Consider the following 115,343-nt stretch of genomic DNA (forward strand, 5'->3'; position numbering starts at 1 on the left):
CTCCAACCATAGTTCAGACAATACGGGTGGATCATCAATCAAACCACAGGAGGTGACAGCATGAGTACATTGAACTCTCTGAAGGACTCGGTGAGTGCACTGACACGTCGCGATCAAGTCTTCGATTATCTCAAGCCAGATGTGCACCCTGCGATTGATATTCGCCATAACATTTTACTGTATGTGGAGGGGGTGAATAAAAGCTTCGATGGTTTCAAGGCGATCAATGACCTGAACCTGTATATCAAGGAAGGGGAACTGCGCTGCATCATTGGTCCAAATGGAGCGGGTAAAACCACCATGATGGATATCATCACTGGTAAAACTAAACCCGATACAGGAGAGGTGTGGCTCGGCTCTAACATCAATCTTTTAAAGATGAATGAAGCTGAAATTGCCAACGCGGGCATTGGGCGCAAGTTCCAAAAGCCAACTGTGATTGAGTGCCTTTCTGTGTGGCAAAACTTAGAGCTAGCAATGTCTGGTGTGCGCTCAGTGTGGGGAACCTTCACTGCGGTAATGAACGGTGAGCAGAAAGATAAGTTGCTCTCTGTACTTGAATTGATTCACTTGCATGAAGAAGCGACCAACCTTGCGGGGAACTTGTCTCATGGTCAGAAGCAGTGGTTGGAAATCGGCATGCTGCTGATGCAAAACCCTAAGTTGTTGCTGGTGGATGAGCCAGTGGCAGGCATGACTCATCAGGAGATGGACAGAACCTCAGAGCTACTTAACTCTCTCGCAGGTAAGCATTCAGTGGTGGTGGTTGAGCACGACATGGATTTTGTTCGCTCGATTGCCAGCCACGTGACGGTACTTCACCAAGGTCATGTATTGGCGGAAGGCACCATGGATCAAGTGCAAGCTCATCCACAAGTGAAACAGGTTTATCTGGGAGAATAAGATGTTACAAGTGAAATCCGTTAACCAGTATTACGGTGAAAGCCATACCTTGTGGGATCTAGATATGCATATTCCAGAAGGCAAGTGCACCGTGCTTATGGGGCGTAATGGCGTCGGTAAAACCACCTTGTTGCAGTGCATTATGGGGTTGGTCAAAGTTGAAAGTGGCGACATCTCGCTCTCTGGACAATCCCTGTTGAAAACCGATGCAGAAGAGCGTCCAAGACAAGGCATTGGTTATGTACCGCAGGGGCGTCAAATCTTCCCTATGCTCACGGTTCAAGAGAACCTAGAGGTTGGATTGCCTATCCGTGACAAAGGCGATCGCAAGATCCCAGAGTTTATCTTCGAGCTGTTTCCGGTATTGAAAGAGATGCTGCATCGTCGCGGAGGCGATCTGTCTGGCGGTCAACAGCAGCAACTCGCGATTGGTAGAGCTTTGGTAGTCAATCCGAAGCTACTGATTCTGGATGAGCCGACCGAAGGTATTCAGCCGAATATTGTTCAGGAAATTGGCGACATTATCCGGATGCTTAATGAAAAAATGGGGCTAACGGTATTGCTGGTTGAGCAGAAGCTGCCGTTTGCTCGCAAAGTGGGTGACCGCTTTTGCATTCTTGACCGAGGCCGACAAGTAGCAGAAGGCGAAATGGAAGGCCTCGATGAAAAATTGATAAAGGAGTATCTCACGGTATGAGCGATGTACTTAACGCGATCTTGGAAGACGCACAGCCACTAGGAATGGCAATTGAAGAAGATGTAAGAGACGGCTGGCAAGCCAATTTGAATCTTACCTTTGCAGACCGTGGAGACAAAACCGTACTCAAACATCGTTATCAGTTGGGGCCACTTGCTGTGCAGAGACCTTTGTATCCTGATGGCAAAACCTGTCACAGCTACCTGCTGCACCCACCAGGTGGCGTCGTGGGAGGAGATACCTTAAATATTGATATCTCAGTAGAAAGCGGAGCGCACACTCTGATCACAACACCAGGTGCCACCAAGTTCTATCGTTCTAACGCCAAGTACGCCAAGCAGAAACAGATGTTGCATGTAGCTAAAGATGCGCGCCTTGAGTGGATGCCACAAGAGAACATCTTTTTTCCAGATGCGCACGTTCGCTTAGACACTGAAATCTACCTCGAAAAAGGTGCACAGTTTTGGGGTTGGGAGATGCACTGTTTTGGTCGGCCTGCACAAAATGAGGGATTTGAGCAAGGACACCTAGTTGGGAAAACCGAAATCTACTTAGATAACAAGAAATTGCTCACCGAAGGTTTTAACTTTCATGGTGGCGATAAGTTAATGATAAATATGGGGTTATTAAACTATCCAATGATGGGAACCTTCTATATTACCGCGGATGAGCCACAAGATTTAGAGTTGGTACAGAGCTTGCTCTTGTCTATTACACAGCAAGCTTCACTGCAACCTGTTCATTTTGGTTCATCGAGTAAGTCCTCATTAATTATGGGCGCGACACAAATTGAAGGGTTGATTGTGATCCGAGCTTTAGGTCATTGGAGTGAAGACATACTCCAAGCCTTTGGACAGATATGGCAAGCAACGCGCTCACACCTCTGTGGCTCCACCCCAGATTTACCAAGGATTTGGGCGACTTAGCGACCTGCCCATTTTTGTACCGAGGGTAGACTTCCAGCCCTCGGTACTTTTTTTCGCTTGCTGTGTGAAAAATTAACTTAGTTCAGAAGGAAAACGGGCTAAGTACCTAGACGAACAGTGGGCAAGTAAATGGAATTAACACCAAGAGAAAAAGACAAACTCCTCATCTTCTGCGCAGGTATGCTCGCGCAGCAGAGAAAAGACAAAGGCTTAAAACTTAACTATCCAGAGTCCATCGCACTGATCAGCAGTGCCATTCTCGAAGGCGCGAGAGAAGGAAAAACCGTCTCCGAGTTAATGGATTTTGGACGTACTCTTCTCACCGTCGATGATGTGATGGAAGGCATTCCCTCTATGATCCCCGACGTGCAAGTCGAGGCCACCTTTCCTGATGGCACCAAGTTGGTGACTGTTCACGAACCTATTGTGTAAGGAGAGTTCAATGGCCAGTTCCAATTCAAACTACAGCGGGTTTGTACCCGGAAAGATAGAGACCGCACCCGGCACCATCACCTTGAATGAAGGACGAGATACTGTCTCAGTTAAGGTCAACAACATCGGTGATCGTCCGGTTCAAATAGGCTCTCACTATCACTTCTATGAAGCTAACCCTTCGCTGATTTTCGAACGAGAATTAACTAAGGGCTATCGTCTAAACATCCCTGCTGGCACTGCAACCCGTTTTGAGCCAGGTCAGTCGCGTACTGTTGAGCTAGTGAGCTATGCAGGTGCAAGGGAAGTGTACGGCTTTCAAGGAAAAGTGATGGGTAAGCTTTAACGGTCAACACTACCCGAAGCATATAACCGTCAAAGAGACACAATAACAAAGGATTGATAATGGCGACGATATCCCGACAGGCATATGCCGAGATGTTTGGGCCAACGATCGGCGACCGCGTGCGTCTTGCAGATACCGATTTATGGCTAGAAGTAGAAAAGGATTACACCGTTTACGGTGACGAAGTGAAGTTTGGTGGCGGTAAAGTGATTCGTGATGGCATGGGACAGAGCCAGCGAGTGAGCGCAGAAACGCCAGACCTTGTGATCACCAATGCCGTTGTACTCGATTATTGGGGCATCGTAAAAGCCGATGTCGCGATTAAAGATGGACGTATTCAGGCGCTTGGTAAAGCCGGTAACCCTGATGTACAACCGGGGGTTGATATTGTGATTGGCCCGGGGACCGAAATCTTAGCCGGTGAGGGCGCAATCCTGACGGCTGGTGGCATTGATTCACACATTCATTTTATCTGCCCGCAGCAGGTTGAAGAGGCGTTGGCGTCTGGTGTCACCACTATGATCGGCGGTGGTACTGGCCCTAATACCGGTACCAATGCTACGACCTGTACTCCGGGTCCGTGGAACATGCATCGTATGTTGGAAGCCTTAGACGAATATCCAATGAACTTTGGCTTACTCGGCAAGGGTAACGCCAGCCAACCGGAAGCACTACGCGAGCAAGTGGCTGCGGGTGCGGTGGGCTTAAAGTTGCATGAAGACTGGGGAACAACACCTGCATCGATTGATACGTGTTTGAGTGTTGCTGATGAAATGGATGTACAGGTTGCGATTCATACTGACACCTTAAACGAATCAGGCTTTGTGGAATCGACACTCGGTGCAATTGGTGATCGCGTGATTCATACCTATCACACCGAAGGAGCAGGTGGCGGCCATGCGCCCGACATCATTCGCGCTGCTGGCGAACCGAATGTATTGCCGTCATCAACCAACCCAACAAGGCCTTACACCGTCAATACCGTTGATGAGCATTTAGATATGCTGATGGTGTGTCACCACCTTTCTCCGTCGATTGCTGAAGATGTCGCGTTTGCTGAGTCTCGTATTCGCCGTGAAACCATCGCTGCCGAAGATATTCTTCATGACCTTGGTGCTTTCTCGATGATCGCATCGGATTCGCAAGCAATGGGGCGCGTAGGTGAGGTGGTCACTCGCACTTGGCAAACCGCGCACAAGATGAAAGTGCAGCGTGGCAGCCTAGAGGAGGATTCAGACTACAGCGATAACTTCCGTCTGCGTCGCTACATTGCAAAGTACACCATCAACCCTGCCATCACTCACGGCATGGCGCATGAAATTGGCTCAATTGAAGAAGGTAAGTTGGCCGATCTTGTATTGTGGAAACCAGCTTTCTTTGGTGTGAAGCCAAGTGTAATTCTGAAAGGCGGCATGATAGCAATGGCTCCGATGGGCGACCCTAATGCCTCTATCCCAACGCCACAGCCTGTGCACTACCGTTCTATGTTTGGTAGCTCGGGCAAGGCAAGTCAAAACACCTCAATGCTATTTGTTTCTAAAGAAGCCAAGGCGCAAGACATTGATAAGCAGCTTGGGCTGAAAAGCCTGATTGGAGTAGTCAGCAACTGTCGCAACATCAGCAAAGCAGACATGAAACTCAACGATTGGATGCCGAAGATTGAGGTGGATTCACAAACCTATCAAGTACGAGCCGATGGTCAGCTACTTGAGTGTGAGCCGGCCAAAGAGCTGCCGATGGCACAGCGTTACTTTTTGTTTTAAAGAAAAATTATTTTAGAGAGCTCTTGATTTGAACACTCTTGTTTTAAGAGCTCGGATTTTAATTCTACGCCTTACACAAGGCTATGAATCTCATATGGAGGTGAGTAATAACATGATTGAACTAACTCAAATTCAAGCAGAGCAGAGCACGGCGCCCGATGGTTTTTTGAGCCTACCGATCGATAGTCGTATTAAGAGTCGTCTTAAAGTGACGCTCGATGATGGCCGCGATGCTGGTTTGTTTCTTCCTCGCGGACACATCCTACGTGGAGGCGAGCAGCTCACCAGTGAGTGTGGCTTAACGGTCGAAGTGAAAGCGGCACCAGAAACTGTTTCTACTGTGTACTGCGATGATGCGCACTTGCTGACTCGCGTGGCGTATCACCTAGGTAACCGACATGTTCCCCTACAAGTAGAGGCAGGCTGGGTTCGCTACCAGCACGACCATGTACTGGATGAAATGGTCGAGGGCTTGGGCGCAACAGTAACCACTGAAAAACAACCTTTTGAACCAGAAGGTGGGGCTTATGGTGGGCGCTCTGGCGGTCATCACCACCATCACTAACACATCTATTCCTAGATACAACCACGATTTAAATAACAATAAAGCAAGGATTTCGCGATGAACTTTAAATACGCTACTGGCTTAACGACACTAACAATCGCTTCGCTAACAACACCAACATTGGCTTTCGCTCACCCTGGACATGATCACGGCTCTCACTCATTTTTCTCTGGTCTAACGCACCCTGTTACCGGCGTCGACCATCTCATTATGCTGGTGGCATTCGGCATGTTGATTGGTGCGCTCTCTTATTCCAACAAGGTTAAATCCGCTCTAGTCGGTGGCGGTCTTGTCTCTCTTATGGCGGGTCTATTGGTCGGTCAAGCAATGGGCTTCTCTGTCGTGGTTGAGCCTGCGATCATCGCTTCTCTATTTGTCGTAAGCCTATGTCTATGGCATGTGTTTTCACCTTCAACGACTAAGGTCAACAGCGTACTGGCGGTTTCAATCGGTTTTCTATTCTTCCATGGTTACGCCCACGGAGTTGAAGCTGCGTCTGGTCTTGCACAGTTCGCGGCAGGCATGGGCGTAAGTGCTTTGGGGTTGATGGGCGTTGGCTATGTTGCAGGTAAGGCGCTGTATTCAAAATGGGCATCACTGGGTGTGGCTTCGCTAAGCGCGCTATTTTTAATGGCGGCCTAAATTGCCCCTAGGGAGATAAGCATGCAAGCAACAGCGAATGTCGCGAGCTATCGCCTATTTCAATTAATTAGCCCTTCATTACCAATCGGTGGCTTCACCTACTCTCAAGGGCTGGAATATGCCGTGGAAGCGGGATGGGTGACCAACCGCGATACGATGGAGCAGTGGCTGAATTACATGGCGAACTCAAGCGTCGCCACTCTAGAGCTGCCAATTATCGATCGACTCTATCTGGCATTAGAACAAGGCGAGCTCGATCAGATTGAGTACTGGTGTGATTTTTTGTACGCAAGCCGGGAAACCAGCGAACTGCGCGCGGAGGAGAAACAGCGTGGTTTGGCCCTGTTTACTCTGCTTAAGCGATTGGAGATTGATGTCTCTGTCATGGATTCAATCCAATCGCACCCTAATCAACTGTTGGGATTCTGCATAGCAGCAAGGCATTGGAAAATCAGTTTAGAGGATTTAAAGCAAGGCTACCTGTGGAGCTGGTTAGAGAATTTGGTCACTGCAGGTGTGAAGTTGGTACCACTTGGTCAAACCGATGGCCAGCTAGCACTACTGAATGTCACACAGCGATTTCCTGCGGTGATCAATCAGGCGCGAAAAATTGAAGAGTGGATGATTGGCAGTTTCACGCCTTCACTCTCGATTGCCAGCTCACTGCATGAAACACAATACACAAGACTATTTCGTTCATAGCGCAACGATGTAGTGGAAAGAATATAAGGAATAAGACTATGGAAAGTTATAAGCAACCGCTTCGAATTGGTATCGGTGGCCCAGTTGGCTCAGGTAAAACGGCACTGCTTGAGGTGCTGTGTAAGGCGATTCGTGACAAGCTGAATATCGCGGTCGTGACCAATGACATCTATACACAGGAAGATGCAAAGATTCTCACGCGAGCTGAAGCTTTAGAACCTGACCGTATCATCGGTGTTGAGACGGGAGGCTGCCCACACACCGCGATCCGTGAAGATGCGTCGATGAACCTCGCGGCCGTTGAGGAGCTGGCTAAGCTGCACAAAAACCTAGATGTGGTGTTTGTCGAAAGTGGTGGCGATAACCTGAGTGCGACGTTCAGCCCAGAGCTTGCTGACCTGACTATCTATGTTATCGATGTAGCGGAAGGAGAGAAGATCCCACGTAAAGGCGGCCCGGGTATTACTCGCTCGGATCTGCTGGTGATTAACAAGATTGATTTGGCACCTTATGTTGGCGCGTCGCTAGAAGTGATGGAGCAAGATACGCAACGTATGCGTCCAACTAAGCCGTTTGTGTTTACCAACCTTAAAGAGAGTAAAGGCCTAGACACCATCATCGACTTTATCGTGACTGAAGGCATGCTCACTCTTAAAGAGCCTGAAAAGACAAGCTAGTTATTCGCAGCTTCTGATAATTCCCCCATAAGTAAAAGCCCTATCAAATCTGATAGGGCTTTCTAATTAAGTACTGCTAAGTTGACTATGCTTTTGCAATCTTTTGGGTGACTTGCGATTCAATCACGCCATCTTCAACTTGCGTTTTGATCACTTCGCCAATATTCACATCTTCAATTGAAGAGACCGTCTGTTTAGAGGCTGAATGAGTGATGCTGTAGCCACGCTTAAGTGTCGCGAGGGGACTTACTGTTTCTAGCTTCTCTGCGGCCATTGCGAGCTGGTGGCGAGTGGTTAGCAGGGTTTTATCCATCGCATCTAACAGCTTTTGCTCAGAGCGTTGTAGATGCAGTTTCTGTTCGCCTAAGCGCTTAACTGGTGAGTGAAGCTGCAGTTGATGATGTTTACGCTCGACACGCTGTTGATGCTGCTTAAGGTATTGAGTCATCCCGCGGCGCAGGCGCATGTCTAGGTCATCAAGCTGCTGACTCTGTTTTTGCAGCTGGTAGCTTGGATGTTGCTTCTCTAAGCGGAACTTAAGCGCATGTGTCGATTGTGCTTGCTTCATCAATAGGTGACGAATAGCGCTGACTAAGCGTGCACGCTTGGCCGCAAAGGCCTGTTCTTTATGGCTGTTATCACGGCTCACTAACTCAGCCGCCGCTGATGGAGTAGGGGCGCGCATATCAGCAACAAAGTCAGCAATCGTCACATCCACCTCGTGGCCGACGGCACTGATGATTGGAATCTGGCTTGCGGCAATGGTGCGCGCAACGATCTCGTTGTTAAAGCACCATAGGTCCTCCAGTGAACCGCCGCCGCGGCCCACAATTAACACGTCACACTCATTACGCTCATTGGCGCGTCCAATTGCTTGAGCAATCTGAATCGCTGCTTCTTCGCCTTGAACCATGGTTGGGTAAACCACAACAGGCAAAGATGGATCACGGCGCTTAAGTACGTCCAAGATATCGTAGAGAGCGGCACCCGTTTTTGATGTGATGACACCAACACGCTTAGGGTGTTCTGGCAGAGGTTGCTTATTTGATTGAGCAAACAGACCTTCTGCAGCAAGGTTCATTTTGAGTTTTTCAAACTCTTGCTGAAGTCGACCATCGCCCTCTGGCTGCATGCTTTCAATGATCAGTTGATAGTCACCACGCGGCTCATAAAGAGACAGGCGGGCTTTGACCAATACTTGATTACCGTTTTGAGGCTTAAATGTCACTCGGCGGTTGTTACCGCGGAACATGGCACATTTCACCTGAGCACGAGAATCTTTAAGGGTGAGGTACCAGTGACCAGAGACAGGCGCTGAGAAATTGGAGATCTCTCCGACGAGCCAGACAATACCCATTTCATTTTCAAGAAGAAGTCGAACCTCTGCATTGAGGCGAGAAACAGTAAAGATGTTTGGATTGGTCATAGAGGCGCTATCTTTGTAGGACGGTCTTATGTCGTATCTCACAGGGCGTGAGTATGGAAGATAGCGGCAATATAATACATATCAAGGGGGTAAATGCAAATAAAAAATACAAAAATGTGTAGCCAAGCGATTTCCCCGTGCGTATAATCCCTCCGCAATATCTAATCCTAAGAGCTTCATTATGCGAAACGATGAAGCGGGATTTTTCTTTCTACCCCTCAATTGTGAGATATTGCAAATGCTAAGAATTGCCAAAGAAGCGCTGACATTCGATGACGTACTACTTGTGCCAGCACACTCCACTGTTCTCCCAAACACAGCTGATCTTCGCACTCAGTTGACTAAAAACATTTCACTGAACATCCCTATGATTTCTGCGTCGATGGATACCGTGACGGAAGCTCGTCTGGCTATCGCACTCGCGCAAGAAGGTGGCATTGGCTTTATCCACAAGAACATGTCTATCGAGCAACAAGCTGAGATGGTTCGTCAGGTTAAAATCTACGAAGCAGGTGTGGTTTCTCACCCTGTAACAGTAAGTCCTGATGCAACAATCGCTGACGTTGTCGCTCTAACTGAGAAGCACGGCTTTGCTGGTTTCCCAGTTGTTACTGAAACAAACGAATTGGTTGGTATCATTACTGGTCGTGACGTTCGCTTCGTAACAGACTTGTCTAAGAAAGTAGACGTAGTGATGACGCCTAAGTCGCGTCTAGCTTCAGTTAAAGAAGGTGCAACACGTGAAGAAGTGCAAGAGAAAATGCACGAAGCACGCGTTGAGAAAGTACTGGTAGTGAACGATGAGTTCCAACTAACCGGTATGATCACAGCAAAAGATTTCCATAAAGCAGAACGTAAGCCAAACGCATGTAAAGATGAGCGCGGCAGTCTACGTGTTGGTGCCGCTGTTGGCGCTGGCGCTGGTAACGAAGAGCGCGTTGCTGCTCTTGTTGAAGCTGGTGTAGACGTTCTACTTATCGACTCTTCTCACGGTCACTCTGAAGGTGTCCTAAACCGTATCCGCGAAACTCGCGCAGCTTACCCAGATCTAGAGATCATTGGTGGTAACGTTGCAACGGGTGCAGGTGCTCGTGCACTTATCGAAGCTGGCGTAAGCGCAGTTAAAGTAGGTATCGGCCCTGGTTCTATCTGTACAACTCGTATCGTTACTGGTGTTGGTGTTCCTCAAGTAACAGCAATCGCAGACGCAGCAGAAGTTGCTAACGAATACGGCATCCCAGTTATCGCTGATGGCGGTATCCGTTTCTCTGGTGACATCTGTAAAGCAATCGTAGCTGGCGCATCTTGTGTGATGGTTGGTTCTATGTTCGCTGGTACTGAAGAAGCACCGGGCGAGGTTATCCTTTACAACGGTCGTTCTTACAAGTCTTACCGTGGTATGGGTTCTCTTGGCGCAATGTCTCAAGGTTCTTCTGACCGTTACTTCCAGTCTGACAATGCAGCAGACAAACTGGTACCAGAAGGTATCGAAGGTCGTATCGCATACAAAGGTCGCCTAAAAGAGATCGTTCACCAACAAATGGGTGGTCTTCGCTCAAGCATGGGCCTAACTGGTTCAGCAACAGTAGAAGATATGCGTACTAAAGCAGAGTTTGTTCGTATCTCTGGTGCAGGCATGAAAGAGTCTCACGTACACGACGTTCAAATTACTAAAGAAGCGCCTAACTACCGTCTAGGTTAATCGCCTCCTTTAAACGTTTTATAGTGTGCCCATTAGAGGCACACTGTTTTATCTAGCTCTGTTTTTTCTCTATCTATAATAGTGATCAAACATTGAGTAAGAGAAAATTGACGAAAACGTTTGCTTTATTTCTTGAAGAGTTAATGAGAGGTGAGTAAACTCGCCTCCGTTTCATCACATAGCCAATAAGACTGCTTACAATGACTAAAAATATTCATGACCAACGTATTCTAATTCTAGATTTCGGCTCTCAATACACGCAGCTAGTTGCTCGTCGTATTCGTGAAATCGGTGTTTACTGTGAACTTTGGAGCTGGGACGTAGAAGAAGCGGATATTCGTGAATTCAACCCAGACGGCATCATCCTTTCTGGTGGCCCTGAAAGTGTAACGGAAGAGAACTCTCCACGTGCACCTCAATATGTATTTGATTCAGGTGTTCCTGTATTCGGTATCTGCTACGGCATGCAAACTATGGCTGAACAACTTGGCGGTAAAGTAGCAACGTCTACTGAGCGTGAGTTCGGCTACGCAGCAGTACAAGTAACAGGTGAATCTGCACTGTTTGCTGATCTGGAAGCATCCCAAGATGTTTGGATGAGCCACGGTGACAAAGTAGTAGAAATCCCAGCGGACTTCGTTAAAACAGGTGAAACAGACACTTGTCCTTACGCAGCTATGGCGAACGAAGAGAAGAAATACTACGGCGTTCAATTCCACCCAGAAGTAACACACACTAAGAACGGCATGAAAATGCTAGAAAACTTCGTTCTTAATGTATGTGGTTGTGAAGGCCTTTGGACTTCTGCTTCAATCATTGAAGATGCAGTTGCGCGCATTAAAGAACAAGTAGGTGACGACGAAGTTATCCTTGGTCTATCTGGTGGTGTTGATTCATCAGTCGTTGCGATGCTTGCTCACCGCGCTATCGGTGACAAACTAACGTGTGTATTCGTAGATAACGGCCTACTTCGTCTGAACGAAGCTGAGCAAGTTATGGATATGTTTGGCAACAAGTTTGGTCTAAACATCATCCACGTAAACGCTGAAGACCGTTTCCTAGAAGCGCTTAAAGGCGAGAACGACCCTGAAGCGAAGCGTAAGATCATCGGTCACGTATTCGTAGACATCTTCGACGAAGAGTCTAAGAAACTGAAGAATGCTAAGTGGCTAGCTCAGGGTACTATCTACCCAGACGTAATCGAGTCTGCGGCATCTAAGACTGGTAAAGCGCACGTAATCAAATCTCACCACAACGTTGGTGGTCTTCCAGACGATATGGAAATGGGCCTTGTTGAGCCTCTACGTGAGCTGTTTAAAGATGAAGTTCGTAAGATCGGTCTAGAACTTGGTCTTCCATACAACATGCTTTACCGCCACCCATTCCCAGGTCCAGGTCTAGGTGTTCGTGTTCTTGGCGAAATCAAGAAAGAGTACTGTGACTTGCTACGTCGCGCAGATGCTATCTTCATTGAAGAGCTTCACGCTGCAGACCTTTACCACAAAGTATCTCAAGCGTTCACGGTATTCCTACCAGTACGCTCTGTTGGTGTAATGGGCGATGGCCGTAAGTACGATTGGGTTGTGTCTCTACGTGCTGTAGAAACAATCGACTTCATGACTGCTCACTGGGCACACCTACCATACGACTTCCTAGGTAAGGTTTCTAACCGTATTATCAACGAAGTTGACGGCATTTCACGTGTTGTTTACGACATCTCTGGTAAGCCACCAGCAACAATCGAGTGGGAATAATCTCTCTCTGTTGATGTAATCGAGACAGGTTTGTCTTAGATTCTAGAAGCCTCGAACTCTGTTCGGGGCTTTTTGTTTTTTGGAGCCACTCCCCATAACGATTGAGACAAAATGAAGTGATTTATAAATTGTTAGTAAGCGACTCGCAGTTCTTTTCGATTTAACCGTTCGGCACTAGAGCCTTTTCATCGTGCCACATACTCTCTTATCGACGTTACTTATAAGAGAACAAACTATGTTAAACGTGAAACCAATAGCGCTCGTTTTGAGTGCGCTTTTTGTTGGTGGAAGCCATGCGGCGACCAATAGCCAACCAACCATGAACATCCAACCCGATCCGCAGAACCCGACTGGCTATCTTGTGTCGAGAGCCGACCTTGCAGCTGTAGAGCAATCCAAGGCTTCTGATCCTATGTATGCGATTTGGTCTCAAGCTCTGCAAACTCGTTCCAATACGATTGTTGAAGCGATTGAACCCGGTTCGCCTTCCAACCCTGACAACGTAAAGCGCGTTGAGCGTGTGTTCCCGCAAACTGAGTGGGACTTCCTAACGCAAATGGCGGCGCCAGAATACACTTATACCCGTTTTCTACGCGCGATTGGTAAGTTCCCTGCGTTCTGTGGAGAGTACACAGATGGCCGAGATTCAGATGCCATCTGTAAGAAATCCATCATCACCGCCTTCGCCCACTTCTCTCAAGAGACAGGAGGACACATCGCGATAGACAATACCTCTGATAATCCATTGGCGTTAGAAGAGTGGCAGCAAGCGCTAGTGCACGTGCGCGAAATGGGATGGTCTGAAGGCCAAGAAGGCTACACCACAGGCTGTGGTCAGAATGATTGGCAGAATGCGCGTTGGCCGTGTGCGGCGGGGCAGGGCTACTTTGGGCGAGGTGCTAAACAGCTTTCATACCATTTTAACTATGGAGCCTTCTCTGAGGTAATGTTCGATGGTGATGCAACGGTGCTTTTGAATAACCCCGGTTTAGTTGCAGACTCATGGTTGAACCTAGCTTCAGCGATCTGGTTCTTCTTAACGCCTCAAGCCCCGAAGCCAGCGATGCTGCATGTGATCGATCGTACTTGGACACCCTCTCAGCGCGAAATCGACGCGGGCATTGGCTATGGCTTTGGTACGACTATTAATGTGATTAACGGTGGTATTGAGTGTGGTGAGCAGAACAAAAATAAAGGCCAGCCTGTGAATCGTATCCGTTACTGGGAAGGTTTAGCTGAACACTATCAAATCCCAATTGAAGCGGACGAAAAGAACACTTGTTGGCAACAGACGCCTTACGGTAGCTTAAACCTCAACGGTGCGACAGATGTGCTTTACACCAACTGGGATGGTAACTGGAAATACTACGCCGATCGTCCAGAAGGCTTTTCATTTGAGTGTGAGTTAGTTGGCTTCCAAACCGCTTACTCTGCATTAGTACCGGGTGATTACGAGAAGTGTGTGACCAACTTTTATGGCTCTCATGCGAGCTGGCCAGAAGTGCGTGTGGTCGACAAGCTAGACCCGGTAGATCCTGGAACGAACCCGGGTGGTAATGGTTGGGATGCCAATAAGGTTTACAACTCTGGCGATCAGGTGACCTTTAACGGCGCGACTTATGAAGCGAAGTGGTGGACACAAGGCGATGAGCCTTCCGCTGGCGGGCCTTGGAAATTAATCGCTGGCGAACCAACACCACCAGTAGAACCCGATCCAACACCCGTAGACCCGCCAGTGACTGAGCCTCCGGTAACGAACCCTCCAGTTGAGCCACCTGTCACTGAACCACCAGTCGTTCCAAGCGAATTTACCACTTGGGAGCCGGGTGTTACTCAGGTGAGTGACGGTGAGAATGTGACATACCAAGGTAAGTGCTTTGTTGCGAAAAACGGCCCCGGTGTATGGGAGAGCCCAGTTCAATCAAACTGGTTCTGGGATGAGATTAGTTGTCAGTAAATTCAGTACTTGCTGAGCTAATTCCGTTTAAACAAGCCGGGCGTACGCTCGGCTTTTTGGTGGTTAGGAATAGATGCGGGATGTGAGTAAACGAGTAGCGAAAAGCGCGCTCTCTATTGCTCTTCGTATCTCTCATCTCGATACTCGTATCTTTATAAAAACGAGGTACGAGCGTAGTAGGGAATCTCTTTCCTTTGGGTATACCGACGGCCTTTATTAGATTCCAGACATCTCGTTCCTCGATTATGTAGTGACGATTAATCGGATAGATGCGGGATACGAGTAAACGAGTGGCGAAAAGCTCGCTCTCTATTGCTCTTCGTATATCTTATTTCGCTTGCTCGAATCTAAACACGTTCTTCTCATCCCGAATCTCGTTCACTCGCATCTAAAAAACACATACAAAACATGAATACTAAGCCCTGGATATAAAACTAATATTTCATAGGATCATTTATTCAACCTTAGTTTTCGATAACTGGATTACCTCAAAAACGGTTTATAGATTAAAATTTTCTTACAATTTTTATTGGTTTTGTTTAACCCCCTATTTGATAAAGGTAAATTCGCAATGTCGACCAAACTAGCTAACCCAGCGCCACTTGGCTTAATGGGTTTCGGTATGACCACTATTCTTCTTAATATTCACAACGCAGGTTTCTTCCCGATTGATTCGATGATCCTAGCGATGGGTATTTTCTACGGTGGTTTGAGCCAAGTGATTGTCGGCACAATGTGCTTTAAGCGTGGTGACACGTTCGGTACGACAGCGTTTACTTCTTACGGTCTATTTTGGCTGACACTGGTTGGTCTGATCGTAATGCCTTACATGGGCCTACCAGCAAGCCCAGCAAGCTTCATGGGTTGGTACCTACTACTATGGGGCGTATTCACGGGCTTCATGTTCATCGGCTCTCTATGCTACCCAGTAGCGAAGCAAGTAGTATTCGGTTCTCTAACGATTCTATTCTTCTTACTTGCTGCTCGTGATTTCACTGGTAGTGAGCTAATCGGTACCATCGCTGGTTTTGAAGGTATCTTCTGTGGCGCTTCTGCAATCTACTTTGCAATGGCTCAAGTGATCAACAACGAATACGGTCGCACAGTACTGCCAATCGGCGAGAAGAAAGCACCGCAAGTTGCAACACAAGAGATCGCAGCTTAAGACCGTTGTTTGGGAACAGATCTTAAGATACAGGAAAACAAAACGGGTTAGCCGAAATGGCTAACCCGTTTTTTTATTATCTCTGAATAGGCCTTACAGCACCTATTCAGCTTAGGAGTTTACTTACGCAGATGGCTGCTCAACTGGCTTGCTGTCAGTTGTTTCAGCTTCAGGCGATTTGCCTGTCTTACGCTTGTATTTACCTTCCCAGTAATCTGCGCCTTTAATGCCAAGCTTAACTGGGTTGAATGTGTACTCAGTTACGCCTTTCTTCTGTTGCTCTTCGTAGTCTTTCAGCGCTTTCAGAGCTGGTTTAGACATGAAGAAGATAATCAGAATGCCGACGATGTTTAGCCAAGCCATCAGACCTACGCCCACATCACCCATTGCCCATGCAAGGTTGGCGGTTTTCACTGTACCGTAGAATACTGCAGTGATAAGAACCGCTTTCAGAGCAAACATCATACCTGGGATCTTAATAGTACGACGTAGGTACGCGATGTTCGTTTCTGCAATGTAGTAGTAAGCAAGAATAGTTGTGAACGCGAAGAAGAACAGAGCGAACGCAATGAATGGCTTACCAACACCTGGTAGAGCACTTTCGATTGCAAGCTGTGTAAATACAGGGCCGTTCGCACCGATATCTGCAGCTAGGTTCTGTACTAGGAATGCGCCTTCAGCACCACCGTGTACGTTGTATGCACCAGTGATAAGAATCATGAACGCTGTTGCTGAACATACAAGTAGCGTATCGATGTAGATAGAGAAAGATTGAACCAGACCTTGCTGTGCTGGGTGATCAACACTTGCAGCCGCTGCAGCGTGAGGACCAGTACCTTGACCTGCTTCGTTAGAGTAAACACCACGTTTTACACCCCAACCGATAGCAGCACCAACACCAGCCATAGGCGTAAATGCGTCACCAACAATCATACCGAAGATGCGTGGCACCTCACCGATGTTTAGAAGAATGATAACGAAAGCAATCACGATGTAAGCCAGCGCCATGAAAGGAACCACGATTTGCGTGAAGTTCGCAATACGCTTAACACCACCGAAGATGATGAACGCTAGGATGATCGCAATAACAGTACCAGTGAAAACTTTAGCAAAACTGAACGTACCGATAGCTGTTTCGATCATGTCGCCCGTGCCAAACGCAGCTTCTACCGCATTACCTATGCTGTTTGACTGAACGCCTGGTAGTAGAACACCACAAGCAAAGATTGTCGCGATAGCGAAGATCCACGCGTACCATTTCTGACCCATCGCTTTTTCGATGTAGTAAGCTGGACCACCACGGAACTCGCCTTCATCTTCTTCTTTATAGATTTGAGCCAGTGTCGATTCTGCAAACGCAGTTGCCGCGCCAAAGAAGGCAACAACCCACATCCAGAATACAGCACCAGGACCACCGAAACCGATTGCGGCAGCAACACCAGCAATATTACCTGTACCTACGCGCCCAGAAAGCGAAACGGCAAGTGCTTGAAAAGATGAGATACCTTTACTTGAGCTTTTGCCAGATAACAACAAACGCCACATTTCAAAGAAGTGACGAACTTGAACAAATCGGGTCATTATGGAGTAGAACAAACCTGCGCCTAGACACAAGTAAATCAGTACCGGACTCCAGATTATTCCATTCAAAAAATCAACGAATGACTGCATGAGTATTTTTCCCTGTTAGTTGTACTTATGATTGTTTTTCGTACAACACAATACTTCACATGTAATGCTCTTGTTAAATTATTTATCTATCTAAGCTTAATAGTGTGATATATCGCATGTTCTGGAGTGCTTTTGTTAACGATAAGTTCTATTTTTCCGTTTGCCATTCGACATAGAAATGCAATTTAATGCATTTTTTTAGTTAGATCTCTCTCGGAAAAATAGAATTTCATGATGTGACTGGGTTTGGAATTAAATTTCAACTTTCTGACAAGTTGCTGATAGATACATCAGGGTGGTGTTGTATTGTAGTTTTAATACGTAATCTTATCGGTGGTCATTCTATTAATGTGATCTGTAAATCACATTTAGATTGCTGTGTTTGAGTTTTGGTGTGATCAAAATCACAATGGATGGGTGTGGTATGAATCTCAGATAATTGCAGGATATTTTGCCTAAGTTTGCAGATTTTACCAGAGTCATTGATTGTTACAGATGTGTTTCAGGTTCTATATGTTCTCCCCAAGTTCAAAAATCAAAGTTCAGAGTTTCGGTCGTGTTCTTGCGAACATGGTTATGCCTAGTATTGGTGCCTTTATTGCTTGGGGACTGATCTCCGCACTGTTCATACCAACAGGTTGGTGGCCGAATGAAGCTCTAGCTTCGATGGTTAGCCCAATGATCACCTTCTTGATTCCATTATTGATTGGCTACACCGGCGGCAAAATGACTGGGGGAGAGCGGGGCGCAATTGTCGGTTCTATCGCAACAATGGGCTTGATTGTTGGGACTGATGTTCCGATGCTAATGGGAGCGATGATCATTGGGCCATTAGGTGGTGCTGTGATTGCACGCTTTGACCGAGCCATCGAAGGCAAGGTTCGAAGTGGTTTTGAGATGTTGGTGAACAACTTCTCTGCGGGTATCGTAGGAATGATATGTGCCATCGTCGCCTTTTTGATTGTTGGACCTGCTGTAAAAGTGGTTTCGACGATGTTGGCCGCAGGTGTCCAGGCCATGGTCGACACCGGCTCACTGGCTTTGGTTTCTATTCTAGTGGAACCGGCGAAAATTCTTTTCCTTAACAATGCGATTAACCATGGTGTGTTCTCACCAATCGGAATCCAACAGGTTGAACAATATGGTCAGTCGTTAGTATTCCTTATTGAGTCTAATCCAGGCCCTGGTCTTGGGGTGTTATTAGCTTATATGGCGTTTGGCAAAGGCAGTACTAAACAGACCGCTGGTGGTGCATCCATCATTCATTTCTTCGGCGGTATTCAAGAAATCTACTTCCCTTACGTGCTAATGAAGCCTCGCCTAATTTTCGCTTTGATTGCTGGCGGTATGGCGGGAGTGACAACGCTGGTCCTGTTTGATGCGGGATTGGTTTCAGCAGCGTCTCCGGGTTCTATCTTCGCTATTTTGGTGATGGCGCCTAAATCATCAATGTTGGGTGTCGCGCTTTCTATCGCTATCTCTACCTTAGTGTCGTTCTTATGCTCATCACTGATTCTAAAAACAGAGCAAAGTACGGAACCTGAGCAAGAAGAAGGCTATTTAACAGGTCGACCACGCTTTTCAAATCGAACGTCAGACTAATCACTTAAAAATGACGACTTTCTTACAGCGATAGACCAACGTCACCTTAGGCTTAGAGGTAAACATGAGAAACACGCGAGCAGAAAACGCCATGCTTTCAAAGGCCATTGAGCCTATCGACTTGCCCAATGAAGCTGAACTGCTGGAAGTGATCTCGACTGCTGAGGACGCCAGTGCGGTGTTCTTAGCGGCCTATCATGCCTTGGACGATACGATTGGCGTGTTAATGCAAACTATCTTCTATAAAGACGATTATGCCGTGAAGTTTGTTGTTGATCCTCTGCTTAAGAATCAAGGCCCTTTAGGGGATGTGATGGTTCGTAGCAAGCTGTTGTATGGACTTGGTGTGATTAACCGTGAAATCTATGAAGATGTAGAGCGATTTGTGACCCTGAAAGAGTGGGCAGACACGCCACACAGCAGCATCTACTTTACCGACCCTGATGTGATTGAAGAGCTGCAAAAAGTCCACGTGGTGCAAAGTGTGATGCCTATCGATTACGATCAGCAAGCAGCCAACAACCTACCCGAAGAGATGCTGACGATGTTCATTGACCGTCATAACCAAAAGGTGCAATCGAGCATAGTATTAGCCATCGCAGAACTGGTGAGACAAATCTGCCACTGCGACACCTCATTTCTTCCTTCTTGAACTAGGGCGTGTTGACCTTTCGTGGTTAAGTTTTGTTCGGATGGGGACGCCTAGTCAAAAGCGTTTTAATCGCGGCGAGGGGGAAGTAGCCTAGTCATTCTAAGCAAGTCCCCCCTCAACAAAGAGTAAAACGCTTTTTGCGGGGGCGCCCAGCTCGAACCCTTCGGGCAGCGTTTGCTGGTCATTTCTACTGCGTTATCGGCTTTTCATGTAGGCTAGCTACACATCAAAACCTCTGCCTTGTAGAAGTACCCAGCAACTCGCTGCAAAAATCAGCTCGAAAGGCCAACACGCCCTAGCTACCTGACACACTATACCCACGCCCTTCAAGTAGTTTGGCAAAGGCGATTTGAGCTTTTGGTTCACCATGAATCAAATGGATAGATTTTGGTGGGGGAGTGATGCCCTCGATAAAGCGCATAAGATCGTTTTGACCCGCGTGAGCGGAATAACCAGACATTGTATGAATTTGTGCATTCACAGAGATACGAGCTTGGTCGATCTCTACAGACATTTCTCCTTGCTGCAAAGCACGACCTAATGTTCCATGGGCTTGGTAACCCGCTAAAATCACATCTGTTCTCTTGTCGGGTAGTAAAGCCGATAGATAGTTCATGATTCGCCCGCCCTGACACATTCCCGAGGCAGCGATAATTATCGCAGGCTCTGCCGTTGATTTGAGTCTGTTGACCAGTTTCTTGTGGGCTCGGTGATCATCAATCGTAATGCACTGCTCGAACGCCAATGGATTGCGGTGTGCTGCTAATCTCTCCTTCGCTTCCTCTCCCCATAGTTCTTTAAATTGACGATAGGAGCGGGTGATCTTGTGTGCCATTGGCGAGTCAAGAATGATGGGCAGTTGGCGACTCAGAGAGCGCTGCTCGATCATCTGTTCAATATCAAACAGCAGTTCTTGAGTTCTTCCAACGCTAAAGGCGGGGATAAGGATTGCGCCACCATCTTCCAATGAGTGCTCAATAATGCGGTTTAGAGTTTCTGCACGCTCAGCGATATTGGAATGATTGCTCGCACCATAGGTCGATTCAATAAACAGATAGTCAGCTCTTCCTGGTGACACTGGGTCGGGCAGTAGGGGAGTGTTACTTGGGCCAAGGTCTCCAGAAAACACCACCACTTCTTCATTCGGTAATTTAACCTCAATATAGGCCGAACCAAGTATGTGCCCTGCAGGTTGAAAACGAGCATAAAGAGTATTTGGCCTACTATGATCCTTTTGCTTGTGGAGGTGAGGCGCTCGCGGAATTGGAAACCACTGATGATAGGCTTGAGGCTGTATTAGTGAGTGAATTCTTTTGAGGATTTGCTTTCGTTGGCTGTGGCTAAAGCCTTGCAGTTTCAGACCATCTTCAATCATCAGTGGGGCAATGGCGGCCGTCGCTTTGGTACAGATGATGGGTTGATTAAAGCCAGTCGCTAGCAGCCATGGAATGCGACCAATATGATCAATATGGCTATGGGTCAGCAGCAAAGCGTTTAGATGCTGAGTGTTAAACTCAACTTCTAATGGGCGAGTATCTGCGCCTTGAAACAGACCACAATCAATCAATATTGCTTGGTCTTCTACTCTTAGCTCATGGCAAGAGCCCGTAACTGTATGTTTACCACCGTGATGAATAACCTGCATTCGTCGCTCCTATTAAAGCCAACCTCAACTGTGCTAATCGGGACGGGCAAAGAAAATAGCAGCGACGAGAGTTGCGACGCCGCGAGCGGTAAAATGTAATTGAACCTTCACTCAGCCCAACTGTCGCGAGATATCACTCTGCTATTGGGTCGAACTTTTACGTGTATCGAGCTTTGGACTGGCTTCAGCCTCTAAGCGCGCGACTTCTGCATCAAGCTGGGCGATTTTTTCCGCCATTAAAGCGTGGCAGTGATCAGCAAGGGTTCTGGCATCACCCAGTTCGTAATCCGACACATCGATAGGTTCTAGCATTTCAGTGATCACAATGCCGTTGTTGGCGCGATTCAAATCAATCTTGTTGTGAGTGGTACTGGTACACATTGGGGTAATAGGCACACCTGCCTCAATCGCCATCCGGAACGCGCCCGTTTTAAAAGGCAAGAGCCCACGGCCTTTGCTACGAGTACCTTCTGGGTAAACCCATACCGAAAGGTCTCTCTGGTGAATCGCCTCAGCTACTTGCTTAATCGTATCTCTGGCTTTGGATTTGTCTTCACGATTGATCAAGATGTTACCCGTGATCCAATACAAAACGCCAAAGAATGGAATCCACAAAAGGTCGCGTTTCCCCAGTGAGACGGTGCGCGGTCTTAGCATTCCCGGATCGGTAACGAAATCAAATACACTCTGGTGATTCGAAATGTACACGCTGTTTTTCGGCGTTGGCGCGTTCTCTAGCCCGCGCTGAATAATTGTAAGGCCAAGGATCTTTTGTAGTTGATTGAACCAGCGACAGAAGAAATACACATGCTTAGGGTTTTTAGGGCTAAACAGACAGAAAACAAGCGCACTCAGTGTTGTGGCAACCACAAACACCGTAGCCAAAATAAGACGAAGAGCAGTAAGCACAGCCGACTCCTTTCCACTGCACATTGGCAGTATTCAAACCGTTGAAGAAGATTAGAGCTTCAGTTCTATTTAACCAAGTTGCAACATTTTGAGAGCGGCAGACATCAAGAGTGAGAGATGTATATAAAACCGCAGCCAAGAATCTAGGGTATCAGCACACACGTGTTCACTGGCTAGAGTGATATTGGGATCAAAGAAAAAGATCATGCTTAGGAAAAAACAGTAACAACAGCATCTCTAGATAGAAATCTATTAATCATCGACTTATCATTGAGTTAGAACTCACAACAACCGACCGAGCATGTCCTCTACTATCGATTTCTATCACCACAATGCGCTTACCTTGAGTCATCAGTACAACTCGGTATCGTTTGAATCTGTACATCACAGTTGGAAGCCTTATTGGCCTCTAGCGGGCGATAAAGTGCTTGATGTTGGCGCTGGTAGCGGGCGTGATGCTCGTTGGATGCAACAACAAGGTTGTGAGGTGATAGCTATCGAACCGAGTAATGCTCTTCGCGAGTTAGGAGCAGAATACACCGGGGTAGAGGTTACTTGGATTAATGATGCACTTCCTGCATTGAGTCGAACTGAAAATCTCGGGATGCGTTTTGATCTTATCTTGGTGAGTGCGGTTTGGATGCATCTTCCAAGCAGCTATCGTGAGCGAGCCTTTCGCAAACTCTCTAATCTACTTGCACCTAATGGCCGCTTGATTATCACTCTTCGACATGGTGAGTTCGACGACCAACGTCAAGGCTATCCGGTTTCTGTTGAAGAGCTCGAACAGCTGGCAAAAAATAGTGCCTTACAAGTCCGACATATTGACGAGAGTAAAGACCAACTCAATCGAAGTGAGGTTTGGTGGCAGACCGTTGTTATGACTCTACCTGACGATGGTTCTGGTGATCTCAACAAAGTGCGACATATCATTGTTAACGACAACAAATCTGCGACTTACAAACTGGCCTTATTGCGAACACTATTACGTATTGCTGATGCTCACTCAGGAGCGGTCATCGATAGAAGTGACGGCAAAATACTGCTTCCAGTCGGGCTGGTGGCTCTGTACTGGGTAAGGCAGTTTAAAAGGTTGATTGATATCGATATTGAAGGTTCTGGTATTCAGCAGAACAGCAATACCACTAAAGGGCTCGGTTTTGTGAAAGAAGATGGTTGGAACCAGCTCAAACATTTGAGTGCCGACGATCTCGCGATTGGTGCGATGTTTCTAGGAGAAGAAGCGAAAGCGCTACAGAAACTGTTCTCGCATACCATAAGTACCATCAAAGCTGGGCCTGTCACTTTTATCTATCAGGGCGCCAAAGACAACAAACTGTTCGAGATACTGCCTCCAGCACAGCGTCGAAAGTCACTCAGTTCTTTGGTGATAGACAGCGACTTCTTAGCCAGCTTTGGTTACTTCACTTTGGATGAGAGTTTGTGGGAGTGTTTTCGAATCTATCACTCTTGGATTGAGCCATTAGTCGTTAACCAGTGGGTGATGGAAATGCAGCGTTTCGAGACAAACCGTGAACGCAACATTTCACTGCAAACCTATCATGACTGCTTGGTGTGGATTGACCATAACCACGATACGCGAGACGTCAGAAAGCGCGTCGAACAGCTGCGCAAAGAACAAGCAGAGATTGTGAGCGTGTGGAGTGGGACTGTGCTTAAGCAAGACTATCACGTTGATCACTGCCTGCCATTTACCTATTGGCCGAACAATGACAAATGGAATTTGTTGCCAACCACAACCAACGAAAACCTCAAAAAAAGTGACAAAATGCCTACAGCAGAGAAGCTACATAAATCAAAGCAGAGGATCTTGGATTGGTGGCAATTGGCATGGGATCACTCTGACCTATCCAAGCAGCGATTCTTTTCTGAGGCAGCCCTCTCCTTGCCGAACATTCCACCGCAATGCCGTGACTTTGAAGAGGTATTTGATGCTATGGGACTGCAGGTTCGTGGCGTTAAAAGTCGCTTACTTATCAATGAATGGAGTTAGGTAGATAGTCATGAAACACATCGGCATAGATGCTTGCAAAGCGGGTTGGGTGGTTTGGAGTTGGGAGCACGATGAGGTGCAACTAGAAGTGGTCGCTGAGCTCTCTGAGATCACAGAACAGTTGCGTGATGCTCATACTCTGATTGATATCCCAGTCGGCTTTAGTGATTCACAAACGCCCGATAGGTTGTGCGACAAAGCAGCCCGAAAATACTTAACGAGAACTCGCGGGGCTTCAGTGTTCCCAGTGCCTTGTCGTGAAGCGGCTTATGCTGAAAGCTACCCTCAGGCTTGTGAGATTAACTTTGAGTTGTGTGGGCGTAAGCTCTCTAAACAGGCTTGGTACATTCTGCCAAAAATGCGCGAGGTGGATGCGTTATTCCACCTTCACCCTAAACTCTATCTGCGAGAATCCCACCCAGAGGTGGTGTTTGCCACTTTGAATGGTGCGCCGCTAGAGCACTCGAAAAAGAGCATCGAAGGCCAACAGCAAAGGCTCGACTTGTTAGCGCAATACCTGCCTCAACATATTGATAAGCTCAAGCACCAAGCAGCAATCACCAAGAAATCGAAAGTGGCGCCTGATGATCTTATCGATGCGTTTGCTTTAATGCTGTGTGCTTTGCATTCTGACCGGCTGAGTTCCTTTCCAGAGAATGAAGACAAAGATCAACAAGGTCGAACCCGCGAGATTGTCTATTGGCAGCCGTCATCTCATTAGCTCTTTTCATGTCTAAAAGCCACTTACAGTGTCTTAACTGCCGTTAGTTATCTTCATAACTCGCGAGACGTATTTTCTGTTGCTCTAATTATTAATAAGAGCAGTCGTTATGAGAAACAACATCGCAGAAGATAACTCCTACACCATCGGTCAAACTCCATTGGTGCGCTTGAACCGCGTTAGCAACGGACGTGTGCTGGCCAAGATTGAATCACGTAATCCAAGTTTTAGTGTTAAGTGTCGTATTGGCGCCAACATGATCTGGCAAGCAGAGAAGCTGGGCAAGCTAGTGCCAGGGATTGAGTTGGTTGAGCCGACTAGCGGTAACACGGGTATTGCTCTGGCTTACGTTGCTGCAGCGCGTGGCTACAAGCTGACCCTGACCATGCCTGAATCGATGAGCCTAGAACGCCGCAAGCTATTGAAAGCCTTGGGCGCAAACCTGGTTTTGACCGAAGCGGCCAAAGGCATGAAAGGTGCGATAGAAAAAGCGCAGCAGATCGTCGATGCCAATCCAAATAAATATCTGCTTCTTCAGCAGTTTGATAACCCTGCTAACCCTGAGATCCATGTAAAAACCACGGGGCCAGAGATCTGGGATGCCACTCAAGGCCAAATTGATGTGTTTGTCGCGGGCGTAGGTACCGGTGGCACCATCACAGGCGTGAGCCGTTACCTTAAGAACTATCAGAAAAAGCCGGTGTTGTCGGTGGCGGTTGAGCCTGCTGAATCTCCCGTTATTTCTCAATCATTAGCAGGGGAAGAGATTCAACCTGCGCCTCATAAAATCCAAGGCATTGGTGCTGGGTTCATTCCGGGCAATTTAGACCTCACTCTTATCGACCACGTAGAGCGCGTCACTTCTCAAGAAGCTATCGATATGGCCAATCGTCTCATGAAAGAGGAGGGCATTCTTGCGGGGATCTCTTCTGGCGCAGCAGTTGTCGCGGCGAATCGCATTGCCGATATGCACGAATACCGCGGCAAGAACATTGTCACGGTGCTTCCAAGTTCGGGCGAGCGTTACCTAAGTTCAGCGTTGTTCGCAGGTATGTTCGATGAAAAAAGTAGTAACTAGCACGATCACCTCTATTTTTGGGGGATTGGTGAGCGCCTTGCTTCCACAAGCTGGCGTCAAAGCCCTAAAAGAGCGCATAGCCGATGAAGATGGAACTCTAATCTTCTTCTATGTTGCTCCCGTCTATATCGCGACTTACCTAGGCTTAGTCACCCTTACTTTTTATGGCCAGTAAGCGCCATAGAATAGAGATGGATAAGTCGCTCAATCTTATCTATCTCATTTAATAATAAATATTTCGAAGGTAAATCATGTCAATTACTTTTCAAGGCGAAGTGGTTTCTGTTTCTGGTTCATTCCCACAGGCAGGCCAAGCAGCACCAAACTTCACACTATGCTCAGCAGAGCTGGCAGACATCACTCTTGAGTCGATGAAAGGCCAGAAGTTGGTACTGAATATCTTCCCAAGCATCGACACGCCAGTATGTGCGGCAAGCGTGCGTGAGTTCCACCAAAAGCTAGCAAGTGTTGGAGGTGTTGCGGTACTGAACATCTCGGCAGATCTGCCATTTGCAACAGGCCGTTTCTGCGCATCTGAGTCTATCGATTCAGTGCAAAACTTCTCTTTCTTCCGCTCTCCAACATTCACTGAAGACTACGGTGTGAACTTGAATGAAGGCGCACTAAAAGGCCTAGCAACTCGCGCAGTGGTTGTGGTTGATGAAGAAGGTAAAGTGATGCACAGCGAATTAGTTTCTGAAATCACAGAAGAGCCTAACTACCAAGCAGTTCTTGAAGTAGTAGGTGCTTAATATGAAAAAGTCACTGTTAGTTATGGCACTTTCTGCTCTGTTTTCGACCTCTGCTTCAGCGCAGTTTGAAGTGACAGAGCAGCACGCTAGCTTAGGTTCAGGCGAGATCGTGACGCTAGAGAAAACCAACAAATTTCATCTAGCTGGTGAAGGTGTAAAAGTCGGCGACTACATGCCTTCTGTTCAGCTAATGACATCAAACCTTAAGCCGTTCGATACCAGCGCAACCAACGGCAAAGTGAAGATCTATAGCTTACTGACGTCAGTTGATACTCCTGTATGTGTTCAGCAAGCGGCAGAGCTTTCTCAGTTTGTGAATGAGAATAAAGCGTCACTGAAAGATATCGAGTTTTACGCGATCAGTGCAGATACACCATTCGCACAGCAGCGTTTTATTTCTGAGCATGAGCTAACGGGTGTTGAGTACCTGTCAGACTCGGTAGAGCATGCATTTGGTGAAAAGACTGGCGCGCTGATCAAAGAACTTGGCCTACTGACGCGCAGCATTGTGGTGACGGATCAAAACAACAAGATCATTCTCGTACAACGTGTACCAGAACTGACGACATTGCCAAACCTTGCAGCTGCTGTCGAGCTAGCGAACAAACAAGGTTAATCAATCTCGGTGTTAGAACGCCGACTTTGACGACAAGAGTTCTCTTGTAAATCAATTATTAAGCCCTTCTTTTATAGAGGGGCTTACATTATCTTACAGAGTAAATCACCTCTTGGCCTTACACTGCCCCCATTAGAGCAACGCAAACGTTGCCGTGACGAAAAACGTTTATAATGTAAGAGAGTTAAAGCTTTGCTTTTGTGAGATTTTAGCTTTACTGGCTAGGTTGGTTATTAATACTAATTTAAGTAGAGAATATTCAATGTCTGACGTTTTAATAGTGGAAGATGATCTGCAGCTTAGGGAGATGCTGTGTTACTTTTTGAAAAATGTAGAGGGATATTCGGTTGACTGTTTAAGCAGTGGTGAAGGTGCCGCTGAGATAATTATGGATCAAGCGCCTAAGTTGGTATTGCTTGATATCCAACTCCCACACACTTCTGGGTTAAGTGTTCTAGAGAGCCTGCGCCAACAAGGCTCGACCATTCCAGTGATCATCATGACCGCCAACGACAATGAGATCACAGAAACCAACGCGCTCACTATTGGGGCGAATGATTACATTACCAAGCCAGTCCGCACCAATGCGCTTCGTGAGCGTATCCGAAAGATCCTAGAGCAGAAACCAAGTATTCACTCTCGGGTTGAAGAAGAGTTGATATTTAGGTTGTGCCCTAGAAACTCAACACTGCAGTTTAAGCACATTACGGTTCCATTGATTCCCTCCGAATTTGAGCTCCTTGAGCTGTTGGCGAAAGCCGATGAGCCCATGCCAGTACATGAGCTTTTCCAGCACATTCACGGCTTTCCTTATCACATTGAAGACCGCTCTATTTACATGCGAGTGTCGACCCTGCGTAAAAAGCTCAGCGCCTACCTGCCAGATATGGAGTTGATCAAAAACAAACGTAGCCGCGGTTTCTACCTTAACTATCAGGTTGTGGTTCGATGAAAACCTTTATCGGTCAGATCATCAGTTCACTGATTTTGGGTTACTTGATAAGCACCATGCTGTCGTTGGTGTTACTGGCTCCGTACAAAGAACAGTTGCAACAAGACCTGAACTTTCGCCGTTTAGAGATGGTGTTGAATGGTTTTCTGGAGCCGCTCGTTCCCAGCAAGTCTGAAGAAGAGTCTCCGGTTTGGTTGTTCCAATGTGATGTCTCGTCGGGAGAGATGCAAAGGGTCGATGAGGGAGAGTACACACTGGCGAAGAAACGCGGCGATAAAGAGATTTTAGGAACGTTCAATAGCGAGGCCTACAACAATGATCCAGCGATTCGCCACATCAAACTGGTGGAGCTTTTGGAAGATGTTCTGCAGCTTGTATGTACGTTGATCATCTTGGTCTTGTCGCTCCGTACCTGGACCAATGGCTTTAAGTCGCTTCATCACCTATCTACACACTATGCGCGGGGCGACTTCAAGGCTCGTGTCGATGAAACGGGTCCTGAAGCCGTGAAAACACTGATCGCGAATCAACATCAGATGGCGGAAGCGATAGAGAGTTTGATGGCGCGCCAGAAGATGATCTTCGCGGCACTGCCTCATGACATTCGAACCCCACTCTCGTCAATTCAGCTAACCAGTGACATGCTGGTCGAGAGCCGCAACAGCGATGCATTTCTGCTAACCAAGCTCGATGAGCAGGTGAGAAGCCTGAACATGTTGTGTGAGAACAGTCTCCACTTGCTAAAGATCTTAAACAAGCAGGTGCCATTAGCTAGAGAAGAGGCGAACTTTGAAGCGATAGTGCATAAGACTTTCTCGGCACTGAGCAACAAAAAAGGGTTGGAGCTGGTTAACTGCGAGCAAACGATCACCACCGATCGCAAAGTGCTCAAGATATTGCTATTCAACATTCTCAGTAATGCGTGCCGTTACACGCGTGAGAACATCAAGATTGTTTACGCCAACTACCCACATTTCGATGTTGTGAAGATCAGCGACGACGGGCGTGGCTTTCCACAACCGATCATTCAAGCGTTCAATGATGGCGACATTGATAGCATCAAACCGCAAGATGGTTTTGGGATCGGGATGCTGCTTATTTACGAGCTTACCGCGCACTTGAACGGCAAAACCCTGTTATCGAATACTGATCACGGCGGACAAGTGACTCTCATCATGCAGCGCTGATTCCTTTAGCCTATTGAAATACAACAAGCCCTCTTGCTGTAAGAAACACAAGGGGGCTTGTTTTTTAGCTAGTGGTTAGTGACTAGTCATTAGTGGTGATGGTGAACGTGCGCGTTTTCCTCAACCGCGAGTTCGACTTCTACTTTGCCAGCGTTCTTAAATTGCAACGTCATCGGGAGGCGTTCCCCTTTTTTGTAAGACTTGTTTGGGTTGAAGATCATCAAGTGGTAACCACCCGGCTTAAACATTACCGTCTTCATGCTGCCAATACGCACGTTGTCGATTTTCATCATCTTCATCATGCCGTCCGACATCTCATGAGTGTGAATCTCTACGCGACTTGCGATAGGAGTCGATGCGCTGATCAAAAAGTCATCCTTTGTCGCTAGGTTCTTGAGCTGGAAAAAGCCTGCAATTACAGTGGCATTAGGCGGCGCTTCACGGCTCCAAGGGTGATCAATTTGAATGCTATCTGCGGTGTATTCATGAGCCGCGACATTGATGCTAAAAAGCGTCGCGATAAATAGAATCAAAGTGTTGAGATGTTTTTTCATAATAGTCTCTCTTGTTTTTAATAATCGGTTACCAAGTCAGGTTGCCCTGATACACCAGCCAAAAGACCAGTTGGTTTTGTTGAGTAATGGATTCATAGTTAGTTTGAAATCGCACTAGCTGGAATGGTGCAATTTGCCAGTTAGCAATAGCACTGATGCGTTGCGGGTTGTGGCCATTGGCATCGAGTGCTTGTTCGAATTCGCTGCTGGTTTGGGTAACGTCATTGTCGGTGGTTAGCCAGTCGTAACGAGCGGCTACTTCAATGTCTTCAAACTGCCAGCTGAGTTGGGTGGTGATGCCATGCTGAAAGGCATCGAGATCCGAGCGAATCTGCTGTGAATCGGTGAGGGTTGATTCAAGGCGTTGTCCCATCCACTCAAGTTGCCAGTTCAATGCTTCCCATTGAAGGTTGCCGCCGAAAGATACCAGTGTCGTGTCACCATCAAACATAATATTGATGTCGGTTGGATGAGCATGACCGTGGTTATCGGAAGCGTCCGCCTGTCGCTGGTAGGTTTTGAAGTAGGCAAGGCTTGCGACTAGGTTGAGTTGATAGTCACTGCGCAAGTGATGCCACTGTGTATGTAGCCCGAACGCAGAGGGTGACGCGGAATCTGTATCGTATTGCGCAGGGAAACCATCGCCACGCCCGACCCACAAAGTGACGTCATACTGGTTTTGTGCGTAGGTCGCTTGAACTGCGTCATCGGAGTATTGATTCCCCAGAAAAGCCTGCTGAGTTAAAGACGCATCTAAGAAGCGCCAGTCATGTTCATGGGTGCTGTTGCACAAGCCAATCTCACTCAACTGACGGCCAAGGCGCAAGGTCCAATCCTGATGTAGATAGGGTTGGAGCCATAACTCTTCCAGCTCAACGGCGTCACCGTGATGGCTGCCGATGACGAGTTTGGTCGCGAGCACTTGGTCGAGGCTAGCCAGAAAACCCAGCTCACCGTGCATGAGCTGTAAGCCTTCTTCGTAGTGGAAGGCATTGGTGTCGGTAAGCACACCGGGAATGGTGTAAGCCGAATCTCGGTCAGTTTGGTAGTAGCCAAATTGGGCAAACACATTGGTTTGTACGTTTACCTCACTCAGGTTCACCTTATCGACAGTGCCAGTTTCAGCATGAACAGATGTAGTGAGTATCAGCATTCCTAGTGATGCTGTGATTGCTCTATTAAAAGTAGAACTAGAAACGATCATTGCGCAGCTCCTTGTACAAATGGGTTGGAATAACGTGGGTTAGAGATAAACACCTCGTCACTCAACGCATTGAGGAAGGCAAGCATGTCCTGCTTCTCTTGTTGGCTTAGCGAAAAGCCTTTGACGAACTCACTCTTGTTCGGGTTGCTCCTACCATCGCCTTGATGCTCTCCCGAAGTAATGTTGCGGCCACCGTTGGCGTAGAAATCGAGGACTTCCGATAAAGTCGCGATACTGCCATCGTGCATATAAGGGGCGGTAAACTCGACGTTTCTGAGTGTTGGCGGACGGAACTTTCCTTTGTCTTGTGGGTTTTGAGTCACGGTAAACAGGCCGTTGTCTTCAATCGGGTAGCTACCCTCATCATCTAGGTTGTACAAACCAGTATTGAAGAAAGGGCGCGACACGAACACGGAATCACTGTGCAGGGTTGAATCGCTGAAGTTAAAGCCATTGTGACAGTGGAAACACTCCATCTTTTCACTGTTAAACAGATCTTGTCCGCGCAGGGCTGAGCTACTCATGGTGCCCTTATCGAAGTCTGAATCTTTGGAGATCAGAGCACGATTAAACACAGCCAACGCCTTGATGATGTTTGGAAACGTCACTGAGTCTTGGTCATCAGGGAAGGCGGCATTAAAGCGGTTGAGATAATCCACATCCGTACGAAAGCGCTCTAAGATCGCCTCTCGATTTGAATCATTGATACCCATCTCAACGGGGAACTCACCAAACAGCGGGATCACTAACTGCTGCTCAATCTCTTTCAAGATAGGGTTTGCCCACGTGTAAGAGGCGTTGTAGCCAATGTTGGTCAAGGTTTGAGAGTTGCGGTGCAACACCTCTCCCGTTGAACCTGTGGGTACGGCTAATCCGTCAGAGAAAGCCAATGCCTGCTGGTGGCAAGACTCACACGACATGGTTTGATTGCCAGACAGCTTGGTGTCATAAAAGAGGTGTCGCCCTAGCTGAAACTTCTCTTCCGTTGCAGGGTTATCTACAGGCTCTTTCGGTTGAGGAAGAGAGCCTGTTTGGAAGTCAAAACCAAATGGATTGGTGGTGTTTTCTGGGGTAACGGTATAGCTTGATTCGCTGCCACAGCCTGCGAACATGACGATCGCAAGCGATGTCAGCAAACCTCGCTTCAGGTTTGCTGACATAGCGATTACTCCACCGACACCCAAGATTGCGATGTGCTGCAGTTACCTGCGCTACACTCCCCAGTGGTTAGGTCTAATCCAAGCTTATCGAAAATACCCTGGCAGTCGGCATCAACACTTGAGGACATACAACCGGGAGGCGTCCCCGGAGTATTGAAAGTAATGTCGTTACTCGCGACCAAGCTTTGGTAATCAAACACAATCACATTGGATGCATGGTCAAAGTTATCGAACTGGTATGTGGGCCTGTTCGGGCGAGAGTCGGCACAATTAACAATTTCAGATTCGGCATCCACTACTTCACAACCTGTAGTACCTAAGTGAATATTCCAACCACTCACATCCATACGTAGGTGTTTGTGGCCGTTTTGCCAGCTCCAGTTCATGCCCATCACATCCAGTGGTGATACCGCATCGTCGCCATCAATACCGTAGTGGTTGAGGTCGGTAGGAACGCCGAGTGTAAAACGTACACCTGTGTAATCACCTTCGGGAACTTGACCTGTGATTTGGTGGTTGAGTGCTTCATTGCCATTGGCACAGCTATCTGCACCTGTCTCAAAATCCAGTAGGGCAACGTTCTGATATTGCCATTTTCCATCTTGCTTGAGGCTGACTGGCGTTGCTTCACCCTTGTCATCAATCAGCTCGAGGTTAGAGATGTACATACGTACGTCTTTAAACTCTGGATTGGTGTTATCGATACCCACTGTAGTGGTATCCATCAGCTTACATTCGATGTCTTGTGTACCGACTTTTGCGGCAAATTGGATAGTGACATCTTGCTGGGTTACTGACGTTGATGGGCTAGAGCTTGAACCACCACAAGCGGACAAAGCGGTGCAGACAAAAGCGGTAACGAGCGCTTTCGTCGCTGGGATTTGGTTGAACATAGACTTTCCTTTCTTATTATTTTCTTGTGCACAACAGATTGAATGCGTGCAAATACGTCCCGCCAGTTGAATCAAAGGCGGTGATCAGTGTTTTGTTAGAAAAAATAGGCGTATGGCGAGATCGCCGAATTACGCGAAGAAAGTCGAGGGTGGGGATTGCTTAGGCGCTAACGCGAGGTAAATCTTACGGTAGCTTTGAATATGGTGATAAGGAGTGAATGACGTCGCGATTCGGCACAACCAAACCGCCAATGCCGCTAGCACCATTGCGATCATGGTTATAGAGAATTGACACATCTCTAGCAGAGGACATTGAAACTTGAGCGGGTCATGGATTTCATCGATAGGCAGTGGCGACATCGCGTTATCTTCGATGAGTTCACTAATATCGACCCATTTAAAGCCTTCAGCAGTACACAGCAAGATCTTCTCTCCCTGCGCTTCTGACAGCCAGTTCTTGTTATTAACTTGTGATGGGTTGAGCGCCATCGTGGCTAATAAATATATCTGAAACAGCAAAGCAGCAATGACGTAAATCGCCATTACCTTTTGTTTTATTTGCGTATTTCTTGATATATGCATCACAACATTCAGTTAACTAAATTCGGCGCGGATACTACCAAAGAAATTAAGGGAATGTAATGCTATGTTTATAAAACGGTGACATAAATACTTAAAAGGAATAATGATTTAGCTTCTATACTTTTAGTTAATTCGTTTAAAGAGGCTGACTTGTCTTCAGTGGATTTCATGAGGTATCGACTTAGGTTCTTAGTTGAATACCTCATGAAAATGGTCCGTTCTAAAGTCAAGAATTGATGAGGTTAAACCCAGTTAAGTCATCGATTTGTCATTGAAAAAGTCACCACGTAAACGTTATGTGAGAACCACTGCTGACGCGGGAACTCTGAGCAAAAACGTCAGTATTATTAGTGAACTGATGACAACGGAACAACTAATGAAAAAGATACCTTTGGCTTTAACTCTATTAAGTACACTCGTTTTTTTACACTATTCCATGGCAACAACTGACACTTCACCTACCACGCAAAACCCAACCTATGAGCTTGATGGCAAGTCGGTGCTTGGTCGTACCGAGAATGTTTACTTGTCTAAAGTGGAAGGGCTTAGTGATATTCCTTTTGTCGGAAAAATCGACACAGGCGCTGAAACTACCTCGATGCACGCAGAAGAGATTCAAGTAACCAGTACCCATCCAGATTACAAAAATCTAAAAGACCAAGAGTTGATGCTGGCGCTGACAGAAGAGGTGCTGAACAATGGCGATGTGGCCTACAGTGATTGGGATGCCAGCACCTTCGAACCTTTTGAAACACAGGTATCGTTTAAGATTCAAAACCCCAAAACAGGGGAGATGGAGCTGATTGAGGCACCTCTAGAGCGCGTCAGTATGATCCGCAGCCGAACCAGCAGTACGCCAATATTGCGCCCAACCATAAAAATGTCGCTCAAAATTGCAGACCAAGAGCTCACGACTGACGTTAACCTCACCGATAGAAGCCACTTTTCTGCGCCCATTTTGATCGGTAAAACCTTCTTAGCTGACAACGCGTTAGTGTTTGCGGGCTATGACTACCTACAAGAGCAAGAAAAGGCGACGGTCGTAGGCAGAAAGGAAGTAGTATCCATTAATGGCTTATCAGTGAATGCAAGCTTCTCTTTTTCGAATCGCTACAGCAATCTGCATGCTGAAGAGATTGATGTTGATAAGAAAAGCAATCTAGTGACCTTTGATATGGTCAGTAACGATGGCCGGAAACAAGAGATGAGCCTACCACTGGTGCGTATGCTCAATGTAGGCGGTAAACAAAGGCCTTTGGTTTATGTTCCTGTTGAGTTGGGTAAAGACACCACGCGAGATATTTTGGTGTATCTGCGCGATCGTTCAGGTAGTGATTCTCAGCTAAGAATTGGCACCATGACCGCCAGCGAGCACTTCATGATCAACAGTAACGCCGAAAACTTACTTTCGGCGGGTGCCGAGAGCTTCCAAGATGCAACTAAGTCGGGTGAACCTTTAATTATCTCGCCAGAAGAAGACATCACGTTGGATAACTTCCCACTGAAAGCCGTCGCTTCATTTACTGTAAGTACGCCAGTTCTAAAGGTGGAAAGCTTTGAAATGACGGGCTCGGGTGACGATGAGATCGTAGAGTTCTTTTTAATTGATGCGGATGGCGAGCAGCAAAAAGTCTCTAAAAAGGTGATTAAGAAGTTGAAAGTCGGTGAGGATGTTCGCCCTGTAGTGAGTGCAGATTTTGTGGTATCGGGTGAAGCTCATGAGCGAGAGTTTGCCCTTGATGTGTTAGACATGAGTGAAAAGGTGCCTTACTTCGTTCTAGGTAAAAAAATGGCTAAAGAGGGTGTATATATCAACACCCGCGCCGACTACCTGTTGAACGCAGAGCCGTTGTTTAAAGTCGGTCATGTTGAGCTTGTTGAAGTCAACGGCATGACATTCCCGGCTAAGCTAGATACTGGTGCAGACGTGAGTTCAATGAACGCGATTAACATAAAACGCTTCAAGAAAGACGGACAAGATATGGTGAGCTTCACGTATCAAAACAAGCAGGGTGACAAACAAGACTTTGTTAAGCCAGTGATTGATGTGATGCGTATTAAAGCTAAGAAGGGAGAGAAGGTAAACATTCGCCCTGTGGTGGAGATGGACGTCAAACTCGGTGACTTAGAGAAAAAGGTGAAAGTAAACCTACAAGACCGTTCTCGCTTCGAGTACAGCATGATTCTAGGCAAGAACTTCCTGAAATACGGTGCGCTTGTGAGTAGTGACGAAGACTATGTGTTGGGTAAGAAGAAGTAACCGGTACTAGATTCCAGACAAACAAAAAGGGCCAACTCTTGCGAGTTGGCCCTTTCCAAACGTTTGGTGGAGCTGGCGGGAGTTGAACCCGCGTCCAGAAACCATTCATCCTTGGCACTACATGCTTAGTCGATCTTTAACTTCACCAGTAACCTGCGAACCGACACGCTAGTTAAAGGCTAACCTGAATTATAATTCGCCGTTCATCTCTCAGGTGGGAAAATCCGGGCTAGCGCGTTTGGGTTTGATCTCTCGTTATTCCCCGTCTTACGTGCGGAAGCTAGGGCGAGAGAGCTCTGAGCAGGTTATTAAGCTGCTAGTGCGTAGTTTTCGTCGTTTGCGACTATTTTTTTGCGGCTTTTTACGTGGCCAACCGCCCCACGGCATGCACCTCAGACTGCAAAATTCCTGTCGAATCCTAAATCAGCCCCAAAGTGTTCTTGCATAGTACCAGAAAAGCTATGCCTGTCTAGCACTGTGCAGTTCAAGTGCTCAAGATTAACGCAAATTACTCTTCATAATTCGTGCTTTATCGCGAGCCCAATCTTTTTCTTTCATATCAGTACGTTTGTCGTGCAGCTTCTTACCTTTTGCTACGCCAATTTTGATTTTCGCCCAAGAGCGAGACCAGTATAGCGACGTTGCAACTAGCGTCATGCCTTCACGGTTAATACGACCGAATAGGTTGTCGAGCTCTTTTCTCGACATTAGGAGTTTACGGACACGTGTTGGGTTCGCGACAATGTGCGTACTTGCTTGTGTTAGTGGAGTGATAGTCATGCCACTGATGAATGCTTCACCGTCTCGGATGTAGACGTAGCTTTCTGCGATGTTCGTTTTGCCTTCACGTAGGGATTTTACTTCCCAGCCTTGTAGCTCAAGCCCCGCTTCAATCTCATCGTCGATGAAATATTCGTGGCGAGCTTTCTTATTTAGCGCAATGGTATTACTACCCGCTTTTGATTTTGATTTTTTCTTTGCCATAATGGCCTCATTATACGGATTGCGCGAAAGATGGGGAATCCTTTTTATTTGCGCTCTGGCTCAATACCATTAAAATTGTGGTTTGTTTAATGTAACGCTGTCTTTAACAGGAGTCTATATGCCAAAGGTTACTCGTTCAGCATTAGTATCATTTAGTGCTGACCAGATGTTTGACTTGGTCAATGATGTTGCTCGTTATCCTGAGTTTTTGCCGGGTTGTTCTGGTTCTCGTGTGATCGAATCTTCAGATTCAGCAATGGTGGCTTCGGTTGATGTATCGAAAGCTGGTATTAGCAAAACATTTACAACATCGAATCGCCTCGCGGAAGGCGCAGAGATTTTAATGGAGCTGGTGGATGGTCCATTTAAGAAGCTGCAGGGCGGTTGGTACTTTACTCCTTTGGACGATCAAGCGTGCAAAGTGGAACTTAAGCTTGAGTTTGAATTCTCAAGCCGCATGATTGAAATGGCCTTCGGCAAGATCTTCAATGAGCTCACCAGCAATATGGTGAACGCCTTTACTCAGCGTGCGAAGCAGGTGTACTAAGCATGAGCATTGAATCAGACATGATCCACGTTGAAGTGGTTTACGCTCTGCCACATGAGCAGCGTGTATTTACACTGGTGGTGAACAAGAACGCGACGGTAGAAGAGATCATCGGCCAGTCTGGCGTACTTGAGCTTTACCCTGAGATCGACCTAGCTAAGAATAAGGTTGGTGTGTACAGCCGTAATGTGAAGCTCGATGCCACGGTTCGTGACAAAGACCGCATTGAGATTTACCGTGCACTGCTGGCCGATCCGAAAGAGATTCGTCGTAAGCGTGCCGAACAAGCAAAAGCGGCCGCGACCAAGTAAGTCGTTATACGTTCAAATAGCAAAAAGCCTGCAGTGTTGCAGGCTTTTTAGTATCTGGGGCATTTAGCGGTTTTATCGAAGGCTCTCGAAAAACTCATCACTCGCTTCAAAATCACCGTTGATGGTTACCAGTGTTCCCGTTGCATCAAAGTTAACAATCAGGTTCTTCTGGATCGGAGCTTCGTGGCCTTTTTGGTGATGGTAAATGTAGTACCAAGTGTCTGGGTAGCCGTTTTCAATCAGCATTGGTGAGCCCATAACGTAACGAACTTGTGTCTTAGTCATACCAAATTTCAGTTGGTCGACGGCCTCTTGTTCAACGTAGTTACCCTGGTTGATGTCAATTCGATAAACCAACTTTTCTAATAGAGAACAACCGGTCAACATTGTTAGTGCAAGTGGAACTGCAACTAACCACTTCTTAATTCGCATAGTCTGAGATCTTTCTTCGCTAAAATACTGCCTGATAATAAACAAGCTCCAGCAAGAAGTAAAAAGCTCCTTGCGCTTTGAACTTAATATGACTGGCAATTTTGAAATAAGTTGCAAAATTGCCAATCTTTTTCAGAAAACTATCAGGTCTTTGGCGAAAGTTTAATCTAAGCGGCGATTAACAGCTCTTTTGCGTTAGCGAGCGTTGAATCGGTGATCTGGCTGCCACCAAGCAATCTTGCAAGCTCAGAGATACGTTGTTGCTCATCAAGTGTGTGCATTTGCGTCTCTGTTTTTCCTGCTTTAGTGCTCTTGGCAACGAACAGCTGTTGATGACCACAACCTGCAACTTGAGGCAAGTGAGTCACACACATGACTTGTGTTGATTCACCTAGAGTACGCAGCATTTTTCCAACGACTGCAGCCGTTGGGCCACTGATACCAACATCGACTTCATCAAAGATCAGGCTAGGGGTATCGACTTTCTGAGCGGTGATTACCTGAATCGCTAATGAGATACGCGATAGCTCACCACCAGAGGCCACTTTAGCAATTGGCTGCATTGGTTGCCCCGGGTTGGTAGAAACAATAAAGGTCACGTTGTCCATTCCCAATGGCGATGGGTGAGTATTGGTGTTGTTTACCTCAATCGCGAACTGCGCTTTCTCCATGCTCAATTCGTGCATGCTTTGCGTGATCAGTTTGTTGAGCTCTTTGGCGTAGCGCACACGAGACTTATGTAGCTTCTCCGCTTTAGCAACAAAACCTTGGTAGTGCTGTTCAACTTCGTTAGCCAGTTCATCCAATTTTTCATCAGAGCAGTCTAAGTCTTCAATTTGCTGAAGAAGATCTTGATGATGCTTATAAAGCTCTTCCGGTAATACATGATGCTTACGTGACATCGACATGACTTTTGAGAAGCGCTCTTCGACAAATGCCATACGACCTGGGTCGACATCGATGCTATCAAGGTAAGTTCTTAGCTCGCTGTTGGTCTCTTCAATTTGGATGATGGCTTCAGAGAGCATGTTCGGTAACTCAGCCAGCCTTTCATCCAGTTCAGCCAGCTGAATTAGGGAGTGATTGGCCGATTGCAGAATACCAAGCGCATTAACTTCTTCACCTTCGTAAATAAGCTCGATAGCTTGCTGACAGGTTGATGCAAGCTCACCACTGTTGGATAGGCGTTTGTGCTCTTGTTCAAGCTCTTCATATTCTTCCTCCCCAAGTGAGAGCTCGTTCAGCTCTTTGATTTGGTACTCAAGCAGTTGTTTCTGTGCTTGATTCTGTTGGCTGTTGTCGCGCAGCTCTTTTAGGTGGTTATCTGCATGACGCCAAGTTTGGTAAGCGTTGCGAGTCGACTTCAGCAGGTTAAGGTGGCCTGCATATTGATCAAGCATCGCCATCTGGTAGTCGCTTTTCATTAACTGATGGTGTGCGTGCTGACCATGGATATTAATAAGCAGCTGCCCTAATGATTTTAGTTGTGAGAGCGGAACAGGGCTGCCATTAATGAAGGCACGTGAACGGCCTTCTTTCGAGATGGTACGGCGAAGAATACATTCGCTGCCATCCAGTAGCTCGTTATCTTCTAGCCAACGAGTCGCATGTAAGTTGTTATCCAGTAAAAATGCGGCGCTGACTTCGGTTTTCTCTTCACCTTGTCGCACCATGCCTGCATCAGCTCTACCACCAAGGCATAAGCCCAACGCATCGATAGCAATAGATTTACCCGCACCCGTTTCACCGGTGATGGTTGTCATGCCTTTAGAAAGTTCTAGCTGTAAAGACTTAACAATAGCGAAATTATTAACACTTAGATGAGCCAGCATTTTTATTTACCTGTATAACTGAACAATACTGTATATAAGTTCAGTATATACTGTTTCTTTATACAGTAAAGTGAGCAGGTGAATATTTTTTGTGAGATCGATCAAATCAAACTTCGTTTGTAGGTGCCTGATATTGATGTCTATTTGCGAAAAGAGATTCCAGACAACTCGTTCCTCGTTTCTGGAATGACGGAGACTTTGGTGCTTCACGAACGACTTACGTCATTCCCTATATCGACGGAGGAGCGCAGTAGGGAATCTTCTCTCGTGTGAGGTTAATACGTAGTGAGATTCCAGACACCTCGCGCTTTAGTTCTGGAATGACGTTGATTTTAGTTGCCTGCGAGTGGTTTACGTCATTCCCTAAAGTGACGAAGTAGCGCAGTGGGGAATCTTTTTGGGTTTTAGTTAGTACTTATCTAGCACTTTTGATTTGAAAGTTTCTGATAGCTTGAGAAAAAACACATGGAAGTGCTTATGAAGCAGCCTGCTATTTACATAACGACTAATCGTACTCATTCCGTTCTTTATATTGGCGTTACTGGAAACCTCAAGCGAAGAGTTTGGCTACATAAGACAGGAGAGGTGGAGGGTTTCACTAAGAAGTACAACGTCCACAAGTTAGTTTACTTTGAGGTTTTTGAAGACTTTAGAGACGCTATAGAGCGGGAAAAACAGTTAAAGAAGTGGAATCGTCAGTGGAAAGAGAACTTAATTAGTAGCTTAAATCCTGATTGGTTAGAGCTATATGAAAAGATTTAAATGCTCCGGATGAATGGATTCCAGACAACTCGTTCCTCGTTTCTGGAATGACGGTGGCTTTGGTGCTTTACGAACGACTTACGTCATTCCCAATAGCGACGGAGGAGCGCAGTAGGGAATCTTTTTTGTTTGAAGTTGATGCGTAGTGAGATCCCAGACAACTCGTTCCTCGTTTCTGGAATGACGGTGGCTTTGGTGCTTTACGCACGACTTACGTCATTCCCTATAGCGACGGAGGAGCGCAGTAGGGAATCTTTTTTGTTTGAAGTTGATGCGTAGTGAGATTCCAGACACCTCGTTCCTCGGTTCTGGAATGACGTTGGTTTTAGTTGCTTGCGAATGATTCACGTCATTCCCTAAAGCGACGAAGGAGCGTAGTAGGGAATCTCTGTGGAATAAAAAAGGCTGGCATGTCGCCAACCTTTCATTTTTCTTTGTGCCGTTAGAACAACTTACTCGACCAACCGAGTTTGTTTCGCAGTACGTGGTAGTAGCTGTAATCCTTAGGGTGGATCAGCTTAAGCACGTTCGGGCTTTGGTAGATGTGGATTTCATCACCCGGTGAAACAGGTAAAGAAATTTGGCCGTCACAGCTTACTTCTTGAGTGCCGCGATTGTCTGGGGAAACGATCAGTTTGATGTGGCGTTTGCCATCAACCACCAAAGGTCGGCTCGATAGAGTGTGCGGGAACATCGGCACCAAAGAGATAGCATTCAAACTTGAAGACAGGATCGGGCCACCACCAGACAGTGAATAGGCAGTAGAGCCAGTCGGTGTTGAGACAATCAATCCATCTGAGCGTTGCGAGAAGGCGAAGCTATCATCAATGTAGACTTCAAACTCGATCATGTGAGCCACTTGCCCAGGGTGGAGTACTGCTTCGTTAAGGGCTGCATTATGGCTTTTTATTTGACCATGACGATGGATCTCGGTTTCAAGTAGAAATCGCTCTTCCTCCATGAACTCACCATTAAGCACATCAGTTAACGCTGATTGGAAATTCTCTGGATTAAGGTCGGTCAAAAAGCCGAGGTTGCCACGGTTTACACCAATCACTGAGATATCGAATCGAGACAAGATTCGCGCAGCGCCGAGCATGTTGCCATCACCGCCTACAACCACCGCCAAATCTGCTCGCTTTCCGAGTTCGACTAAGCTAGAGAATCGTTCTTTAGGGATGTCGTCTAAGATACTGGCTAATCTGTCATCAACAAACACTTGATAGCCTTCAGCACTTAACCACTGATACAGCTCTCTATGAGTCTGAATTGCTTGTTGATCTCGAGGTTTACCAATGATGGCGATGACTTCAAATGGCTTTTTCATAAGGTTTCCAAACGAATTAGGCTTGAATCAAAATTCTTCATCCCCATAATAAAGGCAAGTTGAATGACTATGCGAGTGTTTTATATCAAATTGGGCGCTAATACGCCGCTCACTGGCATAGAAAACTGAATTCTGGAGATATCATGAGCAACGAAGAAAACAAAGTAACGGAAGAAGAGCTAGATCAGATCATTGCTGAGGCAGAGAAAGTTGAAGCAGAAGCGCAAACTGAAGAAGCTGCTGACGAGCAAGAAGCAAAGATCGCTCAACTAGAAGCAGCTTTGTTGTCGAGCGAAGCGAAAGTAAAAGAGCAGCAAGATTCTGTTCTACGTGCGAAAGCTGAAGTTGAAAACATGCGCCGCCGTACTGAGCAAGAGATCGATAAAGCGCGTAAATTTGCTCTAAACAAGTTTGCTGAAGAGCTGCTACCAGTTATCGATAACCTAGAGCGTGCAATGCAAGCTGCAGACGCTGACAACGAAGTGATTAAGCCACTGTTTGAAGGTGTTGAGCTTACGCACAAAACGTTTGTAGACGTAGTGGCTAAGTTTGGTCTTAAAGAGATCAACCCTGAAGGCGAAGCATTCAACCCTGAGCTTCACCAAGCAATGTCGATTCAAGAGAGCCCAGATCACGAGCCAAATACAGTAATGTTCGTAATGCAGAAAGGCTACGAGCTAAACGGTCGTGTGATTCGTCCAGCAATGGTTATGGTTTCAAAATAAATCACTGAACCATGTGAAATACAGAGAGAGGCTTCGGCCTCTCTTTTTTTGTGTTTAAAACGGTGACAGGCCAACAAATAGGCAAAAAAATCATTTTTGGTATGTCGTTCTTTTTATTTTAGCGATTTCAGGTGGTTAGTGTAATATTTTATGAAACTAGTTGTTTTTAAATAATTGCTCTGATGTCACATTTGTAATTAATATGTGAAATAATACTTTCAATTGTTATCTTGATATGTAAAATCTCCGGCCATATCGAGATATCACTCGTATATATAACTATAAAAGTACATTTTTCAAACATAACAGACTGGAGATAGACGATGGATAAATCGCTCTCAAGTAAAATATTTGTAGGTTTGTTTGCCGGCCTACTTATCGGTACTGCAATTCAGTACCTATTCAGCGGTATTGCGATCTTTGACACTTACCTACTTGGTGCTGCGGAAGGCGCTGGTGGTATGTTCGTTTCACTAATTAAACTTCTTGTTGTTCCACTTGTTTACGTATCTATCGTTTGCGGTATCGTTGAACTGAAAGATATCCGTTCATTTGGTCGTCTTGGTGGTAAAACCTTTGCTCTTTACATTATCAACACCATCATCGCGATTTCTGCTGCACTAACTATCGGTTTGATCTTCCAACCGGGTGCGGGTGCTAGCCTAGCGGGTACGGTTTCTGAGACGATTGCTCTAACAACAACTGAAACTCCAGACATCTTCTCTCTGGTTGTGAACATTGTTCCTAGCAACCCAGTACAAGCGTTCGCAAGCGGCGACATGCTTCAAATCATCTTCATGGCGATTCTAACTGGTCTTGCTATCCAAGCTCTTGATTCTCGTGGTGGCCCAGCTATCAAGACGTTCAAGATGGCTAACGAAATCATGATGAAGCTTATCGGCCTTGTAATGAGCCTAGCGCCATACGGTGTATTCGCTCTTATGATTCAACTAGGCGCAACGCTTGACGCAAACACACTAATGTCGGTAGCAGGTTACGTAGCACTTGTTGTTGCAATGCTAGTGTTCTGGATTTTCTTCTTCTACCCAGCAATGGTTGGTGCGTTCACAGGTATTTCTCCAAAGCAGTTCCTACGTGCAACTCGTGAGCAAATTCTTTTCTCACTATCTACTGCAAGCTCGAACGCGACAATCCCTGTAACAATGCGTACTCTTACTGAGAAGCTGAATGTTTCTAAATCTGTAGCGGGCTTCGGTGTACCACTAGGTGCAACAATGAACATGTCTGGTGTATCTATCTACATCGCACTAGCAACTATGTTCGTAGCTAACGCGTTTGGTCAGCCAATCAACACTGCAGACATCTTTACTCTTGGTCTAACTATCCTGTTACTGTCTATCGGTGCTGGTGGTGTTCCAGGTGGCGGTGTAGTAATGGTAGGTGTTCTATTGCACCAACTAGGTCTACCACCAGAAGGTCTAGCAATCGTTGCAGCTGTTGACCGTATTTGTGACATGTTTTGTACTTCTTCTAACGTAGTTGGTGACACAGCAGTAAACACAATTGTTGCTAAGTCTGAAGACGAAATCGGTGTAGAAGCAGACAAAGAAGTTGAACTGAACAAAGCAGAAGCTTAATCAGAAAACTCTGAGCTGAATCCTAAAAGCGAGGCCTAGTGCCTCGCTTTTTTTCGTCTGCAGTTTTCCAATAGAAGCGGTGCGGTAGCGAGCTGAAAATCTAATGGAGATTAAGGTAAGGAAAGACCATTCGTCAGTTTTGTGAATGACAACATCAAAATGATTCACGTCTCTGTAAATATCTAAGATTGATCACATATAATAATACAATAGTATTTTATATTCTTTGGCAACCTACATTCAGACGACATTAAGGAAAATAAAATGAAGTTGTCCTACCTTAGCTTAATTACCGCTGCTGTTTTAGCGACACCTGCTCTTGCCGCTGATACTGATATGGCGAGCCAGTTCAACCTTGATCCTGCAAAGGCGCCAGCGCAAAACTTTGACCTATCTAAATGGAAGATCAATCTGCCAGAGCTGACTACCGAAGGCCCTCGCAAAGGAAAAACGCTGGAGATCGCCAAGACTGAGCTTGCTAATGTAGAGATACCTTATGTTCACCCTGAATGGTTCTACACAGATAAGGAAACCGGTGCGATGGTGTTTGTTGCACCAAATACAGCACCCACCACACCAAACAGTAAGAACACCCGAAGCGAATTGCGTGCGATGCTAGGTGACGACTACGCAGCACCAGACAACAACTTTGTAGTGTCGAGCCATAGTAATGCCAAGGATTATGGTTCAATTGGTGGCCAGATGACGGCAACACTGTCGGTTGACCAAGTGAGTACCAGTGGCAACTATAAAAAGACAGGTGCGTTCTCTGTCGTGATTGGTCAGATCCACGGTTCAGACAATGAACCACTGAAGATTGTTTATCGTAAATTGCCTGAACATGAGCATGGTTCATTAGCGTGGAACTACGAATTAAATCCACCAAAAGAGCTAAAGAATGCCAAAGATGAAAATGGTAAGAAGCTGCGTAAAGATATTCGCCACGATGTATTTGGTAAATACAACCTGAAGAAGGGCAGTGCAGACCCAGTGGATGGCATTAAGCTGGGGGAAGTCTTCTCTTACGATGTCGATATCAAAGATACCATCATGCACCTAACGTTCACTAAGAATCCAAATTCGGACTCACCAGTAGTGAAAACATACGAAGTAGATTTAGCGGCGGGCAAATATCAAGGCCATGATGTTGACTTAGGCTATGGTCAGGACTGGATGTACTTTAAAGCGGGCGCTTATAATCAATGTAATACGAAGAAGTCGAGCTCAGCGTGTGAATGGCGCGGTATGGATGCGGGCGACTACACCAAAGCCAGTTTTTATCAACTGGTCTTAAATCAGTAATCCTCAATAAATATTTATTTTAAAAGGCCTTCTATAATGAAGGTCTTTTTTATGGAAAGAGGAATATGGCTGAGGTTTTAATGTGGTGTTAAATGCGAGGCTTTCTCAACTTTGGAGCCTTAACGGGCAAGGGATCGCTCACTTTTTACCTCTATGAAAAAAGATGGAGAAAAAAATAGATTTTTTTTACCTATTCCCTTGAAAACCAGTTTGCCGCCCTTATCTATGGTGCATACGAAAGCAAATTACATTTGCACTTTAATTTTGTGTGTCGGGGTTGAATCCCCGGTAACCACCCCCACATATGTGGGTATAGCAAAAACTAAATAGAATTATTTCGGAGATAGCCTGATGGGTAAAATCATTGGTATTGATTTAGGTACTACTAACTCTTGTGTTGCTGTTCTTGACGGCGACAAACCACGCGTAATCGAGAATGCGGAAGGCGAACGCACAACTGCGTCAGTAATCGCATACACAGAAGGCGAGACGCTAGTTGGTCAACCTGCAAAACGTCAAGCTGTTACTAACCCTCAAAACACACTATTCGCTATCAAGCGTCTAATAGGTCGTCGTTTTGAAGATGAAGAAGTACAACGCGATATCGAAATCATGCCTTTCAACATTGTTAAGGCTGACAACGGTGATGCATGGGTAGAAGCGCAAGGCCAAAAAATGGCTGCTCCTCAAGTATCTGCTGAAGTACTTAAGAAAATGAAGAAAACAGCTGAAGACTTCCTAGGTGAAGAAGTAACTGGCGCTGTTGTAACTGTTCCTGCTTACTTCAACGATGCACAACGTCAAGCAACTAAAGATGCTGGCCGTATCGCTGGTCTAGACGTTAAGCGTATCATCAACGAACCAACTGCTGCTGCTCTAGCTTACGGCCTAGACAAGCAAGGTGGTGACCGCACTATCGCTGTATACGACCTTGGTGGTGGTACTTTCGATATCTCTATCATCGAGATCGACGAAGTTGAAGGCGAGAAGACATTTGAAGTTCTTTCTACTAACGGCGACACTCACCTAGGTGGTGAAGACTTCGATAACCGCATGATCAACTACCTAGTAGACGAGTTCAAGAAAGAGCAAGGCATCGATCTTAAGACTGATCCACTAGCAATGCAGCGTGTTAAAGAAGCAGCAGAAAAAGCGAAAATCGAGCTTTCTTCTACTACTCAAACTGACGTAAACCTACCTTACGTTACTGCTGATGCGACTGGTCCTAAGCACATGAACATCAAAGTGACTCGTGCGAAGCTTGAGTCTCTAGTTGAAGACCTAGTACAACGCTCTCTTGAGCCTCTAAAAGTTGCTCTAGCGGATGCTGACCTATCTGTAGGCGAAATCACTGATGTTATCCTAGTTGGTGGTCAGACTCGTATGCCTATGGTTCAAGCTAAAGTTGCTGAGTTCTTCGGTAAAGAAGCTCGTAAAGACGTGAACCCTGACGAAGCAGTAGCAATGGGTGCTGCAGTTCAAGGTGGTGTACTAGCTGGTGACGTTAAAGACGTACTACTTCTAGACGTTACTCCTCTATCTTTCGGTATCGAAACGATGGGTGGCGTAATGACTAAGCTAATCGAGAAAAACACCACTATCCCTACAAAAGCGGATCAAGTGTTCTCTACAGCTGAAGACAACCAAAGCGCTGTAACTATCCACGTACTACAAGGTGAGCGTAAGCAAGCGACTTACAACAAGTCTCTTGGTCAGTTCAACCTAGAAGGTATCCAACCAGCACCACGTGGCATGCCACAAATCGAAGTAACTTTCGACCTAGATGCTGACGGTATCCTAAACGTATCTGCGAAAGATAAAGCGACGGGTAAAGAGCAGAAGATCACTATCCAAGCATCAGGCGGTCTGTCTGAGGAAGAGATCGAAGCAATGGTACAAGAAGCAGAAGCTAACAAAGAAGCGGACAAGAAGTTCGAAGAGCTAGTAACTGCACGTAACCAAGCTGACCAAATGATTCACGGTACTCGTAAGCAAGTAGAAGAAGCTGGTGAAGCTCTACCTGCAGACGAGAAAGAGAAGATTGAAGCAGCTATCGCAGCTCTAGAATCAGTTAAGTCTGGTGACGACAAAGAAGCGATCGACGCTAAAGTTCAAGAACTTATGCAAGCAGCTCAGAAGCTAATGGAAATCGCTCAACAGCAAGCTCAAGCTCAACAAGCTGGTGCTGAAGCAGGTGAGCAACCTAAGCAAGACGACGATGTTGTTGACGCTGAGTTCGAAGAAGTAAAAGACGACAAAAAATAATTTTTCGTCGCTATAACACGTGATTTCTGCGTCGAAGGTACTCACTTACACTTGCCTTTTGGTTGGTTAAGAAAGTCCGTGCCTTCTCCTTGAACTAACGTGTTTTAGCTTAGAAAAAGTCGTTTTTCGATTTCTAAATATGCGGGCGTCAGAGGTAACTCTCACGCCCGTAAATTTGTATTTAGGCTGTCAATCTAGATAATGGCTCTCGAATCTCGAATCTCGAATCTCGAATCTCGAATCTCGAATCTCGAATCTCGAATCTCGAATCTCGAATCTCGAATCTCGAATCTCGAATCTCGAACCTTTATCTAGATTGATACACAAGCTACTGAAAGAAGTAATTTGGTAGTGGCAATAAATTTGGTGACTTAGAACATGTCAAAACGTGATTTTTACGAAGTATTAGGCGTTAGCCGTGATGCATCAGAGCGCGATATTAAAAAGGCGTACAAACGCTTAGCAATGAAGTTCCACCCAGACCGTAACCAGGGTGATGAAAGCGCAGCAGAAAAGTTTAAAGAAGTAAAAGTAGCGTACGAGATCCTTACCGATTCTCAAAAGAAAGCCGCTTACGACCAATATGGTCACGCAGCCTTTGAACAAGGCGGTATGGGCGGTGGCGGTGGCTTCGGCGGCGGTCATGGTGATTTCGGTGACATCTTTGGTGATGTGTTTGGCGATATCTTTGGTGGTGGTCGTCGTGGTGGCGGTCAGCAACGTGCACAACGTGGTTCAGACTTACGCTACAACATGGAACTGACTCTAGAAGAAGCAGTTCGTGGTGTATCAAAAGAGATTGAAGTACCAACACTGGTTGAGTGTGACGTTTGTGATGGTAGCGGCGCGAAGAAAGGTTCTTCAGCTCAAACCTGTGGTACGTGTCATGGCCACGGCCAAGTTCAAATGCGTCAAGGCTTCTTTGCTGTTCAACAAACGTGTCCAACGTGTAACGGTAAAGGCAAGATCATTAAAGACCCATGTAACTCTTGTCATGGTCAAGGTCGTAAACAGAAGACTAAAACACTTAACGTTAAGATCCCAGCTGGCGTGGACACGGGCGACCGTATCCGTCTATCTGGCGAAGGCGAAGCGGGAGAGCAAGGCGCTCCAGCAGGCGACCTATACGTACAAGTTCACGTAAAAGAGCACAACATCTTCGAACGTGACGGCAACAACCTTTACTGTGAAGTACCAGTAAGCTTCTCTATGGCGGCTCTAGGTGGTGAAGTTGAAGTTCCAACACTAGACGGTCGTGTAAACCTGAAAGTGCCAGAAGAGACACAAACGGGCCGTATGTTCCGTATGCGTGGCAAGGGCGTGAAAGGCGTTCGTGGCGGCGGTGTGGGTGACCTAATCGTTAAGCTAGTGGTTGAAACACCAGTTAAGCTAAGCTCTCGTCAGAAAGAACTACTACGTGAGTTTGAAGAGACATGTGGCGGCGAAGCGGCAAGTAAGCACAAGCCTAAGTCTGAAGGTTTCTTCAGCGGCGTGAAAAACTTCTTCGATGACCTAACTAAGTAATTTAGGTGATTGAACTCTTAAGTTATTGATATTTTAACTTAATGACGAAAATCGAAAGCCTGCTCAAGTAGCAGGCTTTTTTGTACCTCAAATCTAGCTTCTTATCTTGTCTCTGTTTGCCTAATACCGTCTTTACATCCAACAAGCCTCTGGGTATTCAACATTGGCGTTGTTGAGAGTCAGCATTTTGGGGCTAACTCCATCAAAACAATCATCTTTATCTTGCCCAACATCTGACTGTGGCGTGGCGGTAATCGTATAAGCGGCTGAGGCTGAACTGGCAACACTGAATGAAAATCGTGAACCGTCGGTATCGCAAATTAAGCAGTTGCTCCCTGAGATGATACTACTCCAGTCATAACCATTGTCGTAACTCGCCTCTAGCTCTAGTTGTATGCGTGCTATGTCGGAGATAGCAGCGGCGCGATGACCGCTTAAAACATGATTGGTATAGCTTGGATAGGCAATAGCACCCAAGATCCCGATGATGGCAACCACAATCAATAACTCGATCAATGTCATTCCTTGTAAACGTATGTTGTTGCTGTTGCATATATTTTTTCGAATCATCACGAGGACTTCCTTTTCACTAGTCAGGCTATTTTTCTTCGGTGATAGCATCGGTGCAAGATTAAATACGGTTACGCAATCTATTACATAAGGATTTGGGAAATGACTCGCGGGTTTACGCTTCTAGAGCTGCTAATCACTGTCGTGGTACTTTCAGTACTGTTGGCTACGGCTGCCCCGAGTTTTAGCTCTCTGTTGGCGTCTTCCAAACTTCAAAGGCTCGCCCCCGAGGTTCATGGTTTCTTGGTGGCTGCGCGCTCGGAAGCGATTGCCCGTAATCAAGAATTGCACCTGCTATTTTTGGTTTCGAATGTGTTAGGTGCGATTGAGGATTCAGAGGGTGAGTGGGATTTGGTTGTGAGTACTACCGCTTCGTATGTTCCAGATAATGTGGTGATGCATCTTGATGGCTCAGCCTATCGAGATATTAAAGTGTCATTCAGCTTTTTAAATCAGAATTCAATCTCGATTGACGGAGTAAGGGGGCGTTTTATCAACGGCAACGTCACTATGGCTTCGGTGAGTGCACCGTCTGAAGAACTCTCGGTTAAAGCATCAAACACAACAGGGCGCATTCGGGTTTGTAGCAGCGATCCAAACAGCGATGGGCGCAATAGCATTGGTCACTATGGTTATGAGATCTGCAATTAAATCTGCTCAAGGTAGTACCTTGGTTGAGATGATGGTGGCATCAGCAATCGGTGTGATTGTAATCGGGACGATTGGTAGTGTGTTCATCACTAACCAGCGCCTTAGCTCAGAGAAAAGCCTAGAGCTGCTCCTGTCACAAAACTTATTCTCCACGACTCAAATGATGAAAGAAGAGATTTGGCGCGCTGGATATAACGCCGATACTGGCCAATCGCTAAAGTTGTCTGGGGCATCAAATACAATTTATACCCAGCAAGTCAGTGCCGATGAGGCTTATCTTGGCTTTGTGTATCTGCAAAATAGTGCCTCGTCAGCTTATCGAAACATTGTTTATCAGTTCAAAGACAACAAGCTCAACTACTGCCTAGGGGAATCTACAGATATTTTGGCTATCGATGAAAAGCCATTCAGCAATACAAGCGGAGATGTGACGATGACGTGTCAAAGCTTGTTCTTCGAGCGACAAATTCAGGTAGATGCGTTTTCTGTTTCTGTCGAAGACCTATCCAGCAGTCATACGAGTTCGCAAAGGGTAGACATGACGCTTGAGGCGTCGCTAGTGAATGCGAATCTGAGCCAGCAAGTGATGACATCCGTTGTACAAAGGAACTGGCAATGACGAGCAATCAGCAACGAGGAGCGATAACGCTGCTGTTAGTCAGTATTTTGCTAGTTGGTGTGCTGATCGTCTCTCTTGGCAGTTTCAAAACTACCTATTATCAAATCAAGCGGGCACAAAATGAGGTCCAAGCGCGCAAGGACCACTGGCAAGCAGAAGGGGGATTGGAGTGTACGTTTAGTTATCTACGCGAAACGGGTAAACAAGTCTCAGACATTGTTGGGCCATCGTCTCAACCTTCGGAGTTTATCGATTGGTGTAGTCCCTACGATCAGCAGCCAAAGATCACTACGCGCAATGGTACAGTAAGTGGTAGTCATGTTGTCGAAGCGGCTCTTGATCGTTATCGAGTGACTAAAACTTTGCGGGATAGCTCTTTACTCGGAGCAGGGGCGATTCAATCCACGGGTCCTATCGAGGTGATTGGTACTCTAACCCTCCAACCAACAGCCAAAGAGACGCCAATCAATGGCAATGAGCATGAGTGCATCAGCATCTCTTTTGGCGACCTTTTTACCTATCAATATGATTCGACCCATGGTGACTCAGGGCAGGCATTGGGTTTAGAGGTGAAAGACCCAAGTGTTGATGGCCCATTCTCTGGCTTTGACGGTGTTTGTCATCCCGACTACAAAACTGAAATCGCCAAAGGCGCAACGGGTACAACCTATTCGATCTATGCGCCTGATTATTATCAAAAAAACAATCCAGCGCCGTTCAAGAAAGACTTCAATCCAGACCCGACTCTTGATCCATTTTATTCGTTCTTTGGCATGCCAAAAACAGAGCAGAACATTCTCGAACTCTCGCAAGATTCGGACAAGTTTAGGCAAATTCAACTACTCAACCCAACCGACTGCGGCAGTGAAATCATGAATCATTTCACTGCCGGGCAAACAAAGGGGCTTTGGATTGAGGGCAACTGTCATATCAATGCGTCAGTTGCAGCCAATCTTAATGCTGCTCAGCTTCTGGTGATTCACGACGGCGCTTTTGCGTTGAAGGGTGCGATGACATACAACGGCGTGATTTATCACCTTGTCGATTACGCCGATAGCACAACCAAATCGCGTATTGATGACTTTTGGGAGTCGATAACCACTTCTTCGACACCCAGTGCGTTTACACCATTTGTTAAACCACTCAACGATCCAACGGTGGAGAAAAAAACAGTAGGGATCCAATTTGCTTCAGGGCTACCCGCTGGTGGACTTATCTTTGACGTAAAGGGCGGGGTATCGACTATCGTAGGTGATATGGATCTCTACTATCGTTCAAATGCTAACCCAATTGATCCACCGTCAATCTATCAATGGAAAAAGGGCTCTTGGAATGACTTCTAACCAAAGCGGCTTTAGCTTACTTGAAGTGCTTATCTCTTTTCTGTTGGTGGGCGTGGCGGCGTTGGGTATGGTCAAGTTGCAGACCTATACTGAGCAGAAAGCGGATTATGCAATTCAGAGTGTGGAAGCACTGCATTTTGCTGAAAGGCAATTGGAGTATTACCGTACACGGGCGAACAGTGTTAGTGGGGCAGTGGGGTTGATTCGTTTCTCGGAACTTCATCAGTCGGATCACTGTCTCAACACCGATAGCTCTAATCCGTTATCTGGTTTATCAGGCTCTGAATACTCACTCAGTTGTTCTGTTGAAAATGCCGATGGTGCCGTGTCGAGTGCTTTGCGTAACATTATTGTCACCGTTGCATGGCAAGATCGAATGAGTCAGACACAACGCATAACGCTCAAAACTATGCTCTCCAAATACAGTGAATTTGATTGATTCACTACGCAAACGTTTAACCGAACTCCTTTCCCTATCGCCTCAATATTGATAATTTTCACTCCTCGGACATTGTTTACGTGCTAGTTAAAAAACTGTATATGGAATGGTGTTTTTTGTGTTTTTATCTTGTTGCTGCTATATGGTATTTTTGCAAAATATGTCTCCATTTATGGAATTTTAGGTGGAATCTTGTGCTTTTTTGGGGTGGTTTTAATAGAATATGTGCTGTACCAATAGGCCCTGGTCAACAACTATATTAGGCCTAAATAAAACAACATCACATATGGAGTTACCATGAGTAACCAAGCAGTAAATAAAGCACCTGCTCCTGAAAAAATCAGTGGTATGGATCGCTTTCTAAACTTCATTGAACGCGCCGGTAACAAGATCCCAGATCCTGCGATCCTGTTCTTCTGGGCACTAGTTATCGTATGGGTATCATCTGCTCTTTTGTCGAATGTTTCATTCGATCTAATTAACCCTCGTACGGGTGATGCTCTAGAAGTCAACAACCTACTTACTGGTGAGGCTCTAGCGAGTTTCCTAGCAAACATGGTAACGACATTCACAGGCTTTGCACCGCTAGGTATCGTACTGGTAGCTATGCTAGGTGTTGGTGTTGCTGACTCTTCAGGCTTCATCACTACGGGCCTAAAGAAGATGCTGAACTTCACGCCAGCTAAACTTCTAACACCAATGCTAATCCTAGTTGCTATCGTTTCTCACACAGCAGCTGACGCAGGTTACGTACTGGTTATCCCACTAGGTGGTATCATTTTCCACGCAGCGGGTCGTCACCCTCTTGCGGGTATCGCGGCAGCGTTTGCTGGTGTATCGGGTGGTTTCTCTGCAAACTTCATCCCTTCTGGTATCGACCCACTACTAGCGGGCTTCACTCAAACTGCGGCAAACGTTCTTGACCCAGACTACGTGATCAACCCACTAGCGAACATCTTCTTTACTGGTCTATCTTCAATCATCATTGTTGGTATTGGTTGGTACGTAACTGAGAAGATCATCGAACCTCGTCTTGCGAACACACCTGTTGATGAAGATGCTGAAGAAGCACCGGATCTTGGTACCTTCACTGCGATTGAATCTAAAGCATTCAAATACGCGGGTTGGGCAATGGTTGCTGGTATCGCACTATTGGTTGCGGCTCTTATCCCAGAAAACTCTGCACTTCGTTCTCCTGAGGGTGAGCTGACGGCGTTCTCTGCACCAGTAATGAAGTCAATTGTTCCATTGATCTTCATCCTGTTCATCATCCCAGGTATCGTTTACGGCCGCGTTGCGGGTACGTTCAAGAACAGCAACGATGTTATCAAAGCGATGTCTGACACGATGGCAACGATGGGCGCATACATTGTAATGTCGTTCTTCTGTGCACAGTTCCTATCTGCATTTGGTCAATCAAACATCGGTACAATGCTAGCGCTTTACGGTGCTGAAGGCCTGAAAGCGATGGACCTACCGGGTGAAGCGACAGTTGTTGGTATGATCCTTCTAACTGCAGCCGTTAACCTTCTAGTTGGTTCTGCATCAGCTAAATGGGCTCTGATTGGTCCAATCCTAGTTCCAATGCTAATGGCGGTTGGTATCTCTCCAGAGCTATCTCAAGCGGCTTACCGTGTGGGCGATTCAGTATCTAACATCATCTCTCCACTAATGGTGTTCTTCCCACTGGTTGTTGTTTACTGTCAACGCTACGTTAAGTCGACAGGTATCGGTACACTGGCTTCTCTAATGATGCCGTTCTCTATCGCAATGCTGATCGGCTGGTCAATCTTCCTACTAGGTTACTGGGCACTAGGTATCCCACTGGGTATTCAAGCACCATACACTTACACAATGTAAGATTGAACTAAGCGATATTAAGCTTTATTGATTCTTAAGCCCGCACCGAAAAGTGCGGGCTTTTTTCGCTCTATTTTTCGATCTTTTTTATATCAAAAAGCAAGGTACTCAGCTTATACTCCAGATCACGGCTATTTGGTGGCCGGTACAAATTAGGAAATCCCATTCATCATGAAAATTCTGCTTCTGGTAGGGTTAATTGTTTTAAATGGTCTGTTTGCCATGTCAGAGATTGCATTGGTAGCAGCAAAAAATAGTCGCTTAAAGCGTTTAGCTGAAAAGCATCGTTCTGCACAGGTCGCTCTAGACCTAAAAGAAAACCCAACGCGGTTCCTTTCTACAATCCAAATTGGTATCACGGTTATTGGCTTGCTTAGCGGTATTGTCGGTGAAGCCACACTATCAGCCCCACTTGCTGTGCAATTAGAGTTGTGGGGACTGGACGCAACTCAGGCAAACATATTCTCGACTGCGGTTGTGGTTGTTGGTATCACTTACTTTGCGATTGTCATTGGCGAACTCGTACCCAAGCGTTTTGCGCAGTCACAAGCGGAAACCATCGCGGTATTGGTTGCTCTGCCAATTTATTGGCTCTCTAAGCTCACCACGCCATTTGTGTTTGCTCTGTCTACCTCAACAGAGGGTATATTGAAGCTTATGGGACGCAATGGCAGCGAAGATAGCGTCACTGAGGATGATATCTATGCCTTGGTTAAAGAGGGCTCAGATACGGGCGTTATAGAGCGTGGCGAGCAAGAGATGATCCGCAATATCCTGCAGTTGGATGATCGACTGGTGTCATCATTGATGACACCTCGTCGCGACGTCGACTTTCTTGATATCGAACAGCCAATTGAGGTGCTGCTGAAAAAGATCAAAAGCTCTAAACACAGTGTGTTCCCAGTATGCCAAGAAGGCATGAGTAGGGTGCTAGGCACAGTGTCAGCAAAGGCGTTATTGAACAACAGTCATCAATTGAGTCTGCAGGTAATTATGGGGTTATCCAAACCGCCTATTTATCTTCCTGAGTCGATGAAAGGCTTACGTTTGTTGAGCTACTTCAAAGAGTCAGGTACGCAGATGGCGTTTATCGTCGATGAGTATGGTGATGTTCAAGGCTTGGTTACCCATTACGATGTGCTTGAAGCGATTGCGGGTGAATTGTCTAGTAATCCGAACGACCTTTGGACGGAGCAAACAGAGCAGGGCATGCTGGTGGATGGTCTGATTCCGCTCAGCGAGCTTAAAAATCGCTTAGACCTTTCTGAACTAGAAGGGGAGGAAGAGGGCTTTCAAACACTTAACGGCATGATCACTTGGCTCATGGGCCGCTTACCAGACGTCGGTGAAATGGTGCAGTGCCAGCAATGGTCATTTGAAATTGTCGCCGTAGAGAACAACCGAATCACGAAGGTTAAGGCCTTACCGTTAGAGCAAGAAGTGAGCGATTAGTCGGGTTCTACTTTTATTGTTATAGAAACAAGGTGTGCGTAATGCATGCCTTGTTTTGTTTTAAGCGGACTGATGTTGGACTTGTTATCAATTTGATAAATGTAAGTCTTTGAATTTTCTAATTTAATTAAGTGATTGTATGTTCATTGAAACTGTATATTTCTTCGATATTAATCGAGGTTATGTATTTAGTTTTAGATTGATATATCTCTGATGTCATTGATGCGAAAAGGAGTGTACTTATTTGTTCTTTTTCACGTTTTTAGCCTAATAGACGGCTGTTGATGAAATTCTTTTTAACGATAATCTTAATTGGTGTTACTTGTTATTTTTTCTTTAAAGTTATGATATTTAAACTTTTTATTTCTGATTTATCTATCAGTTAGGTTGAAATAGGTAAACGGATTTCGTTTATAAAACCAAAATCTTTAATGAGGCCTTTTACGTTGTTCCGAGTCTTTGCGCTCAGTATTGTTTTGGTCGCTCAGAACCGGGAAGAGTAATTAATCAATGCTTTGCACACGTATTAAAGGTTTTAAAAAATGAAGAAAATCAGTTTTGTAGCAGCTGTAGTATCAGCTATCTCACTGCAAGCGAACGCAACTTCTATTGAAGTTTACGGCGATGAAAATGACGTTATCGGTATGTATGGTGACTACAACTTCGGTGAAGATGGTCAGCACTATGTGACTGGTGAAGTTACTAACGATAGCTTTGTTGAGCTCGGTTACGGCTACAGCATCAATGAGAACTTTGACCTAGGTGCATCATATGTACAAGGTGGTTATGGCGGTGCTGATGAAGTACGTGTAAAAGCTTCAACAGCATACACATTAGGTTCTTCACTGACACTTTCTGGTGGCGTTGAGTACCACCACGGCTTGGATGAGGTTGGTGCTGATTTCTGGGCTCCTACCTCAGGTGGTAAAGGTGATGGTCAAGGTGTTAATCCAAATGACCACAGTGATGTTATTTTACCTGGTCTAGAGCCTCACGATGGAATTCTACCAGCTCCTGATTCTCACGATGGAATCCTACCAGCACCAGTGCCACATATGAGTATGGTTGACGGCAATAATGAATCTCAGGTTGTGAAAGTTAACCTTGGTCTAGACTACAACATCGCTAAAGCGGTTGTACTTTCTTACGATTTAGACGCTTACTCTCAGTTTGCTGAAGACATCTATGTGGATGGTGAAGAAGTAGATAGCGAGTGGTCGACATCTACATTGAAAGCGACTTACGTTAACTCTGGTGAAGTTCAGCCATACGTTAAAGTAGCGGCAGACAACTCTGACATTGAAGATACCACCTTCACTGCTGGTGTTGTTATCGCACTGTAACGAGCAATTCTTGTTCGCTTTGGATGTAAATCCCTACCTTTAAGCTCGGATGCTTGTTGTCAGCAGTCATGGCATTTTGTTTCACGACCACTCAAGGAGTGAGTGGTTTTTTTGTTGTCTTTACTGTGAAGCGAGCAGCGAGTGATAACTCCACGTGAGTTAAAATAATCCCTCCAATTCCCAAAGTAACGGTATGGTGATGCGTATTGAACAAGAAAGTATCGACTGGTTTGATAACATTGTTCATGCTTACCAAGATTAGGTATGCTCAGCGCATGCCTTTTTTGTTTTTGGGAGTTTCTTTTGTCTGACCATCAATTTACATCGCAAGATGAAGCTTTTATGCGCCGCGCTATGGAGTTAGCACATCAAGCTGAGCTTGAGGGTGAAGTGCCGGTTGGGGCTGTATTGGTAAAGGATGGTGAAATCATTTCAGAAGGGTGGAACCGTTCGATTGGTAGCCATGATGCGACCGCGCATGCTGAGATTGAAACCCTGCGTAAGGCGGGTCAAACATTAGAGAACTACCGTCTTCTCGATACCACGCTCTATGTAACATTAGAGCCATGCCCTATGTGTGCAGGCGCTCTTCTTCATAGCCGAGTGAAGCGTATTGTCTTTGGAGCACCAGACTTGAAAGCAGGGGCTGCTGGTACAGTATTGAATCTGTTCGATAGCCAAGCGTCTTATCATTATGCAGACGTAGAACACGGCTTGTTGGAAGAGGAGTGCCGCTCTCAACTACAGGCGTTTTTCAAAAGGCGTCGTAAAGAGATTAAAGAGAAAAAGCAGCAACAGAAGTTAGCGCAAGCAAAAGACGATCAAGAAGGGAGTTAGTTTAACGGCGCGTTACTTTTAGCTAGATATAATCAGCAGCTTTCGATTCTAGCAAACATCCAATACTGTTCGAATTGAGGCGTCAGAGTGACATTTCGAGATTGAATTAGATGCTTGCTGATGATGTTTTTTCAGTTTAAAGCATCTGTACGAAAGCTCGGTTTCGCCAGATGATCTTCTTCTTGTTGTTGGCTAGCATGCGTTTACGGCGGTTAGCCACTACGGTTTTATAAAGGCGTTTAGAGCGTAACTTACGTTTCATCTTATTTAACGGCCTCCCACTATCAATATCAGCTGTGTTTCGCAGCCAGAGTTAAGATTAAATATACCCAATACAAGCTCTTTGAGTATGTTAGTTTGCAGCGCCACTTCAACGGCTCCCACCTTATAGGTCAGTTCTGTTGCAAATTAATGACAACAAACCCTAGTTATTCTTCATATGTATGGCAATCAAAGAGGCTTTTCAAGTAGCAAAATCGGGTTGAGTGATTGTGATAGCAGACTGAATTGAGAGAGTGGTTAGCTTTTCACCAACGAGACAATAAACATCTCCTCTATAAATAGAAACACCGGCCAATTAGCCGGTGTTTTTTTTAGTTTTTTTGTGAGGGAGAGAGCTTAGATTGCTTCGCCGTTTACAGTCACTGCAACATCGATGTTTCCACGGACTGCGTTTGAGTATGGGCAAACCTGGTGAGCGACTCGAGTCAGCTCAAGAGCTTGCTCTTGTGGAAGGTCTAGCTCGACTGCAAGGCTTACGGTAAGCGCAAATCCACCCGTTTGATTTGGACCGATACCAACTTCAGCAGTCACTGGCGCTTTGGGTAGCGTAACTTTCGCCTCACGAGCAACGTGCAAGATAGCGTTCGATAAACAAGCTGAATAACCTGCAGCAAATAGCTGTTCTGGGTTAGTTGCTAGGCCAGTACCACCCATCTCTTTTGGGTAAGCCAGTTCCAGCTCTAGTAAACCATCGTCAGTTTTCACTTGTCCATTACGGCCAGCAAGAGCGGTTGCTTGAGTTGTGTAGAGTATTGTCATATCGTTTTCCTTTTTATTTTAAGTTGTGCTCAATTTAATTGCTTGCAATCTTATATCGAAATAAGTCGTGAATGCAACTATATTGTGCGCAATTTATTTTTAATGCTCGCGCCAATCAAACCAGAAGTAGAGAACGATATGAGTAGTGATGATCAGTTATTGTTAGATAATCAGGTGTGCTTTCCTCTGTATAGCGCAGCGAATGCCATGGTTCGAGCATATCGCCCGTTATTGGATGCGTTGGATTTAACCTATTCCCAATATTTGGTGATGATGGTGCTTTGGGAGCAAGATGGTGCCAGTGTGAAAGACATTGGCTCACGACTGCATTTAGACTCGGGTACTTTGACGCCACTTTTGAAAAGGCTAGAAGGCAAAGGGTTTGTTGAGCGAAGCCGTTGTGAGCACGATGAGCGTGTGCGAGTGCTCAAATTGACAGAGAGTGGAGCAGAGCTAAAAACTCAGGCGAGATCGGTTCCTGATGCGATGAAGTGCAAGTTGACCTTGGAGCTGGATGAGTTGTTGGCTCTGAAGACTTTGTGCGAAAAGGTATTAGAGAAGCTCGGTTAGCATTCTCTTCAAGACAAACAGCAAAAAGCCACACCTATGTGTGGCTTTTTCATTGATGGTGACCTGCGTTTTATTCTTCGCTTTGTAGCGTGTCGCTCGCTTCGGCTGCTGAGACCGCACCACTGATGGTTGAGTCAGCTCCTGAGATCGCAAGCGGCGGAATCACGATGAGATCTTCCATACTTGCTTCACGCTCCTCTTCGGTACGTTTGTTTACATGGCCGATGATACTTTGGTAATAACGACGAATGTTCTCTACATAATTCTTGGCTTCGTCACCACGAGCATAACCGTAACGGGTTTGGCTGTAGTACTTCTTCTGTCTTAGTAGAGGCAGTCTGTCTTTTACGTCACTCCAAGAGTCCGGATCGCCACCTTGTGCTTTAGTGAGTCGACGCGCATCCATCATATGTCCATAGCCAACGTTATAGGATGCAAGCGCAAACCAGATCTTTTCATGCTGCTTGATGGAGTCTGGGATTCGGTTGACGATACGACGCAGATATTCCACACCACCTTGAACTGACTGTTTTGGATCCAAACGGTTTGTCACACCCACGCTCTTTGCGGTCGGCAGGGTTAACATCATCATGCCTCGCACCCCTGTCGGAGATTTCGCAACAGGATTCCAGTGAGACTCTTGGTACGCCAATGCGGCAATCAAGCGCCAGTCAAACTCCTGCGAGTACTCTTGGAACAGTGGTGACCATTTCGGTAGCTTGCTGTCCAGCGCACGAATGAAGGCGCGAGTGTCTACGTAGTCGAAGCTTCCGATGTGACCGATGTATTTCTCTTCCAGAGTTGCGAGTTCACCAGACTGTTTAAGATTACCGAAGAACTCAATCAGCAACGCATACAAGCTCTCATCTTCCGATTTCTTTAAGTACCAAGAGATAGGTTGGTCTTCCGTTAATTCGAACGCAAGCGCCAGATCAGGGTAGAGGCGTTGTGCCAGTGATAGCTCAATGGAGTCTGCAACCGTAAAGCTCAGCTCACCCTTAGAAACCTGTCTTAATAGATCGTTAATATCTGCATTACCGACCGACTCGTAGATAAAGTCAGGATTGGATTGTTGAAGTTGGTTGAGAGTTGGTTCGAAGTGAGACTCTTCAATCACAACAAGAGCAGGAGCCAATCTGTCCTCGATGGTTGTTAGCTCACTGTTTTCTTCATTCTGCTCTTGGTTTTGTTGTTCTATGAATTCTGCTTGGCGTTTGTTCTCAAATTCAATCAATTGTTCGAGGTTACGCGGACGCCATTGACCTTTCTTGTACACCACTTGTTGACTTACGTAGTAGTAAGCTGGCGCAGCACGGTAGCCGCGGGTGTGCTCATTGTTCTGAGTTAGTCCTGTTGCGATAAGGTCGATTTCACCTTTTTGTAAAGCAGGGAATAAGCCAGACAAGCGGTATGCAGGTTTCATTTCTAGTTGCACGCCGAGCTGCTCTGCAAACTCTCGAGCCAATTCATAATCCAAACCAGCAGGGCCATCTGGGCCGATATAATAAGAGAGTTGGTTATTGAGTGTTCCAACTCTTAATACGCCGCGCTCTCGGATCTGCTCCAAGTCGCTTTTCGGTTCCGACTCAATTTGACAACCCGCTAACCCAGTAATGGCAATCGCGATGAGAAGAAGTTTGGATGAAAAAATGCGCGTAAGTGTATGCATCAAAATGAAATCTCAAAAAAGTGACTTCCCTTTATATCAAACCGTTTACTCCCGGCAAAGTGACTTTAGGTAAACGGAAGTAAAAGTGGCTAGAAATGCAGCAAAAGTAACAATTGCCAAGAAACATGAAAAAAATGACGCAAACGGTTGCTTTTTTGGTTACGTCACAAAAATAATTGCTATATAATGCGCCCGCAACAGAGAGGTGGAATCGGCATAGGTTCGAAGAAAAACAGTTAGGTTACTCCTAAAACCCACTGAATTTATTCCAATATCACCTTAATCAATTGCATAAGAGACCTAAGCACATGAGAATTTTTCGTGGCTCCCCAGCTCTATCTGAATTTCGTGTTAACAAGCTTTTAGAGCTTTGTCGTGAACTTGGCCTACCTGTTACAGGCATCTACGCTGAATTTGCGCACTTTGCAGATCTAACTGCCGACCTAAATGATCAAGAAGTTGAGAAACTAGAAAAACTTCTGACTTACGGTCCAACAATTGAAGAGCACGCACCAGAAGGTCTTCTTCTACTAGCAACTCCTCGCCCGGGCACTATTTCGCCTTGGTCTTCAAAATCAACGGATATCGCAAACAACTGTGGTCTAGATAAGATTGCACGTCTTGAGCGCGGTACCGCTTACTACATCGAATCATCGGAAGAGCTTTCTGAGCTTCAACTTGTTGAGCTAAAAGCTATCCTGCATGATCGCATGATGGAAGTTATCTTTACAGACTTTGATTCAGCAGCAGCGCTTTTCCAAGTGGCGGAGCCAGCGCCAGTGGCTGACGTTGACCTACTAAATGGCGGTCGAGAAGCACTAGTAACTGCAAACGTAACCCTTGGTCTTGCACTTGCTGATGACGAAATTGAGTACCTTTACGATGCGTTCGTAAACAAGCTAGATCGTAACCCAACTGACATCGAGCTAATGATGTTTGCACAGGCGAACTCAGAGCACTGTCGTCACAAGATCTTCAACGCAGACTGGACTATCGATGGCGTTAAGCAAGAGAAGTCTCTGTTCAAGATGATCAAGAACACATTCGAAACCACGCCAGAAAACGTACTGTCTGCGTATAAAGATAACGCAGCAGTTATGGTGGGTTCAGATGTAGGTCGCTTCTTCCCGAACCCAGAAACTCGCCAGTACGGTTACAGCCAAGAGAAAGCGCACATCCTAATGAAGGTGGAAACGCACAACCACCCAACAGCTATCTCTCCTTGGCCAGGCGCATCAACTGGTTCTGGTGGTGAAATCCGTGACGAGGGCGCAACAGGTATTGGTGGTAAGCCAAAAGCAGGTCTTGTTGGCTTCACTACATCTAACCTACGCATTCCTGGTTTTGAACAGCCATGGGAAACAGACTTCGGTAAGCCAGGTCGCATCGTTAACGCTCTAGACATCATGCTAGAGGGTCCACTAGGTGGCGCGGCGTTCAACAACGAATTCGGTCGTCCAAATCTACTTGGTTACTTCCGTACTTACGAAGAGAAAGTAAACTCTCACGCAGGCGAAGAAGTTCGTGGTTACCACAAGCCAATCATGATTGCTGGTGGCATGGGTAACATCCGTGACGAGCACGTACAGAAGAAAGAGATCCCAGTAGGTGCAAGCCTAATCGTGCTTGGTGGTCCTGCGATGAACATCGGTCTTGGTGGCGGTGCAGCATCTTCAATGGCATCGGGTCAATCAGCAGAAGACCTAGATTTTGCATCTGTACAGCGTGAAAACCCAGAGATGGAACGCCGCTGTCAGGAAGTTATTGACCGTTGTTGGCAACTTGGTGATGCTAACCCTATCGCATTTATCCACGATGTGGGTGCGGGCGGTATCTCGAACGCACTTCCAGAGCTTGTAGACGATGGTGAACGTGGTGGTATCTTCCAACTGCGTGACGTACCGAACGATGAACCAGGCATGAGCCCACTTGAGATCTGGTGTAACGAATCTCAAGAACGCTACGTAATGGCAGTTGCGCCAGAGAATATGGAAGTATTCGATGCAATCTGTAAGCGTGAGCGCGCACCATACGCAGTAGTAGGTGTTGCAACAGAAGAGCGTGATCTGAAACTAGAAGATTCACACTTCGACAACACGCCAATCGATATGCCAATGGACGTTCTTCTTGGTAAAACGCCTAAGATGCACCGTGATGCGAAGACGCTTAAAGCGAACAACCCTGCGGTTAACCGTGATGGTATCGAGCTAAACGAAGCAGCAGATCGCGTTCTACGTCTTCCAACGGTTGCAGAGAAAACATTCCTAATCACTATCGGTGACCGCACGGTAACAGGCCTTGTAGCGCGTGACCAAATGGTTGGCCCTTGGCAGGTTCCTGTAGCTAACTGTGCTGTTACTGCGGCAAGCTACGACACGTATCACGGTGAAGCAATGTCTATGGGTGAGCGTACGCCAGTTGCTCTACTAGACTTCGGTGCTTCAGCTCGTCTAGCAGTTGGTGAGGCAATCACGAACATTGCAGCGACTAACATCGGTGATATCAAACACATTAAACTGTCTGCGAACTGGATGTCTCCGGCAGGTCACCCAGGTGAAGATGCAGGTCTTTACGAAGCAGTTAAGGCTGTAGGTGAAGAGCTATGTCCAGCACTTGGCCTAACTATCCCAGTTGGTAAAGATTCAATGTCGATGAAGACCAAGTGGGAAGAGAATGGCGAGCAGAAAGAAGTAACGTCTCCGCTATCTCTAATCATCACTGCGTTTGCTCGTGTTGAAGATGTGCGTAAGACAATCACCCCTCAGCTTCGAACTGACAAAGGTGATACATCACTTGTTCTTATCGACCTAGGTAACGGTCAGAACCGTCTAGGTGCAACAGCTCTAGCACAGGTTTACAAGCAGCTTGGTGATAAGCCAGCAGACGTAGACAACGCAGCACAGCTAAAAGGTTTCTACGAAGGCGTTCAAACTCTAGTGGCGAACGATCAAGTAGTGGCTTACCACGATAAGGGTGATGGCGGTCTATTCGTTACTCTAGCTGAGATGGCATTTGCGGGTCACTGTGGTGTGAAAGCGGACATCGCTGACCTAGGTGAAGATGCACTAGCAGCACTATTTAACGAAGAGTTAGGCGCGGTACTTCAGGTTAAGAACGATGATCTAGACTCAGTACTTTCAACGCTAGCAGCGAATGGCCTTGAAGCATGTTCACACGTTATCGGTTCTGTTGAAGCTTCTGATGAGCTAGTAATTACTTCTGGTGACACAGTAGTTCTTGAGCGTAACCGTACAGAACTACGCACTATCTGGGCAGAGACAACGCATAAGATGCAAGGTCTACGTGATAACCCAGCATGTGCTGACCAAGAGCACGAAGCGAAGAAAGACAACTCAGACCCAGGTCTAAACGTTAAGCTTAGCTTCGATGTGAATGAAGACATCGCAGCACCTTACATTGCTAAAGGTGCTAAGCCTAAGATGGCAATCCTACGAGAGCAGGGTGTTAACTCTCACGTTGAAATGGCAGCAGCCTTTGACCGTGCAGGCTTTGAAGCAACGGATATTCACATGAGCGACATCCTAACCGGCCAAGCGGTTCTAGAAGAGTACCAAGGCCTAGTGGCTTGTGGTGGCTTCTCTTACGGTGACGTACTAGGTGCGGGTGAAGGTTGGGCTAAGTCTATCCTGTTCAATGAGCAAGCTCGCAACCAGTTTGAAGGCTTCTTCCAACGCGAAGATACCTTCTCTCTAGGTGTATGTAACGGCTGTCAGATGCTATCGAACCTGAAAGAGCTAATTCCAGGTGCAGACCTGTGGCCACGCTTTGTTCGCAACGAATCTGAGCGTTTTGAAGCTCGCTTTAGCCTAGTAGAAGTTCAGAAGTCTGACTCTGTATTCTTCGACGGCATGGCTGGTTCTCGTATGCCAATCGCAGTGTCTCACGGTGAAGGCCGCGTAGAAGTGCGTGATGCTGACCACCTAGCTGCTATTGAAGCATCAGGCACAGTTGCAGTTCGTTACGTAGATAACCACGGCAATGCAACTCAGCAATACCCGAACAACCCGAACGGTTCGCCAAACGCAATCACAGGTCTAACGACTCAAGATGGCCGTGTAACTATCATGATGCCGCACCCAGAGCGTGTATTCCGCACAGTCGCGAACTCATGGTCTCCTGAAGGTTGGGGTGAGAACGGTGCTTGGATGCGTATGTTCCAAAACGCACGTAAGAACCTAGGTTAATCTGACTTAGTTTAATATGCATCTTGGCTTGTATTGGGCATTAGCCAAGTTTATCGGGAAAAAAGTTTAAAGCGCAGGTCGAAAGGCCTGCGCTTTTTTTATGTAAATCTTCCCAAGCTGAGTAAAAAGTTTTTCTTTGCAGTTTGCTGTTCTAAAAAACTGCACTAGGCTAAAAGTTGTGGAATCAAATTGTTAGGCTTGTATCTCTCCTTGAGGCATGTCAGTAGTTCGTCGCTAGAGATAACGAGTCTGAACCAATCACTATGGCACAAGAGGGAACTATGAAAACAATCACAAAAGCAGTTGCAGTGGCCGCCGTTGTTATGTCTTTGGCTGGGTGTGTCGGCAGTAACGCCGTTACCGGAAAATTGATGAAGTTTAACGTGGAAGTCGTGGATAACCGTTATGCGCGTGCTGGGGTCAACTTCTTACTGGCACCTGTATATGCGTTAACAACCGCAGCGGACTACATCGTGTTTAACTCATTAGAGTTTTGGACAGGTAAAAACCCACTAACAGGTGCACCGCATATCTTTGATAGTAAAGTCGATACCATGATTGATGTGAACGACAGCCTGGATGACTCTCTCAAAGAGGCGCCTGTCGCTCCAATTACTTATCAACGTCAGATTCAGTTCGGTGAAATGCATCAAATTGATGAGAACACCATTCGTATGGATATCACTTACAACGATGGTGAAAAGGCGGTGTTGATGGGCGTACGTGATGGCGACAACGTCAGTTACTACCTTGATGGCGCATTAGTCTCTGAAACCTCGATTCAAGCTCTAGAGCAGTTAGCTGCTGAGAAAGTGTAACGCCGTCTATTTTCTACAGATAAAAGAAAAGCCGCTGGAGTTAACTCCCGCGGCTTCGTATTTTCTAGCATCTAGATTAGTTGTTGTTGTGCAGCTCGCTGTTTAGTTCAACTGCTGATTTGTTAGCAAGACATTCAATTTGACCAGTCACTGAGTTGCGACGGAATAGTAGGTCAGAAACGCCAGCTAGGTCGCGAGCTTTAACTACTTCAACCTCTTGGCCAGAAGAGTCAAGCATACGTACTTTAGAGCCTGCAGTTACGTATAGACCAGACTCTACAGTACAACGGTCGCCTAGAGGGAAACCAAGACCAGCGTTTGCGCCTAGCAGTGAGTTTTCACCGATAGAAACGACAACCGTACCGCCACCAGATAGCGTACCCATGATAGAAGCGCCGCCACCGATGTCAGAACCGTTACCAACAACAACGCCTGCAGAGATACGACCTTCAACCATGCTCACGCCAGTTGTACCTGCGTTGAAGTTGATGAAGCCTTCGTGCATAACTGTAGTGCCTTCACCTACGTGTGCACCTAGACGAACGCGAGACGTATCAGCGATACGAACGCCTGCTGGTACTACGTAATCAACCATTTTCGGGAACTTGTCTACGCAATCTACAGACAGAGCACGACCTGCTAGGCGAGCTTCGATTTGGCGATCTGCTAGCTCAGGAAGATCGATTGGGCCTTCATTTGTCCACGCGATGTTGTGCAGTAGACCGAAGATGCCGTCTAGTACCGTGCCGTGTGGCTGAACTAGGCGATTAGAGATAAGTTGTAGTTTAAGGAAGCCTTCAGCAACTGAAGCTGGTTTCTCGTCTGTAGCAAGAACAACAAGAACTAGTGGTTGCTCAGAAGCTGCTGCTTTCTCTGCGAAAGATGCGTTTGCTGCATCGTCGTTGGCTGCGAATGCTTTCGCCAGTTCTGCGCTTTGTGCAGCAGAGATTTCGATAGCTTGGTTGCCTTCAGTGTAACCTGCAACTTCAGCAACAGCGGCTACAAGAGCGTCGCTTGGGTTTAGAAGTGGGTTAGGGAAGAACGCTTCAATGATTTTATTGTCGCGGTTTTTGGTTGCCGTACCAAAGGCTAGTGAAAAGTAAGCCATGTTGAATCTCCATGTGTTGAGTCTTGGTTTTGCTATCTCTCCATTTACTGTTCGTGTGGTGAGCAGCTTGGGTAGCAAAAGTTAATTTAATTGCGTTCATCATAAAGAGAGCGCCCTCGTTATGAAAGGGCGCATGGGGAGAAAGTCTGTAAAATGATATTGCTTGTCTTTTGAGAGATATTTTTCATCATCCGGATATTACCCCTTGGACTTACTATCCAGATAGCTGTTCAAACTCCTGTTTACGGCTCCATTCTTATCTTAAACCTGCCTTTGGAGCGTCTACCTATGTGGTGTATATCAATAGACTTAGTCACAATTTTCTTATAAATCCCTGTTTATTATTGGAATTAATCGTGTTCTGTTGATTAATCGCTTGTGTCTACAGTCCGAGTAAATACTCAAAATTTCAGCGGTATAATTAAGATTGTGGTCACTAAAACCCTTTGAAATTTAAGTATATTGCCTGCCATAACGACATTTAAACGATTAACAAAGGATTTTCTATGAAGTTTACTAAGTCTTTACTAGTGCTTTCTATCGGCGTAGCGATGGTTGGTTGTGGCTCGGATAATGACGATGTCACAGTGACATGTGATACCGCGGAATCTTGTACCAAATTTACTGTTTTACATACCAATGATCATCATGGTCGTTTCTGGGAGAACAGTAAGGGTGAGTATGGGATGGCTGCTCGTAAGACATTGATTGATAGCATTCGTGCTGAAGTTACTCAAAATGGTGGGGAGACGATCCTATTATCCGGTGGTGACATTAATACTGGAGTGCCAGAGTCTGATATGCAGGATGCTGTCCCCGACTTTGTTGGAATGAACCTACTTGGTTACGATGCGATGGCATTGGGTAACCACGAGTTCGACAACAGTTTGGATGTACTTGAGATGCAGTCTAAGTTGGCTGATTTCCCAATGTTAGCAGCGAATATTTATATTAAAGATGGAGACACTGTTACAGATGAACGCCTTTTCGCTCCATATAAAGTATTCACCATTAATGGGTTAAAAATTGCGGTTATTGGCTTAACGACCAAAGACACAGCGAAGCTTGTTAACCCTGATAATGTGGCGACGATCCACTTTGCCGACCCACAAGACGAAATTAAAAAAGCGATACAAGAAATCGAGGCCAATGAAACGGTCGATCTGATTTTTGCTACAACTCATATGGGACACTACGCCGATGGTCAGCATGGTAGTGAAGCGCCTGGTGACGTTTTACTTGCTCGTTCTTTAGAGGAAGGCCAACTGGACGCCATCATCGGTGGGCATTCTCAAAATCCAGTTTGTATGGAAGGTAATGAATACGCTGATTTTAACCCTGGAGATGATTGTAAACCTGATCAGCAAAATGGTACCTACATCATGCAAGCTCACGAATGGGGTAAGTATGTAGGTAGAGCGGACTTTGAGTTCTATGATGGTAAATTGCATTTAGCGAAATACGACCTTGTTCCGGTGAACTTAAAAGAAAAGGATGAAAATGGTGAGTATCAGTTTATTCAAACTGAGATAAAGCCTGATGCAACCGTAAAAGCTATTCTCTATCCATATCAACAGCAAGGGCAAGACCTTCTCGATGTCGTCATCTCAGAGACAGATGCAAAACTAGAAGGTGATCGCAATATAGTTCGATCTGAGCAAACCAACCTCGGTCACTTATTAGGAGAAGCCTATCGTACTTATGAATTAGTTAATGCTGACTTTGGGGTGATGAACTCTGGTGGTGTGCGTGATTCAATTCAAGCCGGTGATATTGCTTATCGTGATGTACTGACGGTGCAACCTTTCGGAAACTTCGTGACCAAAGCAACGATGACAGGGGCTGAGGTGAAAGCGTATTTAGATGTGGTTGCGACGAAGACTGCAGGTTCAGGTGCATATGCTCAACTCGACAACATTAGCTTGACCGTCGACTGTGATTTGAATGATGTGACCATACGAGATATTAACGGTAAAGGCTTCGACCTAGCTGACACTTATACGTTCTCCGTGATTAGTTTCAGTGCCGCTGGTGGTGATGACTATCCTGTGATTGATGTGGAATCGACGCAGATGACCGACGCATCTGTGTTGCGAGAATTCTTCGTCAATAATCCACAAGTGAAAGCGGCCGATTACGCCCCAGAGGCGGGTAAATTAATCTATATGAGTAACGGACTAGAAGTGAAAGGTTGCCCTGCGAGCTAGTTTTCAACTAGGTAGTAAAACAATAGCCAGCGAGTTGCTGGCTATTTTTGTATGAGGCTTATTGGATTTAGTTACTAAATAAACAGCGCTTTATAGGCTTGTTCGATGCCTTCAATTAGCATTTGCATACCAATAACCGCCAGGATCAGACCCATCATTCGGGTAATCACATTCAGTGCACTCGGACCAACGGCTTTAACAAAGCGTTCGCCAAACACAAACAGAATATAGGTGAGTGTACAGAGTAGGCCGAAAGCAACGATGGTTATGATGGTTTCATAAATCCCTTCTGTGCTGGCGAAGTTCATTGCGGTCGCTATCGTACCGGGTCCTGCAAGGATCGGCATAGCTAGTGGAGAAACAGCGATACTGAGCGCGGCATCTTGTTGAGCGTCAGAGTGAACTTTTTCTTTAGCTTTGCTGTGTGTGGAATCGCCCTGCAACATGTGAAAGCCAATTAAAAATACCAATATCCCACCAGTGATTCTCAGTGCGTACAGCGTGATACCAAAAAGATCGAAGATTAGCTTGCCAGAAATCGCAAAGGTACTGACGATGATAAAGGCGATGAAAACGGAGCGAAATGCGATGGATTTTACTGTCTCACGATCATTGTCTCCGGTGAGCCCCAAGAATATTGGAGTATTTGCAATTGGGTTCATGATGGCAAAGAAGCCCATGAAGACAGTGATGGTGTGGATGATTAGCTCTTTCATATTATTCCCTTAATAAAGATGGAGTTAACCTGTGTTACTCATCTGAAAATAGATAGTAGACCATGTTGAGAACAAAAAATAGCCAGCATGTTAGCTGGCTATCTGTTTCACGTTATTGTTGTTTTTTTAATTCGTTGCAGAGGTTAAGCAGCTTGGCTTACTGCTACGGCTAGCGCCACCGTTGCCCCTACCATAGGGTTGTTACCCATGCCAATGAAACCCATCATAGCCACATGGGCAGGAACAGAAGAGCTACCAGCAAACTGAGCGTCTGCGTGCATTCTGCCCATGGTGTCTGTCATGCCATAAGATGCAGGGCCTGCTGCCACGTTATCTGGGTGTAAAGTTCGACCTGTACCACCACCTGAAGCGACTGAGAAGTAAGGTAAACCTTGGCGAGTACGCTCAGCTTTATAGATTCCTGCAACTGGGTGTTGGAAGCGCGTTGGGTTGGTTGAGTTACCCGTAATACTGACATCCACTTGCTCACGATGCATGATAGCAACCCCTTCACGAACATCATCGGCACCGTAACATAGGATCTCTCCGCGAGGGCCGTGTGAGAAACGGCGGCGCTCGGTTTCAATTAGCTCTCCGGTCTGGTAGTCAAACTGAGTGCGCACGTAGGTAAAGCCATTGATACGAGAGATAAGATAAGCAGCGTCTTTGCCCAAACCATTTAGGATCACCTTGAGTGGTTTAGTGCGAGACTTATTGACGTTGAGTGCGATTTTAATTGCACCTTCTGCAGCGGCAAAAGATTCATGACCAGCCAAAAAGGCGAAACAGCCACTCTCTTCATTCAGCAAACGCGCCGCTAGTGCACCGTGGCCAATACCAACTTGGCGCTGCTCTGCGACACTGCCTGCCTTGGTATAGGCTTGGAGCGCTTCACCAATAATGTTTGCTGCTTGTTCTGCGGTCTCAGCGTGACGATACAGCGCTAAGGCTGTGCCTAGCGTGTAGGCTTCGGTTGCGCTATCGAAAGCGATAGGCTGGGTGTCCATAACGAGAGCTTTCGGGTCAACATCATGCTCCAAACAGTATTGATAAGCTTGGTCGAGAGACTCTAGATTCATTTCAGCCAATACGCGAGTTACTGATGGATTATTTAGTGTGTTCATAGTCAGGTTCCTCTTTGGCGATTAGTGTTGACGTGGATTGATGGTTTTTACGGCTTCATCGAAGCGGCCGTAGGTGCCAGTAGCCAGCTCAGCGGCCTCAGCAGCTGGTGTACCTTGATTCATGGCTTTCATCATTTTGCCAAGGTTGAGGTATTGATAACCGATCACTTCGCTGTGTTCATCCAACGCAAGCTGAGTCACGTAGCCTTCTGCGAGCTCCATGTATCGCACACCTTTGGCCGAGGTAGAGTAGCTAGTGCCGACTTGGCTGCGTTGTGTTTGTCCTAAATCTTCCAATGCAGCGCCGATTTCTAGACCTCCCTCAGAGAATGCCGATTGAGTTCGACCATAGACAAACTGAAGAAAGATTTCGCGCATCGCGACGTTGATTGCATCACATACTAAGTCAGTATTGAGTGCTTCAAGGATGGTTTTTCCTGTGAGAATTTCAGCGGCCATCGCGGCAGATTGAGTCATGCCTGAACAACCAATCGTTTCGATGAGTGCTTCTTCGATGATGCCGTTTTTGACGTTAAGAGTCAGTTTTGCCGCGCCTTGTTGTGGAGCACAAGCACCCACGCCATGGCTCAAACCAGAGATAGCAATTACGTCTTTCGGGCTTACCATTGCACCTTCAACTGGAATGGGTGCAGATGCATGAAGGTCGCCGCGTTGAATCGGGCACATGTTTTGGATTTCAGAGGAATATTGCATAGTGTTTTCTCACTTATAAAGTCGATGAAGACCTCGAACGTTGAGAAAACAGGACATGTTGGAAGAGGTGTGGCTAATTTCACTACAGATCTTGCGTATCGTGACACCAAGGAAAAAGAGCAAACTAAGCTCGTAAAATGGTGGGTATAACGATACTACCAACAGGATTACCTGTTTTCGATTCTGTAGGAGTCATTAGCACGGTTCGATATGAACGGGCGGTTGAAGCTAGAAAGCTTAGGTGGAACCCCATCACCTGATGGCGTATAGATTAGATCTCAATCACACTTTCTTGCAAGAGAATGTTTAGAGCAATTTTAACTATAAACTCGGCTCATTATATTTCGATAGGTATAAAAAAACGCCAACTGCATACTCTGTTCAGAGTTGTCATTGACGTTTTTAGCAGAGGTATCAGCGAGTTATGCTGCGTCTTCTTCCGCGTCTTCAACCGCTTCAAGCTTTTTAGCTTTCTTAGGTGCTGGTTTACGCTTAGCACCAAGTGCGTAAAGAACTTCTTCTTTGTTCTTCGCAAGGTACATTGCAAGCTCTTCTTGCTTGCCTTCGTCTTCTACTAATTCGCTTTTGCCTAACAGTTCAAAAAGCTCATCAGCCATATCCAGCATTTTGTCGTATGCGTCAGCTTCGGCTTTAGAGGTAAAAGTCATTTTCTCTTCTCCGTTGCGTTCCACCACGTACTTGACGATAACAGCCATGGTTAATCCTCTAAGTTTGATAAATTTTACTGGCTTTTTATACAGTTTTAGTGACTAAAAGTCCAGTTGCCAACCTTGATAGAAGTATCAATCTTGATGTGTCGCCCACTCTTCACAATAACTCATGAAGGATTTGAGAAGTGGACTCTGATATTTGTCTTTGTGGACTAGCATCCAAAATCGACGCTTCATATCCAGTGGTACATTCAGCGTTTTAACTCGACCATCTTTGATAGCGGGCTCTGCTGCGAGCTTGGAGAGACAAGCCAAGCCTAGTCCAGCTGATACCGAGTTGATGATTGCTTCTGTGGTATTGAGTTCGAATGATTCATACCAGTGCTCAAGACGCGGTGCCACTGTACGTAAAAAGAACTCTCGAGTACCAGAGCCAGATTCACGGAGTATCCAGTGACTGCTCTCAAGCTCGCGCAGTGGCACGGTATCTAAGTCTGCCAACGGGTGATCGGGGCTAGCAACAATGCACATTTCGTCGCTACTAAATTGGCTCGTGAGCAGTTCGGGATGCAAAGTTTTACCCTCAATCAGCGCGATATCGAGTTCGTAATCGACCAGCTTTTGGCAAATCAGAGCACTGTTCGAGATAAACAGACTCTGCTCTTGATGCTGGGTTTGCTGACGAAACCCAGAGAGGATAAACGGCGCAACTTGATTGCCTATGGTGTCACTGGCGCCAACCTTTAATAAACCACTTAAGGGTTGGTCGTCACTGAATAATTCATCAATGCTGGCCGCTCGATGTAGTATCTCATCAGCAAGAGGCAGCAATTTTTGTCCCTCTTGATTGATGATCAGTCGGTTGTTAACGCGATCAAACAGAGAGTGCCCAAGCTGCTTCTCCATTTCACCTAAAGCCATACTGACAGCCGCCTTTGATAAAAAGAGTGCCTCGGCAGCGGCAGTCATCGTCGAATGTTGGGTGATGGTGACAAATACTTTGAGCTGTTTAATTGATATATTAGCCATCGAAATTTTATCAGCCTGTGATTGAGTGGTTTTATGTTTAGAAAACCTGAACAAGTGTTATATATAATTGGATATAACTTAACAAACCGCAAGCGTATTATGGCCTCAACAAGCTGATGAGTTCACAGATAAGTGAATGGGATGAAGAGAGGCTGACATGATTCAACGACTAAAATACAGATTAACCGGCGCACCGACTCCTATGGCGGGACTGGCTCTTGCTATTGCCAGCCTTGGTTGGTGTTGGGATGGGGTACTCGTATCTCAAGGCTTATTGCAAACTCCTGGGTTAGTGCAGTGGGTGAGCGCTGGGATTGCGGGTGTACTTCTAGCAATATTGGCAGTGAAATTTTTAATTCACGGTCATTTGCTGCGTGAAGATCTTGCGCACCCTGTTGTAGGCAGTGTTGTCCCGACTTTTGCGATGGGTTGTATGGTGGTATCGGCATCATTAGATCCGATCTCTGTGTTTTTAAGAGAACTGGTGTGGATTCTCTCTGTAGGGTTGCATGTGATTTTCTTGGTGAGCTTCTTGTACCACCGCGCTAAAGAGTTTGAGATCCACCATATGGTACCAAGCTGGTTTGTTCCACCTATTGGCATTGTGGTTGCGGATGTTTCTTTCTCGGGTAACCCTGTACTTGAGCCAGTGGCGAATGCAGTATTGTTCTTCGGTCTCGGTGTTTACGCAGTGATGCTACCAATGATGGTGTATCGTTTGATGTTCCGTCACGAGATCCCAGACGCGGCGAAACCAACAATCGCTATCCTAGCTGCGCCGGCAAGTCTGTCTTTGGCTGGTTATCTCACCGTATCTGCAAACCCATCACCAGTAGTGATTGGTCTGCTATTCGGAATTGCAATTTTAATGACATTCATCATCTATGTAGCGTTTTTTAAATTGCTTCGTTTACCATTCAGCCCAGGCTATGCGGCGTTCACTTTCCCTATGGTCATTGGTGCGACAGCCTTGTTTAAGGTAGCGGCTTGGATGCAGGATGTAGGTGTTGAAGGTGAGTACATCAACCAAGTGTTCAATTTGGCTTACTTAGAGCTAATGGTCGCGACGCTCGTCGTAGGTTATGTAGCCGCACGTTACTACATGAATTACAAACCACACCGTTTAATGAGCGTTGCAAAAGGTCGTTTATAACGGGTGGTCGTTCAAAAGATAAACAGACCTTAAGCTTTTGGTATTTCATAAGCTTATATTGCTCATCCAAACTCAGCACTTATGCTAATCTGGCAGTATATTGTGGCAAGATTAGTGTGAGTGCACTTTGTTTACTGTTTACCATTCCAATAAAGTTGATACTTTAAAAATTCTTCTCGTTCACTTAATCAAAAGTGATCCTCTGGCTAATCCATTCGACAAAGAGCAGATCTTAGTACAAAGCCCGGGTATGTCTCAGTGGCTTAAAATGGAGCTGGCGAAAGAGTTTGGTGTTGCGGCAAACATAGATTTTCCTCTGCCAGCAACCTTCATCTGGGAGATGTTTACCCAAGTTCTTCCTGATGTTCCCAAGCGCAGTGCCTTTAACAAAGAGGCGATGACTTGGAAGCTGATGAGCATTCTGCCCGCTAAGCTCGACCATCCTGATTTCTTGCCACTGCAGCGTTATTTGGAAAACGACACCGATAGCTCCAAGCTGTACCAATTGGCTGAGAAAATTGCCGATATTTTTGATGGTTATTTGGTGTACCGACCTGAGTGGATGGCGGCTTGGGAAGCGGGTGAGCCTGTGGCTGAGTTGCAAGACGCAGATGGTCAGCAAGAACATCCGTGGCAGCCGATATTGTGGAAAGCTCTGTACGAGCAAACACTATCCCAAGGCCAATCAAAGTATCACCGTGGTAACTTGTACCATGACTTTATTGAAGCGCTCGCACAGCAGAAAGATCAGCTTTCCCATCTTCCTAAGCGATTGTTTGTGTTTGGTATCTCATCACTACCACCGCGCTATATGGATGCCCTCAAAGCAATGGGTGAACACATTGATGTCCATTTAATGTTCACGAACCCATGTCAGCACTATTGGGGCGATATTCGAGACAGAAAGTATCTGGCAAGAGTGGAAGCGCAGCGTCGTAAGCAGTTTGCTTTGGTCGAGGGCTCGCCTCAGCTAGAAGGAGAGGTTTCACCTCTTAAAGATGGCTTGGAAGCTAATGTAGAAGATGAACTGCACACTAGCCAAGCCGTGGGCAATAGTTTACTGGCATCGATGGGTAAACTTGGTCGTGACAATCTGTTTTTATTGTCCCAGTCTGAGTGTGAAGAGCATGAATTTTTCATTGATGTTGAGCGCGATAGCCTGCTGCATCAGCTTCAAGCCGATATTTTGGAGCTAGAAGAGCATCAAGATGATCACATCGTCGATTCGAGTGAACACAAGCAGAGTGTTGTACTTGGTGACCGCTCGTTAACGGTTCACGCTTGTCATAGCCCAATGCGTGAAGTGGAAGTGCTGCACGACCAGTTGCTGGCGATGTTCGATGCCGATCCAAGCCTGAAACCACGCGACATTATCGTAATGGTAGCGGACATCAATGCCTACAGCCCTGCGATTCAAGCGGTGTTTGGTAATGCTCCGGGTGAGCGTTACATCCCTTACTCCATCTCGGATAGAACGGCCGATCAAGAAAGCCCAATCTTAACCGCATTCATGCAGCTGGTGGCGCTGCCTAAGAGTCGTTGTCTTGCTTCAGAGCTGCTTGAGTTACTTGAAATCCCGGCGATGATGGCGCGCTTTGATATCGATGAATACCAATTCGAACAAGCTAAACAGTGGGTTGAAGAGGCGGGTATTCGCTGGGGTGTTGATGGCAGTACCGCAACAGAATTTGACCTACCCGAGACTCAACAAAACACTTGGCTGTTCGGTGTTCAGCGGATGCTGCTTGGCTATGCGATGTCTGAATCTGCAGGATTATTTGAAACCGCTGACTCATCGATTGCTGCATACGATGAAGTGCAAGGCATGAGCGCAGAGCTTGCGGGTAAGCTCGCGCACTTTATTGATCGCATTACCCATTATCGACAGCGCCTCAATCAGTCACAACCGATTGAACGTTGGCGTGAGACTCTGCTTAACTTGATCGATGACTTCTTCAGCGTCGAGCTTGAGGGCGAAGTGGTATTAAAGTCGATTCGTGATGCCCTTGGGCAACTTAACGAACAGCTTGACGATGCTCTGTTTGAGCAAGATTTATCACCAAGCATCGTTTATCAGTACCTGAACAATAAACTCTCTGGGGCACGCATCAGCCAACGCTTTTTAGCAGGACAAGTGAACTTCTGTACTCTGATGCCGATGCGTTCGATTCCTTTCAAAACGGTATGTCTGCTGGGAATGAATGATGGTGTTTATCCGCGTTCTATGCCACCAGAAGGCTTTGACTTAATGAATGGTCGCACTCGTCCGGGTGATCGTTCTCGTCGTGATGATGACCGTTACCTGTTCTTAGAAGCGATGTTATCGGCGCAAGAGAGCCTGTACATCAGTTATGTTGGTCGCTCTATTCAAGATAACACAGAGCGCGTCCCGTCAGTGTTGGTGTCTGAGCTGATCGAATACTGCGAGCAGAACTACTGTCTACAGGGTGACGAGGCTCTGGGAAGCGATGAATCCGGGCGTAAGCTAAGCCGAGCTCAGATGTTTGAACACACCATGACGCCATTCAGTCCGAGTGCTTTCATGCCGGGTCAAGACAATACGCAGCTTAGCTATGCTAAAGAGTGGCTGCCTGCGGCAAATCGAGCTGGTGAGCGCAGTGGTGAATTCAACCGTGCGTTAGAAGATTACCTTGCCGGAGCAACTTACCCACTTGAGCTTGATCTGGTTGAGTTACAGCGTTTTTGGCGTCTACCTGTTCAATACTTCTTTAATCGCCGTTTAAAGGTGGTGTTTGAGCCGCCGTTACCAGTGATGGAAGACGATGAACCGTTTGTGTTGAACGGCCTAGAGAGCTATCAACTCAAAGATGCACTCTTACAAGTATTGATTGATAACCCTCAATCGCCGGATGAAGCCATCCGTCACTTTGTCGCTAAGCAGAAAGCTCAAGGTCGTTTGCCAGTTGGAGCATTTGGTGACATAGAGTTTGAGACCAATCGTGTGCAAGCCGAGGAGCTAGCCAAAGAGATCCAATTCGTTACAGGTGCGCCTAAAGAAGATTTAGAGGTCAATATTACGATAGACAGCCTCGGCGAAGGAAAGCCGGTCAAGTTGATAGGTTGGCTAACGCACAATTATCAATCGGGCCTTGTGCGTTATCGCAGTGGTAAAATTCGCGCGCAAGACTATCTGGCTGCTTGGATTGATCACCTGTGTTGCAATGTGATGGGCAACCCGCAAACAACGCATATTATCGGCTACGACAAAAAAGAGGGCGTGGTGCATCTTACGCTTAGCCCTCTGAGTGATGTTCAAACGGCAAAGCAGACTTTAGGCGAGCTCGTTCGCCTGTTCTATCAAGGTATGACTCAACCGCTTCCATATTTTCCTAAAACGGCCTTAGCAGGAGTTGAGGCAGGATTCAGTCGAGGCAAATGGGTTGATGATGAAGAGAAGTCTCTGAAGAAGATGGCGGATACCTTTAATGATAGTTACGCGTTTACCGGTGAAGGACGCGATAGCTACATCTCACGTATTTGGCCAAAGTGGGATGACACATTGGCGGCGGAAGCAAGGCTGTACTCTACGTTAGTGATGCAAGCAGCTCGTCTTGCAGCGATTGATCCCAATGATCAGGAGTAACTTAGGACGATCGTCAAGATCGCTCAACCCATGCCAATTAGGCCGATGTATATGGGAAGCTTATTGCAATTTTAGAATGAGTATAGACTGGATAAGAGAAGTACTGATAAGTCAGGGAATGAAAAGCACAGGAATTAAAGTGGCCGCCAGTAAATCATTATTAGTGTAGGGCGTTCGCTGTACGGCCACAGGTCAGAGGGACCATTATTCTTTTGGTTCTTTGGTGGCGAAAAAGTAATCGCTTGCCTGAACTCGTGGGCGCATAGTAACGACGTGCACCAAATTGATCCGTGAGAGAGATCGCACTCCCTAATAAGATATTGGTACTAGACCAGATTTGAATGACGTTTTTGATACTAGGTCACATTTGTAACAGAATAATTAAGAAGAAGGCAGCTCGGTATGACTACCACAAATCGTGATCTCGCTATCACGCCACAAGCGCTTAATACCATGACGTTTCCTCTGCATGGGGCGCGATTGATTGAAGCCTCTGCGGGTACGGGGAAAACCTTCACGATAGCTGGCTTGTATCTGCGACTTTTGCTTGGTCACGGTACATCAAAGGTTGGCGTAAACGGTGAAGAGCCGAGTCGACACCAGCAACCACTAACGGTCGATCAGATTTTGGTGGTGACCTTTACTGAAGCGGCAACCGCGGAACTTAGAGATCGTATTCGAGCTCGTATTCACGATGCGCGCATTGCTTTCTCGCGTGGTCAGAGTGGCGATCCTGTGATTGCTCCTCTACTTGAAGACATTGACGATCATGCGGGGGCTGCCAAAATCCTTCTTAATGCTGAAAGGCAGATGGACGAAGCGGCGGTATACACCATTCACGGCTTCTGCCAACGCATGCTAACGCAAAATGCTTTTGAGTCGGGCAGTCGCTTTGACAATGAATTTGTGACCGACGAAAGTCATCTAAAAGCACAAGTGGTGGCGGATTACTGGCGTAAACAGTTCTACCCATTACCGCTGCAGTTGGCTGGCGAAGTGCGTAATATCTGGGGTTCTCCTTCTGCTCTGTTAGCGGATGTGAATCGCTACCTGACTGGCGCGCCGTTAAAGCTAACGGTAGAGGCGATGTCTGGTGATCTGCAGTCTCTTCACAACAGCAATCTCGACAAAATCAGAGCGCTCAAAGCACAATGGCTGGCATCGCAAGAGGACTTTCTGCCCATTATCTCGGGCTCAGATGTTAACAAACGCAGCTACACCAAAAAGTCACTGCCGACTTGGTTAGAGGCGGTAACGACTTGGGCGCAAAGTGAGACACACGATTATCATTACCCAGATAAACTCGAGAAGTTTGCTCAATCGACGCTGAATGAAAAAACTCCGAAAGGCACCGCTCCTTGTCATGAGGTTTTTGAGGCGATTGAGACCTTCTTAGCACAGCCAGCAGATATGAAAGCGCCGTTACTGGCGCATGCAATTACTCATTGTCGAACCATGCTTGCCGCTGCCAAAGAGCAGAAGCAGTGGCTCTCGTTTGACGATCTGCTTACCCAACTCTCAGCATCGATTGATGTCGATGAGCAATCATTGTTAGTCGAACGAATTCGTGCTCTTTATCCGGTCGCGATGATCGATGAATTCCAAGATACCGACCCTCTGCAATACAGCATCTTCAGCCGTATTTATCTGGATAGCCCACAATGTGGTTTGTTTATGATCGGTGACCCAAAGCAGGCGATTTACGGCTTCCGTGGTGCAGATATTTTTACTTATATCAAAGCGCGTAACCAAGTGAGTGCCCACTACACTCTTGGCACTAACTGGCGTTCAAGTGCAGACATGGTGAGTGCGGTAAATCAGGTGTTTAGCAACTCTGATAGTCCGTTTATCTATGACGAAGATATTCCGTTTCTCCCTGTCGCTTCGAGTCCAAGTGCAGATTTGCGTCAATGGACACTTGGTGATGAGGTTCAACCTGCGGTGACATTTTGGCTGCAAGAGGCGGAAGACAAGCCTTTGCCTAAAGGGGAGTATCACGCAGCGATGGCAGAAGCGACGGCGAGTCAAATTCAAACAATATTGACTGCTTCTCAAGAACAGCAAGCGTTTCTTGATAACGGCAAAAGCCAAAAATCGATTCAAGCGGGTGATATAGCTGTATTGGTGCGAACCGGTAGTGAAGGGCGTTTGATTAAGACGGCTCTTGCAGAGCAAGGCATCGCCAGTGTTTACCTCTCTAACCGAGACAGTGTTTTTGTCAGTCTTGTTGCTCAAGACCTTCAACGTTTGTTGCAAGCGGTACTAACTCCTGAAAATGACCGAGCTCTTCGTGCTTGCCTGGCTTCTGAGTTGTTTGCCCTTGATGCGGCATCGCTAGACCAACTGAACAATGATGAGGTTGTTTGGGAAAATGCGGTTAATGAATTTCGTGAGTACCGAAAGCTGTGGCTACAGCGCGGTGTGCTACCGATGTTACGCGCGGTGATGAGTAAGCGCCACCTAGCTGAGCGATTGTTGGAAGAAGAGAATGGGGAGCGTGTACTGACGGATTTAATGCACATCGGCGAATTGCTCCAACAAGCGAGACAAGAGCTAGACAGTGACTATGGACTGTTGCGCTGGCTCGCGGAAGCGATCATCGATGCGCAGAATGGTTTGGGTGGTAGTGAAGATGACATTCAACGTCTAGAGTCAGAAAGAAACTTGGTGCAAATCGTTACTATCCATAAATCCAAAGGCTTGGAATATGACTTAGTGTTCTTACCGTTTGTAGCAAGCTACCGTGAAGCGAGCGAAGGTAAATATTACGACCACGCTACAGACACCACTGTGCTTGATATCACAGCCAGTGATGGCGCGTTAGCGCAAGCCGATAAAGAACGCTTAGCGGAAGACTTACGTTTGATCTATGTAGCGCTAACCCGTGCTGTTTACGGCTGCTTTATTGGTATGGCACCACTGCGCAAGGGGCGCTCAACCAAAGAGCCGACGGGTGTGCATTTGAGCGCGATGGGCTATCTGGTTCAAAATGGGAAAGAGTGCAGCATTGCTGAACTACAGCAAGCGTTGGCGAGTTTAGAGAGTGGCAATCAAAGCATTACATTAAGCGAGACGCCTACGCAGCATGAGCAGCCTTTTGTAGCTAAATCAGAACCACAACCTGATCTCCAAGCTCAAGAGTTGAAGGCGTCGATTGACCGTGCGTGGCGTATCACTAGTTACTCTGGGTTAGTCAAGCAAGGCAGTCATGGCGCAACTCATGATGCGACGATGGAGGTATCGGGCTTTGATATTGATTCTGCCGATGAGCAGGATGAAGACGAGCTGATTGAGCCAGAGCGTTCTATCTTTACTTTCCCTCGAGGAGCAAGACCGGGTACGTTTTTGCATACCCTGTTTGAAGAAGTCGAGTTTACCGAGCCTGCGACCAGCGAGCACAATACTCAAGTGATCACTCACTTACTGGAACTTGAACAGTATGAGCTTGAGTGGTTACCGGTTCTTCAACAATTGGTTGATACCGTGCTCAACACCGCTTTAGATGGTAAAAAGCTTAAGTTAAGCGAGAAAAATGCTTCTCAGCGACTTGTTGAGATGGAGTTTTTATTGCCCATTGAGGTGTTAGCATCCTCAGAACTCAACCGTGTTATTCAGTATCATGATCCTCTTTCGGCGAAAGCTGGCGACCTCGGTTTTCACACTGTGCAAGGCATGTTGAAGGGCTTTATTGATTTGGTGTTTGAACATGAAGGCAAATGCTACGTGCTTGACTGGAAATCAAATCACTTAGGGGATGATGTGGCGGTTTATCATGGCGACGCCCTTAAGAGTGCTATGGCCGATCACCGATATGATTTGCAGTATCAAATTTACGCCTTAGCTCTGCACCGCTTCCTACGCAGTCGAATTGCTAATTACAGCTACCAAAAGCATTTTGGCGGTGTTTATTATCTGTTTTTACGTGGTATGGATGGACAATCTCAGCAAGGAATATTTTCCGCTAAACCAAGTGAAGCCATGCTCAATGAAATGGATCAATTGATTGACGGCAAGGTCGTCGATCGCCAAACAACTCAATCGAATGATGACCAAGCTGGACAGATGGAGCTTATATAATGACACCCATTGATTTACACCAAGCGCCATTGATGGATGTGCTGCAGCTATTGGCAGACAAAGGCACCATTCGCCAGCTCGATTATCAATTTGCTCGCTTTATTGCTCAGCAAGCGAGTGGCTACTCGCAAGAGGCCGGTACCGCACAGCAGCTTGGCTTTCTTGCAGGTGTGGTGAGTCATGAGTTAGGTAAAGGCCATATATGTATGCAGCTGACAGTGAGTGATCACTATCAGTCAAATATACCCGCTGATTTAGCGCAGTTACTTGGCCTTTATGGCGAAGCAGCACTGCAGCTTAATCAACGACTATTGAATATTGATTGGTCTGCTATTTTGAGTAACTCAAGTCTGGTTGGCACCAGTGCTAAATGTGTTAAGCCACTCATGTTTGACGGGCAGCGTGTCTATCTCCAGCGCTATTGGAATTATGAGGTGGTATTGGCTGACGCCTTAAATCGCTTGAGTCATCCAGTGGAGTTTAATCTGGAGCAGAAGCGAGCACTGACACAAACACTTAATCAGCTATTTGCTCGTAGCTACCACTTTCTTTTTAATGCCTTGGCCAAAGCTGATTCGAATGGTCAAAGCTCACAAGTGCTGCGCCAACAGTTGGTTTGCGATCACTTAGATGTCGTCTCAGAATCTGAGCTCAATTGGAGCGAGATCGACAGGGTTGTAACGGATGCTCGTCAGGTTTCTGACCTTAGTGCACTGGATGAGTTAGTGCCTTTGTCGGTATGCCTCAACTGGCAAAAAGTTGCAGCAGCGGTAGCTCTAAGTCGACGCTTTGCTGTGATATCAGGTGGCCCTGGTACAGGTAAAACCACCACTGTGGCAAAACTGTTATCTGCGATGGTCGAGCAGTCATTGAACTTGGGCAAAACACCTACCATTAAATTGGTTGCGCCGACAGGTAAAGCGGCAGCGCGTTTGACTGAGTCTATCGGTAAGGCGATTGATCAGCTACCTGTTGAACCTATCGTCAAACAGAACATTCCAACAGAGTCGAGTACTTTGCACCGCTTGCTTGGTGCCATTCCGAATCGTGCCGAGTTTAGACATCACCGTCGAAATCCACTGCATTTGGATATTTTGGTCGTCGATGAAGCTTCGATGGTCGACCTCTCTATGATGTATAAGCTGGTGGATGCGCTTCCTCCACATGCGCGCTTGATTCTTCTGGGAGATAAAGACCAACTAGCCTCGGTTGAAGCTGGTGCGGTGTTGGGCGATATTTGCGCTTTCAATGCTCATGGTTACAGTGCTTCTCAAGGAAATTTGATAGCTGAGCTAACGGGCTTTAGTTCTTTATCTGGCAGACAATCCAAGTCGCATAATGTAGTTAGTGCTCCGGCTGTCGCTGATAGTTTGTGTATGCTGCAAAAGAGTTATCGTTTTGATGCTCGCTCTGGTATTGGTCAACTTGCCAAGGCAATTAATGCAGGTTCGGCCGCCCAAGTCGATGTGGTATTGAATAAAGGCTTTGCCGATATTGAGCATCACTCGCTTTCTAGTGACAGCTACAACCTGATGCTTCGCACGTTGGTTAACGAATACGGCAACTATTTAAATTGTATTCACCAACCGTTAGCTGAAGGTGAGAAGCAAGAGGAGCGCGCCAAACAAGCGATCGATCTTTTCAGTCAGTGTCGACTTCTTTGTGCCGTACGAGATGGTGATTTTGGTGTTTCAGGGTTAAATCAACGCATTGAACGAGCATTAGCCGCGAGGCGTTTAGTTCAACCGCACAATGAAGAGCTTTGGTATCACGGTCGCCCTGTGATGGTAACACGTAATGACCATGGCCTTGGCTTGTATAATGGCGATATTGGCCTCTGTATGCTGGACTCTACCGCTACCGAAGATGGTTCATCGCCAAGGCTTAAGGTTTATTTTGAGTTGCCTGATGGAAGTGTCAAAGCGGTACTTCCTAGCCGAGTTCCTGAGCATGAAACCGCCTATGCGATGACAATCCATAAATCTCAGGGTAGTGAATTTGATTTAACCTTGATGATACTGCCACCGGAGTTCAGCCCGATTTTGACGCGAGAGCTTATCTATACGGGAGTAACACGTGCAAAGTCTCGTTTGATGATGTTTAGTGATAGCTCGGTGTTTAAGCGAAGTATTAAGGTGAAAACTCAGCGTGTGAGCGGATTAGCGGTGCGTTTGGGGCGCAGTGAAATCTAGCGGAAGGTAATTTTTAGATGGGAAGCAGCCGTCCGTGGTTGCTTCTTTTGAGTTTAGACCTAGCTGTCTTTACTCAGAAATGCTCTCGTAAAAGAGATATGGTTTATCTTGTATTTTGCTTGGCAGTTCAAGATAAACTCCTTCAAGTTGTCAGTCACTGGAAAAACACAGTGGACATCTAACCCTTCAAGAAATTGGTTGTCAGCCATATCCCAAAAGCTCTGTAGCGAATTACAAATAATGGTTCTCATATCAATATGCTCTTTTTGCTTTTTGTTATTAACGGGCATAGCCAAAGTTTAAGCCTGCGATGTTAAAGTTATAGCAATCCGTGCAAGTCCCTATGCCGAGGCATAGACGATTCCAATCAATGTTTACTGAGAATGTAAATCGGCCAAATTCTATACAATTATCAGTGTGAATAAAAGTGCATAGTTTATAAATCTCATATAGTAATCGATTACATTTGCAATCAATTTCTATCGAAAGTGAGAAAAGGCACTAAATTTAAATTTTTGGTGCCTAAACTCTGAACAAAACATCCTGTTTATACATTCAACGCCAGTATTTTTGATTTGCGCTGGTAGTTGTAGAGCCCCTGTTTCTCCATTGGTAGCTCATCGACACCAATTTCATAAAAGCCTTGTTCTCTGAACCAGTGGAGACTATGGGTCGTCAGCACGAAAATCTGGTCAATATCTTGGGATTTAGATTGATGTCTCATGTAGTTGAGCAGCAGTTGTCCTCGGTTGCCATCTCGGTAATCTGGGTGAATAGCAACGCACGCCATTTCTGCCATATGATCTTCAGGGTAACTGTAAAGTGCAGCACAACCGATGATCAGTCCATCTTTCTCGATGATGGTAAAGCGGTGAATCTCTTGTTCGAGTTGTTCACGAGAGCGACGAACTAAAATACCTTGTTCTTCAAGAGGGCGAATCAGGTCGAAGATACCGCCGATATCATCGATCTGAGCTTGTCTTACTTGCTCAGCACTCGCCATAACCACTTGAGTACCGATACCATCAAACGAGAACAGCTCTTGGATCAGTGCACCATCGAGTTTGTAGCTGATTAGGTGACAACGTGGTACACCTGCGCGACACGCAGCAATCGCACCCTTCAAGAATCGTTGTGTACCGCTGCCCATATCTAGAGTTGGGTCTTGCGATTCTGTGAGACGATCGAGTATCTGCTTGGCGTCTTTTGGGAACAGCTCTGCGAGTACATTGCCATCGGTGTCGATAACCCCTTGTTCAGAACAGAACCCGATCAATTTATCTGCTTTGAGACGAATCGCGACTTGAGTAGCGACCTCTTCGGAAAGAAGGTTAAAGCTCTCGCCAGTTACGGAGCTGGCAATGGGACCGAGCAGAACAATCGAGCCTTGGTCTAGAGTACGGTTGATCCCTTCGATATCAATGCGACGGATTCTGCCGCTATGACAATAATCAGTACCGTCATCAACCCCGAGAGGTTGTGCGGTGACGAAGTTACCACTCATGACATTGAGCTGAGTACCGGCCATTGGGGTGTTGTTCAAACTCATCGATAATCGAGCAGTGATCGCAAGTTGCAGTTGTCCAGCGGCTTGCATCGCCACGCCCAATGCATACTCATCAGTAACACGGACATTCTTGTGGTACGGTGTGTAGCAATCTTGTTTGGCGAGCAGTTCGTTTATTTGAGGGCGGGCGCCATGAACCAGAACAATTTTTACACCTAGGCTGTGAAGTAGTGCAATATCATTGATAATATTACCGAAGTTGCGATCGGCCACCGCTTCGCCTCCCAGCATGATAACCATGGTTTTTCCACGGTGAGCATTAACGTAGGGGGTCGATTGTCTGAAGCCTTTAACTAAGGCGGTGCTTCTTAATTTCACAGAGAGAATCCGTTATGGTTATTTATTCTTAAATCTAACATTTTTATTCAAATGTAAACAAGAATATTTTTGGAATAAAGAGCAAAGTATCTTTAAGAATACTTTATTCCGTAATCTTAATAAGTGTAAAATGTCAGTTGCTTCAAATTGAGTAGTTATAGTTATGCAAGCCCCAGTAAGTAAGAACAAAATCGACGACATCACCAAGAGCTTGTATAGCGAGGCTGATAAGCAGAAAAACGCCAACTTTAAACGTAAGTTTGTCGAGCGCAGCTTAATGCTATTAGCTCTGATAGGTTCGATAGCTGTGGTGATCTTGTATCAAGATGTCTTTGCTCGCATGCAGGCTGCGTCAACACCTAAGAGTATGATTTACGGCACTTGGGTGGAGCAGAATGTTGCACATTACGCCACCGATGAGTTCGTATTGAATGAGCGAGGTGTGACGGTAGCTGGCTCAGTGATTGCGACTGATTTTAGCTTTGATGGAAACTATTTTGAGTATCGCTCTGCAGGGAAGACTTTTCGCTTCAAGATGGTTAACTCGGACAATACCGAGATGAGGCTCGATTCTGATGCATACTACAATCCTGTCTTTCGTCTAAAAGGTTATAACGACCATTCAGTTCGTTAGGTTATCTTACTGTAAACTCTTACAAACTTAGATTGTGTTATTCAGCCGTTTTTGTCATCCTCGTTGCATAGAAATTTTAGGATGATTCTTGTGATTAAAAAATGGCTCCCTCTGGTTTCGACCTCTGTACTATTCGGCTGTGCACAACCGACAGACCGCGCTCAACAGTATTTTGATGATGAATTTCCTCGTACCTTAAATAAGGTTGAGCAAATCGAAACCAACTCCCCTAGAGACTACACGGCTTTTTCTGAACAAGCTGAGATGGTGGTTTCTAAATCTCCCTCGATGGCAAAAATCTATCAGCCACTTTATCAACAGTTAAACGAGTGGGCCCTGCAGAGTGGCAATCCACAAGATCTTGCGAATTACGGTGTGCAGGCTGCGCAATTGGGTGGGGGAGATAAGCAAGGTAATGTTCTATTTACTGGCTATTTCTCACCAGTGATGGAGCTGCGCCATGAGCCAAACGAAGAGTATAGGTACCCTGTTTATGCTTTACCTAACTGCGGCCAAGAGTGCCCAACGCGGGCAGAAATCTACGATGGTGCACTGGATGGACTCGGACTAGAGCTTGGCTATGCCGCGAATCGTATCGATCCTTTCATGATGGAAGTGCAGGGAAGTGGTTTTGTGCACTTTGGCGACGATGACACTCTCGAGTACTTTGCTTATGCCGGTAAAAACAACAAAGCGTATGTCAGTATTGGACGAGTGTTGATTGACCGTGGTCTGGTGCCTCGTGAAAAGATGTCTCTTAAAGCTATTAAAGAGTGGGTGATGGAAAATGATCCAGAAGTCGTAAAAGAGCTTCTAGAGCAGAACCCTTCTTTTGTTTTCTTCCAAGCGAATGAAGACTTGTCGGTGATGGGTAGTGCTGGTATTCCACTGCTACCAATGGCTGCAGTTGCTGGTGATCGTTCTATCCTGCCTATGGGCACGCCTATCTTAGCCGAAGTTCCACTGCTTAATGCAGACGGCACCTGGAGTGGAGCTCATCAACTTCGTTTATTGCTGGTGCTAGACACTGGCGGCGCGGTGAAGCAGAACCACCTAGACCTCTATCATGGTATGGGGGCTAGAGCAGGTACGGAAGCGGGACATTACAAGCACTTTGGTCGCGTTTGGAAACTTGGCTTAGACGGCAGTGCAACTGAAGCGCCATGGGCGTTGCCGCCTGAAAAGGCAGAGTAAGGTCGCCCGTTGAACTACATCGGCTAATCCCCTAGACTTTTTATTCAAGAGTGCGTATAAAACGCACTCTTTCTTTTTCTAATGTAATAAATTGGCGGCAACAATGCGTGAATTGACCACACCAGCTTCTGAAAATTATGACCAAAGATTTGGCGGAACTCGTCGCCTGTATGGCAACAGCGAAGTTGAAATCTTAAGAGCGGCACACGTGTGTGTGGTTGGTATCGGTGGTGTTGGTTCATGGGCTGTTGAAGCTTTGGCTCGTACTGGTGTTGGTGAGCTAACCTTGATAGATATGGATGATGTGTGTGTGACTAACATTAACCGTCAGATCCATGCAATGACAGGTACGGTTGGTCAAAGCAAGATTGAGGTGATGGCTGAGCGTGTTAAGTTGATCAACCCTGAGTGTAAAGTAAATCTGATTGATGACTTTATTGGCCCAGACAATCAAGCTGAGTACATTACCAAAGAGTTCGACTACGTCTTGGATGCGATTGATAGCATGAAAGCAAAAGCAGCTCTGCTGGCGTACTGTCGAAGCAACAAGATTAAGGTGATCACAACCGGTGGTGCTGGTGGTCAAGTTGACCCAACTCAGATTCAAGTTGCTGATTTAACAAAGACGATTCAAGATCCACTAGCGAAGAAGCTGAAAGATACATTGCGTCGTCATCATAATTTCCCGAAGAACCCTGCACGCAAGTTTGGTATTGAGTGTGTATTCTCAACTGAACAGCTGAAATACCCACAAGCTGACGGCAGTGTATGCGCAGCAAAAGCGACAGCTGAAGGCCCTAAACGTATGGATTGTGCGACGGGGTTTGGAGCTGCGACGGTGGTAACTGCAACCTTTGGCTTTGTTGCAGTATCGCGCATCGTTGAAAAGTTGATTCAGAAGTACAAGAAGTAGGAGCGACAGATGCATTCATTTCCTGACTCTCCTTTTGGTGCAACGATTACCAGTGATGATATTGTCGAGAAAATGGCAACGTTTCATGGCTGGGAAGATCGCTATCGCCAAGTGATTCAGTGGGGAAAAAAACTTCCTCAAATGCCTGAAGAGTTGAAAAGCGAGCAAGTGACTGTGGCTGGCTGCGAGAGCCAAGTGTGGTTGGTGGCTCAGCAAGACGGGGATGTTTGGCATTTCTGTGCAGATTCTGATGCGCGTATTGTTCGTGGATTGATTGCTCTTGTGATGGCAGCTTTTGATGGCAAAACGTCACAGCAGATTCAAGCATTCGATATCGATGATTATTTCGAGAAAATTGGTCTTATCGCTCACCTAAGCCCTTCTCGTGGCAATGGTCTAAAAGCGATTGTTGAGCAGATAAAGCAGTTGGCTTGCTAGCCGTAAAATTCCGACTCACGTTAAGAGGTTCCAGACACTTCGTCCCTCAGTTCTGGAATGACGAGCAGAACCTAGATTCGTCATTCCCTATAGTGACGAAGGAGCGTAGTAGGGAATCTCGTTTGCTCCCCACCAAAGTTAAAGCATATCCACCGCTTTCTCTATCGCAGCGACTAGCCTTTCAACATCTTCGATAGTGTTATAAATACCAAACGAAATTCGCACCGTGCCTTTAATTCCCAATGCATCCATTAATGGGTGAGCACAGTGGTGCCCCGCACGAACCGCAATGCCCTGTTGATCGAGCAGGGTCGCGATGTCCTGATGATGCACGCCATCCATAATAAATGTGACCACACTAGAGTTAGGTTGGTAACCAATCACTTTGATGTCATCCAATTGCGACAGAGCTTGGTAGGTCATATCGACCAGTTGATGGATGTGTGCCTCGACTTGTTGTTGTTCGAATTGACTTAGCCAATGAATCGCTGAGTCCAATGCGATTGCACCAGCCACATTAGGTGTTCCAGCTTCAAACTTTCCGGGTAATGCAGAGTAGGTCGTGCCTTCAAAAGAAACACGCTCGACCATCTTTCCGCCACCATGCCAAGGCGGCATCGACTCTAGTAATTCTAGTTTGCCATAAAGCACACCGATCCCTGCTGGTGCATAAAGCTTGTGTCCTGAGAATACGTAGAAATCAGCGTTAAGCTCAGTCACATTGACAGGCTCATGAACAATCCCTTGCGCACCATCGACAACCACAATCGCACCGACTGAATGTGCTTTTGTTATGACCTCTTCAATAGGCTGGCGCGTACCCGTGACATTGGTGATTTGTGCCAGTGCCACAATCTTGGTTTTCTCGCTCAATAGCGAATCAAACGCGGCTAAATCGAACTGACACTGTTTGGTCATTGGTACCTTGACGATCTTTGCACCAGTTTGCTCAGCGACGATCTGCCACGGAACAATGTTGGCGTGGTGTTCAAGTTCGCTTACTAGAATTTCATCTCCCGGCTTTAAAGAGCTTCGAGCGTAGGTTTGGGCAATTAAGTTAAGAGCTTCTGTCGCACCGCGAGTCCAGATGATCTCTTTGCTTGAAGCTGCTCCAATAAACTGAGCGACGTTATCTCGCGCGGCTTCAAACTGGCTGGTAGCTTTGGCTGTAAGGCTATGACTACCGCGATGGACATTGGCATTTTGCTTAGAGTAGTAGTCACTAATCGCATCGATCACCACTTGAGGTTTTTGGGTCGTCGCAGCACTGTCTAAGTAGATCAGAGGCTGTTGATTAACCTGTTGGGTGAGCGCAGGAAATTGATTGCGAATGTGTTGGATGTCTAGCATCTAAGATTACCTAAGAGTTGAAGATTGGATAGGGCGCTGAACTTAGCACTTCTATTTATTGTATCGTGAGTTGCTTGATCGTGGAGGCAAAATATCTCCGTCTATTTATGCCAAAGCACTTCTTGTTGTTTTACTCGGTCAAAGAGCGCTTGATTGGCTGGCGTTGCGATACCGTGCTTACGAGCTGTATTGAGCAAGTGACCAGTAATAAAGTCGATCTCAGTTTTTCGCTGATAGAACATATCCTGCTTCATCGATGAGTTGTTAGCCGCAGTAGCTTGGATAACTTGTTGAACGATTGAGCTGAGTGATTCGATAGAGGTTGGTAGATTCTCTGCTGTCATCACTTCAACGACTTCAGCAACGATGTCATTGACTATGGCTTGATATTTCTTTTCAGCAAGTTGACCATTTTTAACCTGTTCAAGACCAGTTAAAGGGTTAATCGCGCAATTTACCGCAAGTTTGTCCCACAACGCTTGATGGATATTGCTGTTCCAAACAACGTCGGGTAGGGCGTGATTGAGTACATCAACCAAGAAGGCACATTGGTTGCCGTTACTGTTGTAGCCACCAAGTTGGGTATTGCCCAGTCCAGTATGATGCACCTGAGTTGGTGAACTTTTATAAGCGGCTTGAGTTGTAGTAGCGAGAACTACCGGGAATGGTTCAATATGTGAAGCGATGTTATCTACTGCGCCCATACCGTTATGCATGAACAGAAGAATGGTATCTTTATCTATATGAGGAATAAGCGGCAGTATTGCAGACTCCACCTGCCAAGCTTTTACCGTAATTAAGATAAGATCACTATCGGCAAGCTTCGTTTGATTATTATTGTCGAATCGAACTTCAGCTTGGTCATCGAGTGATATTAAGTAGTCGGTTTGAGTAGAGTGGCTCCACACAGATACGTTATGACCAGCTTGATGAAGTTTAATTGCCCACAGTGAGCCAACGGCTCCCGGGCCAACAACAGTAATATTCACAATACGACCTAGTTTTATCAAATAGGTGCTCAGGATAGCGTTGCAGAATATGAAAGCAATAAAAAATGGCACCCGAAGGTGCCATTTAGGAAATTTTCTTAAAGCTCTGATTAGAACTTGTAAGTTACTGCAAGGTAATGACCTACGCCTGACGTACGACCTGCAAAACCGCCGTCTTCTAGACCGTAAACAGTTTCGTAAGCTTTAAGGCCGTAACCTACTGCGTAACGATCTGAGTGCCAGTAGATACCGTTGAACATAGCACCACCGCTGCTTTCTGCGCTGTACTCATCTTTCATACCAAATTGCCAATCGATGTAACCTTGGTAAGAGATGAATGAACCGTTCTCGAAGAAGTAGAAAGGTTTGAACCAGTTAGTAGAGATCTGGAAACCATTCCAGTCTTTTTGGTTTGAATCGTAGTTACCGTAAAGGTTTAGACCGATTTTGCCGAACCAAGGAACCATTACGTCAGAACCAAGACCGATTTTTTGTTGGTTTACACCGAACGTTGTATCAGTAGTGTTCACACCATCCCACGTAATTTCAGAAGCTACGTATAGCTCTTGAACTGGACCGAAAGAAAGGTCTTTACCTGTTAGGCCGTCGATAGACATACGAGGTGCAAACTTCATGAACATCTTAGCTTGATCGTCAGCTTTGTCGCTGCCTGGATCTGAAGTTAGGTTGAATACATCAACGTAGCCGTAAAGATCGAAGATACCAGAGCGGCCGCCGAATTCCATTTCAAGGTAATCGTGGTTTGAGTTTCCTGGTTTCTCGTTGAAGGCACCCATCAGGTTAAACTGCAGCCACTTGTAGTCGTTTTTGTGGATGTCGCCGTCTGAGTAGTCTGCTGCCATTGCTGGAGCAGCCGTAGCTGCTAAAAGACCAAGAGTTAAAAGTGATTTACGCATAATGGAACTCTCTCTGTTAAAAATAAGTAACTCGCTAATCCATGCGTGTTAGTGATGTCCGAATGCCGAGCATGATAGCGATTTTGCTCTCAATTAAAAGTGAGAAAGGATGCAAACTTAAAATAAAATGGTGATTCTGGTCACACAAATGATCTAAATAAGGGAACTTTGAGAGTGTAGTGCAACCCGATGCTGTCAGTTTTTTATTGATTTAGCGATTGCTGCATATTTTATAGATGAATTGAATAATTGATGTACGAAGCAAACGTTTTTGCAATATCTGGTGATCTAAATCTTATTATCAACACAAATGGTATAAAATAAATTGACACTATGTTTTTGGTCGTAAATAAACTTACATCTCAATATAAATAATACAAATTGGTTGGGCTGCAAATAAAAAGAGAGCCAATAGACCCTCTTTTATCACTGTGAGTTTAATGACTACTATTTCTGCTGACGTGCTTCTTCTAATAATCGAGCGAAGAAATGCCTCAAAGAGTAGAGCATGATCAAGCTCGGTACGACCATAAGTGCGGTAATAATGAAGAACAATGACCAGTCATTGAGGTAATCAACCAATTCACCACTAAATGAAGCCAATGTGGTGCGGCCAAAGTTACCGAGTGACGCGAGCAAAGCATACTGTGTGGCAGAGAAGGCTTGCCCAGTTAATAGCGTCAAGAAGGAGACAAACGCAACTGTCGAGAAGGCGGTTGTAAAGTTATCGACGATAATAGTGGCAAGGAATAAGGTTTCACTTGGACCAGTTTTAGCTATCCACGCAAACATTAGATTACTGCCTGCCATGGCGATACCGCCGATCATCAAGCCACGCACAATGCCAAACTTCACATTGAACACACTGCCTAATAAAGTGAAGAAAATAGTCGCGCCCCAACCGATCAACTTAGAGTAATGACCAATCTGCTCATTACTAAAGCCGATCTCTTTGTAGAAGGTGATCGACATTCTTCCTAAGAAGGCTTCACCAATCTTAAACAAGAACACAAACAGCAGCAGGGTAATTGCCACCTGCACGCCATTGCGTTTGAAGAAGTCATAGAATGGTTCGATAACGGTTACCGTAAACCAAGCGACTATCTTAGAGTCGACCACTTTGCTGTGTCGTTGTTGTGCCTGTTGTTGGAGACGTTCACGTTCTGTTTTGGGTTCTCCGACAAATAGCGTGAACAGCATGAGAACCACAACCACTCCGGCCATTCCATAGTAAACACCGTTCCATCCGATGGCATCAGCGTTGATGAATGCGAGATACCCCGGTAAGGAATACCCGGTCCACCATCCAACTACCGCCATTGCGGAAGCTTGCGGCAGTTTCGATGCTTCAGATTTAGGGAAGGTATCAATACGAAATGCATCAATCGCAATATCTTGCGTGGCTGAAGCAATAGCAATCGCGAGCGCCAACATTGAAGTAAACGCCAAATTTTCCGCGGGGTTAACGCCCGCGATGAACAAGGTGCCGATCAAAACAATGGTTTGACAGAAAAATATCCAGCTACGTCGCTGTCCAAGTATTGCATGAAGCACAGGTAACTTGACGCGGTCTACTAATGGCGCCCACAAGAAATTGATGGCGTAGACCGCAAATACACTACCGAAGTAACCAATTGCAGCGCGAGTTAATCCGGCGTCTTTCAGCCAACCTGACATATTTGAGCCGATTAATACCCAAGGAAAACCGCTGGAACAACCCAACATAAATACCCAGAGTAGACGCTTGTCTAAATAGCTACGGAAGGTTTGCATCCATGAAAGAGAGGAAGAGCCTGATGACATAGGGCGTCCTTGTATAGAAAAACGCCCTTAATGAGTTAAGGGCGTGAGAGGAGGTTATTTGATGACTTTAACGGCTGTAATCACGATTGGGTCGACTGGGATATCAGACATGCGGCCCACGCGTTTAGTTGGGATGGTAGCCATTTTCTGAACTACATCGAAGCCCTCTGTCACTTCACCGAATACCGCATAGCCTGGATTGCCAGCACCAGCATTGAGAAAGGTGTTGTCAGAATAGTTAATGAAGAACTGACGAGTTGCAGAATGTGGCGCGTTGGTACGTGCCATCGCTATAGTCGCGGTTTTATTTTGTAGACCATTGCTGCCTTCATTTTTGATTGGCGCATAAGTAGGTAGACGGTTCATATCTTCATCAAAACCACCACCTTGAGCCATGAAACCTGGGATCACGCGGTGGAATTGGCTGCCGACATAGCTGCCATCTTCTACGTACTTCAGGAAGTTTTCTGAACTGATTGGCGCTTGCTCTTCATTAAGCTCGATCGTGAAGTTACCTAGAGTGGTTTCAACAGCCACTTTTGGACCAGCCCAAACACTTGCACTTAGCATAGCTAGGGTAATAGAAGTTAGAATACGACCCATTAGAAACGCTCCTTCATGTAAGTTTGCAGTTCTTGGTCGTTGGCGATTTCAGTCAGGACTAGATTGATAACATCGTTTAGAACTAGCGCAATGTCTTCGTTTGAAGCGCTTAATGCACCAGTGCGAACTGCGGTACCATTAAAGGTTTTTACTAGCTTGCCTTCTGGTGTTTCAGCCGTCACTTCAAGTGTTACCTTACCATCCATTTGGTTTTCCATAATGGTGTGCTTAACGGTAACTAAGGCTTCTTGGATTTCAAGAACAACTGAGTTTTCGCTATTTACGCTTGCTCGGAAGCCCTGTGATTCTAGCTGTTGAGCTAATACGTTCTCTAGAGAGATACGCATGTTCTGCTTAGCGTGAATAGGTTGAATGTTGGAACGGCCGCTATCCACGAGTGCGACGTATTGTGCCGCACGTACATCTTTACTGCTTAGAGTGTACGTTTTGCCTTGTACTAGGTTGCTATTACTGAGAGAAGCTTCTGGAGCTAGGTTGATCTGCTCTTGTTGAGGCGTTGAACACGCTGTCAATGCCATAATAGAAGCTGCTAAAATCAGTTTTTTCATTCCAATATCCTTTCTAATTCCACACGAGACGCACGGCACTTTTCCCGTACGCGCAATACCACAGCTACTTATTAAAGTTAGCGGGCTCTCTTGTTGCTTGTAATATCTCAAATTTTTGGTTCAATTCAAGCGTTTCGACGTTCGCCTTGCCAAATAATCTCGCTAACTTTACATCGTATCCGAGGTGTCGGTTGCCAATAACAATTAATTTGCCCCCGTTGCTAAGAACATGCTTTGCATCACAAAACATCTGCCATGCGATATGATCTGTGATCGCTTGCTGTTGATGGAAAGGAGGGTTACACAGAACCAAGTAGGTACTGTTCTTCTTGAATCCATCCAAACAGTTATTGGCGATGAACTGGAAATTGCCTTCGTCCCCGATGTTGTCATGGATGTTCTGCTTAGCAGATTCTACAGCCATAAAGCTTTCATCAACACAGGTAATGCGAGCCTGTGGGTTCAGTTGCGCTGCTTTAACACTTAATACTCCGTTGCCACAACCTAGGTCGATGATATGACGAAGCTCAGGATCTTGCGGGATGTGCTCAAGCATATAGCGAGCGCCCTGATCGAGTGCTTCCCCTGAGTAAACGTTCGGTAAATTTTTCAGGCGGATATCTTCCCCATCAACGTCCCACTCAACGAATGGCTCAACCTTGTGAATAGGCTGACAGTTAGGTGACGAGAATACCAAGCGGTGTTTTTTCTTCGCCAAAGAGGTTTTAGTTTCGCCGAGGTATTTTTCAAATAGGTTGAGGGTAGAGGTGTGAATCTCTTTCACTTTATTGACACCAATCACTTGGCATCCTTCAGGAAGTGCCTGACGTAATTGACTTAGCTGCCACACTAAATGGCGATTGGTTTTTGGTAGCTGCATCAATACCAGATCAACGCCAACTGGAATGTCATCCATGGTATTGAGAAACTGGACGCGATTACATTGGTTGCGTTGCAGGTTTTTAAGTGCGCCGCGATGAGAGATGTAAGAGTCGCTCATCATCGTTACGTCATGATCTTGTGAGAACCAAGCGGATAGTGTACCGAAATGATCATTGAGAATCAGGATGTGCTTTCCAGGTTCTAGGTTCATATCTTCGACATGGTTGATAATGTATTCATCACCAGCATCCCACGCCTGTAGGGTTTCACTAGAACGTTTAGGGAAACGATGTAGAGTCAGGGTTCTGTCGTGTAGGGTAAGTTCGGTTTTCATTACTTAGATACTTATGTGAGAAATAACCGCGACATTCTCTCAAAAGCAGACTAAACAAGATAGAAAAAACTCTACATTCCCAAGAGTGTCATGTATTAAAGAGCCAGACAGTCTCCCGCTTTGGGTTTATACTGGTTTGATAGTGAATAATAAGAGTCCGATAAAGGAATCATGATGATCCAAGAAGTCATTGAAACGAAACTGCATAATGAGTTTGAGCCAACACATCTCAACGTCGTGAATGAAAGCTACATGCACAATGTTCCAGCAGGTTCTGAAAGCCATTTTAAGGTGGTCGTAGTGAGTGATGCATTTGAAGGGCTGCGTTTGATTGCACGCCATCGCGCGGTTAACCAAGTGCTTTCTGAAGAATTAGCGAATCATATCCATGCGCTCTCCATTCATACTTATACAAAAGATGAATGGCAGAAGCAGTTTGATAGCGTGCCAGACAGCCCTATGTGTATGGGCGGCAGCAAGTCGTAAAGTAGACAGATAAACAAAGGGTGGCATTGGCCGCCTTTTTTATCGCCAAATCTATCGGTTTTTCGTTGTTATATTGACCAAGTTGATGTCACCTTGAACGATTAAAAATACCCATAATTAGTAATGTTTTTATTAACAGTGTTTCAACATAATCGGAAAAATATTAGTTTGTGACAGAGTGTTAATCTCTTGTTTAAAACGCTATTAAAATGCCTTTTTATCTGTGCGGCTCGTCAAAATTATTCATATTTGAGAGTCCATATGCTTCAATTCTCACCAAATATAGCCCTTATTCAAGTTATTGGTCATGGCATCAAGACGTCAAAAAATGCTAGAATACGGCACCTGATAAATCTCACCTCATTTTTGTGATGAGTTTATTAAGATAATGTTGCGATTTTGGTGCCTTATTTTTACCAAAACCGGACACTCTAATGTCGTGTCTAAGGGCGCATAAAAACCGTCCTGAATTTACGCAATTAAAAGAATCTTTTTCCCGATAAAGTAGTGCAAGTGCGTATGATTACAATAAAGAAGGGCTTGGATCTTCCTATTGCAGGAACTCCATCCCAGGTGATTAATGATGGTAAGTCCATCACTAAAGTCGCCTTGCTTGGCGAAGAGTACGTTGGTATGCGTCCTACGATGCATGCTCGCGTTGGTGATGAAGTGAAGAAAGGCCAAGTTCTTTTTGCAGATAAAAAGAACCCAGGTGTTGTATTTACTTCTCCAGCAAGCGGTAAAGTTATTGAAGTGAACCGTGGTGCTAAGCGTGTTCTTCAATCAGTAGTGATTGAAGTAGCAGGCAATGAGCAAATCACGTTCAATAACTATGAAGCTAACCAACTAGCAGGTCTAGACCGTGATACGGTTAAAACTCAGCTTGTTGAGTCTGGCGCATGGACCGCTCTGCGTACTCGTCCGTTCAGCAAGGTTCCAGCTGTTGATTCTGAAACTCAGGCTATTTTCGTAACTGCTATGGATACGAACCCTCTAGCTGCTGAGCCAGAATTGATCATTAACGAGCAGTCTGATGCTTTCGTTGCTGGTTTAGATATTCTTTCAACTCTAACGAGCGGCAAGGTTTACGTTTGTAAAAAAGGCACAAGCCTACCTCGTTCGTCTCAGTCTAATGTTGAAGAACATGTTTTCGATGGCCCACACCCTGCAGGTCTTGCAGGTACGCATATGCATTACCTATATCCGGTAAATGCACAAAACGTAGCGTGGAGCATTAACTATCAAGACGTTATCGCGTTCGGTAAACTTTTCCTAACGGGTGAAATTTACACAGATCGCGTTGTTTCTCTGGCTGGTCCAGTAGTAAACAACCCACGTCTAGTTCGTACTCAACTTGGTGCTAGCCTTGATGAGCTTACGGACAGCGAGTTGATGCCAGGTGAAGTTCGTGTGATCTCTGGTTCAGTACTAACTGGTACTCAAGCAACAGGTCCTCACGCTTACCTTGGTCGTTACCATCAGCAAGTTTCTGTTCTACGTGAAGGTCGTGATAAAGAGCTATTCGGCTGGGCTATGCCTGGTAAGAACAAGTTCTCTGTTACTCGTTCATTCCTTGGTCACCTGTTCAAAGGTCAGTTGTTCAACATGACAACAACAACGAACGGTAGTGATCGCTCAATGGTTCCAATCGGTAACTACGAGCGCGTAATGCCTCTAGATATGGAACCTACTCTGCTGCTTCGTGATCTATGTGCAGGCGACGTTGATAGTGCTCAAGCACTAGGTGCGCTAGAGCTAGATGAAGAAGATGTAGCATTGTGTACCTTTGTATGTCCAGGTAAGTACGAGTACGGTCAACTACTTCGTGAATGCCTAGATACGATTGAGAAGGAAGGGTAATTTTCATGGGCCTTAAAAAGTTTCTTGAAGACATCGAGCATCATTTTGAGCCAGGTGGTAAACACGAGAAGTGGTTCGCGCTTTACGAAGCAGCGGCAACTGTGTTCTACACGCCAGGTCTTATTACAAAGAAGAGCTCGCATGTTCGTGATAGCGTTGACCTAAAACGTATCATGATTATGGTTTGGTTCGCGGTATTCCCAGCTATGTTCTGGGGTATGTACAACGCGGGTGGCCAAGCTATCGCTGCACTTAACCACATGTACGCAGGCGCTGAACTAGCATCTGTAATCGATGGTAACTGGCACTACTGGCTGACTCAAATGCTTGGCGCTTCCTTGGGAGCCGATGCAGGTGTTGGCAGTAAAATGCTACTAGGTGCGACTTACTTCCTACCTATCTACGCAACGGTATTTATCGTTGGTGGTTTCTGGGAAGTTCTATTCTGTATGGTGCGTAAGCACGAAGTTAACGAAGGTTTCTTTGTAACTTCTATCCTTTTTGCACTTATCGTTCCGCCAACACTTCCTCTATGGCAAGCGGCACTAGGTATTACCTTCGGTGTTGTTGTTGCTAAAGAGATCTTCGGTGGTACGGGTCGTAACTTCCTTAACCCTGCACTTGCTGGCCGTGCGTTCCTATTCTTTGCATACCCTGCACAGATTTCTGGTGACGTAGTATGGACTGCAGCGGATGGTTTCTCTGGTGCAACTGCACTTAGCCAATGGGCTCAAGGCGGCGGTAGCGCTCTAGTGAACACTGTATCTGGTGAAGCAATCACTTGGATGGACGCGTTCATTGGTAACATCCCAGGTTCTATCGGTGAAGTATCGACTCTAGCACTTATGATCGGTGCTGCGATGATCGTATACATGCGTATAGCTTCATGGCGCATCATTGCGGGTGTAATGATCGGTATGATCGCTGTGTCTACGCTGTTCAACGTGATCGGCTCTGACACTAATGCAATGTTCAGCATGCCTTGGCACTGGCACCTAGTTCTAGGTGGCTTCGCATTCGGTATGTTCTTCATGGCAACAGACCCAGTATCAGCATCATTTACTAACAAAGGTAAGTGGTGGTACGGCATCCTAATCGGCGCAATGTGTGTAATGATCCGTGTTGTTAACCCGGCATACCCAGAAGGCATGATGCTTGCGATCCTATTCGCAAACCTATTTGCTCCTCTGTTTGACCACGTTGTAATCGAGAAGAACATTAAGCGGAGACTAGCTCGCTATGGCAAGTAATAACGATAGCATTAAAAAGACGCTGTTTGTTGTTATCGCATTGAGCCTAGTGTGCTCAATCATCGTTTCAACAGCTGCAGTTGTTCTTAAACCTAAGCAACAAGCTAACGCAGTTCTTGATCAGCAAACTAAGATCCTAGAAGTTGCAGGCATCGACCTAGCAGGCGACATTCCTGCGTTATACGCAGAGAACATCGAACCTCGTCTAGTTGATTTCGCTACTGGTGATTTCGTTGACGGCGATGCAGCTGCATACGACCAACGTAAAGCGGCAAAAGATCCTGCTCAGTCTATCAAGCTTTCAGCTGAAGAAGACGTAGCTAAGATCCTTCGTCGTGCTAACACTGGTACGGTTTACCTAGTTAAATCTGGTGAAGAAACGACTAAAGTTATCATCCCAGTTCACGGTAACGGCCTATGGTCAATGATGTACGCATTCGTTGCGGTAGAGACTGATGGCAACACAGTTTCTGGCATCACGTACTACGAGCAAGGTGAAACTCCAGGACTTGGTGGTGAAGTTGAGAACCCAACATGGCGTGCTCAATTCGTTGGTAAGAAACTATTCGACGAAAACCACAAGCCAGCTATCCAAGTTGTAAAAGGTGGCGCTCCTGAAGGTTCTGAGCACGGTGTTGATGGCCTTTCTGGTGCAACACTAACTAGCGTTGGTGTTCAACATACATTTGACTTCTGGTTAGGTGAAATGGGCTTTGGTCCGTTCCTAGCAAAAGTTCGTGACGGAGGTCTGAACTAATGTCTAGTGCAAAAGATATTAAAAAGAGCATCTTAGCGCCAGTATTGGACAACAACCCAATCGCGCTACAGGTTCTTGGTGTGTGTTCTGCTCTTGCGGTAACCACTAAACTAGAAACAGCATTCGTTATGACTATCGCGGTAATGTTCGTTACTGCTCTGTCTAACTTCTCTGTATCTCTAATCCGTAACCACATTCCTAACAGTGTGCGTATCATCGTTCAGATGGCGATCATCGCATCACTAGTAATCGTGGTAGACCAAGTGCTTAAAGCATACCTATACGATATCTCTAAGCAGCTATCTGTATTCGTAGGCCTAATCATTACTAACTGTATTGTAATGGGTCGTGCTGAAGCATTCGCAATGAAGTCTGAGCCAATCCCATCTCTAATCGATGGTCTTGGTAACGGTCTTGGTTACGGCTTCGTTCTTATCACTGTAGGTTTCTTCCGTGAGCTTTTAGGCTCAGGCAAACTATTTGGTATGGAAGTACTACCTCTAGTGAGCAACGGTGGTTGGTATCAGCCAAACGGCTTGATGCTTCTAGCACCTTCTGCATTCTTCCTAATCGGCTTCTTGATTTGGGCGATTCGTACGTTCAAGCCAGAGCAAGTAGAAGCGAAGGGGTAAGGTAGTCATGGAACATTATATTAGTCTGCTAGTTAAATCGATTTTCATCGAAAACATGGCGCTTTCTTTCTTCCTAGGTATGTGTACATTCCTAGCGGTATCTAAGAAAGTTAAAACTTCTTTTGGTCTTGGTGTTGCGGTAGTTGTAGTACTTACAATCGCTGTACCTGTAAACAACCTTGTTTACACACACATTCTAAAAGAGAACGCGCTTGTTGAAGGTGTCGATTTAAGTTTCCTTAACTTCATCGCATTCATCGGTGTTATCGCGGCACTTGTACAAATCCTAGAGATGGTTCTTGACCGTTTCTTCCCACCTTTGTACAACGCACTAGGTATCTTCCTACCACTGATCACAGTTAACTGTGCGATCTTTGGTGGTGTATCTTTCATGGTAACGCGTGACTACAACTTCGCAGAATCTGTTGTTTACGGCTTCGGTTCTGGTGTGGGTTGGATGTTAGCTATCGTTGCACTTGCGGGTATCCGTGAGAAGATGAAGTACTCTGACGTACCTCCTGGTCTTCGTGGTCTTGGTATCACGTTCATCAGTGTTGGTCTAATGGCGTTAGGCTTTATGTCTTTCTCTGGTGTTCAACTGTAGGGTAAGCACCCAGAAATAAGGAATAACAAATGCAAAGCATTATTCTTGGTGTAGCGATGTTTACCATCATTGTACTTGCACTGGTTTTAGTGATTCTTTTCGCTAAATCTAAGCTTGTACCTACAGGTGACATCACTATCGCTGTAAACGATGACCCAACTCTAGCAATCACGACGCAACCGGGCGGTAAACTGCTTGGTGCTCTAGCTGGCGCTGGCGTATTCGTATCTTCTGCTTGTGGTGGCGGTGGCTCTTGTGGTCAGTGTCGCGTAAAAGTTAAATCAGGCGGTGGCGACATCCTTCCAACTGAGCTTGACCACATTACTAAAGGTGAAGCGCGCGAAGGTGAACGTCTTGCATGTCAAGTTGCTATGAAAACTGACATGGATATCGAACTTCCTGAAGAGATCTTCGGTGTGAAGAAGTGGGAATGTGAAGTTATCTCTAACGATAACAAAGCAACCTTCATCAAAGAGCTTAAGCTGCAAATCCCTGATGGCGAATCAGTACCTTTCCGTGCTGGTGGTTACATCCAGATTGAAGCACCTGCTCACCACATCAAATACTCTGATTTCGATGTACCAGAAGAGTACCGCGAAGACTGGGACAAGTTTAACCTGTTCCGTTACGAGTCTAAGGTTGATGAAGATATCATCCGTGCATACTCAATGGCTAACTACCCAGAAGAACACGGTATTATTATGCTGAACGTGCGTATCGCTACGCCGCCGCCTAATAATCCTGATGTTGCACCTGGTCAAATGTCATCGTTCATCTGGTCTCTTAAAGAAGGCGACAAGTGTACTATCTCTGGTCCATTTGGTGAGTTCTTCGCGAAAGATACAGACAACGAAATGGTATTCGTTGGTGGTGGTGCTGGTATGGCGCCAATGCGTTCACACATCTTCGATCAGCTTAAGCGTCTTAATTCAACTCGTAAGATGTCTTTCTGGTACGGTGCACGTTCTAAGCGTGAGATGTTCTACGTAGAAGACTTCGACGGCCTACAAGCTGAAAACGATAACTTCGTTTGGCACTGTGCTCTGTCTGATCCAATGCCAGAAGATAACTGGGATGGTTACACAGGCTTCATCCACAACGTACTGTACGAAAACTACCTGAAGGATCACGAAGCTCCTGAAGATTGTGAGTACTACATGTGTGGTCCACCGATGATGAACGCGGCTGTTATCGGCATGCTGAAAGATCTTGGTGTAGAAGATGAGAACATCCTTCTAGATGACTTCGGTGGTTAATCCACTTAAGTGACTGATATTATGGCTGGCTCTTAGGAGTCAGCCATTTGTTTTTCTAAGCTGTGTTCACCATACAACGACTTATATAAGAAAGCATATTTGGTAACTATGCAGACACTGTTCTTTCTTATATAAATCACTAACAATAATGGGAGTAAGCAAGTGAGAATTTGGCTTGTTGCATTAACTTCTCTACTGTTTCTAGCGGGCTGTGAAAAGCCACGTGAACAGGTACATTTGAACGGCCCAACCATGGGCACGAGCTACAATATTAAGTATATCAATAGTGATGAGTTTCTAGCTTCGGATAAGGTGCATGCAGAGATCGACCGTCTTCTTGAAGAAGTGAACGATCAGATGTCGACGTACCGCAAAGATTCCGAGCTAAGCCGCTTCAACCAATATGAAGGTGGCGATGCATTCGAAGTATCTGAACAAACCGCAATTGTTGTGAAAGAAGCGATTCGTTTGAACGGTCTAACTAAAGGTGCATTGGATGTGACGGTTGGGCCTTTGGTTAACCTTTGGGGTTTTGGTCCAGAAGCTCGCCCTGAAGTGGTTCCAACAGATGAAGAGTTGGCTGCACGCAAACAGAAAATTGGTATCCACCATTTAAGCGTTGAGGGCAACAAGCTGACGAAAGACCTGCCAAAGCTTTACGTTGACCTTTCAACGATTGCGAAAGGCTGGGGCGTGGATGTACTGGCTGACTACCTAGACTCTATTGGTATTCACAACTACATGGTTGAAGTCGGTGGTGAGATTCGCCTAAAAGGTCTGAACCGTGAAAATGTTGGCTGGCGCATTGCGATTGAAAAGCCAAGCGTTGAAGAACGTACGATTCAAGAGATTATTGAACCGGGTGATATGGCGATTGCAACATCGGGCGATTACAGAAACTACTTCGAGCGTGATGGTGTTCGTTACTCGCACATTATCAACCCAGAAACCGGTAAACCGATTCACCACAAAGTGGTGTCAGTAACCGTATTAGACCCATCTTCAATGACTGCAGATGGCTTATCTACTGGCCTTATGGTCTTAGGTGAGGTAAAAGGTATGGAAATCGCGAATCAACATAATATCCCAGCATTTATGGTGGTTAAAACAGCCGATGGCTTTAAAGAGATCGCCTCTGAAGCGTTCAAGCCATACTTAAAGAAATAAGGTAGCGAGAGCATTATGAACACATTTATTATTACATTTGGCGTTTTTCTAGCAGTTATCGCAGCAATGTCGATTGGCTACATCATCCAAAAGAAAGTGGTAAAAGGCAGTTGTGGCGGCCTGGGTGCTGTTGGTATCGATAAGGTATGTAACTGTCCTGAACCTTGTGATGCACGTAAGAAACGTGAAGCTCGTGAGGCTTACCGTGCTGAGAAGTTAGCTGAGCGCGAAGAGAAGCTAGCGGCATGGGAAAAAGACCGTATCGCTTAATCAGGTTTTGCTGATAAAGAAAAGCTCGAGGGAAACCTCGAGCTTTTTTGTTTGTGGTGATTCTCAATTAATAACAGTCTTGCACTTACTAAAACGAGTGGTTGATCATTCGTGAACAGTTAGTCGTTTCTTTCAAATACCAATTGATTACGACCTTGTTCTTTTGCTCTGTATAAGAGTTCATCAGCTGCCTTTATTTGGCTATCGAGGTCGGATTCGATATTCGTCACACCAATACTCATGGTGACTTTAATTTGCTGATCGTCATGAGCGATGACCTGTTGTTCAATCGTAATTCTCATCTTTTCAAGACGTACTATGAAGTCTCTAAACGATCCACAGGCTTGAATACAAAACTCCTCCCCGCCAAAGCGAACTGCCACATCATCTTTGAAGAACGATTTGATGGTTTGACCGACAGCAATTAGTACCGCGTCACCGCCGTCGTGACCGTAGGTATCATTAACCTTTTTAAAGAAGTCGATATCCATCATTGCGATGTTGCGTTTGTCACAGCCTTTACAAGCTTGATTGAACAAGAATCGACGGTTCCATAACCCAGTCAGCGCATCTTCATTGGCATGACGGAACAACTCATTGTTCGCTTCTTTCATATCCAGCAGTTGATGAATGCGGCAGAAGAACTCTTCTTGATTGAATGGCTTGTAGAGAAAGTCATTAGCGCCCGCTTTAAGGAACTGGGCGGTTAGCGTGCGATCGTCACTTGCTGATAGCCCCAAGATGGCCAGTTCGTTACGCGTGTAGTGCTGACGAATCTCACGAATCATGGTGATGCCATCTTTATTTGGCATGTCATGATCGGTAACGACAAACGTAATATCGGGATCGTTTTGAAGTAGGGCTAACCCTTGTTCGCCGTCAACGGCTTGAACAGTTTGGATGTATTGGTGCTCAAGGAGTTGCACTATATAACGGCGTACAACGGAAGAGTCATCGACAACCAATGCTTTGTGATTTTTGTTGTTGGTAATACGTTGAATTAGCGGCAGTAAATACGTTACTGATGCCATGCTGTCTTTCAGAATGTAATCAATCACACCTTTAGCCAGTACCTGCTCGCGTAGGGCGTCGCTGAACATGGCTGTCAGTACGATGATTTTTTGTTGGTAACCAAGAACCAAGTCGACAATTTCGCCATCTTGGCCATCTGGTAGACAATAGTCCAACACCGCACACAGAAAGTCTGTTTCCTGCTCAAGTATCTCTTTAGCCTGTTGCACAGACTCGGCAAGTGTCACTGCATAACCGCTATTAGTTAGCTGCTGGTGAAGGTAGTTTCTAAAGGCTCGACTGTCCTCAACAACCAGTATTTTTTCAGTCAAAAGTGTTCCCTACTTATCGAGTAAATACTTTTTAACCATATTACCAGAACTGTTAACAAGTGACTAAGCGAAAGATTAGCGAATCAATGAACACTTTGTTCTCGGCGAATAAATGATTATACTGGTTATTAATACAGTATTTGGCGAGTGGTTTGGTCATGTGTGGTTCAGATAAAGAGAGAGTGCGTAAGATAATCCATGTTGATATGGATTGTTTTTATGCGGCTGTCGAAATGCGTGATAACCCTTCTTATCGGAATCGTCCATTAGCTGTCGGCGGGCACGAAAAGCAGCGCGGTGTACTCAGTACTTGTAACTATGAGGCGCGTAAGTTTGGTATTCGTTCGGCGATGCCAACGGCTAAGGCATTGCAGTTGTGTCCAAACCTGCTGGTGGTACCGGGTAGGATGCAGGTCTATAAGGAGATCTCTAAGCAGATCCGAGCCATCTTTTCTCGATACACCTCCATCATTGAGCCGCTATCATTGGATGAAGCCTTTCTTGATGTGACTGACTCAGAGCAGTGCCATGGTTCGGCCACTCTTATTGCAGAAGCTATCCGCCGTGATATTTGGAATGAACTTCAATTAACTGCGTCTGCAGGCGTCGCGCCGATTAAGTTTTTGGCAAAGGTTGCGTCGGACATGAATAAGCCCAATGGACAGTTTGTTATTCCCCCTCAAGAGGTTCAGGGGGTAATTGATGAATTGCCATTAGAGAAGATCCCTGGCGTTGGCAAAGTGAGTATAGAGAAGCTTCATCAAGCGGGCTTTTATACCTGTAAAGATATTAAACAGACAGATTATCGATCCTTGTTGTCTAAGTTTGGTCGACAAGGCGCCTCGCTTTGGAAGAGAAGCCATGGCATTGACGATCGAGAGGTAGTGGTTGAGCGAGAAAGAAAGTCGGTTGGTGTGGAGCGCACTTTTAGTGAAAATATCTCAACCTATCAAGAGTGCTGGAAGGTGATTGAAGAGCGTTTGTTTCCTGAGTTGGAAGCTCGACTGGAGAAGGCGAGCCCAACCAAGTCTATTACCAAGCAAGGCATTAAGCTCAAGTTTGCGGATTTTCAGCAAACCACCATTGAGCATATTCAACCCTCGTTGAATCTCGAGCACTTCAAAGAGCTGTTGACTGAGATTCTAAAGCGTCAGCAAGGGCGTGAGATTCGCTTGCTGGGGTTAAGTGTCATGCTGCAACCCAAAGATCAGATGCGCCAGCTAAGCTTCTTCTGATCAAAAATAGCTTAGTTGGCGATTAACGTGTTATCTCAGTGTTTGTTGAACTATCTTGGAGTTCGTTGAACTAGAGCGAGGGTATCGCGGAAAGGGTGTTGCTCAAGCTTGCCGTATCCAGACATCTTGCTAGCTTTCAGCTTGGTGGATAGTGGTGTGGCAATACCCGATAAGAAGCGAGTAATCGCCTCATCAGTTACCCATTGTGGGCTACTGCTTATGAATTCATTTACCCAAGCTTGAAGGTCACCCTCGTCAATTACCTCTAACGGTACATTAGGCAGCTTGGCGAAGTTGCCACGACACGCTGAACAGTGTCCGCATTCTTGTGGCGCATTGATGTCACCGAAGTAGTTGGCTAGTTTTGAACTCAGACAGCTGCTTGATTCAAAGAAATCCAACATGTAATTGAGACGGCCAATCTCATTGTCCTCTTTCTGTTTAAACAGTGCTGATAGACGCTGAGCGACCTCATTTGGATCTTCGCTGGTGTTGTGTACTGCATATACATCGGTAATCTGCTTGCTTTCTAACTCAATCCAACCTTGTTCATTAAAGTAGTCAATTGCTGCGACCACGCGCTGCCTGTCTGCTTGAAAGTGCGTCCACAACGCATCGAAGTCCACTTGGCACCAAACACGAGCTTGCGGTGAGCATTGGAAAATCGACTCAACAAACGCACGACGCTCTCCCTGAAATTGGTCGATGATCTGTGGTTTTGGTCGAACAAACTTGAATTTGTAATCAGCGAAGAAACTGTATTTGGGCTCAATGATGCCCTCTATCTCGAGGTATACAAGTAAGGTTTTCAGTGGCAGCTGACGAATATTGGATTCGCGAGAGAGCTGATTGAGCATGATTTCCCACTGAGTAGCGTAGGTATTGCCAGAGGGCTGACAGGCGTATATCTCTTGCAACACTGTTTGAATCGCAATGTTATCGGGTGTATCGCCAAAGACAAAGTTCTCTAGCGTGCTGAGGCCGTGTTTATTAGCGAGCAGTATACATTCGGAGTTTTGTCCGTCACGACCGGCACGCCCAATCTCTTGGGAGTAGTTCTCTATCGACTTAGGCAGGTCGAAGTGAATCACGCGGCGAATATTTGATTTGTCGACACCCATACCAAAGGCGATGGTCGCAACGATGCAGTTGATTTCATCGTTCATAAACTGTTGCTGAATGGCATCGCGGTTTTCGGGTTTGAGACCAGCGTGGTAGGCAATCGCATTGATGCCGACATTTCTCAGGGCTTGAGCGACATTCTCTGCCGTCTGTTGAAGCGTAACATACACAATAGTCGGCGATTGTGGCGCTTGATTGACCACATCGCACAGGGTTTCTAACTTTGTCTCTTGCTCACAAGGTTGAATCGCTAAGTCGAGGTTTTTACGATAAAAGCCAGTAACCACTACACTCTCTGGAGCAATATTGAACTTGGTCTGCATGTCTTGAATCACGCCCGTTGTCGCCGTTGCGGTCAGCAACAGAACTTGAGGAATGTTGAGCTGTTTCTGATAGTGGGGCAGCTTGAGATAGTCAGGTCGGAAGTTATGACCCCATTCTGAGATACAGTGCGCCTCGTCGACCACCAAAAGCGAGATAGGTACCTGTGATATGAACTGCCTAAAGCGCTCGTTCTTGAGGCGCTCAACTGAGATCATCAAGATTTTGGTTTCGCCATTGCGAACGGACTGCATCACTTGTTGAGTAGTTTGTCTGTCTTGGCTCGACTCGATGGCCGCAGCAGCAATCCCTTTACTGTGCAGAAAACTCAATTGGTCTTTCATAAGTGCAAGCAAAGGGGAAATCACCAAGGTGAGATGAGGCAGCTCTAGAGCAGGAAGCTGATAACAGAGGGATTTACCTGATCCGGTCGGAAAAATAGCCGCTGCCGATTGGCCTGCAAGAACATTATCAATAACTTGCTTCTGTCCATGACGCAGTGAGTCGAATCCAAAGACCTGTTTTAGCTTCTGTTCTATCATAAATGTGCTCGGTTAATCTGTGTGGTGTGCTGCTAAGCCTGTTCAATCTTGTTGGCCGAGAAACTTCCGTTTCAAAGCGCTTGCACCAGATTGTACCTAATTCTATTCTGTAGCTCCTAAAGAAAAGCACTTCAAAAGTATGAATAAATCCGAGCTTAGACAAATAATTCTCCAGCAGCTTGAATCTCGGCTTGCAATTGCTCAGTCAGCAACGCAGCGCGCGATTGATGCAGCGACCGACGAAGAAACCGTACCAGAACATAAGTACGATACTCTGGCACTAGAGGCATCTTACCTCGCACATGGTCAGGCCGTAAGAGTCCAAGAGTGTGAAGAGGATATTCAGTGCTATCGTGATTTAGTTCTGAGAGAGGGAGAACGCATAGCGATGAGCAGCTTTCTTTCTGTTATCGATGAACAAGATAAGGTTAAGTACTTCTTTATCGGGCCAAGAGTTGGAGGTTTGTCGGTGGTGTGGGATGGTAAAGATGTAGCCATACTGACACCAAACGCTCCTCTAGGTGCTGCTTTAATGGGAAAAGAGGTGGGTGACGAAGTGGAGTTTAGTGTCGCAGACAGCCACTTTATCTATGAAATTGTATCGGTTTGTTAAGTTCTAAACCTTTCCATGACATTGGGTGAATCACTCAATGTATAGTTAGTACAGCAATGTATGTGAGGATGTTATGAAAAAGAGCGTATTAATTGCATCACTATCTATGGTGTTGGCAGCGGCGAGTGTCCCCGCTTATGCGGCTCAGTGTCGTGTAGACCTTAAAAATGAACTGAGAATTGATCAGCATACGGTTGAGATCCACCAGACAAATGGTGATACGGCTGTGCTTGATGGCAATGATCTTTATATTCATGGTGAAAAGGTTGAGCTCGATGCAGATCAGCAAGCGGCGATAGAACGCTACCGTGAAAGCATGAGTGAATACTTACCTCAAGCCAAGGCAATGGCGAAAGAGGGATTAGCATTGGCAAACGATGTTATCGACGACATTGCAGTAAGTTTGGATGCGCCAGAAGCGTTTGATAACGTTAAAAAATCAATGAGTGATTTCTTTGCTGAGATGGAAGCTCGTTACTATAAAGATGGTGACTTAGTGCTTCCTGCTGAGAGCTTTGAGTCGATGGCGAATGGCTGGAGTGAAGACTTCGATAAGGCGATGGAAATCTTTAACGAAGAGTTTATCTCAAGTGCTTTTAATGCCATGTCTGAAAAAATGAAGCAAGAGGGCGGTCTTAACTTAACTGAAATGGCGGACAGCATGTCTGAGCTAAAGTTGAAGATCGAAGAGCGTTTTAAGGAGCACTCACAACAGGTAGAGAAAGAAGCGGAAGCATTTTGTGACTCACTTGATGAGATGGCTGAGCAAGAAAAATCGTTGCATGAAAAGATCCCGAATTTGAAAGACTATCAAGTGTTTACCATTTAGCACTAGCTGGCAGTAAATTGAACCTTCGATTGGGCACCTCGCGTGCCCTTTTTTTGTGCTTGTTGTATGAAGATGCGGAGTAGTGATTGTTAATGGTTTGTTGTTTATCTTTGGTCTGTAATTCCGTGTATATTATAATTTACAGTCTTATAGTTTGGTTTTTTCTTATAAATAAGCATTTTAATCATTTATAGATTGCATGGGTTAGTGGTTTTGATTATTGTACTAGCAAACTAGTTCATTGGTATTTAACAGGCAGTATGAACCAACAATCTTCTTCATCAAGAGAGCTGTTTAGCTCTCGTTTAGGCTTCATTTTGGCAGCAGCGGGCGCTGCAGTTGGCCTTGGAAACATTTGGGGTTTCCCAACACAAGTCGCTAGCAATGGTGGCGGTGCATTTCTTTTAGTGTATTTGGTGCTGATCTTTGTAGTCGCATTCCCAATGCTGGTGGTTGAAATGGCGATTGGTCGTCATGGTCAAGCTAACCCTGTCGACAGTATGCGCTCACTGACATCAAACCCACTGGCGAAAAAAGTCGGTGCACTGACAGGTTGGATTGGCTTAAGTGTACCAAGTGCAGTGTTAGGCTTTTACAGCATTGTGGGTGGCTGGTTGATCTGCTTCCTATTTGGCGCGATTGCCGATGTGTTTGGCTTGGTTGAGATTGCAGCGTGGTTCAAAGGTTTTAGTGTAGAGCGCAATGTCTTCGGTACCGTGTTGTTTTACGTGCTGACAATCTTGATTGTACAAGGTGGCATCAAGCAAGGCATTGAAAAATGGTCGACCCGTTTAATGCCAGCGCTATTTGTACTGTTCGCACTCTTGTTTGTCTACATCATGACTCAGCAAGGTGCGCTTGAAGGGCTTAAGCACTACCTTGTACCTGATTTTGAAAAGGTGTGGGACAGAAAACTGATTCTAGCGGCGATGGGACAGGGCTTTTTCTCACTGACCATTGGTGGCTGTTCGATGCTGATTTACGGCTCTTACTTAAGTAAGAAAGAGAACCTGCCGAAGATGGCGATGAACGTGACCTTAGTGGATACGGCCGTTGCCTTTATTGCTGGTCTTGTCGTGATGCCAGCCATGTTTGTCGCGATGCAAAAGGGTGTACAAATCTACGCTGAGGATGGGTCACTATTGAGCTCAGATACTCTGGTGTTTACGGTATTACCTTTGATGTTCGATAGCTTAGGCTTCCTTGGTCAGATCTTTGCGATTGTTTTCTTCCTATTGCTGACTATTGCCGCACTGACTTCTTCTATCTCTATGCTAGAGGCACCTGTTTCTCTAGTGAGCGAGCGCTTCAACACGGCACGTACACCGACGAGTTGGGTTATTGGTGGCTTAATCGCGTTGTTCAGTGTCATTATTGTTTACAACTTTGGCGCTCTATTTGGCCTAGTGGCTATGATTGCTACTCAGTATCTACAACCTATTGCAGCATTGATGTTCTGTCTGTTTGGTGGTTGGGTATGGAGCCGAGCTTCTAAGGTAAAAGAGCTAGAGCAGGGCTGCCCGGACTTCCAATTAGGTTGGTTCGGTAAAGTATGGCCTGCATACGTTAAGTTTGTATGCCCTGTACTGGTGATAACGGTTATCTGGGCCTCTTTCGGTTAATCTACTAGCGATACTACCAACGATTAATGCAACACGCTAAATATGAAAGCCGCTCTTGGTTAAGAGCGGCTTTTTAGTATCGGTATGTTTGGATAGGCAGTTTGTGTTTTTATGGAGAATTGAGTGAATTTGGGCACTAAAGTGCAGCTATGAAAAAGGCGCATAACCATAGGGTTTGCGCCTTTCAAATATAGAGAAGTTAAGTCGCGAGTTACTTAATTTCCATACCTTGTGCTTGTAGATCCGCGTGGTAAGAAGAACGTACGAACGGGCCACATGCGGCGTGTGTAAATCCAAGCTCTAGAGCGATCTCTTTCAGTTCATCAAACTCAGATGGTGGCACGTAACGCTCAACTGGCAAGTGGTGACGGCTAGGTGCTAAGTATTGGCCTAGAGTTAGCATTGTCACGCCATGTTCACGTAGATCTTTCAGTACTTGAATGATCTCTTCTTTTGTTTCACCAAGACCCATCATTACGCCCGACTTTGTTGGAACGTCTGGATGCTGCTCTTTAAACTTCTTCAGTAGGTTCAATGACCACTTGTAGTTCGCACCTGGACGCGCCTTACGGTATAGGCGAGGTGCTGTCTCTAGGTTGTGGTTGAATACATCTGGCGGGTTGTCTTTCATTAGATCAAGTGCCACGTCCATACGACCACGGAAGTCAGGAACCAGAGTTTCGATACGAATATTTGGATTTAGTGCGCGGATCTCACGGTTACAGTCTGCAAAGTGCTTTGCACCACCGTCACGTAGATCATCACGGTCAACAGAAGTAATTACAACGTACTTCAGTTTCATGTCTTGGATGGTTTTTGCTAGCTTCTGAGGCTCTTCCGCTTCAGGAGCAACTGGACGGCCGTGGGCAACGTCACAGAAAGGACAACGACGAGTACAGATAGCACCTAGGATCATGAAGGTTGCTGTACCGTGATTGAAACACTCAGCCAGGTTAGGGCAAGACGCTTCTTCACATACCGAGTGAAGGTTGTTCTTACGCATTGCAGATTTGATGTCTTGGATGCGCTGGCTATCAGCAGGCAGTTTGATCTTCATCCACTCCGGCTTGCGCAGGATTTCTTTCTGCTCGGTAGGCATGTTTTTTACTGGAATCAATGCCATTTTATCGGCGTCGCGGTATTTAACGCCTTTTTCCATTTGGATTGGTTTGCTCATGATTTTATGCTTCTGC

The 115,343-nt window shown here is 46.0% G+C and carries 102 protein-coding genes, 1 other RNA gene, 1 pseudogene and 1 riboswitch (2 of these 105 cut by a window edge); of the genes and pseudogenes, 67 read left to right on the forward strand and 37 right to left on the reverse strand.

Annotation, left to right across the window (positions count from 1 at the left end; genetic code table 11):
* The 11 genes from urtC to ureG all read left to right on the forward strand — a co-directional run.
* Positions 1-64: the 3' portion of an urea ABC transporter permease subunit UrtC gene (gene urtC / locus AC6R05_RS18365; protein WP_500648243.1), read on the forward strand. Its footprint begins 1,160 nt before the window's first position; the window shows 64 of its 1,224 coding nt (coding positions 1,161-1,224); its start codon lies off the left edge, out of view; the stop codon is at positions 62-64.
* A complete protein-coding gene (gene urtD / locus AC6R05_RS18370; RefSeq protein ID WP_500648244.1) occupies positions 61-903 on the forward strand; it encodes an urea ABC transporter ATP-binding protein UrtD in 843 nt (280 codons plus the stop codon). The genes urtC and urtD overlap by 4 nt, the downstream gene beginning before the upstream one ends.
* Before the next feature lies 1 nt (position 904).
* Positions 905-1,600 carry an urea ABC transporter ATP-binding subunit UrtE gene (gene urtE / locus AC6R05_RS18375; protein ID WP_500648245.1) on the forward strand — a complete coding sequence of 232 codons (696 nt, stop codon included), beginning with the start codon at positions 905-907 and terminating at the stop codon, positions 1,598-1,600.
* A complete protein-coding gene (locus tag AC6R05_RS18380) occupies positions 1,597-2,526 on the forward strand; it encodes an urease accessory protein UreD (RefSeq protein WP_150895761.1) in 930 nt (309 codons plus the stop codon). Before urtE ends, AC6R05_RS18380 begins: the two co-directional genes overlap by 4 nt.
* Positions 2,527-2,655: 129 nt before the next feature.
* Complete coding sequence (gene ureA, locus AC6R05_RS18385) at positions 2,656-2,958, forward strand: urease subunit gamma (RefSeq protein ID WP_032551330.1); 303 nt, start codon at positions 2,656-2,658, stop codon at positions 2,956-2,958.
* A gap of 10 nt (positions 2,959-2,968) precedes the next feature.
* Positions 2,969-3,304: an urease subunit beta gene (locus AC6R05_RS18390; RefSeq protein WP_150871128.1), complete on the forward strand. Its 336-nt coding sequence runs from the start codon at positions 2,969-2,971 to the stop codon at positions 3,302-3,304.
* 59 nt (positions 3,305-3,363) lie between these two features.
* On the forward strand, positions 3,364-5,067 hold the full coding sequence (gene ureC, locus AC6R05_RS18395; RefSeq protein ID WP_500648246.1) for an urease subunit alpha: 1,704 nt from the start codon (positions 3,364-3,366) through the stop codon (positions 5,065-5,067).
* Between the two features lie 112 nt (positions 5,068-5,179).
* Entirely contained in the window at positions 5,180-5,632 is a 453-nt protein-coding gene (gene ureE / locus AC6R05_RS18400) for an urease accessory protein UreE (RefSeq protein WP_285401404.1), read from the forward strand.
* 57 nt (positions 5,633-5,689) lie between these two features.
* Positions 5,690-6,274: a HupE/UreJ family protein gene (locus AC6R05_RS18405; RefSeq protein WP_500648247.1), complete on the forward strand. Its 585-nt coding sequence runs from the start codon at positions 5,690-5,692 to the stop codon at positions 6,272-6,274.
* 21 nt (positions 6,275-6,295) lie between these two features.
* Complete coding sequence (locus AC6R05_RS18410; protein WP_032551334.1) at positions 6,296-6,976, forward strand: urease accessory protein UreF; 681 nt, start codon at positions 6,296-6,298, stop codon at positions 6,974-6,976.
* A 38-nt stretch (positions 6,977-7,014) separates the two neighbouring features.
* Positions 7,015-7,653, forward strand: a complete 639-nt coding sequence (gene ureG / locus AC6R05_RS18415; RefSeq protein ID WP_008222792.1) for an urease accessory protein UreG — start codon at positions 7,015-7,017, stop codon at positions 7,651-7,653.
* An 85-nt stretch (positions 7,654-7,738) separates the two neighbouring features.
* Here the strand turns inward: ureG and xseA are convergent, their stop codons facing one another.
* Positions 7,739-9,079 carry an exodeoxyribonuclease VII large subunit gene (gene xseA / locus AC6R05_RS18420; protein ID WP_500648248.1) on the reverse strand — a complete coding sequence of 447 codons (1,341 nt, stop codon included), beginning with the start codon at positions 9,077-9,079 and terminating at the stop codon, positions 7,739-7,741.
* A gap of 238 nt (positions 9,080-9,317) precedes the next feature.
* Here xseA and guaB point away from each other — a divergent pair, with 238 nt between their 5' ends.
* The 4 genes from guaB to AC6R05_RS18440 all read left to right on the forward strand — a co-directional run bounded on the left by guaB (position 9,318) and on the right by AC6R05_RS18440 (position 15,657).
* Positions 9,318-10,781, forward strand: coding sequence for an IMP dehydrogenase (gene guaB, locus AC6R05_RS18425; RefSeq protein WP_150871141.1), 1,464 nt, complete (start codon positions 9,318-9,320; stop codon positions 10,779-10,781).
* Positions 10,782-10,981: 200 nt separating this feature from the next.
* The gene (gene guaA / locus AC6R05_RS18430) at positions 10,982-12,535 is read left to right on the forward strand and encodes a glutamine-hydrolyzing GMP synthase (RefSeq protein ID WP_032551338.1); all 1,554 of its coding nucleotides are present in this window, start codon (positions 10,982-10,984) and stop codon (positions 12,533-12,535) included.
* Between the two features lie 235 nt (positions 12,536-12,770).
* Entirely contained in the window at positions 12,771-14,492 is a 1,722-nt protein-coding gene (locus AC6R05_RS18435) for a chitinase (protein ID WP_500648249.1), read from the forward strand.
* A gap of 571 nt (positions 14,493-15,063) precedes the next feature.
* Complete coding sequence (locus tag AC6R05_RS18440) at positions 15,064-15,657, forward strand: acetate uptake transporter (protein WP_032551341.1); 594 nt, start codon at positions 15,064-15,066, stop codon at positions 15,655-15,657.
* 123 nt (positions 15,658-15,780) lie between these two features.
* Here the strand turns inward: AC6R05_RS18440 and AC6R05_RS18445 are convergent, their stop codons facing one another.
* Complete coding sequence (locus tag AC6R05_RS18445) at positions 15,781-17,328, reverse strand: alanine/glycine:cation symporter family protein (protein ID WP_150871148.1); 1,548 nt, start codon at positions 17,326-17,328, stop codon at positions 15,781-15,783.
* A gap of 513 nt (positions 17,329-17,841) precedes the next feature.
* Between AC6R05_RS18445 and AC6R05_RS18450 the strand changes: the two are divergent.
* Together AC6R05_RS18450 and AC6R05_RS18455 are read left to right on the forward strand one after the other, a co-directional pair.
* A pseudogene (locus AC6R05_RS18450) lies at positions 17,842-18,873 on the forward strand (PTS mannitol transporter subunit IICBA); the annotation flags it as partial.
* A 121-nt stretch (positions 18,874-18,994) separates the two neighbouring features.
* Entirely contained in the window at positions 18,995-19,582 is a 588-nt protein-coding gene (locus AC6R05_RS18455) for an MltR family transcriptional regulator (RefSeq protein WP_500648250.1), read from the forward strand.
* 295 nt (positions 19,583-19,877) lie between these two features.
* Here AC6R05_RS18455 and AC6R05_RS18460 read toward each other — a convergent pair whose 3' ends face one another.
* Together AC6R05_RS18460 and AC6R05_RS18465 are read right to left on the reverse strand one after the other, a co-directional pair.
* Positions 19,878-21,227, reverse strand: a complete 1,350-nt coding sequence (locus AC6R05_RS18460) for an MBL fold metallo-hydrolase RNA specificity domain-containing protein (protein WP_500648251.1) — start codon at positions 21,225-21,227, stop codon at positions 19,878-19,880.
* Between the two features lie 141 nt (positions 21,228-21,368).
* Positions 21,369-22,136, reverse strand: a complete 768-nt coding sequence (locus AC6R05_RS18465; protein WP_500648252.1) for a 1-acylglycerol-3-phosphate O-acyltransferase — start codon at positions 22,134-22,136, stop codon at positions 21,369-21,371.
* A 301-nt stretch (positions 22,137-22,437) separates the two neighbouring features.
* Here AC6R05_RS18465 and AC6R05_RS18470 point away from each other — a divergent pair, with 301 nt between their 5' ends.
* From AC6R05_RS18470 to AC6R05_RS18505, 8 genes are all read left to right on the forward strand, one after another.
* Positions 22,438-24,150, forward strand: a complete 1,713-nt coding sequence (locus tag AC6R05_RS18470) for a DUF8808 domain-containing protein (RefSeq protein ID WP_500648253.1) — start codon at positions 22,438-22,440, stop codon at positions 24,148-24,150.
* Between the two features lie 10 nt (positions 24,151-24,160).
* Positions 24,161-24,871: a DUF429 domain-containing protein gene (locus AC6R05_RS18475; protein ID WP_500648254.1), complete on the forward strand. Its 711-nt coding sequence runs from the start codon at positions 24,161-24,163 to the stop codon at positions 24,869-24,871.
* Positions 24,872-24,980: 109 nt separating this feature from the next.
* Positions 24,981-25,949, forward strand: a complete 969-nt coding sequence (cysK, locus tag AC6R05_RS18480; protein WP_500648255.1) for a cysteine synthase A — start codon at positions 24,981-24,983, stop codon at positions 25,947-25,949.
* Positions 25,930-26,124, forward strand: a complete 195-nt coding sequence (locus AC6R05_RS18485) for a hypothetical protein (protein WP_500648256.1) — start codon at positions 25,930-25,932, stop codon at positions 26,122-26,124. Before cysK ends, AC6R05_RS18485 begins: the two co-directional genes overlap by 20 nt.
* 76 nt (positions 26,125-26,200) lie before the next feature.
* Positions 26,201-26,701, forward strand: a complete 501-nt coding sequence (gene tpx / locus AC6R05_RS18490) for a thiol peroxidase (protein WP_500648257.1) — start codon at positions 26,201-26,203, stop codon at positions 26,699-26,701.
* A 1-nt stretch (position 26,702) separates the two neighbouring features.
* Complete coding sequence (locus AC6R05_RS18495) at positions 26,703-27,317, forward strand: thiol peroxidase (protein ID WP_500648258.1); 615 nt, start codon at positions 26,703-26,705, stop codon at positions 27,315-27,317.
* Between the two features lie 262 nt (positions 27,318-27,579).
* Positions 27,580-28,269, forward strand: a complete 690-nt coding sequence (locus AC6R05_RS18500) for a response regulator transcription factor (RefSeq protein WP_150871179.1) — start codon at positions 27,580-27,582, stop codon at positions 28,267-28,269.
* Positions 28,266-29,456 carry a sensor histidine kinase gene (locus tag AC6R05_RS18505; RefSeq protein WP_500648259.1) on the forward strand — a complete coding sequence of 397 codons (1,191 nt, stop codon included), beginning with the start codon at positions 28,266-28,268 and terminating at the stop codon, positions 29,454-29,456. Before AC6R05_RS18500 ends, AC6R05_RS18505 begins: the two co-directional genes overlap by 4 nt.
* An 89-nt stretch (positions 29,457-29,545) precedes the next feature.
* On the opposite strand, the gene AC6R05_RS18510 is transcribed toward AC6R05_RS18505, so the two are convergent.
* From AC6R05_RS18510 to AC6R05_RS18530, 5 genes are all read right to left on the reverse strand, one after another.
* Positions 29,546-30,010, reverse strand: a complete 465-nt coding sequence (locus AC6R05_RS18510; protein WP_500648260.1) for a copper chaperone PCu(A)C — start codon at positions 30,008-30,010, stop codon at positions 29,546-29,548.
* A 28-nt stretch (positions 30,011-30,038) separates the two neighbouring features.
* The gene (locus tag AC6R05_RS18515) at positions 30,039-31,214 is read right to left on the reverse strand and encodes a hypothetical protein (RefSeq protein ID WP_500648261.1); all 1,176 of its coding nucleotides are present in this window, start codon (positions 31,212-31,214) and stop codon (positions 30,039-30,041) included.
* Positions 31,211-32,374 (reverse strand): MbnH family di-heme enzyme, encoded by a 1,164-nt coding sequence (locus AC6R05_RS18520; protein WP_500648262.1) that lies wholly within the window; start codon positions 32,372-32,374, stop codon positions 31,211-31,213. The genes AC6R05_RS18515 and AC6R05_RS18520 overlap by 4 nt, the downstream gene beginning before the upstream one ends.
* Before the next feature lie 5 nt (positions 32,375-32,379).
* Positions 32,380-33,267, reverse strand: coding sequence for an MbnP family copper-binding protein (locus AC6R05_RS18525; protein ID WP_500648263.1), 888 nt, complete (start codon positions 33,265-33,267; stop codon positions 32,380-32,382).
* Between the two features lie 129 nt (positions 33,268-33,396).
* Positions 33,397-33,810, reverse strand: coding sequence for a hypothetical protein (locus AC6R05_RS18530; RefSeq protein ID WP_500648264.1), 414 nt, complete (start codon positions 33,808-33,810; stop codon positions 33,397-33,399).
* A gap of 415 nt (positions 33,811-34,225) precedes the next feature.
* Here AC6R05_RS18530 and AC6R05_RS18535 point away from each other — a divergent pair, with 415 nt between their 5' ends.
* On the forward strand, positions 34,226-36,109 hold the full coding sequence (locus tag AC6R05_RS18535) for an ATP-dependent zinc protease family protein (RefSeq protein ID WP_500648265.1): 1,884 nt from the start codon (positions 34,226-34,228) through the stop codon (positions 36,107-36,109).
* Positions 36,110-36,173: 64 nt separating this feature from the next.
* Here AC6R05_RS18535 and ssrA read toward each other — a convergent pair.
* Together ssrA and smpB are read right to left on the reverse strand one after the other, a co-directional pair.
* Positions 36,174-36,540, reverse strand: a transfer-messenger RNA (tmRNA) gene (gene ssrA, locus AC6R05_RS18540).
* Between the two features lie 67 nt (positions 36,541-36,607).
* A complete protein-coding gene (gene smpB, locus AC6R05_RS18545; protein WP_032551363.1) occupies positions 36,608-37,093 on the reverse strand; it encodes an SsrA-binding protein SmpB in 486 nt (161 codons plus the stop codon).
* A 118-nt stretch (positions 37,094-37,211) separates the two neighbouring features.
* On the opposite strand from smpB, the gene AC6R05_RS18550 reads away from it, so the two are divergent.
* Both AC6R05_RS18550 and AC6R05_RS18555 read left to right on the forward strand, forming a co-directional pair.
* The gene (locus AC6R05_RS18550) at positions 37,212-37,640 is read left to right on the forward strand and encodes an SRPBCC family protein (RefSeq protein ID WP_032551364.1); all 429 of its coding nucleotides are present in this window, start codon (positions 37,212-37,214) and stop codon (positions 37,638-37,640) included.
* A 2-nt stretch (positions 37,641-37,642) separates the two neighbouring features.
* Entirely contained in the window at positions 37,643-37,951 is a 309-nt protein-coding gene (locus tag AC6R05_RS18555; protein ID WP_150895722.1) for an RnfH family protein, read from the forward strand.
* Positions 37,952-38,023: 72 nt separating this feature from the next.
* Here AC6R05_RS18555 and bamE read toward each other — a convergent pair whose 3' ends face one another.
* Both bamE and recN read right to left on the reverse strand, forming a co-directional pair.
* Positions 38,024-38,383, reverse strand: a complete 360-nt coding sequence (bamE, locus tag AC6R05_RS18560) for an outer membrane protein assembly factor BamE (RefSeq protein WP_032551366.1) — start codon at positions 38,381-38,383, stop codon at positions 38,024-38,026.
* A 167-nt stretch (positions 38,384-38,550) separates the two neighbouring features.
* The gene (gene recN, locus AC6R05_RS18565; RefSeq protein WP_032551368.1) at positions 38,551-40,215 is read right to left on the reverse strand and encodes a DNA repair protein RecN; all 1,665 of its coding nucleotides are present in this window, start codon (positions 40,213-40,215) and stop codon (positions 38,551-38,553) included.
* Positions 40,216-40,692: 477 nt separating this feature from the next.
* On the opposite strand from recN, the gene AC6R05_RS18570 reads away from it, so the two are divergent.
* Positions 40,693-40,977, forward strand: coding sequence for a GIY-YIG nuclease family protein (locus AC6R05_RS18570; protein WP_500648266.1), 285 nt, complete (start codon positions 40,693-40,695; stop codon positions 40,975-40,977).
* A 442-nt stretch (positions 40,978-41,419) separates the two neighbouring features.
* Here AC6R05_RS18570 and nadK read toward each other — a convergent pair whose 3' ends face one another.
* The gene (nadK, locus tag AC6R05_RS18575) at positions 41,420-42,304 is read right to left on the reverse strand and encodes an NAD(+) kinase (protein ID WP_032551369.1); all 885 of its coding nucleotides are present in this window, start codon (positions 42,302-42,304) and stop codon (positions 41,420-41,422) included.
* A gap of 143 nt (positions 42,305-42,447) precedes the next feature.
* On the opposite strand from nadK, the gene grpE reads away from it, so the two are divergent.
* From grpE to dnaJ, 5 genes are all read left to right on the forward strand, one after another.
* Positions 42,448-43,029, forward strand: coding sequence for a nucleotide exchange factor GrpE (gene grpE, locus AC6R05_RS18580; RefSeq protein WP_500648267.1), 582 nt, complete (start codon positions 42,448-42,450; stop codon positions 43,027-43,029).
* Between the two features lie 323 nt (positions 43,030-43,352).
* On the forward strand, positions 43,353-44,627 hold the full coding sequence (locus tag AC6R05_RS18585) for a dicarboxylate/amino acid:cation symporter (RefSeq protein WP_032551372.1): 1,275 nt from the start codon (positions 43,353-43,355) through the stop codon (positions 44,625-44,627).
* A 264-nt stretch (positions 44,628-44,891) separates the two neighbouring features.
* Complete coding sequence (locus AC6R05_RS18590) at positions 44,892-45,929, forward strand: polysaccharide lyase family 7 protein (RefSeq protein ID WP_500648268.1); 1,038 nt, start codon at positions 44,892-44,894, stop codon at positions 45,927-45,929.
* A gap of 351 nt (positions 45,930-46,280) precedes the next feature.
* Positions 46,281-48,194, forward strand: coding sequence for a molecular chaperone DnaK (gene dnaK, locus AC6R05_RS18595; protein WP_032551375.1), 1,914 nt, complete (start codon positions 46,281-46,283; stop codon positions 48,192-48,194).
* Between the two features lie 378 nt (positions 48,195-48,572).
* Positions 48,573-49,718 (forward strand): molecular chaperone DnaJ, encoded by a 1,146-nt coding sequence (dnaJ, locus tag AC6R05_RS18600; protein WP_152468255.1) that lies wholly within the window; start codon positions 48,573-48,575, stop codon positions 49,716-49,718.
* A 132-nt stretch (positions 49,719-49,850) separates the two neighbouring features.
* Here dnaJ and AC6R05_RS18605 read toward each other — a convergent pair whose 3' ends face one another.
* Complete coding sequence (locus tag AC6R05_RS18605; RefSeq protein ID WP_500648306.1) at positions 49,851-50,288, reverse strand: type IV pilin protein; 438 nt, start codon at positions 50,286-50,288, stop codon at positions 49,851-49,853.
* Positions 50,289-50,390: 102 nt separating this feature from the next.
* Between AC6R05_RS18605 and AC6R05_RS18610 the strand changes: the two genes are divergently transcribed.
* The 8 genes from AC6R05_RS18610 to tadA all read left to right on the forward strand — a co-directional run bounded on the left by AC6R05_RS18610 (position 50,391) and on the right by tadA (position 58,832).
* The gene (locus tag AC6R05_RS18610; RefSeq protein WP_500648269.1) at positions 50,391-50,939 is read left to right on the forward strand and encodes a GspH/FimT family pseudopilin; all 549 of its coding nucleotides are present in this window, start codon (positions 50,391-50,393) and stop codon (positions 50,937-50,939) included.
* Positions 50,923-51,558: a PilW family protein gene (locus tag AC6R05_RS18615; protein ID WP_500648270.1), complete on the forward strand. Its 636-nt coding sequence runs from the start codon at positions 50,923-50,925 to the stop codon at positions 51,556-51,558. Before AC6R05_RS18610 ends, AC6R05_RS18615 begins: the two co-directional genes overlap by 17 nt.
* Complete coding sequence (locus tag AC6R05_RS18620; RefSeq protein ID WP_500648271.1) at positions 51,555-52,901, forward strand: hypothetical protein; 1,347 nt, start codon at positions 51,555-51,557, stop codon at positions 52,899-52,901. Before AC6R05_RS18615 ends, AC6R05_RS18620 begins: the two co-directional genes overlap by 4 nt.
* Positions 52,891-53,340 (forward strand): type IV pilus modification PilV family protein, encoded by a 450-nt coding sequence (locus AC6R05_RS18625; RefSeq protein ID WP_500648272.1) that lies wholly within the window; start codon positions 52,891-52,893, stop codon positions 53,338-53,340. Before AC6R05_RS18620 ends, AC6R05_RS18625 begins: the two co-directional genes overlap by 11 nt.
* A gap of 297 nt (positions 53,341-53,637) precedes the next feature.
* Positions 53,638-55,200, forward strand: coding sequence for an AbgT family transporter (locus AC6R05_RS18630; RefSeq protein ID WP_150871211.1), 1,563 nt, complete (start codon positions 53,638-53,640; stop codon positions 55,198-55,200).
* 171 nt (positions 55,201-55,371) lie between these two features.
* Entirely contained in the window at positions 55,372-56,652 is a 1,281-nt protein-coding gene (locus tag AC6R05_RS18635) for a hemolysin family protein (protein ID WP_500648273.1), read from the forward strand.
* Positions 56,653-57,194: 542 nt separating this feature from the next.
* A complete protein-coding gene (locus AC6R05_RS18640) occupies positions 57,195-57,995 on the forward strand; it encodes a hypothetical protein (RefSeq protein WP_500648274.1) in 801 nt (266 codons plus the stop codon).
* Between the two features lie 264 nt (positions 57,996-58,259).
* Positions 58,260-58,832 (forward strand): tRNA adenosine(34) deaminase TadA, encoded by a 573-nt coding sequence (gene tadA / locus AC6R05_RS18645; RefSeq protein ID WP_500648275.1) that lies wholly within the window; start codon positions 58,260-58,262, stop codon positions 58,830-58,832.
* Between the two features lie 136 nt (positions 58,833-58,968).
* On the opposite strand, the gene AC6R05_RS18650 is transcribed toward tadA, so the two are convergent.
* Together AC6R05_RS18650 and ohr are read right to left on the reverse strand one after the other, a co-directional pair.
* Positions 58,969-59,094 carry a hypothetical protein gene (locus tag AC6R05_RS18650; RefSeq protein WP_261903694.1) on the reverse strand — a complete coding sequence of 42 codons (126 nt, stop codon included), beginning with the start codon at positions 59,092-59,094 and terminating at the stop codon, positions 58,969-58,971.
* Positions 59,095-59,450: 356 nt separating this feature from the next.
* Positions 59,451-59,873 (reverse strand): organic hydroperoxide reductase Ohr, encoded by a 423-nt coding sequence (gene ohr, locus AC6R05_RS18655; protein WP_500648276.1) that lies wholly within the window; start codon positions 59,871-59,873, stop codon positions 59,451-59,453.
* Between the two features lie 102 nt (positions 59,874-59,975).
* On the opposite strand from ohr, the gene ohrR reads away from it, so the two are divergent.
* Positions 59,976-60,443 (forward strand): transcriptional regulator OhrR, encoded by a 468-nt coding sequence (gene ohrR, locus AC6R05_RS18660; RefSeq protein ID WP_500648307.1) that lies wholly within the window; start codon positions 59,976-59,978, stop codon positions 60,441-60,443.
* Between the two features lie 70 nt (positions 60,444-60,513).
* Here the strand turns inward: ohrR and mltF are convergent, their stop codons facing one another.
* Positions 60,514-62,112 carry a membrane-bound lytic murein transglycosylase MltF gene (gene mltF / locus AC6R05_RS18665; protein WP_500648277.1) on the reverse strand — a complete coding sequence of 533 codons (1,599 nt, stop codon included), beginning with the start codon at positions 62,110-62,112 and terminating at the stop codon, positions 60,514-60,516.
* Between the two features lie 308 nt (positions 62,113-62,420).
* Here mltF and purL point away from each other — a divergent pair, with 308 nt between their 5' ends.
* Positions 62,421-66,317 (forward strand): phosphoribosylformylglycinamidine synthase, encoded by a 3,897-nt coding sequence (gene purL, locus AC6R05_RS18670; protein WP_500648278.1) that lies wholly within the window; start codon positions 62,421-62,423, stop codon positions 66,315-66,317.
* Between the two features lie 281 nt (positions 66,318-66,598).
* Complete coding sequence (locus AC6R05_RS18675; RefSeq protein ID WP_500648279.1) at positions 66,599-67,135, forward strand: DUF3332 domain-containing protein; 537 nt, start codon at positions 66,599-66,601, stop codon at positions 67,133-67,135.
* A 76-nt stretch (positions 67,136-67,211) separates the two neighbouring features.
* Here AC6R05_RS18675 and dapD read toward each other — a convergent pair whose 3' ends face one another.
* Positions 67,212-68,243, reverse strand: coding sequence for a 2,3,4,5-tetrahydropyridine-2,6-dicarboxylate N-succinyltransferase (gene dapD / locus AC6R05_RS18680; RefSeq protein ID WP_500648280.1), 1,032 nt, complete (start codon positions 68,241-68,243; stop codon positions 67,212-67,214).
* Positions 68,244-68,749: 506 nt separating this feature from the next.
* Here dapD and ushA point away from each other — a divergent pair.
* Positions 68,750-70,450: a bifunctional UDP-sugar hydrolase/5'-nucleotidase UshA gene (ushA, locus tag AC6R05_RS18685; protein ID WP_500648281.1), complete on the forward strand. Its 1,701-nt coding sequence runs from the start codon at positions 68,750-68,752 to the stop codon at positions 70,448-70,450.
* Positions 70,451-70,524: 74 nt separating this feature from the next.
* Here the strand turns inward: ushA and AC6R05_RS18690 are convergent, their stop codons facing one another.
* From AC6R05_RS18690 to AC6R05_RS18710, 5 genes are all read right to left on the reverse strand, one after another.
* Positions 70,525-71,166, reverse strand: a complete 642-nt coding sequence (locus AC6R05_RS18690) for a MarC family protein (protein ID WP_032551398.1) — start codon at positions 71,164-71,166, stop codon at positions 70,525-70,527.
* Between the two features lie 143 nt (positions 71,167-71,309).
* The gene (locus AC6R05_RS18695) at positions 71,310-72,290 is read right to left on the reverse strand and encodes a GGGtGRT protein (RefSeq protein ID WP_500648282.1); all 981 of its coding nucleotides are present in this window, start codon (positions 72,288-72,290) and stop codon (positions 71,310-71,312) included.
* Positions 72,291-72,311: 21 nt separating this feature from the next.
* Positions 72,312-73,004: an iron-sulfur cluster assembly scaffold protein gene (locus AC6R05_RS18700; RefSeq protein WP_032551400.1), complete on the reverse strand. Its 693-nt coding sequence runs from the start codon at positions 73,002-73,004 to the stop codon at positions 72,312-72,314.
* A gap of 179 nt (positions 73,005-73,183) precedes the next feature.
* Positions 73,184-73,270: riboswitch (Fluoride riboswitch) on the reverse strand.
* A gap of 156 nt (positions 73,271-73,426) precedes the next feature.
* On the reverse strand, positions 73,427-73,720 hold the full coding sequence (locus AC6R05_RS18705) for a YebG family protein (RefSeq protein WP_032551401.1): 294 nt from the start codon (positions 73,718-73,720) through the stop codon (positions 73,427-73,429).
* An 87-nt stretch (positions 73,721-73,807) separates the two neighbouring features.
* Positions 73,808-74,704 (reverse strand): LysR substrate-binding domain-containing protein, encoded by an 897-nt coding sequence (locus AC6R05_RS18710; protein WP_150871238.1) that lies wholly within the window; start codon positions 74,702-74,704, stop codon positions 73,808-73,810.
* 157 nt (positions 74,705-74,861) lie between these two features.
* Here AC6R05_RS18710 and AC6R05_RS18715 point away from each other — a divergent pair, with 157 nt between their 5' ends.
* From AC6R05_RS18715 to recD, 4 genes are all read left to right on the forward strand, one after another.
* Positions 74,862-75,857 (forward strand): TDT family transporter, encoded by a 996-nt coding sequence (locus tag AC6R05_RS18715; protein ID WP_475638055.1) that lies wholly within the window; start codon positions 74,862-74,864, stop codon positions 75,855-75,857.
* 127 nt (positions 75,858-75,984) lie between these two features.
* Positions 75,985-79,461, forward strand: coding sequence for an exodeoxyribonuclease V subunit gamma (gene recC / locus AC6R05_RS18720; protein WP_500648283.1), 3,477 nt, complete (start codon positions 75,985-75,987; stop codon positions 79,459-79,461).
* A 402-nt stretch (positions 79,462-79,863) separates the two neighbouring features.
* Complete coding sequence (gene recB, locus AC6R05_RS18725; protein WP_500648284.1) at positions 79,864-83,538, forward strand: exodeoxyribonuclease V subunit beta; 3,675 nt, start codon at positions 79,864-79,866, stop codon at positions 83,536-83,538.
* Positions 83,538-85,730, forward strand: a complete 2,193-nt coding sequence (gene recD, locus AC6R05_RS18730; RefSeq protein WP_500648285.1) for an exodeoxyribonuclease V subunit alpha — start codon at positions 83,538-83,540, stop codon at positions 85,728-85,730. The genes recB and recD overlap by 1 nt, the downstream gene beginning before the upstream one ends.
* 59 nt (positions 85,731-85,789) lie before the next feature.
* Here recD and AC6R05_RS18735 read toward each other — a convergent pair whose 3' ends face one another.
* Together AC6R05_RS18735 and argA are read right to left on the reverse strand one after the other, a co-directional pair.
* Complete coding sequence (locus AC6R05_RS18735; RefSeq protein WP_500648286.1) at positions 85,790-85,981, reverse strand: hypothetical protein; 192 nt, start codon at positions 85,979-85,981, stop codon at positions 85,790-85,792.
* A 296-nt stretch (positions 85,982-86,277) separates the two neighbouring features.
* Positions 86,278-87,615, reverse strand: a complete 1,338-nt coding sequence (gene argA / locus AC6R05_RS18740; protein WP_285467974.1) for an amino-acid N-acetyltransferase — start codon at positions 87,613-87,615, stop codon at positions 86,278-86,280.
* A gap of 163 nt (positions 87,616-87,778) precedes the next feature.
* Here argA and AC6R05_RS18745 point away from each other — a divergent pair, with 163 nt between their 5' ends.
* From AC6R05_RS18745 to csdE, 4 genes are all read left to right on the forward strand, one after another.
* The gene (locus AC6R05_RS18745; protein WP_150871254.1) at positions 87,779-88,249 is read left to right on the forward strand and encodes a DUF2850 domain-containing protein; all 471 of its coding nucleotides are present in this window, start codon (positions 87,779-87,781) and stop codon (positions 88,247-88,249) included.
* 81 nt (positions 88,250-88,330) lie between these two features.
* A complete protein-coding gene (gene mltA, locus AC6R05_RS18750; protein WP_500648287.1) occupies positions 88,331-89,443 on the forward strand; it encodes a murein transglycosylase A in 1,113 nt (370 codons plus the stop codon).
* A gap of 103 nt (positions 89,444-89,546) precedes the next feature.
* Positions 89,547-90,356: a tRNA cyclic N6-threonylcarbamoyladenosine(37) synthase TcdA gene (tcdA, locus tag AC6R05_RS18755; RefSeq protein WP_500648288.1), complete on the forward strand. Its 810-nt coding sequence runs from the start codon at positions 89,547-89,549 to the stop codon at positions 90,354-90,356.
* Between the two features lie 9 nt (positions 90,357-90,365).
* Positions 90,366-90,794, forward strand: coding sequence for a cysteine desulfurase sulfur acceptor subunit CsdE (gene csdE / locus AC6R05_RS18760; RefSeq protein WP_500648289.1), 429 nt, complete (start codon positions 90,366-90,368; stop codon positions 90,792-90,794).
* A gap of 138 nt (positions 90,795-90,932) precedes the next feature.
* Here the strand turns inward: csdE and csdA are convergent, their stop codons facing one another.
* The 7 genes from csdA to AC6R05_RS18795 all read right to left on the reverse strand — a co-directional run bounded on the left by csdA (position 90,933) and on the right by AC6R05_RS18795 (position 98,241).
* Positions 90,933-92,144, reverse strand: coding sequence for a cysteine desulfurase CsdA (gene csdA, locus AC6R05_RS18765; protein WP_500648290.1), 1,212 nt, complete (start codon positions 92,142-92,144; stop codon positions 90,933-90,935).
* A 101-nt stretch (positions 92,145-92,245) separates the two neighbouring features.
* Positions 92,246-93,133, reverse strand: a complete 888-nt coding sequence (gene panE / locus AC6R05_RS18770; RefSeq protein WP_500648291.1) for a 2-dehydropantoate 2-reductase — start codon at positions 93,131-93,133, stop codon at positions 92,246-92,248.
* A 110-nt stretch (positions 93,134-93,243) separates the two neighbouring features.
* Complete coding sequence (locus AC6R05_RS18775; RefSeq protein WP_500648292.1) at positions 93,244-94,050, reverse strand: nucleoside-specific channel-forming Tsx family protein; 807 nt, start codon at positions 94,048-94,050, stop codon at positions 93,244-93,246.
* Between the two features lie 447 nt (positions 94,051-94,497).
* On the reverse strand, positions 94,498-95,853 hold the full coding sequence (locus AC6R05_RS18780; protein WP_500648293.1) for an AmpG family muropeptide MFS transporter: 1,356 nt from the start codon (positions 95,851-95,853) through the stop codon (positions 94,498-94,500).
* Positions 95,854-95,907: 54 nt separating this feature from the next.
* Positions 95,908-96,456 (reverse strand): peptidylprolyl isomerase, encoded by a 549-nt coding sequence (locus AC6R05_RS18785; protein WP_500648294.1) that lies wholly within the window; start codon positions 96,454-96,456, stop codon positions 95,908-95,910.
* A complete protein-coding gene (locus AC6R05_RS18790) occupies positions 96,456-97,025 on the reverse strand; it encodes a YajG family lipoprotein (RefSeq protein ID WP_500648295.1) in 570 nt (189 codons plus the stop codon). The genes AC6R05_RS18785 and AC6R05_RS18790 overlap by 1 nt, the downstream gene beginning before the upstream one ends.
* Positions 97,026-97,089: 64 nt before the next feature.
* Positions 97,090-98,241 (reverse strand): methyltransferase, encoded by a 1,152-nt coding sequence (locus AC6R05_RS18795; RefSeq protein WP_500648296.1) that lies wholly within the window; start codon positions 98,239-98,241, stop codon positions 97,090-97,092.
* A 174-nt stretch (positions 98,242-98,415) separates the two neighbouring features.
* On the opposite strand from AC6R05_RS18795, the gene bolA reads away from it, so the two are divergent.
* The 9 genes from bolA to nqrM all read left to right on the forward strand — a co-directional run bounded on the left by bolA (position 98,416) and on the right by nqrM (position 106,523).
* Complete coding sequence (gene bolA, locus AC6R05_RS18800) at positions 98,416-98,727, forward strand: transcriptional regulator BolA (protein WP_032551419.1); 312 nt, start codon at positions 98,416-98,418, stop codon at positions 98,725-98,727.
* Between the two features lie 519 nt (positions 98,728-99,246).
* Positions 99,247-100,587, forward strand: a complete 1,341-nt coding sequence (locus AC6R05_RS18805) for a Na(+)-translocating NADH-quinone reductase subunit A (protein ID WP_032551420.1) — start codon at positions 99,247-99,249, stop codon at positions 100,585-100,587.
* A gap of 5 nt (positions 100,588-100,592) precedes the next feature.
* Positions 100,593-101,837: an NADH:ubiquinone reductase (Na(+)-transporting) subunit B gene (locus tag AC6R05_RS18810; RefSeq protein ID WP_032551421.1), complete on the forward strand. Its 1,245-nt coding sequence runs from the start codon at positions 100,593-100,595 to the stop codon at positions 101,835-101,837.
* Positions 101,827-102,594 (forward strand): Na(+)-translocating NADH-quinone reductase subunit C, encoded by a 768-nt coding sequence (locus tag AC6R05_RS18815; RefSeq protein ID WP_032551422.1) that lies wholly within the window; start codon positions 101,827-101,829, stop codon positions 102,592-102,594. The genes AC6R05_RS18810 and AC6R05_RS18815 overlap by 11 nt, the downstream gene beginning before the upstream one ends.
* Positions 102,594-103,226, forward strand: coding sequence for an NADH:ubiquinone reductase (Na(+)-transporting) subunit D (locus AC6R05_RS18820; RefSeq protein WP_032551423.1), 633 nt, complete (start codon positions 102,594-102,596; stop codon positions 103,224-103,226). Before AC6R05_RS18815 ends, AC6R05_RS18820 begins: the two co-directional genes overlap by 1 nt.
* Positions 103,227-103,233: 7 nt before the next feature.
* Positions 103,234-103,830, forward strand: coding sequence for an NADH:ubiquinone reductase (Na(+)-transporting) subunit E (gene nqrE, locus AC6R05_RS18825; protein ID WP_032551424.1), 597 nt, complete (start codon positions 103,234-103,236; stop codon positions 103,828-103,830).
* A gap of 29 nt (positions 103,831-103,859) precedes the next feature.
* A complete protein-coding gene (gene nqrF, locus AC6R05_RS18830) occupies positions 103,860-105,086 on the forward strand; it encodes an NADH:ubiquinone reductase (Na(+)-transporting) subunit F (RefSeq protein ID WP_032551425.1) in 1,227 nt (408 codons plus the stop codon).
* A gap of 162 nt (positions 105,087-105,248) precedes the next feature.
* On the forward strand, positions 105,249-106,253 hold the full coding sequence (locus AC6R05_RS18835; RefSeq protein ID WP_500648297.1) for an FAD:protein FMN transferase: 1,005 nt from the start codon (positions 105,249-105,251) through the stop codon (positions 106,251-106,253).
* A 15-nt stretch (positions 106,254-106,268) separates the two neighbouring features.
* The gene (gene nqrM, locus AC6R05_RS18840; RefSeq protein ID WP_032551427.1) at positions 106,269-106,523 is read left to right on the forward strand and encodes a (Na+)-NQR maturation NqrM; all 255 of its coding nucleotides are present in this window, start codon (positions 106,269-106,271) and stop codon (positions 106,521-106,523) included.
* A gap of 119 nt (positions 106,524-106,642) precedes the next feature.
* On the opposite strand, the gene AC6R05_RS18845 is transcribed toward nqrM, so the two are convergent.
* Positions 106,643-107,866: a GGDEF domain-containing response regulator gene (locus tag AC6R05_RS18845; protein ID WP_500648298.1), complete on the reverse strand. Its 1,224-nt coding sequence runs from the start codon at positions 107,864-107,866 to the stop codon at positions 106,643-106,645.
* A 158-nt stretch (positions 107,867-108,024) separates the two neighbouring features.
* Between AC6R05_RS18845 and dinB the strand changes: the two genes are divergently transcribed.
* Entirely contained in the window at positions 108,025-109,101 is a 1,077-nt protein-coding gene (gene dinB / locus AC6R05_RS18850) for a DNA polymerase IV (RefSeq protein WP_500648299.1), read from the forward strand.
* Between the two features lie 50 nt (positions 109,102-109,151).
* Here dinB and AC6R05_RS18855 read toward each other — a convergent pair whose 3' ends face one another.
* A complete protein-coding gene (locus AC6R05_RS18855) occupies positions 109,152-111,086 on the reverse strand; it encodes a RecQ family ATP-dependent DNA helicase (protein WP_500648300.1) in 1,935 nt (644 codons plus the stop codon).
* Between the two features lie 139 nt (positions 111,087-111,225).
* Here AC6R05_RS18855 and AC6R05_RS18860 point away from each other — a divergent pair, with 139 nt between their 5' ends.
* The 3 genes from AC6R05_RS18860 (at position 111,226) to AC6R05_RS18870 (ending at position 114,150) form a co-directional block, all read left to right on the forward strand.
* Positions 111,226-111,699 carry a GreA/GreB family elongation factor gene (locus AC6R05_RS18860; protein ID WP_032551432.1) on the forward strand — a complete coding sequence of 158 codons (474 nt, stop codon included), beginning with the start codon at positions 111,226-111,228 and terminating at the stop codon, positions 111,697-111,699.
* 73 nt (positions 111,700-111,772) lie between these two features.
* Complete coding sequence (locus AC6R05_RS18865) at positions 111,773-112,528, forward strand: YggN family protein (protein ID WP_500648301.1); 756 nt, start codon at positions 111,773-111,775, stop codon at positions 112,526-112,528.
* Between the two features lie 260 nt (positions 112,529-112,788).
* The gene (locus AC6R05_RS18870) at positions 112,789-114,150 is read left to right on the forward strand and encodes a sodium-dependent transporter (RefSeq protein ID WP_285468345.1); all 1,362 of its coding nucleotides are present in this window, start codon (positions 112,789-112,791) and stop codon (positions 114,148-114,150) included.
* A gap of 211 nt (positions 114,151-114,361) precedes the next feature.
* Here the strand turns inward: AC6R05_RS18870 and lipA are convergent, their stop codons facing one another.
* Both lipA and lipB read right to left on the reverse strand, forming a co-directional pair.
* A complete protein-coding gene (lipA, locus tag AC6R05_RS18875; RefSeq protein WP_032551435.1) occupies positions 114,362-115,327 on the reverse strand; it encodes a lipoyl synthase in 966 nt (321 codons plus the stop codon).
* A gap of 4 nt (positions 115,328-115,331) precedes the next feature.
* Positions 115,332-115,343 carry the 3' end of a lipoyl(octanoyl) transferase LipB gene (gene lipB / locus AC6R05_RS18880; protein WP_032551436.1) on the reverse strand. It continues 648 nt past the right edge of the window, so the window shows 12 of its 660 coding nt (coding positions 649-660); its start codon lies off the right edge, out of view; its stop codon occupies positions 115,332-115,334.

The organism is Vibrio sp. R11-SG3-ISO9 (assembly GCF_059834255.1).

Coding starts and splice junctions, on each gene's coding strand:
- AC6R05_RS18640 (WP_500648274.1), top strand. CDS start 57,195: ATGAAGAAAATCAGTTTTGTAGCAGCTGTAGTATCAGCTATCTCACTG.
- AC6R05_RS18675 (WP_500648279.1), top strand. CDS start 66,599: ATGAAAACAATCACAAAAGCAGTTGCAGTGGCCGCCGTTGTTATGTCT.
- AC6R05_RS18435 (WP_500648249.1), top strand. CDS start 12,771: ATGTTAAACGTGAAACCAATAGCGCTCGTTTTGAGTGCGCTTTTTGTT.
- nqrE (WP_032551424.1), top strand. CDS start 103,234: ATGGAACATTATATTAGTCTGCTAGTTAAATCGATTTTCATCGAAAAC.
- AC6R05_RS18625 (WP_500648272.1), top strand. CDS start 52,891: ATGACTTCTAACCAAAGCGGCTTTAGCTTACTTGAAGTGCTTATCTCT.
- AC6R05_RS18650 (WP_261903694.1), bottom strand. CDS start 59,094: ATGAAACGTAAGTTACGCTCTAAACGCCTTTATAAAACCGTAGTGGCT.
- ureG (WP_008222792.1), top strand. CDS start 7,015: ATGGAAAGTTATAAGCAACCGCTTCGAATTGGTATCGGTGGCCCAGTT.
- AC6R05_RS18440 (WP_032551341.1), top strand. CDS start 15,064: ATGTCGACCAAACTAGCTAACCCAGCGCCACTTGGCTTAATGGGTTTC.
- AC6R05_RS18815 (WP_032551422.1), top strand. CDS start 101,827: ATGGCAAGTAATAACGATAGCATTAAAAAGACGCTGTTTGTTGTTATC.
- AC6R05_RS18555 (WP_150895722.1), top strand. CDS start 37,643: ATGAGCATTGAATCAGACATGATCCACGTTGAAGTGGTTTACGCTCTG.
- AC6R05_RS18525 (WP_500648263.1), bottom strand. CDS start 33,267: ATGTTCAACCAAATCCCAGCGACGAAAGCGCTCGTTACCGCTTTTGTC.
- csdE (WP_500648289.1), top strand. CDS start 90,366: ATGCATTCATTTCCTGACTCTCCTTTTGGTGCAACGATTACCAGTGAT.
- dnaJ (WP_152468255.1), top strand. CDS start 48,573: ATGTCAAAACGTGATTTTTACGAAGTATTAGGCGTTAGCCGTGATGCA.
- AC6R05_RS18715 (WP_475638055.1), top strand. CDS start 74,862: ATGATTCAACGACTAAAATACAGATTAACCGGCGCACCGACTCCTATG.
- AC6R05_RS18695 (WP_500648282.1), bottom strand. CDS start 72,290: ATGAACACACTAAATAATCCATCAGTAACTCGCGTATTGGCTGAAATG.
- grpE (WP_500648267.1), top strand. CDS start 42,448: ATGAGCAACGAAGAAAACAAAGTAACGGAAGAAGAGCTAGATCAGATC.
- nqrM (WP_032551427.1), top strand. CDS start 106,269: ATGAACACATTTATTATTACATTTGGCGTTTTTCTAGCAGTTATCGCA.
- AC6R05_RS18780 (WP_500648293.1), bottom strand. CDS start 95,853: ATGTCATCAGGCTCTTCCTCTCTTTCATGGATGCAAACCTTCCGTAGC.
- AC6R05_RS18735 (WP_500648286.1), bottom strand. CDS start 85,981: ATGAGAACCATTATTTGTAATTCGCTACAGAGCTTTTGGGATATGGCT.
- urtD (WP_500648244.1), top strand. CDS start 61: ATGAGTACATTGAACTCTCTGAAGGACTCGGTGAGTGCACTGACACGT.
- AC6R05_RS18785 (WP_500648294.1), bottom strand. CDS start 96,456: ATGGGTCGTATTCTAACTTCTATTACCCTAGCTATGCTAAGTGCAAGT.
- AC6R05_RS18590 (WP_500648268.1), top strand. CDS start 44,892: ATGAAGTTGTCCTACCTTAGCTTAATTACCGCTGCTGTTTTAGCGACA.
- AC6R05_RS18405 (WP_500648247.1), top strand. CDS start 5,690: ATGAACTTTAAATACGCTACTGGCTTAACGACACTAACAATCGCTTCG.
- AC6R05_RS18550 (WP_032551364.1), top strand. CDS start 37,212: ATGCCAAAGGTTACTCGTTCAGCATTAGTATCATTTAGTGCTGACCAG.
- AC6R05_RS18820 (WP_032551423.1), top strand. CDS start 102,594: ATGTCTAGTGCAAAAGATATTAAAAAGAGCATCTTAGCGCCAGTATTG.
- AC6R05_RS18855 (WP_500648300.1), bottom strand. CDS start 111,086: ATGATAGAACAGAAGCTAAAACAGGTCTTTGGATTCGACTCACTGCGT.
- bamE (WP_032551366.1), bottom strand. CDS start 38,383: ATGCGAATTAAGAAGTGGTTAGTTGCAGTTCCACTTGCACTAACAATG.
- AC6R05_RS18805 (WP_032551420.1), top strand. CDS start 99,247: ATGATTACAATAAAGAAGGGCTTGGATCTTCCTATTGCAGGAACTCCA.
- dinB (WP_500648299.1), top strand. CDS start 108,025: ATGTGTGGTTCAGATAAAGAGAGAGTGCGTAAGATAATCCATGTTGAT.
- ureA (WP_032551330.1), top strand. CDS start 2,656: ATGGAATTAACACCAAGAGAAAAAGACAAACTCCTCATCTTCTGCGCA.
- AC6R05_RS18470 (WP_500648253.1), top strand. CDS start 22,438: ATGTCCTCTACTATCGATTTCTATCACCACAATGCGCTTACCTTGAGT.
- recD (WP_500648285.1), top strand. CDS start 83,538: ATGACACCCATTGATTTACACCAAGCGCCATTGATGGATGTGCTGCAG.
- AC6R05_RS18505 (WP_500648259.1), top strand. CDS start 28,266: ATGAAAACCTTTATCGGTCAGATCATCAGTTCACTGATTTTGGGTTAC.
- AC6R05_RS18475 (WP_500648254.1), top strand. CDS start 24,161: ATGAAACACATCGGCATAGATGCTTGCAAAGCGGGTTGGGTGGTTTGG.
- tpx (WP_500648257.1), top strand. CDS start 26,201: ATGTCAATTACTTTTCAAGGCGAAGTGGTTTCTGTTTCTGGTTCATTC.
- AC6R05_RS18495 (WP_500648258.1), top strand. CDS start 26,703: ATGAAAAAGTCACTGTTAGTTATGGCACTTTCTGCTCTGTTTTCGACC.
- ohrR (WP_500648307.1), top strand. CDS start 59,976: ATGCTCGCGCCAATCAAACCAGAAGTAGAGAACGATATGAGTAGTGAT.
- AC6R05_RS18530 (WP_500648264.1), bottom strand. CDS start 33,810: ATGGCGATTTACGTCATTGCTGCTTTGCTGTTTCAGATATATTTATTA.
- ushA (WP_500648281.1), top strand. CDS start 68,750: ATGAAGTTTACTAAGTCTTTACTAGTGCTTTCTATCGGCGTAGCGATG.
- AC6R05_RS18795 (WP_500648296.1), bottom strand. CDS start 98,241: ATGAAAACCGAACTTACCCTACACGACAGAACCCTGACTCTACATCGT.
- AC6R05_RS18500 (WP_150871179.1), top strand. CDS start 27,580: ATGTCTGACGTTTTAATAGTGGAAGATGATCTGCAGCTTAGGGAGATG.
- mltF (WP_500648277.1), bottom strand. CDS start 62,112: ATGCATACACTTACGCGCATTTTTTCATCCAAACTTCTTCTCATCGCG.
- tcdA (WP_500648288.1), top strand. CDS start 89,547: ATGCGTGAATTGACCACACCAGCTTCTGAAAATTATGACCAAAGATTT.
- AC6R05_RS18690 (WP_032551398.1), bottom strand. CDS start 71,166: ATGAAAGAGCTAATCATCCACACCATCACTGTCTTCATGGGCTTCTTT.
- bolA (WP_032551419.1), top strand. CDS start 98,416: ATGATCCAAGAAGTCATTGAAACGAAACTGCATAATGAGTTTGAGCCA.
- AC6R05_RS18615 (WP_500648270.1), top strand. CDS start 50,923: ATGAGATCTGCAATTAAATCTGCTCAAGGTAGTACCTTGGTTGAGATG.
- smpB (WP_032551363.1), bottom strand. CDS start 37,093: ATGGCAAAGAAAAAATCAAAATCAAAAGCGGGTAGTAATACCATTGCG.
- ureC (WP_500648246.1), top strand. CDS start 3,364: ATGGCGACGATATCCCGACAGGCATATGCCGAGATGTTTGGGCCAACG.
- recN (WP_032551368.1), bottom strand. CDS start 40,215: ATGCTGGCTCATCTAAGTGTTAATAATTTCGCTATTGTTAAGTCTTTA.
- AC6R05_RS18380 (WP_150895761.1), top strand. CDS start 1,597: ATGAGCGATGTACTTAACGCGATCTTGGAAGACGCACAGCCACTAGGA.
- lipA (WP_032551435.1), bottom strand. CDS start 115,327: ATGAGCAAACCAATCCAAATGGAAAAAGGCGTTAAATACCGCGACGCC.
- AC6R05_RS18445 (WP_150871148.1), bottom strand. CDS start 17,328: ATGCAGTCATTCGTTGATTTTTTGAATGGAATAATCTGGAGTCCGGTA.
- AC6R05_RS18585 (WP_032551372.1), top strand. CDS start 43,353: ATGGATAAATCGCTCTCAAGTAAAATATTTGTAGGTTTGTTTGCCGGC.
- AC6R05_RS18410 (WP_032551334.1), top strand. CDS start 6,296: ATGCAAGCAACAGCGAATGTCGCGAGCTATCGCCTATTTCAATTAATT.
- AC6R05_RS18700 (WP_032551400.1), bottom strand. CDS start 73,004: ATGCAATATTCCTCTGAAATCCAAAACATGTGCCCGATTCAACGCGGC.
- AC6R05_RS18610 (WP_500648269.1), top strand. CDS start 50,391: ATGACTCGCGGGTTTACGCTTCTAGAGCTGCTAATCACTGTCGTGGTA.
- guaA (WP_032551338.1), top strand. CDS start 10,982: ATGACTAAAAATATTCATGACCAACGTATTCTAATTCTAGATTTCGGC.
- AC6R05_RS18605 (WP_500648306.1), bottom strand. CDS start 50,288: ATGATTCGAAAAAATATATGCAACAGCAACAACATACGTTTACAAGGA.
- AC6R05_RS18810 (WP_032551421.1), top strand. CDS start 100,593: ATGGGCCTTAAAAAGTTTCTTGAAGACATCGAGCATCATTTTGAGCCA.
- AC6R05_RS18390 (WP_150871128.1), top strand. CDS start 2,969: ATGGCCAGTTCCAATTCAAACTACAGCGGGTTTGTACCCGGAAAGATA.
- guaB (WP_150871141.1), top strand. CDS start 9,318: ATGCTAAGAATTGCCAAAGAAGCGCTGACATTCGATGACGTACTACTT.
- AC6R05_RS18865 (WP_500648301.1), top strand. CDS start 111,773: ATGAAAAAGAGCGTATTAATTGCATCACTATCTATGGTGTTGGCAGCG.
- AC6R05_RS18860 (WP_032551432.1), top strand. CDS start 111,226: ATGAATAAATCCGAGCTTAGACAAATAATTCTCCAGCAGCTTGAATCT.
- cysK (WP_500648255.1), top strand. CDS start 24,981: ATGAGAAACAACATCGCAGAAGATAACTCCTACACCATCGGTCAAACT.
- dapD (WP_500648280.1), bottom strand. CDS start 68,243: ATGGCTTACTTTTCACTAGCCTTTGGTACGGCAACCAAAAACCGCGAC.
- AC6R05_RS18520 (WP_500648262.1), bottom strand. CDS start 32,374: ATGTCAGCAAACCTGAAGCGAGGTTTGCTGACATCGCTTGCGATCGTC.
- mltA (WP_500648287.1), top strand. CDS start 88,331: ATGATTCTTGTGATTAAAAAATGGCTCCCTCTGGTTTCGACCTCTGTA.
- recB (WP_500648284.1), top strand. CDS start 79,864: ATGACTACCACAAATCGTGATCTCGCTATCACGCCACAAGCGCTTAAT.
- AC6R05_RS18485 (WP_500648256.1), top strand. CDS start 25,930: ATGAAAAAAGTAGTAACTAGCACGATCACCTCTATTTTTGGGGGATTG.
- dnaK (WP_032551375.1), top strand. CDS start 46,281: ATGGGTAAAATCATTGGTATTGATTTAGGTACTACTAACTCTTGTGTT.
- purL (WP_500648278.1), top strand. CDS start 62,421: ATGAGAATTTTTCGTGGCTCCCCAGCTCTATCTGAATTTCGTGTTAAC.
- nqrF (WP_032551425.1), top strand. CDS start 103,860: ATGCAAAGCATTATTCTTGGTGTAGCGATGTTTACCATCATTGTACTT.
- AC6R05_RS18455 (WP_500648250.1), top strand. CDS start 18,995: ATGAGAAACACGCGAGCAGAAAACGCCATGCTTTCAAAGGCCATTGAG.
- xseA (WP_500648248.1), bottom strand. CDS start 9,079: ATGACCAATCCAAACATCTTTACTGTTTCTCGCCTCAATGCAGAGGTT.
- urtE (WP_500648245.1), top strand. CDS start 905: ATGTTACAAGTGAAATCCGTTAACCAGTATTACGGTGAAAGCCATACC.
- tadA (WP_500648275.1), top strand. CDS start 58,260: ATGCTCAGCGCATGCCTTTTTTGTTTTTGGGAGTTTCTTTTGTCTGAC.
- AC6R05_RS18870 (WP_285468345.1), top strand. CDS start 112,789: ATGAACCAACAATCTTCTTCATCAAGAGAGCTGTTTAGCTCTCGTTTA.
- AC6R05_RS18710 (WP_150871238.1), bottom strand. CDS start 74,704: ATGGCTAATATATCAATTAAACAGCTCAAAGTATTTGTCACCATCACC.
- AC6R05_RS18775 (WP_500648292.1), bottom strand. CDS start 94,050: ATGCGTAAATCACTTTTAACTCTTGGTCTTTTAGCAGCTACGGCTGCT.
- AC6R05_RS18535 (WP_500648265.1), top strand. CDS start 34,226: ATGAAAAAGATACCTTTGGCTTTAACTCTATTAAGTACACTCGTTTTT.
- AC6R05_RS18620 (WP_500648271.1), top strand. CDS start 51,555: ATGACGAGCAATCAGCAACGAGGAGCGATAACGCTGCTGTTAGTCAGT.
- AC6R05_RS18635 (WP_500648273.1), top strand. CDS start 55,372: ATGAAAATTCTGCTTCTGGTAGGGTTAATTGTTTTAAATGGTCTGTTT.
- AC6R05_RS18515 (WP_500648261.1), bottom strand. CDS start 31,214: ATGATCGTTTCTAGTTCTACTTTTAATAGAGCAATCACAGCATCACTA.
- ureE (WP_285401404.1), top strand. CDS start 5,180: ATGATTGAACTAACTCAAATTCAAGCAGAGCAGAGCACGGCGCCCGAT.
- csdA (WP_500648290.1), bottom strand. CDS start 92,144: ATGCTAGACATCCAACACATTCGCAATCAATTTCCTGCGCTCACCCAA.
- AC6R05_RS18570 (WP_500648266.1), top strand. CDS start 40,693: ATGAAGCAGCCTGCTATTTACATAACGACTAATCGTACTCATTCCGTT.
- AC6R05_RS18630 (WP_150871211.1), top strand. CDS start 53,638: ATGAGTAACCAAGCAGTAAATAAAGCACCTGCTCCTGAAAAAATCAGT.
- nadK (WP_032551369.1), bottom strand. CDS start 42,304: ATGAAAAAGCCATTTGAAGTCATCGCCATCATTGGTAAACCTCGAGAT.
- AC6R05_RS18705 (WP_032551401.1), bottom strand. CDS start 73,720: ATGGCTGTTATCGTCAAGTACGTGGTGGAACGCAACGGAGAAGAGAAA.
- AC6R05_RS18510 (WP_500648260.1), bottom strand. CDS start 30,010: ATGAAAAAACATCTCAACACTTTGATTCTATTTATCGCGACGCTTTTT.
- AC6R05_RS18790 (WP_500648295.1), bottom strand. CDS start 97,025: ATGAAAAAACTGATTTTAGCAGCTTCTATTATGGCATTGACAGCGTGT.
- AC6R05_RS18460 (WP_500648251.1), bottom strand. CDS start 21,227: ATGCAGGTTATTCATCACGGTGGTAAACATACAGTTACGGGCTCTTGC.
- AC6R05_RS18745 (WP_150871254.1), top strand. CDS start 87,779: ATGCAAGCCCCAGTAAGTAAGAACAAAATCGACGACATCACCAAGAGC.
- ohr (WP_500648276.1), bottom strand. CDS start 59,873: ATGACAATACTCTACACAACTCAAGCAACCGCTCTTGCTGGCCGTAAT.